This is a genomic window from Hydrocarboniphaga sp. (assembly GCF_028291725.1).
Lineage (GTDB): Bacteria > Pseudomonadota > Gammaproteobacteria > Nevskiales > Nevskiaceae > Hydrocarboniphaga.
Genome location: NZ_JAQGNT010000051.1, coordinates 1 through 115343, shown reverse-complemented (window position 1 = coordinate 115343; position 115343 = coordinate 1). Strand labels below are relative to the sequence as shown.

General features: G+C 65.0%; 89 protein-coding genes and 1 tRNA gene (1 of these 90 running past the window's edge). 40 read left to right on the top strand and 50 right to left on the bottom strand.

All coding sequences use genetic code 11. The features are described 5' to 3' along the window. The 3 genes in view from JWQ90_RS14615 to JWQ90_RS14605 are tightly spaced (at most 21 nt apart) and all read right to left on the bottom strand, a layout consistent with a single transcriptional unit that may run on beyond the window. On the bottom strand, positions 1-83 hold the start of the coding sequence (locus JWQ90_RS14615; RefSeq protein WP_299695498.1) for a biopolymer transporter ExbD. 319 nt of this gene lie to the left of the window's left edge; the window shows 83 of its 402 coding nt (coding positions 1-83); the start codon lies at positions 81-83; the stop codon falls past the left edge of the window. Between the two features lie 21 nt (positions 84-104). Beyond that, a complete protein-coding gene (locus JWQ90_RS14610) occupies positions 105-1976 on the bottom strand; it encodes a DUF2341 domain-containing protein (protein ID WP_299695496.1) in 1872 nt (623 codons plus the stop codon). A 20-nt stretch (positions 1977-1996) separates the two neighbouring features. Further along, positions 1997-3601 carry a ShlB/FhaC/HecB family hemolysin secretion/activation protein gene (locus tag JWQ90_RS14605; protein ID WP_299695494.1) on the bottom strand — a complete coding sequence of 535 codons (1605 nt, stop codon included), beginning with the start codon at positions 3599-3601 and terminating at the stop codon, positions 1997-1999. Positions 3602-4029: 428 nt separating this feature from the next. Here JWQ90_RS14605 and JWQ90_RS14600 point away from each other — a divergent pair, with 428 nt between their 5' ends. The 3 genes from JWQ90_RS14600 to JWQ90_RS14590 all read left to right on the top strand — a co-directional run bounded on the left by JWQ90_RS14600 (position 4030) and on the right by JWQ90_RS14590 (position 8477). After that, on the top strand, positions 4030-6063 hold the full coding sequence (locus JWQ90_RS14600) for a tetratricopeptide repeat protein (RefSeq protein WP_299695492.1): 2034 nt from the start codon (positions 4030-4032) through the stop codon (positions 6061-6063). Between the two features lie 156 nt (positions 6064-6219). Next, the gene (locus JWQ90_RS14595) at positions 6220-7695 is read left to right on the top strand and encodes a substrate-binding domain-containing protein (RefSeq protein WP_299695490.1); all 1476 of its coding nucleotides are present in this window, start codon (positions 6220-6222) and stop codon (positions 7693-7695) included. A gap of 254 nt (positions 7696-7949) precedes the next feature. After that, positions 7950-8477 (top strand): transposase, encoded by a 528-nt coding sequence (locus JWQ90_RS14590; protein ID WP_299695489.1) that lies wholly within the window; start codon positions 7950-7952, stop codon positions 8475-8477. 121 nt (positions 8478-8598) lie between these two features. Here the strand turns inward: JWQ90_RS14590 and JWQ90_RS14585 are convergent, their stop codons facing one another. Both JWQ90_RS14585 and JWQ90_RS14580 read right to left on the bottom strand, forming a co-directional pair. Beyond that, a complete protein-coding gene (locus tag JWQ90_RS14585; RefSeq protein ID WP_299695488.1) occupies positions 8599-13353 on the bottom strand; it encodes a Calx-beta domain-containing protein in 4755 nt (1584 codons plus the stop codon). A 136-nt stretch (positions 13354-13489) separates the two neighbouring features. Continuing rightward, the gene (locus JWQ90_RS14580; protein ID WP_299695487.1) at positions 13490-25195 is read right to left on the bottom strand and encodes a filamentous haemagglutinin family protein; all 11706 of its coding nucleotides are present in this window, start codon (positions 25193-25195) and stop codon (positions 13490-13492) included. Positions 25196-25584: 389 nt separating this feature from the next. Between JWQ90_RS14580 and JWQ90_RS14575 the strand changes: the two genes are divergently transcribed. Then, positions 25585-25842 (top strand): hypothetical protein, encoded by a 258-nt coding sequence (locus JWQ90_RS14575; RefSeq protein WP_299695485.1) that lies wholly within the window; start codon positions 25585-25587, stop codon positions 25840-25842. 128 nt (positions 25843-25970) lie between these two features. Here the strand turns inward: JWQ90_RS14575 and JWQ90_RS14570 are convergent, their stop codons facing one another. The 5 genes from JWQ90_RS14570 to JWQ90_RS14550 all read right to left on the bottom strand — a co-directional run bounded on the left by JWQ90_RS14570 (position 25971) and on the right by JWQ90_RS14550 (position 31912). Continuing rightward, positions 25971-26441, bottom strand: a complete 471-nt coding sequence (locus JWQ90_RS14570) for a hypothetical protein (RefSeq protein WP_299695483.1) — start codon at positions 26439-26441, stop codon at positions 25971-25973. Between the two features lie 41 nt (positions 26442-26482). Continuing rightward, positions 26483-27700 carry a hypothetical protein gene (locus JWQ90_RS14565; RefSeq protein WP_299695481.1) on the bottom strand — a complete coding sequence of 406 codons (1218 nt, stop codon included), beginning with the start codon at positions 27698-27700 and terminating at the stop codon, positions 26483-26485. 49 nt (positions 27701-27749) lie between these two features. Continuing rightward, a complete protein-coding gene (locus tag JWQ90_RS14560; RefSeq protein ID WP_299695480.1) occupies positions 27750-28700 on the bottom strand; it encodes a HupE/UreJ family protein in 951 nt (316 codons plus the stop codon). Continuing rightward, positions 28697-29572: a peptidylprolyl isomerase gene (locus tag JWQ90_RS14555; RefSeq protein WP_299695478.1), complete on the bottom strand. Its 876-nt coding sequence runs from the start codon at positions 29570-29572 to the stop codon at positions 28697-28699. Before JWQ90_RS14555 ends, JWQ90_RS14560 begins: the two co-directional genes overlap by 4 nt. A gap of 105 nt (positions 29573-29677) precedes the next feature. Then, a complete protein-coding gene (locus JWQ90_RS14550) occupies positions 29678-31912 on the bottom strand; it encodes a hypothetical protein (RefSeq protein ID WP_299695476.1) in 2235 nt (744 codons plus the stop codon). Positions 31913-32117: 205 nt separating this feature from the next. Between JWQ90_RS14550 and JWQ90_RS14545 the strand changes: the two genes are divergently transcribed. Next, positions 32118-32753 carry a putative 2OG-Fe(II) oxygenase gene (locus JWQ90_RS14545; RefSeq protein ID WP_299695474.1) on the top strand — a complete coding sequence of 212 codons (636 nt, stop codon included), beginning with the start codon at positions 32118-32120 and terminating at the stop codon, positions 32751-32753. A 133-nt stretch (positions 32754-32886) separates the two neighbouring features. Further along, complete coding sequence (locus JWQ90_RS14540; RefSeq protein WP_299695584.1) at positions 32887-35493, top strand: fused MFS/spermidine synthase; 2607 nt, start codon at positions 32887-32889, stop codon at positions 35491-35493. Positions 35494-35639: 146 nt separating this feature from the next. Here the strand turns inward: JWQ90_RS14540 and JWQ90_RS14535 are convergent, their stop codons facing one another. After that, a complete protein-coding gene (locus JWQ90_RS14535) occupies positions 35640-37700 on the bottom strand; it encodes a TonB-dependent receptor (RefSeq protein WP_299695472.1) in 2061 nt (686 codons plus the stop codon). Positions 37701-37857: 157 nt separating this feature from the next. On the opposite strand from JWQ90_RS14535, the gene nikR reads away from it, so the two are divergent. Further along, entirely contained in the window at positions 37858-38322 is a 465-nt protein-coding gene (nikR, locus tag JWQ90_RS14530) for a nickel-responsive transcriptional regulator NikR (RefSeq protein WP_299695470.1), read from the top strand. A gap of 205 nt (positions 38323-38527) precedes the next feature. On the opposite strand, the gene JWQ90_RS14525 is transcribed toward nikR, so the two are convergent. The 6 genes from JWQ90_RS14525 to JWQ90_RS14500 form a co-directional block, all read right to left on the bottom strand. After that, positions 38528-39511, bottom strand: a complete 984-nt coding sequence (locus JWQ90_RS14525; protein ID WP_299695468.1) for an MDR family oxidoreductase — start codon at positions 39509-39511, stop codon at positions 38528-38530. A gap of 180 nt (positions 39512-39691) precedes the next feature. Then, on the bottom strand, positions 39692-40669 hold the full coding sequence (locus tag JWQ90_RS14520; RefSeq protein WP_299695466.1) for a nitronate monooxygenase family protein: 978 nt from the start codon (positions 40667-40669) through the stop codon (positions 39692-39694). Next, the gene (locus JWQ90_RS14515) at positions 40666-41427 is read right to left on the bottom strand and encodes an SDR family NAD(P)-dependent oxidoreductase (protein WP_299695464.1); all 762 of its coding nucleotides are present in this window, start codon (positions 41425-41427) and stop codon (positions 40666-40668) included. Before JWQ90_RS14515 ends, JWQ90_RS14520 begins: the two co-directional genes overlap by 4 nt. Before the next feature lie 134 nt (positions 41428-41561). Then, entirely contained in the window at positions 41562-42689 is a 1128-nt protein-coding gene (locus JWQ90_RS14510; RefSeq protein ID WP_299695462.1) for an acyl-CoA dehydrogenase family protein, read from the bottom strand. Next, positions 42686-43462, bottom strand: a complete 777-nt coding sequence (locus tag JWQ90_RS14505; protein WP_299695460.1) for an SDR family oxidoreductase — start codon at positions 43460-43462, stop codon at positions 42686-42688. The genes JWQ90_RS14510 and JWQ90_RS14505 overlap by 4 nt, the downstream gene beginning before the upstream one ends. A gap of 1 nt (position 43463) precedes the next feature. Further along, positions 43464-44561 (bottom strand): acyl-CoA dehydrogenase, encoded by a 1098-nt coding sequence (locus tag JWQ90_RS14500; RefSeq protein WP_299695459.1) that lies wholly within the window; start codon positions 44559-44561, stop codon positions 43464-43466. Between the two features lie 23 nt (positions 44562-44584). On the opposite strand from JWQ90_RS14500, the gene JWQ90_RS14495 reads away from it, so the two are divergent. The 4 genes from JWQ90_RS14495 (at position 44585) to JWQ90_RS14480 (ending at position 49372) form a co-directional block, all read left to right on the top strand. After that, positions 44585-46249 carry an AMP-binding protein gene (locus JWQ90_RS14495; RefSeq protein ID WP_299695458.1) on the top strand — a complete coding sequence of 555 codons (1665 nt, stop codon included), beginning with the start codon at positions 44585-44587 and terminating at the stop codon, positions 46247-46249. Positions 46250-46262: 13 nt separating this feature from the next. Continuing rightward, positions 46263-47390, top strand: coding sequence for an acyl-CoA dehydrogenase family protein (locus tag JWQ90_RS14490; RefSeq protein ID WP_299695457.1), 1128 nt, complete (start codon positions 46263-46265; stop codon positions 47388-47390). Between the two features lie 122 nt (positions 47391-47512). Beyond that, positions 47513-48526: an LLM class flavin-dependent oxidoreductase gene (locus JWQ90_RS14485; protein ID WP_299695456.1), complete on the top strand. Its 1014-nt coding sequence runs from the start codon at positions 47513-47515 to the stop codon at positions 48524-48526. A 45-nt stretch (positions 48527-48571) separates the two neighbouring features. Further along, complete coding sequence (locus JWQ90_RS14480) at positions 48572-49372, top strand: IclR family transcriptional regulator (RefSeq protein WP_299695455.1); 801 nt, start codon at positions 48572-48574, stop codon at positions 49370-49372. A gap of 70 nt (positions 49373-49442) precedes the next feature. Here the strand turns inward: JWQ90_RS14480 and JWQ90_RS14475 are convergent, their stop codons facing one another. Continuing rightward, positions 49443-50651, bottom strand: a complete 1209-nt coding sequence (locus JWQ90_RS14475) for a CoA transferase (protein WP_299695454.1) — start codon at positions 50649-50651, stop codon at positions 49443-49445. Between the two features lie 262 nt (positions 50652-50913). Between JWQ90_RS14475 and JWQ90_RS14470 the strand changes: the two genes are divergently transcribed. The 5 genes from JWQ90_RS14470 to JWQ90_RS14450 all read left to right on the top strand — a co-directional run bounded on the left by JWQ90_RS14470 (position 50914) and on the right by JWQ90_RS14450 (position 56197). Further along, positions 50914-52080: an acyl-CoA dehydrogenase family protein gene (locus tag JWQ90_RS14470; RefSeq protein ID WP_299695453.1), complete on the top strand. Its 1167-nt coding sequence runs from the start codon at positions 50914-50916 to the stop codon at positions 52078-52080. Between the two features lie 46 nt (positions 52081-52126). Next, positions 52127-53017, top strand: coding sequence for a CoA ester lyase (locus JWQ90_RS14465; RefSeq protein ID WP_299695452.1), 891 nt, complete (start codon positions 52127-52129; stop codon positions 53015-53017). Continuing rightward, positions 53014-54285: an acetyl-CoA hydrolase/transferase C-terminal domain-containing protein gene (locus JWQ90_RS14460; RefSeq protein WP_299695450.1), complete on the top strand. Its 1272-nt coding sequence runs from the start codon at positions 53014-53016 to the stop codon at positions 54283-54285. The genes JWQ90_RS14465 and JWQ90_RS14460 overlap by 4 nt, the downstream gene beginning before the upstream one ends. Further along, on the top strand, positions 54285-55052 hold the full coding sequence (locus JWQ90_RS14455; RefSeq protein WP_299695448.1) for an enoyl-CoA hydratase-related protein: 768 nt from the start codon (positions 54285-54287) through the stop codon (positions 55050-55052). The genes JWQ90_RS14460 and JWQ90_RS14455 overlap by 1 nt, the downstream gene beginning before the upstream one ends. Before the next feature lie 374 nt (positions 55053-55426). After that, positions 55427-56197, top strand: a complete 771-nt coding sequence (locus JWQ90_RS14450) for an enoyl-CoA hydratase/isomerase family protein (RefSeq protein WP_299695446.1) — start codon at positions 55427-55429, stop codon at positions 56195-56197. Positions 56198-56301: 104 nt separating this feature from the next. Here the strand turns inward: JWQ90_RS14450 and JWQ90_RS14445 are convergent, their stop codons facing one another. The 4 genes from JWQ90_RS14445 to JWQ90_RS14430 all read right to left on the bottom strand — a co-directional run bounded on the left by JWQ90_RS14445 (position 56302) and on the right by JWQ90_RS14430 (position 61430). After that, on the bottom strand, positions 56302-57222 hold the full coding sequence (locus JWQ90_RS14445; protein ID WP_299695444.1) for an SDR family NAD(P)-dependent oxidoreductase: 921 nt from the start codon (positions 57220-57222) through the stop codon (positions 56302-56304). Positions 57223-57309: 87 nt separating this feature from the next. Next, complete coding sequence (locus tag JWQ90_RS14440; protein WP_299695442.1) at positions 57310-58521, bottom strand: CaiB/BaiF CoA-transferase family protein; 1212 nt, start codon at positions 58519-58521, stop codon at positions 57310-57312. A 191-nt stretch (positions 58522-58712) separates the two neighbouring features. Further along, a complete protein-coding gene (locus JWQ90_RS14435; protein ID WP_299695440.1) occupies positions 58713-59849 on the bottom strand; it encodes a MaoC family dehydratase N-terminal domain-containing protein in 1137 nt (378 codons plus the stop codon). Positions 59850-59870: 21 nt separating this feature from the next. Beyond that, a complete protein-coding gene (locus JWQ90_RS14430) occupies positions 59871-61430 on the bottom strand; it encodes an AMP-binding protein (protein WP_299695438.1) in 1560 nt (519 codons plus the stop codon). Between the two features lie 198 nt (positions 61431-61628). On the opposite strand from JWQ90_RS14430, the gene JWQ90_RS14425 reads away from it, so the two are divergent. After that, entirely contained in the window at positions 61629-62393 is a 765-nt protein-coding gene (locus JWQ90_RS14425) for an IclR family transcriptional regulator C-terminal domain-containing protein (protein WP_299695436.1), read from the top strand. Between the two features lie 21 nt (positions 62394-62414). Here JWQ90_RS14425 and JWQ90_RS14420 read toward each other — a convergent pair whose 3' ends face one another. Then, positions 62415-62813, bottom strand: a complete 399-nt coding sequence (locus JWQ90_RS14420) for a PaaI family thioesterase (protein ID WP_299695434.1) — start codon at positions 62811-62813, stop codon at positions 62415-62417. A 386-nt stretch (positions 62814-63199) separates the two neighbouring features. On the opposite strand from JWQ90_RS14420, the gene JWQ90_RS14415 reads away from it, so the two are divergent. Continuing rightward, positions 63200-63688, top strand: coding sequence for a nuclear transport factor 2 family protein (locus tag JWQ90_RS14415; protein ID WP_299695432.1), 489 nt, complete (start codon positions 63200-63202; stop codon positions 63686-63688). A 227-nt stretch (positions 63689-63915) separates the two neighbouring features. Here the strand turns inward: JWQ90_RS14415 and JWQ90_RS14410 are convergent, their stop codons facing one another. Beyond that, positions 63916-64119, bottom strand: coding sequence for a hypothetical protein (locus JWQ90_RS14410; RefSeq protein WP_299695430.1), 204 nt, complete (start codon positions 64117-64119; stop codon positions 63916-63918). Positions 64120-64156: 37 nt separating this feature from the next. Between JWQ90_RS14410 and JWQ90_RS14405 the strand changes: the two genes are divergently transcribed. Further along, entirely contained in the window at positions 64157-64333 is a 177-nt protein-coding gene (locus JWQ90_RS14405) for a hypothetical protein (protein ID WP_299695428.1), read from the top strand. Between the two features lie 17 nt (positions 64334-64350). Here JWQ90_RS14405 and JWQ90_RS14400 read toward each other — a convergent pair whose 3' ends face one another. After that, complete coding sequence (locus JWQ90_RS14400) at positions 64351-64902, bottom strand: VOC family protein (protein ID WP_299695426.1); 552 nt, start codon at positions 64900-64902, stop codon at positions 64351-64353. A gap of 88 nt (positions 64903-64990) precedes the next feature. Between JWQ90_RS14400 and JWQ90_RS14395 the strand changes: the two genes are divergently transcribed. Next, positions 64991-67375 carry a TonB-dependent receptor gene (locus JWQ90_RS14395; RefSeq protein ID WP_299695424.1) on the top strand — a complete coding sequence of 795 codons (2385 nt, stop codon included), beginning with the start codon at positions 64991-64993 and terminating at the stop codon, positions 67373-67375. 20 nt (positions 67376-67395) lie between these two features. Then, positions 67396-67680 (top strand): antibiotic biosynthesis monooxygenase family protein, encoded by a 285-nt coding sequence (locus JWQ90_RS14390; protein ID WP_299695422.1) that lies wholly within the window; start codon positions 67396-67398, stop codon positions 67678-67680. Positions 67681-67692: 12 nt separating this feature from the next. Here the strand turns inward: JWQ90_RS14390 and JWQ90_RS14385 are convergent, their stop codons facing one another. The 3 genes from JWQ90_RS14385 to selD all read right to left on the bottom strand — a co-directional run bounded on the left by JWQ90_RS14385 (position 67693) and on the right by selD (position 70696). Further along, positions 67693-68682, bottom strand: a complete 990-nt coding sequence (locus JWQ90_RS14385; protein ID WP_299695421.1) for an MBL fold metallo-hydrolase — start codon at positions 68680-68682, stop codon at positions 67693-67695. An 89-nt stretch (positions 68683-68771) separates the two neighbouring features. Then, positions 68772-69614 carry an AraC family transcriptional regulator gene (locus tag JWQ90_RS14380; RefSeq protein ID WP_299695420.1) on the bottom strand — a complete coding sequence of 281 codons (843 nt, stop codon included), beginning with the start codon at positions 69612-69614 and terminating at the stop codon, positions 68772-68774. 23 nt (positions 69615-69637) lie between these two features. Then, entirely contained in the window at positions 69638-70696 is a 1059-nt protein-coding gene (gene selD / locus JWQ90_RS14375) for a selenide, water dikinase SelD (RefSeq protein ID WP_299695419.1), read from the bottom strand. A 209-nt stretch (positions 70697-70905) separates the two neighbouring features. On the opposite strand from selD, the gene selA reads away from it, so the two are divergent. From selA to JWQ90_RS14340, 7 genes are all read left to right on the top strand, one after another. Then, a complete protein-coding gene (selA, locus tag JWQ90_RS14370) occupies positions 70906-72267 on the top strand; it encodes an L-seryl-tRNA(Sec) selenium transferase (RefSeq protein WP_299695417.1) in 1362 nt (453 codons plus the stop codon). A 123-nt stretch (positions 72268-72390) separates the two neighbouring features. Beyond that, the gene (locus tag JWQ90_RS14365; RefSeq protein WP_299695415.1) at positions 72391-73002 is read left to right on the top strand and encodes a TetR family transcriptional regulator; all 612 of its coding nucleotides are present in this window, start codon (positions 72391-72393) and stop codon (positions 73000-73002) included. 163 nt (positions 73003-73165) lie between these two features. After that, positions 73166-73996: a TauD/TfdA family dioxygenase gene (locus tag JWQ90_RS14360; RefSeq protein WP_299695413.1), complete on the top strand. Its 831-nt coding sequence runs from the start codon at positions 73166-73168 to the stop codon at positions 73994-73996. Positions 73997-74022: 26 nt separating this feature from the next. After that, the gene (gene selB, locus JWQ90_RS14355; protein ID WP_299695410.1) at positions 74023-75888 is read left to right on the top strand and encodes a selenocysteine-specific translation elongation factor; all 1866 of its coding nucleotides are present in this window, start codon (positions 74023-74025) and stop codon (positions 75886-75888) included. Between the two features lie 107 nt (positions 75889-75995). Further along, on the top strand, positions 75996-76919 hold the full coding sequence (locus JWQ90_RS14350; RefSeq protein WP_299695407.1) for an FAD-dependent oxidoreductase: 924 nt from the start codon (positions 75996-75998) through the stop codon (positions 76917-76919). Between the two features lie 73 nt (positions 76920-76992). After that, positions 76993-77319 carry a hypothetical protein gene (locus JWQ90_RS14345; RefSeq protein ID WP_299695404.1) on the top strand — a complete coding sequence of 109 codons (327 nt, stop codon included), beginning with the start codon at positions 76993-76995 and terminating at the stop codon, positions 77317-77319. An 18-nt stretch (positions 77320-77337) separates the two neighbouring features. After that, the gene (locus JWQ90_RS14340) at positions 77338-78735 is read left to right on the top strand and encodes a UGSC family (seleno)protein (protein ID WP_299695402.1); all 1398 of its coding nucleotides are present in this window, start codon (positions 77338-77340) and stop codon (positions 78733-78735) included. 76 nt (positions 78736-78811) lie between these two features. On the opposite strand, the gene JWQ90_RS14335 is transcribed toward JWQ90_RS14340, so the two are convergent. The 11 genes from JWQ90_RS14335 to JWQ90_RS14285 form a co-directional block, all read right to left on the bottom strand. Further along, complete coding sequence (locus tag JWQ90_RS14335; RefSeq protein WP_299695400.1) at positions 78812-79366, bottom strand: nuclear transport factor 2 family protein; 555 nt, start codon at positions 79364-79366, stop codon at positions 78812-78814. A gap of 26 nt (positions 79367-79392) precedes the next feature. After that, positions 79393-80262, bottom strand: a complete 870-nt coding sequence (locus JWQ90_RS14330) for an SDR family NAD(P)-dependent oxidoreductase (RefSeq protein ID WP_299695398.1) — start codon at positions 80260-80262, stop codon at positions 79393-79395. Between the two features lie 38 nt (positions 80263-80300). Further along, positions 80301-80393, bottom strand: a tRNA-Sec gene (locus JWQ90_RS14325). A 55-nt stretch (positions 80394-80448) separates the two neighbouring features. Further along, positions 80449-81867, bottom strand: coding sequence for an aldehyde dehydrogenase family protein (locus JWQ90_RS14320; RefSeq protein ID WP_299695395.1), 1419 nt, complete (start codon positions 81865-81867; stop codon positions 80449-80451). Between the two features lie 188 nt (positions 81868-82055). Next, positions 82056-83783, bottom strand: coding sequence for a thiamine pyrophosphate-binding protein (locus tag JWQ90_RS14315; RefSeq protein WP_299695393.1), 1728 nt, complete (start codon positions 83781-83783; stop codon positions 82056-82058). Positions 83784-83879: 96 nt separating this feature from the next. Continuing rightward, entirely contained in the window at positions 83880-85283 is a 1404-nt protein-coding gene (locus tag JWQ90_RS14310) for an aromatic ring-hydroxylating dioxygenase subunit alpha (RefSeq protein ID WP_299695391.1), read from the bottom strand. A 134-nt stretch (positions 85284-85417) separates the two neighbouring features. Then, on the bottom strand, positions 85418-87241 hold the full coding sequence (locus JWQ90_RS14305; protein WP_299695389.1) for an NAD(P)/FAD-dependent oxidoreductase: 1824 nt from the start codon (positions 87239-87241) through the stop codon (positions 85418-85420). A 56-nt stretch (positions 87242-87297) separates the two neighbouring features. Continuing rightward, on the bottom strand, positions 87298-88578 hold the full coding sequence (locus tag JWQ90_RS14300) for an MFS transporter (RefSeq protein ID WP_299695387.1): 1281 nt from the start codon (positions 88576-88578) through the stop codon (positions 87298-87300). Positions 88579-88616: 38 nt separating this feature from the next. Then, entirely contained in the window at positions 88617-89435 is an 819-nt protein-coding gene (locus JWQ90_RS14295; RefSeq protein WP_299695385.1) for a TauD/TfdA family dioxygenase, read from the bottom strand. Positions 89436-89550: 115 nt separating this feature from the next. Further along, positions 89551-90921 (bottom strand): aromatic ring-hydroxylating dioxygenase subunit alpha, encoded by a 1371-nt coding sequence (locus JWQ90_RS14290; RefSeq protein WP_299695382.1) that lies wholly within the window; start codon positions 90919-90921, stop codon positions 89551-89553. Between the two features lie 259 nt (positions 90922-91180). Then, positions 91181-92779 carry an SMP-30/gluconolactonase/LRE family protein gene (locus JWQ90_RS14285; protein WP_299695379.1) on the bottom strand — a complete coding sequence of 533 codons (1599 nt, stop codon included), beginning with the start codon at positions 92777-92779 and terminating at the stop codon, positions 91181-91183. Positions 92780-93007: 228 nt separating this feature from the next. Between JWQ90_RS14285 and JWQ90_RS14280 the strand changes: the two genes are divergently transcribed. Beyond that, positions 93008-93592: a CoA transferase subunit A gene (locus JWQ90_RS14280; RefSeq protein WP_299695375.1), complete on the top strand. Its 585-nt coding sequence runs from the start codon at positions 93008-93010 to the stop codon at positions 93590-93592. Between the two features lie 2 nt (positions 93593-93594). Further along, positions 93595-94155 carry a CoA-transferase gene (locus JWQ90_RS14275; protein ID WP_299695372.1) on the top strand — a complete coding sequence of 187 codons (561 nt, stop codon included), beginning with the start codon at positions 93595-93597 and terminating at the stop codon, positions 94153-94155. Positions 94156-94276: 121 nt separating this feature from the next. Here the strand turns inward: JWQ90_RS14275 and JWQ90_RS14270 are convergent, their stop codons facing one another. The 6 genes from JWQ90_RS14270 to JWQ90_RS14245 form a co-directional block, all read right to left on the bottom strand. Continuing rightward, complete coding sequence (locus JWQ90_RS14270) at positions 94277-95017, bottom strand: SDR family NAD(P)-dependent oxidoreductase (RefSeq protein ID WP_299695369.1); 741 nt, start codon at positions 95015-95017, stop codon at positions 94277-94279. Positions 95018-95075: 58 nt separating this feature from the next. After that, positions 95076-96101, bottom strand: a complete 1026-nt coding sequence (locus JWQ90_RS14265) for an NAD(P)-dependent alcohol dehydrogenase (protein WP_299695366.1) — start codon at positions 96099-96101, stop codon at positions 95076-95078. A 38-nt stretch (positions 96102-96139) separates the two neighbouring features. Next, a complete protein-coding gene (locus JWQ90_RS14260) occupies positions 96140-97447 on the bottom strand; it encodes a hypothetical protein (RefSeq protein WP_299695363.1) in 1308 nt (435 codons plus the stop codon). Positions 97448-97466: 19 nt separating this feature from the next. Then, positions 97467-98291 (bottom strand): TIM barrel protein, encoded by an 825-nt coding sequence (locus tag JWQ90_RS14255; RefSeq protein ID WP_299695360.1) that lies wholly within the window; start codon positions 98289-98291, stop codon positions 97467-97469. 72 nt (positions 98292-98363) lie between these two features. Beyond that, complete coding sequence (locus JWQ90_RS14250) at positions 98364-99164, bottom strand: SDR family NAD(P)-dependent oxidoreductase (protein ID WP_299695357.1); 801 nt, start codon at positions 99162-99164, stop codon at positions 98364-98366. A 133-nt stretch (positions 99165-99297) separates the two neighbouring features. Continuing rightward, positions 99298-99945, bottom strand: a complete 648-nt coding sequence (locus tag JWQ90_RS14245; RefSeq protein ID WP_299695354.1) for a hypothetical protein — start codon at positions 99943-99945, stop codon at positions 99298-99300. Between the two features lie 47 nt (positions 99946-99992). On the opposite strand from JWQ90_RS14245, the gene JWQ90_RS14240 reads away from it, so the two are divergent. The 6 genes from JWQ90_RS14240 to JWQ90_RS14215 all read left to right on the top strand — a co-directional run bounded on the left by JWQ90_RS14240 (position 99993) and on the right by JWQ90_RS14215 (position 106605). Then, the gene (locus JWQ90_RS14240) at positions 99993-100772 is read left to right on the top strand and encodes a methyltransferase domain-containing protein (RefSeq protein ID WP_299695351.1); all 780 of its coding nucleotides are present in this window, start codon (positions 99993-99995) and stop codon (positions 100770-100772) included. A gap of 238 nt (positions 100773-101010) precedes the next feature. Next, a complete protein-coding gene (locus JWQ90_RS14235) occupies positions 101011-101919 on the top strand; it encodes a helix-turn-helix domain-containing protein (RefSeq protein WP_299695348.1) in 909 nt (302 codons plus the stop codon). Positions 101920-102206: 287 nt separating this feature from the next. Next, positions 102207-103337 carry an LLM class flavin-dependent oxidoreductase gene (locus JWQ90_RS14230; RefSeq protein ID WP_299695345.1) on the top strand — a complete coding sequence of 377 codons (1131 nt, stop codon included), beginning with the start codon at positions 102207-102209 and terminating at the stop codon, positions 103335-103337. Continuing rightward, positions 103334-104503, top strand: coding sequence for a sulfotransferase (locus JWQ90_RS14225; protein ID WP_299695342.1), 1170 nt, complete (start codon positions 103334-103336; stop codon positions 104501-104503). The genes JWQ90_RS14230 and JWQ90_RS14225 overlap by 4 nt, the downstream gene beginning before the upstream one ends. Positions 104504-104534: 31 nt before the next feature. Next, positions 104535-105350 carry a TIM barrel protein gene (locus tag JWQ90_RS14220; protein WP_299695339.1) on the top strand — a complete coding sequence of 272 codons (816 nt, stop codon included), beginning with the start codon at positions 104535-104537 and terminating at the stop codon, positions 105348-105350. Positions 105351-105372: 22 nt separating this feature from the next. Beyond that, the gene (locus JWQ90_RS14215; protein ID WP_299695336.1) at positions 105373-106605 is read left to right on the top strand and encodes a DUF1214 domain-containing protein; all 1233 of its coding nucleotides are present in this window, start codon (positions 105373-105375) and stop codon (positions 106603-106605) included. Positions 106606-106705: 100 nt separating this feature from the next. Here the strand turns inward: JWQ90_RS14215 and JWQ90_RS14210 are convergent, their stop codons facing one another. Then, complete coding sequence (locus JWQ90_RS14210; RefSeq protein ID WP_299695333.1) at positions 106706-107737, bottom strand: NAD(P)-dependent alcohol dehydrogenase; 1032 nt, start codon at positions 107735-107737, stop codon at positions 106706-106708. A gap of 253 nt (positions 107738-107990) precedes the next feature. On the opposite strand from JWQ90_RS14210, the gene JWQ90_RS14205 reads away from it, so the two are divergent. Continuing rightward, positions 107991-108959 carry a flavin reductase family protein gene (locus tag JWQ90_RS14205; protein ID WP_299695330.1) on the top strand — a complete coding sequence of 323 codons (969 nt, stop codon included), beginning with the start codon at positions 107991-107993 and terminating at the stop codon, positions 108957-108959. Positions 108960-108981: 22 nt separating this feature from the next. Here JWQ90_RS14205 and JWQ90_RS14200 read toward each other — a convergent pair whose 3' ends face one another. Genes JWQ90_RS14200 through JWQ90_RS14185 form a run of 4 tightly spaced genes read right to left on the bottom strand, consistent with a single transcriptional unit; the run spans position 108982 to position 112069 of the window. Next, the gene (locus JWQ90_RS14200; RefSeq protein ID WP_299695327.1) at positions 108982-109635 is read right to left on the bottom strand and encodes an NUDIX hydrolase; all 654 of its coding nucleotides are present in this window, start codon (positions 109633-109635) and stop codon (positions 108982-108984) included. Positions 109636-109695: 60 nt separating this feature from the next. Then, positions 109696-109986 carry a DUF1330 domain-containing protein gene (locus JWQ90_RS14195; protein WP_299695324.1) on the bottom strand — a complete coding sequence of 97 codons (291 nt, stop codon included), beginning with the start codon at positions 109984-109986 and terminating at the stop codon, positions 109696-109698. 38 nt (positions 109987-110024) lie between these two features. After that, the gene (locus JWQ90_RS14190; RefSeq protein WP_299695321.1) at positions 110025-110933 is read right to left on the bottom strand and encodes an acyl-CoA dehydrogenase family protein; all 909 of its coding nucleotides are present in this window, start codon (positions 110931-110933) and stop codon (positions 110025-110027) included. Then, positions 110933-112069: an acyl-CoA dehydrogenase family protein gene (locus JWQ90_RS14185; protein WP_299695318.1), complete on the bottom strand. Its 1137-nt coding sequence runs from the start codon at positions 112067-112069 to the stop codon at positions 110933-110935. The genes JWQ90_RS14190 and JWQ90_RS14185 overlap by 1 nt, the downstream gene beginning before the upstream one ends. Before the next feature lie 261 nt (positions 112070-112330). Between JWQ90_RS14185 and JWQ90_RS14180 the strand changes: the two genes are divergently transcribed. The 3 genes from JWQ90_RS14180 to JWQ90_RS14170 all read left to right on the top strand — a co-directional run bounded on the left by JWQ90_RS14180 (position 112331) and on the right by JWQ90_RS14170 (position 115194). Then, positions 112331-112714, top strand: coding sequence for an EthD domain-containing protein (locus tag JWQ90_RS14180; RefSeq protein WP_299695315.1), 384 nt, complete (start codon positions 112331-112333; stop codon positions 112712-112714). Positions 112715-112751: 37 nt separating this feature from the next. Further along, entirely contained in the window at positions 112752-113579 is an 828-nt protein-coding gene (locus JWQ90_RS14175; protein ID WP_299695312.1) for an enoyl-CoA hydratase/isomerase family protein, read from the top strand. Between the two features lie 100 nt (positions 113580-113679). After that, positions 113680-115194, top strand: a complete 1515-nt coding sequence (locus JWQ90_RS14170) for a CoA-acylating methylmalonate-semialdehyde dehydrogenase (RefSeq protein WP_299695309.1) — start codon at positions 113680-113682, stop codon at positions 115192-115194. The last annotated feature ends 149 nt before the right edge of the window (positions 115195-115343 follow it).

The following is a 115343-nucleotide window of genomic DNA, read 5'->3' as shown; positions in this document are numbered from 1 at the left end:
AAGATCACCAGCAGCACGTAGGCGAGATCCAGCATCGGCGTGATGTTGATTTCGTCGTAGGCCTTGTCTTCCTGCATTTGCATGGCGGGCTCCCGGCTCCAGGCTTAATCGGCCATCGCGCGCAGCGACGAAGGTTTGTCGTAGTTCTCGGCCATGCGCGTGATGAAGGCGTCGACGAAGACGTGCATCTCGGCGGAAACTTCCTTGATGCGCGTGATCAGGTAGTTGTAGCCAAACAGCGCCGGGATCGCGACCGCCATGCCGGCAACGGTCGCCGCCAGTGCCGCGGAAATACCCGGTGCGATCGCGTTGACGTTGACCTCGCCCGCCGCGGCGACGCCGGCGAAGGTGATCATCACGCCGACCACGGTACCGAGCAGGCCGATGAAGGGGCCGCCGGAAATCGCAATCGTCAGCAGCACCATCTGCGCGCTCAGCGACTGCTGCTCGCGGATCAGGCTCGAATCGATGGTCGCGCGGATCGCATGGATCGACTGCGACGACAGCACGCCCCTGGGCATGCCGTCGCGGCCTTCACCGCTGAGCCGCGAGTGCAGCTCCTCGACGCCAACATTGAACATGTGCAGCAGCGGCGACTGCTTCATCAGCACGCGCTGTTTTTCGGTGAGATCCGTGCCGGCAACCGCCGCGGTGCCATCAACGATGTGATGCAGCGCGGCGAAGTCGTTGCCGGTTGCGCGGTACAACGCCAGGAACTGCTGGTTGGCCCTGCCGATGCGGCCGATCTGCGCGCCCTTGCGCGCCATGACCACCCAGCTGACCAGCATCATCAGCATCAGGATGCCGATGATGACCCAGCCATCCAGCGTGACCGAGCCCATGATGATGCCGACGTAACCGGTGCTCCACGATGAGGCCACTTCGTCGGCACCGAAAGCCACCAGCTTGTCCTCGATGCCCTGGTTCACGGCCGCGAGTTTGATCAGTGCCGGAGCGCGCGCCAGCTTGGAAATCTCCAGCTCGTCGACCTGGCCGTTGAACGCGGACGCGAGCGTCGTGGCGCTGTCGCCGCCGAGCACCGCAGCGCTGCCCAGCGCCGGGATCGCGGCGTCACCGCTGCCCGCCTCCGCACCGTCGACATACAGCGTGGCCTTGCCGTGCGCGGCGGTGATCGCCAGGTGATGCCAGTGCTCGCTGTCCAGCGCGGTGGTCGCGCTGATGTGCGCGGCTTCGCCGGCCGCGCCGGTGATCGCGACGTAGGGCACGCCGTGCGCCAGCGCGAGCCGCACCGCGGCCTCGCCGTCACGCTGCGAATAGATCACACCGTCGGCCTCGGCCGTTCCGGCTTTCACCCACAACGACCAGGTCGCCTCGGCATTCGCCGCCAGCGCCAGACCGGGCGTTGCCGGCAGCGCGATCGCGGCGAGATCGACGCGCGCCGCACCACCGATCAGGCCGCTGTCGACCGACGCGAAATCCGCGGTGCCGTTGTTGCCGTTGCCGCTGGCATCGGATGCCGGCTTGCCGCGCTCAGACAAGTGCCAGACCAGGGTCTGGTAGGCGTCGTAAGTACCGCGCGGATCGCTCTCGTCGGCGGCTTTCGGGTTGCCGTAGTACATCCAAATTGCAGCTGGGATTGCGGCGGGCTCACCCGGCTTCAGATGCGGCACCTGCACCCAGACGAAAGCCAGGTTGAATACCTCGTCGTAGCGCTCGATGTGATACTTCAGCGGCGTCTTGTCGTCGCCTGCGATGAAGCGCAGATCGGCGCCTTCCGGCGCTGCGTCGGCAAAGCGGAACACGCCTTCGTGCAGGCGGATCAGCACCGGCACGCCGCTCGCCTCGGCGCCGACCACGGCGGGGTCGAGCGTGATCGGCTTGCGATACGCCCAGTCGTGGCTCCACCAGGCGAAGGCCGAGGTCGGCGCCAAGCTGAAGGCGGCGAACAGCATGATCAGGGCGCGCAGACCACGGCGGCGGGACAAGAATTTGGAAGCAGCAAGATTGCGATTCATGGTCATGCTCATATGCAAGCTCAAAAGGAACCTTGGACACGGAACAGCACGCGGCTATCACCGTTTTGCGTATACGGCCCGCCGTCGAGCGCGATCGCCCAGTCGACGCTGCCGGTGATCGTGGATAGCAGCTTGAAGTTGACGCCGGCGCCGCTACTCAACAGCGCGCTGGTCACCGGCGTGCCCGGCGTCGCGCGACGCATTTTCAGCACGGCGTCGTCGAAGAATACGAACACCTGCAGCTGATCGAGCCAGCTGTTCGCCAGCGAAGGGCTGCGCAGTTCTACGATCTGCGACAGACCGTAATCGCCGACTGATTCGGCTTCGTAGTAGCCGCGCACGGTATCGGCGCCGCCGGCCGAATACTGCTCGTTGGTGACCAGCGGCTGATCGGTCCATTGGCCGTCGGTGCGCATGAAGGTCTCCATGCCCAGCGGCAGGCTGGCGGTGTACGACACGCCGCCGCGCAGTGAGAACTGCTGACCGCGCGTGAACGTGCGGTTGATCTCCAACTCATCGGAATCGCTGCCGAGTCTCATCGACGCGAAGGTCATCGTCAGATCGCTGGCGAGCAGCACACCCGGCCGGTGCCAGATGTTGTTGTAGGCCAGGCTGAAGGGGTAATAATCCAGCGGCGTTTCGATGGTGTCGGTTCCGAGCAGCACGCTGGTGTGATAGTGCTTGTAGTCGACGCCAGCCGAGAACGACTGGTACAGCTCCTCGTCGCCGGGCAAGGTCCACAGGCCGCGCACGCCGACGGTGCTGCCCTTGCCGAGCACGTTGATGCCGCCGACGGTGGCGACGTCGCTGTCGGACTTCAGCGCATTGATCAGCAGGCTGAAGGGGCTGTCGTGAAAGCGCGCGAGGTAGGAGCCGAACATCACTTTCGCGTCGTCGGTTTGCTGCGGCGCGGTCTGGTACGACAGCGACAGGCTGTGGCCCTGCTGCCAGAGATTGTCGTAGGACAGCGAGGCGACGCTGCGCAGCGTGCTGGTGCCAGCACTGCGACGGTTGTTGAGTTCGAGCATGCCGTGCACCGGCAGGTCGTCGCTGACGGCGAGATCGATGTCGACGGTGCCCGGCGTCGCGCCGGCCTTCAATGCCGGGGTCACGCGGCGATCCGGCTGCTGGTTCAGCGCAACGATGTCGTGCTTGACCGCGTCGAAATCCGGAACCGTGCCTTCGGCCAACGACGGCGCCTGTTCGCGGACCGTATCCAGCGAGTGATAGCGGCTGCCGACCACATTCAGATGCGCGACGCGGCCCTCGGTCACCAGCAGCTGCACCGAGCCGTCGCGCACGGTCTGTTTAGGGATCGAAACCGACACGGTCTTGTAGCCGCGCTCGCGATAGACATTCTCCAGCGCTTCGCGAGCGCGGTCGACGTCCTGCGGCGAGCGGCCCGGGCCGAGATAGGCGTTGAGCGTGTCGACAATCACCGCGTCGGGCAGCACCGAGTTGCCATCGACGACGAATTCCATGATGTCCAGCTGCGGCGGTGCAGATGGCGGCGCGCTCTGCGCAGCCGGCACCGGGCCGGCAGGCACCGGCTCGGCCGCGTAGGCGTAGCCGCAGGCGCCGGCCAGCAGCACGGCGCCTGCTAAAGAATAGAGTTCCCCACTCAACGGCATTTCCCGAAAGGCAAAGGCGGACCGGCGCGGCCGCGATCACAAGCCGAATGGCGCCTAATCCCGACGTCCACCAACCCGTCGATCGACACAATTTTCAACGGATTGCGACGGCTGCAAAGCGCTCGAAGCAGCACAACCCTGTGTCTGCGGAGCATCGGCCGCAGTGAATCCCCCCGCGGCTGGATAACAGCATGGCCGCGGCAGATGACAACTTGATGTAAGGCGACGCGAAGTCGTCACGGATCTGCAATCTGCGGCAGGCCCAATAGTGTGTAGGTTGGGGTGAGCGCAGCGAACCCCAACATAGTCGCGGCGCTGGCGGTGATCGTTGGGGTTCGCTGCGCTCACCCCAACCTACACGCTGCGCGCCCGCGTGCAGAGGTTCATCAAGTCAGGCAGGAAGACCCGGTGCGGCCGTCGGCATGATCAAGAGCAAGAAAATCCACAGGCCACCGGCCTTCGAACTGCTGGACCAAGCGCTCGCGCTGTTCGGAGAACAGCAGTTCGCCGCCGCCATCGAGGTCATCGGCAAGGGCCTGAAGCTGGCGCCGCGCAATGGCGCGCTGTGGAACCTGCTCGCCGCCTGCGCGCTGCGCCTGGGTGATGCGGCGCGGGCCGAACACGCCTGGCGCCAGGCGCTGATCGCCGAGCCGCGCAACCCGCTGTTCCACTCCAACCTGGCGATGCTGCTGGCCGAACTGTCGCGGCTCGAGGAAGCCGAGGCGCTGTGCCGGCGTGCGCTCGCGATCGACGGGCGCCTGGCGATCGTGCACTTCAATTTCGGCGTGGTGCTGGCCAAGGCCGGCCGCGCGGCGGAAGCGGAGCAGACTTACAAACGCGCGCTGGAACTCGAGCCGCGGCACGAGCAGGCGGGCTACAACCTCGGCGTGCTGCTGGCGCAGCAGCGGCGTTACGCCGAGGCCGAGCCGGCCTATCGCCAGGCACTCGCGGTGGATCCGCTCAGGGTCGACGCCCGGGTCAATCTTGGCGTCGTGCTGAGCAACCTGCAGCGCATCGACGAGGCCGAGGCCTGCTTCCGTGGCGCGCTCGATCGCCAGCCCGACAACCGCGAGGCGATGCGCAATCTCGGCGGCGTGCTGATGCGCCAGAACCGTCGCGACGAGGCGGACCGCTATTTCTCGCAGTCCGGCAACATCCGCAGCGCCGTCGCGCAGGTGAATCTGGCGCTGCTGATGAAGGATCGCGGGCGCCTGGGTGAAGCGGAAGCCGCGTTGAACACAGCACTGGCGATCGACGCCGACAGTCTCAGCGCGCATATCTCGATGGGCGAACTGCTCGACGAACAGGGGCGCAGCGAGGAAGCAAGAGGCTGGTTTGAAAAAGCGATGGCGATCCATCCCTCCAGCGCGCTTGGGTTCGGCGCGATGGCGCACTCGCTGGCCCGCGGCGGCGACTACGAGCAGGCCGAGCACTGGTTCCGCCAGGCGATCGCCAAACCGCGCGACGCCGCACTGAGCCGGATGGTGTTCGGCGCGTTTCTGCTGACCTTGGGCCGCTACGAAGAGGGCTTCGCCCTGTACGAAGGGCGCTACGCACCCGAGCGTTCCGACCCTTTCCAGCGGCCACCGGATACCGATACGCCGCGATGGACCGGCCAGGATCTGAGCGGGCGCTCGATCCTGATCTGGCCCGAGCAAGGTTTCGGCGACCAGATCCAGTTCTGCCGATATGCGGCGCTGCTGAAGGCGCGCGGCGCAGTGCATGTTGCCCTGGTGACCCATGAGCCGCTGATCGAGCTGTTCGGAAGTCTGCAGGCGGTGGACGAGGTGATGAGCTTCCTGCAATTCAAACATCGCCTCAAGCAGCGCCGCGACGCCTACGACTACTGGAGCTACGTGATGAGCCTGCCGCTGCACTGCGGCACGGGCATCGACAATATTCCGGCGCAGTTGCCTTATTTGAAGGCGCCGAGCGAGCGACTCGATCAGTGGAAAGATCAGTTGCCGCCGCGCGGCTTGCGTGTCGGCCTGGTCTGGAAAGGCAGCAAGAACCACAAGAACGACCTCAACCGCTCCCTGCCCGGGCTGGCGGCGCTGGCACCGCTGTGGAGCGTGCCCGGTATCCAGTTCATCAGCCTGCAGAAAGGCCAGGGCGAAGACGAGGCCGCCGCGCCGCCCGCGTCGCAGCCCCTGCTCGATCTGGGTTCGCAGATCCGCGACTTCGCCGATACCGCGGCGATCGTGCAGCAGCTCGACCTGGTGATCTGCGTCGATACCGCGATCGCCCATCTGGCTGGCGCGCTGGCGACGCCGTGCTGGCTGCTGCTGCCGGTCAATATCGACTGGCGCTGGCAGCTCCAGCGCAGCGATTCGCTCTGGTATCCGGGCGCGCTGCGTCTGTTCCGGCAATCGGAGATCGGCAACTGGAGCGGTCCGCTGGACCAAGTTCTGGCCGCGCTTGGGGATTGGGCCGCGACTGCGGCGCAAAGGCATTAGCTCAGCGCAAAACCGTCATTTGCCTGCAACTACACCCTGCTAGGTTCGCCGCGCTTGGCGCTTATGTCGTTCGCCGCCAACGCCAACGATCCGTCGATATTTCTTCATCTCTGCAGGGGGTTCCCAGTGCTCACGATTACCTTTAAACGCAGCGCCATGGCCATGATGGCCGCGGCTTTCCTTTCACCGGTTGCGATGGCCGACATCGGCGGCGGCGGCGCAACCCTGCCGGCCAAGGCCTACTCCGGCAGCAGCGCGTCCAGCACCGCCAACGGCCCGCGCCTGTCAGCCCCGGCACCGGGTTCGCTGTTCTATGAAGCCCTGCCGTTCACCACGCAGAGCTACTGCCAGACCGGTTCCGGTACCGGCCGCAGCGTGCTGGCCGGCACCAACGGCAACACCGACGCCAGCCGCCCCTGCCCGGCCACGTTCACCGACGCCTTCGTCAACGGCACCAACGGCTTCTCTGCGCCCAGCATCGACGCTGACTATGCCGCCTCCGATGCACCCGCCGGCACCGGCGACTTCAACGCCTTCATCACCAACAAGGCCTCGCATGAGCAAATGACCCAGTTCCCGTCGATCGCCGGTTCAATCTCGGTGATCGCGAATACGCCGGGCACCGGCCTCAGCACGGTGTACTTGACCGAAGCCGAAGTCTGCAATGTATTCGCCGGCAAGATCACCAACTGGAGCCAGCTGGCCAAGCCGAACGGCACCGCCTACCAGGGCAAGCCGATCAAGCTGGTCTATCGTTCCGACAGCAGCGGCACCTCCTTCGGCTTCAGCAACCACTTGAACTGGGTTTGCTCGGATGCCGCACTGGCACAGACCCTGGCTCCGGTCGCCTCGACGCTGCCGTTCCCGGTCGCCAGCAACTTCTCGGTGCAGAGCACCTTCGCCAGCGCGTTCCCCGGCGGCGTCGTTCCGGCCAATGCGATCGCTGCCAGCGGCAACCCGGGCGTCGCGTCGGTGGTTGATGCCACCGACGGCGCCTTCGGCTATGTCGAGGCGGCGAATGCCGTCGCGATCGGCTCCACCACCTTCAAGCCAGTGCAGATCGCCGCCGTCGACACCGCTGCGGAACTCAACCCGCTGGACGGCACCGACACCGCCCGCAACACCGCGCTGTACAGCAGCGGCACCAGCAACAAGATCGCATTCACGGTGCCGAAGACCTTCAGCGACAAGGATGGCAACACCTACAACGGCACTTACACCGACCGCGCGCTGCAGAGCAACAACGCATCCTTCGGCCGCCCGATCGGCCTTCCCACCGCGCTGAACACCACACAGGCGCCGAACCACAACTGCGTGTTCATCGTCCATCCCGGCGCCTACGCGACTTCGCCCTACGTAACCGCCGGTTCTCCGACCAGCGGCTACTCGTCCTACCCGATCGTTGCGGTCACCTACCTGCTGGGCAACTACGCGCTCAACGGCAGCGCGGACGACATGCGCGCCCTGCTCGGCTCGCCGTACAACTTTGCGCTGCGTTCCAACCAGGGCGGATCGGTGAACACGGTCGGAGCCAAGACCGGTTTTGCCTATCTGACGGCGATCCAGGCCAAGCCGCTGAGCGGCGGTCTGGTAACGCTGGACCAGGCCCGCGTCGACGCCTGCACCAACTAGGCAGCAAAGCCCGGTTTCGCCGCGAGGCGGAACCGGGTTGCCGAGCTTTGACATTAACCCTCCCGTAGCGATATGGGAGGGTTTTTTATTGGGTAATCCGTAGGGCGGGTCATGACCCGCCGTTTTGGGTCGGGAGTCGGTGCGTGCCTGAGGGGGAACGGCGGGTCGCGACCCGCCCTACTTTTTTTGATGGCCGTCACGTTTTTTTGATGGGCGTCACGGCGCGTGCGCGCCTGCCGCGGCATATTGCGGGCATGCCGCATTACGTTCGCACTCATGTCCCCGGCGGGAGCTTCTTCTTCACGGTTGCGCTGCTGGAACGCCGGCGCTCGCTGCTGACCGATCACGCCGATACGCTGCGCGCAAGCTTTCACCAGGTACGCCGCAAACGGCCTTTTACGGTCGACGCGATCGTTGTACTCCCCGACCATCTGCATTGCATCTGGACGCTGCCGGCCGGCGACGCCGACTACTCGACACGTTGGCGGCTGATCAAGGCCGCGTTCTCGCGGAGCCTGGATGCAGGCGAGCCGCTGTCCGCGCGGCGGCAGCTGAAGCAAGAACGCGGCATCTGGCAGCGTCGGTTCTGGGAGCACGCGATCCGAGACGAGCGCGACTACGCGGCGCATGCGGACTACATCCACTACAACCCGGTCAAGCATGGGCATGCCGCAAGGGCTGCGGACTGGCCTTATTCGAGTTTCCGTCGCTGGGTGGCGGCGGGGCTTTACCCGGAGAATTGGGCAGCGGGGGACGAGGTGCAGGGTTTGGATTTGGAGTAGCGGCGGGTCTTGACCCGCCCTACGGGGTGTGGCGGCGTTCGGGCGGGTCAAAAACGGCGGGTCAGGACATAACGGCGTTCGTAGGGCGGGTCGCGACCCGCCGTTTTTCGGTCCGCGCGGGTCAGGCGCGGCGGTGTTTGCGCCATAGCCCTGCCATCAGCAACACGGCGAGCCAGCGCGGGTCGAGCGCGCCACCGCCATTTTTGCCGGACGATCCGGAGCCCTCACCGGAGCTTGCATCGGTGATGGAAACCGACGCGCTGCTCGGCGTATCGAGCGCCACACCACCGGTGGGATTGCTCAGCACGACGCTGAAGTTCTCGCTGCCCTCGACGCTGGAATCGCTCAGGATCTGCACCGCGATGGTCTTCGGCTCCAGGTCGCCGTCGGCCCAGGTCAGGCGGCCGCTGTTGGCGATGTAGTCCGAGCCCGAGACCGCCTGGCCATTGACCGTGCTGTAGGCGACCGACACCGTGCCGGTACTGCTGCCACCGCGCACCACCGCCAGCGCAACGCTGCCGGAGGCCTCGTCCACCTCGTAGGCCGATGCGCCCATGCGGATGCCGCCGGCGAAGGCGACCTCGTTGTCGGCAATCGTGATCGTCGCCGTGGCCGGGCCGCCCAGTGTTGCGCCGCCGGTGGGCTCGCTCAAGGCGATGCTGAGAGTCTCGTCGCCCTCGAAACTACTGTCGTCGAGGATCTGCACGGTCAAGGTCCGCGGGGTCGCGTCGCCGGCGTCCCAGTTCAGCGTGCCGCTGATCGCGTTGTAGTCGTTGCCGCTAACCGCGGTGCCCTGGTTGGTGGAGTAGCGCACGCTGACCGCGTTGTCGGTACCGCCGACGCGCATCACGGTGATCTTGACCACGCCGGTGTTCTCAACCACACGATACGTCGGCGCATCGAGCTGCAGGCTACCGGGACGGATCTCGTTGTCCTGAATCGTGACGGTTGCGGTGTCGGGCGTGCCCAGAGCGGCGCCACCGGATGGCGAAGCCAGTTTGACCGCGAACGTCTCGGCGCCTTCGTAGTCGGTGTCGTCGACGATCGGCACGACGATGCTCTTCGGCGCGGCATCGCCGTCGCTCCAACTCAGCGTGCCGCTCTGGCCCGTGTAGTCGGCGGGGCTGGACGCGGTGGCGTCGGCGGTCGAATAGCCGATCGACACGGCGCCGTCGCTGCCGTTCTCGCGCAGCACGCTGAGGGTGACGGAGCCGCCCGCTTCCGCGACCGTGAATTGCGAATCGCTCAGTTGCAGCGTCCCACGCTGCACTTCGTCATCGACCAGGGTCACTGTAGCCGTGGCCGGGCTGCCCAGCGCGGCACCGCCGCTAGCCGAACTCAGCGTGAAGCCGAAAGTTTCGCGGCCTTCGTAAACGCTGTCCTGCAGGATCGGAACACTGACCGTCTTCGCCGCGGCATCGCCGGCGGCCCAGTTCAGCGTGCCGCTGGTCGCGGTGAAATCGCTGTTGCTGGTAGCGGTGCCGGAGCTGGTCGCGTACTTGACCGACACGGCACCATCGCTGCCGTCGACGCGGTTGACGGTGATCTGCAAGGCGCCGCCATCCTCGGTGACCTGATAGGTCGACGCACTGAGCTGGATACTGCCGTTGAGAGCGACATCGTCGTCGACGATGGTCGCGGTCGCCGCGCTGGGGCTGCCGAGCACGGCGCCGCCGGTTACCGCCCCCAGCGTAAGCCCGAAAGTCTCGGCCCCCTCGAACAGCGCGTCGCCGTCGATCGTGATCGTGATGGTCTTTGCCGCGGTGTCGCCGTCGGCCCAACTCAGCTTGCCGCTGGCGGCGGTGTAATCGCTGCCCGCTGTGGCCGTGCCGCCGCCGGTGGTGTACTGCACCGACACCGCGCCATCGCTGCCGATCTGGCGAGTGACGGTGACGCTCAGATTGCCGGCACTTTCGCCGACGGAATAGCTCGCTGCGCCCAACTGCAGCGTGCCGGGCTGCAAGGATTCGTCGTCGGCGATCGTCGCCGTCGCCAGCGCCGGATCACCCAGCGTGGCGCCGCTCACGGCACTGAGCGCGAGATTGAACGTCTCGTTGGCTTCGACCGCGGTGTCGTTGTCGATGGGCACCGAGAACGTCTTCGGTGATGCGTCGCCATCGGCCCAGTCCAGCGTTCCGCTCACAGCCTGATAATCGGTGCCGGCCGTCGCGGTGCCGCCACTGGTCGCGTAGCTGACCGATGCCGCGCCATCGCTGCCGTCGGCACGCGTGACGCTGACCAGCAGGCTGCCGCCCGCCTCGTCGACGAAATAGGTCGATGCGTCGAACTGCAGCGTGCCTGGCCGCGCCGCGTCGTCGTTGGTGATCGTGATCGTGGCGGCCGCGGGGCTGCCCAGCGTGGCGCCGCTGACGCCGCTCAAACTCAGGCCAAAAGTCTCGTCGGGCTCCAGCTGGCTGTCGTCACTGATCTCCAGCGAGATGATCTTATCGGTGGCATCGCCGTCGGCCCAGTCCAGCGTGCCGCTCTGCGCGACGTAGTCGCTGCCGGCGGTCGCCGTTCCATTCGTGCTGGCGTAGTCGACCGAAGCCGCGCCGCTGCTGCCGCCGCTGCGGCTGACCGAGATCGACAGCTGACCACCGTTCTCGATGACGCTGTAGCTGCTACTGCCCAGGCTCAGCTGGCCCGCCGAGATGACCGTTGGCGAGCCGATACGGGCGACGAAGGCATCGTAGCCGCCGACGATTGTGCCCTGCAGCGGCGATGGCGTGGTGGGGAAATTCGTCGAATTGGTAACGCCTGCGACGTAAATCTGGGCGCCCGCCGCATCCACGGCGATGCCAAATCCTTGATCGGTAGTTTTACCGCCGAGGAAGCTGCTGAAAACGATGCTGGCAGCGTTGGGCGCGAATTCGGTGATGAAAGCGTCAGTTCCGCCGGCGTAGGTCGACTGAACCGCGTCCTGAAGTGGAAAATCGGTTGAGGAGTTAGTAAAGCCGGTGACGTAGATATTGCCCGCGCCATCCAGCGCAATGGCACGGCCGACATCGGTGACATTGGTACTGCCGCCCAGGTAAGAGCTGTAAGTCGGACCGCTGCCGTCAGAGGCGAAAATGGTAACGAAGGCATCAGCCGCGCTCGTTCCGCCATAGCTCGGGTCGAGCGCGGACGGGGTGGTCGGAAAGTTTGCCGACGCTGTGCTGCCGGTGACGTAGGCGCGGCCATCGGCTCCGACGGCAATCCCATAAGCGATATCGGTACCGCTGCCACCCAGATACGAGCTATAGACGTAGCTCTGACCACCGGCCACGTATGCCGTGACGAAAGCATCGCTGGTGCCGCCGCCGATGCTCGCCTGCGCCGCCGATTGCACCGGGAAGTCCGGCGATTGGGTGCTGCCGGTAACGAACACCCGCTGCGACGCATCCACCGCAATCGAGTTCGCGGTGTCGCTGGTCGAACCGCCGAGGAAGGTGCTGAAAACCAGCGACTTTCCATCGGCCGCAAGCACCGCGACGAAGGCGTCCGGTGAGCCGGTGGATCCGGGAAGCGGCTGCCGGGCCGATTGCGTCGGGAACAGCGTGGTCGGGTCCGACGGGTCTTCGGGATCGGGGCTTATGACGGAAGACGTCTGGCCGGCAACGTAGATCTGGCCGCTGGAGTCCGTCGTGATCGCGTAACCAACGTCATCACTGCTGCCACCGAGAAAAGTGCTGTACAGCAGGTTCTGTCCGTCGGCGCTGAGCCGGCTGACGAAGACGTCGTTGTTGGCTAGTCCCTCCGGATCCGGATCACCAGCATGCGTGGCAAAAAGTGCTGACTTCAGCGGAAAGTCGAACGAGTAAGTCTTCCCAGTCACGTAGGCATCGCCGGCCGCATTCACTGCGATACCGTTCGCCTGATCGGCAGCTGTTCCACCCAGGTAGGTGCTGTAGATCAGGGTCTGGCCGTCCGCCGAAAACTTCGATACGAAAACATCATAGGCCGTGCCCGTGCCCGTCCCATTAATCCCGCCTTGCAGTGGCAACTGGGTCGGGAAATTGGTCGATGCGGTGTAGCCGGTCACATAGGCCTGCCCGGTGGAGCCCACCGCGATACCGGTTGCTGCGTCCAAGCCACTGCCACCCAGGTAAGTGCTGTAGACCAGCACCGGATCAATCACCAGGCTGCGGGCGCGATCGTACCGCCCGAGTTCGAAGGCAACGTCGACACCCTTGCCGCGCCGCTTGAAGGTATAGCGCCCCGGCACCGCAACGCGGCGCCCGTCGACCTGCTGATACAACTCCGGCTTTTTCAGCACGAGTTCGCCATCGGCAAGCCGCAGGCTCAAGTCACCGCCTGGCCCCAGGCGGCCGCCCTGGACGCCGGCGTAATGCATGCGAATCCTGCGCGGGTCCGCGTTGGGCGCCACCACGAAGTCGTATTCAAGCTGGCCCTGATTACCGTAGTAGACCAGGTCGACGCCGGGATAGACGCCCTGATAGCGCACGCGGCCAAAGTGCTCGACGTTGCGCACCCAGCGGGCGGGGTCGTTGCCACGAAAGTAGTTGCTGCGGCCGGGCTGCAGATCTTCGGTGGCCAGTACCGGGCTCGGATTCGCACCGACCAGCGTGGTACGGATCGCGGCACGCTCTGCAGTCCCGCCTTTGCGGTTCTGCAGGCTCAGGACCGTTTCCCCGGCCGTCAAAAATATCGTGTAGCCCTGCCCCTGGGCCAGGTAGCGCACCGGCGCATCGAACTGGCCATGATTGACCTCGAAAGCCAGCGGCAGCTGTGCGTACTGGTGGTCGATCTGCCGTGCGTCCGGCTGTGCCGGGATCGACGTTGCCATCGATAGCGGCGCAGCCAGCAGGCACAGCAGCGGCAGCAGCTGGCGCGAAATGCGGCGGAGACGATGGGGCGACAGCAAATGCGACATGAGGTTTTTCACAGTGAGTTGATACGTAGGGCGGGTCGCGACCCGCCGTTTTGGCTCGCCCGGGCAGAAAAACGGCGGGTCTTGACCCGCCCTACGGGTGCGGCGCTGATACGTAGGGACTTGCCGATTGTCCTTTTCATTGCGCGCCGGGCGAGCGCAGCTTGCGTTTCTCGTCTTCGTCGACCGAGCCGAAGCCGAGCACGTCGACGGTGATCATCGTCGCCGCGTCGTCCGGCGCGCGGCTGCGCGCCAGATCCTGCGCGGCGTCGTTGGCGGCAGCCGCCGCAGAGCTCGCGGCGCCCAGCGCCGCGGTATTGACGACACTGCTCGGCACGCCGACCGAGTTGCCGCTGACCTGGATGTTGTCGGCGTTGGCCACCTGCAGTGCGGCGATATTCAAATTGCCGGACACGCGGATGCCGGCGTCGCCGGCGTCGACCGTGCCGCGCGGCGCGATCAGGTTGGCGCTGCCGGCGGGGCCATCCGGAACCGTCTGCAGCGTGGCGATGCCGGCGCCGCTGACCTGGCCTGCGGCGTCGACCAGGCAGAAGCGGTCGTTGTCGCAGAGATAGGTCGTGGATGGCAGCTCGCTGCTGGTCTTGGCGCCCTTGCCGGCGTTGATGTCGCCGTTGGAACTCCAGATCAGCACGTCGCCGCCCTGCTCGGTGAAGATGCGGCTCTGTGCGAGCAAGGTGCTCTGATCGGTGAACACGCGGATCGATCCGGTCTGCAGCGCCAGCAGCCCCTGACGGCTGGGCACGGCCGCCGCCGGTGCCGACGTGCTGCCGACGAGCACGCCGCCGCCGGGGCCAATCAGCGAAATGTCGCCGCCCTGCTGGGTCTGCACGGTGGCGCCGCGCATGTCGAAGCGGCCGGTGCTGACGGTCTGCGTCGCGCCGTTGCCGCCGCCACTCAGGTCGTTTTCGGTGTAGCCCAGATCCGACGGGAACAGCGAGGCGACCGCCGCATAGCCGCGTGCGTATTGGCGGTAGTTCGGACTCGTGGAATCGTTGTATTCCAGGCCGACGGTGTCGAGGATGTCGTAGAACACCGCGTAAGCTAGGCGCTTCTGCTGCTCGGTCGGCAGTTGCTGGAACACCGCCCAGGCCTGCCCCGCGGTGGGTGCCGGCGGTGCCGTGCTGCCGCTGGCCACCGCGGCGTCGGCCTGGATTTGCTGTACGAATGCGATCAGTTGATCGGTATAACTCGGCACATCGCTAACACTGCGGTCCGGCGCGATATAGGCCGCCGCGAATTCCTGCACCGCGATGCCGGGCGCGACGCCGAACTCGATCAACAGGTCGGCGCCGCTGGCGCGCTGCTGATACGGGTTGTAGAGATTGCCGACGCTGCGGAAGCCGGTCAGGGCGCCCGCGGCCTGGACGTTGTCGGCCGGAAGCGGCCCGATATCGCGGCCCGCCGACAGCAGCAGCGTGCCGGGCCCGCCGATCTCGATATGCGCGCTGAAGCTGGGTACGCGCTGGAAGTACAGATCGCGGCCGGCTTCGATCAGCGTGATGTCGGAGTCGTAAAGATTCTGGCCGACGAAGTTCAGGTTGACGATATCGCGGCCGGCGCGGAGTTGCGCCGGCTTGTTCGGCGCCAGGATCGTATTGTTGACGGTGACCAGGGTATCGACGATGTCGCCGTCGAGGCTGTAGATGATGACCGGCTGGGTATCAGCTGCGTGCAAAGCGCTCGCCTCGTGATTGAGCAAGGCACCCGTGCCGGTACTCAGACTCAGCAGCTGTGTACCGCCGCCGGGCGAGGCCATTCGCGAAGGATCGACGTCGAACAGGCCGAACACGGCATTCGGCGCGCCGCTGATGCTGACCGAGCCGGTTGCGAGCAGGCCGAGCTGGCCGGTTGGCGACGCCGACAGGCCGACACCGACGCCGGTACCGCCAAGATCGATGTCGAGGGCGCCATTGAACGCAGTCGCTTCGACGGTCGCCGGCCACACCGAGGTCGCTTGCAGTAGTGCTCCGGCAAGGCCATATCCATAGTTGGCCGACGGACGCGCCAGCAGCAGATCGCCGGCCAGCGATTCCACCCGCAGCGAGGAGCCAATGCCGTAAGGCTGCCAATCGAACGAAGCACTCATGTACGAGGGGTTGATCAGGTCGCCGATCTCCACACCCAGACGCGCACGCACCAATACCTGAGCGTTCTGCATCGCCACCACGGTGGACAAGCTGCCGGTCGCCGTGTCGATCGGGCCATTGCCGCTGGCGGCGATGCGCCCACCTGCTGTAATCAGGCCCTGGCCCTGCGACACGAAATAATCGCCGCCGAGGATGTCAGCGCCGGCCTGCACGCTCAGCGATCCGCCGCCGAGCACCGTGTAGCCGCTCGCCGCGTTCGCATCCAGCACATAGGTCGTCGGCAGCGACACCGAGAAGTCGGTGATGCTGCCACCCGCGCTGATGCTGACGCTACCGCCGGCGCTGAGCACGCCCTGATCGAAGTTCGCGAAATTGATCAGCCCATAATCCTGGGCGCTGGTATCGGTCGCGCACGCCGCGTCGTTGCCGCTGACCAGCGTGCTGCACAGGCCCTGCATCCACGGCCACCAGTACTGATCGATGACGACGCCGGCGACGCCGGTGCGGCTGCCGTCGGTATCGACGACGCCGCGGTAGCCGAGGATGTCGCCGCCGGCCGAAAGGTTCAGATCGCCGGCGGCCACCGGATGGCTTTCGCCGGTGTCGACCAGCCAGGGATGCGAGCCGTCGGTATACAGCACGCTGGCCGTCAGACCGAGCGGGGTGCCGGCCGCCGCGGTGCCCGCGGTGTAGATCACACCGGGTGCGACGGGGTCGCGCAGTGTGATGTCGTCGGCTGCGGCGATGTCGATCGCGCCGACGCCGCTGCGGATCATCGTCGGCGCGACCATGCTGCGCGACTGCGACGAATCCAGCGTGCTGAAAATGGTCGCGGATACGTGTCCGTCGACCACCACGTCGCCCTGCCCGGCTTCTAGTGCCGCGGCCGACAGCGCCATCGGATCGCTGCCGGCAAAGTCGGCACCGGCGACGATTCGATACGAGCTGGAATCGTAGCCGCGGATGACCTTGCCGCTGTCATCGACGGTGGAGGCAAGGCTCATTGCGAGCAGCGGCAAGGGCAGCCCGGCCGAGGACAGCGGCGAGATGCCGTTGGCATCGCTCGCGAGCGGCGCGATGACACCGTCGGCATCCGCGAACGGATTGTTGTACTGGAAGAAGCCGTCCGACAGGCTGGCCATGAACAGCGCGTCGCCAGTGGCGCGCAGGCTCAGCACCGGCGCGTTGCCCTGATAGCGATACAGCAGATCCAGCGAACCGTCGGCCAGGCGCGTGCCGGCACCGAGGTTCCAGTTGCTGAGCACGCGGATGTCGCCACCGTTGATCGCGGCGTCCGGATTGATCAGATCAATGCCGGGCCGCGCATGGAAGTTGGCGATGCCCGCAAATGCGTCTTCGAACGCGAACTGTGGGCTCTGCACGTAGTTCAGCAGCGTGTCGGCGTAGAAGCCGATGTGCGCAGCGTTGCTGCCGGACGCCAGCAGCAGGCCGTTGGCGTCGTACAAGCCGGCGGGATCGACGATGCCGTCGAAGTGCTGGCTGCCGCTTGTGGCATCAGTGGTGCTCCAGGTGGCGTAGGCCTCGAGCGTGACGTCGCGCGCGCCGATGATGTTCGCCTGCGCGGCCGGATCGATCACGACATTGACGCCGCCGTCCGACAGCAGCGGCGCGCGCAGATGCACGGTGCCACCGGCCAGCGAATCGGCCGCGTCGGCACCGCTGACATCGATCACCGCGCTCGCAGCCATCTCGATGCGGCCGGACTGCGCCGCATCGATCAGCTGATAACCGTATTGCGCGTCGTACCCGCCGGATGCGGTGCCGGTGGTGCCGATCGTGACACTGCCGCCGCGCTGGCCGCTGCTCGTCGCATGCGCATCGAGCCGGCCCTGCAGATCGACGCCGTCCTGGCCGTACAAAGTGATCGCGCCGCCGGCTGCGCCGGACGCATCGATTGCGCCACTGTTCGCTATCGTCACGCGGCCGCCGTCGGCCGTCAGTGCAACGGCGTCACCCTTCAATGTCGAGGCCAGAGACAGATCGCCACTGCGTGTTCTGACGCTGATGCTGTTATCGACACCGGCCGTCGCCAGCGTCGCGGCGAGGGTGTCGAGTGCGCCGAGACCGCCGCCGACATCGACGCTCAGCGAACCGCCTTGCCCCTGCGCCGCACCGCCACTGATCACGCCAGCCAGTGCCAACTCGCCTTCGGTCGCGACGATCTTCAGCATGCCGGCATCACCGCCTGCATCTTCCGCGGCAAAATCCAGACGCGAACCCGCGGCGGCGACGACGTCGCCATGCACCGACTCGAGATCGATGCGGCCGGCCGATGCGTATTGGTCGACGTCGAAATAAGTCTGGGTGACGCCGTGCACCGACAACAGCGCAGCGGCGCCGAGCGCGACATCGCCTGCGCTCGCCTGCAGGCCGATGTTGCCGGCCAGCGCCTGGATCGTGGTGCCGATACTGAGCGAGGACGCGACCAGGCTCAGGCTGCCGCCCAGCGGCGTCAGCTTCAGTGCATCGCTGCTGCTCGTGCCGGTCAGCGTCATATCGCCGCGGCTGAGCAGCACTGTGCTGGAGCCCGCATCGGCGATGACGACCGGCGCATCGATGCTGAGCTGGGCCGAGCCGAAGTCGATCGTGCCGATCGCCTGCGTCAGCACGCCCTTGCCGGCGACCGCGCCAATCTGCGAGTAACCGGAGAACGCGCTGTTGCTGCCGGCGAACACGAGCTCGTCGGCATTCAGCTGCAGAGAGCCGTTGCCACTGCTTGCTGTGCCTGCGGATGCAGTCAGCAGATTGCCCAGCGTCAATGTCTGAGCGGTGATCGCGACGTCGCCGCCATCGCTGTTGAACACGGCGGCGCCCAGCGTCAGCTCGCCGGCGAAATTCAGCGTCACGTCGCCGACGAATGTAGTGGCTCCGCGGCTGTTGAGGCTGAGGTGCTCGGCAGCGGAGAGTTGCGCCAGCGTCTGCTCGCTGATGACGATACCGCTCGCGTCAGCATCCGCCGCCGCGCCATCGCCGAGGAAGCTGATCTGGCTGCTGTTCGCGGCGATCGAATTCGCCGACAGGCCAGCGCTCGGGTCCAGACGTGTACTGCCGCTGGAATCCAGCGTGATCGAGCCGCTGTCGCCGCTTGCCGTGAGTCCGGCATTCGCGCCGATCACCAGTACGCCGTTGCCGGTGTCGCCGGTGTTGACGCGAGTGACGGCGACTTCGCCGCCATTGGAAATCCTCAGTAGCGCGCCATCGCCGCTGACCGCGCTCTGGTTGTCGCTGGCGACGCGGCCGATCGTGATCGGCGTGGCGCTAGCCGCGGTGCCGCGCGCCTCGATGAGACTGCCGTCGCCGACGACCACCGAATCGCTGCCGGCGACACCCTGCGCGACCAGCAGGATTTCCGGCGCAAACAGGGTTTCGCTGCCGTTGCTGACGACCACGCTGCTGGCGATCGGCGTAATGAAGTCGCCGTTGGCATCGCGCGTGCGCGTGCCGCCGATCAGCAGGCTGCCGGCGTTCAGCGCGCTCAGATCGGCTGCAGCGATGCCGACGTAGCCTTCGGCCGCGGTCTCGCCGGCGCTGATGATCTGGATCTGTGCCGACGCAATATCGACCTGCGCACTGGCGCCGCCGGTTGCCGCGCCGGACTCCAGCGTGGCATCGAGTGCCGACAGGATTTCAGTCGGCGCAATCACCAGACGACCGGCATCACGCGGCAACTGCGGCACTACCGTCGCCGCACGCGCGGCCTGCGCGGCAAAGAAAGTATCGGCGCTGGTCAGCGTGTACTCGGAATACTGCTGCCAGACGCTGGCGTCGGTGGACTGCACGTAGAACGCGGTGCTGCGCGCGTCGCGCGCGCCGCTGAAGCTGTCGACCAGATAACCGGCGACGTATTGCGTACCGTCGGCGAGCTGGACGTTCTGCGAAGCCAGCGTATCGATCGCGCCGCTGTCCTGCACCACGCGATAGGCGCCGGGCAGGGTCGCGTAACGCGCCGGCAGCAGGGTGTAGTCGCCTTCCGGCAGGCCCGGAATGCCGGACAGATGCACCGCCTGGCCGATCAGCGGATCAGCCGCGAGTTCCGGATCGTAGGCGGCGAGTTTGGACACGTCGCCGGGCAGGATCGCGTAGACGCCGCTCTGCGCCAGCACGTCCTTGGAGCCGCCGGTGCCGGCGACGAACTCGAGCGCCTGCAGATCGCCGCCGCCGGACAGATCGACCACCGCGCCTTGATCGAGCGCGACGTCGAGTGCCGACAAGCCGACGAATTTCGACGGCGGCGCGCTCAGATAGGCGCTGCTGCCTTTCGCCAGGTCGTACAGCAGATCGGTGCCGTCGACGGTGGACCCATAAGGCAGGATCGCGCCGTCCAGCGACACCGAGGTGAGGCTGCCCGCAGCCAGTTCGACGGTAGCGGTCGTCGTCAGCGCGACATTGAACTTGGAACTGGAGAACGTCGCCTGCGCCGTCGAGTCGTCCGGATCGGAGACCCCGAGCACGATCTGGCCCTGCGGTGCGCGCAGCACGCCGGACTGGATAATGTTCGTCGCATCGACCAGCAGTGAGCCGCCGGCCGACAGAGGTGTAGCGGTATTCGCGGCGACGCCTTCGGGCAGACCGAAGCTGATCGTGGTGTCGCGGTCGCCGCTGACCGCGGCGATGATGTAGCGATTGCCGGTCGCCGGATAGATGCGCGCGGCGTCGAAATGCAGATCGCCGCCGGACAGCAGCGCGCCGGTGTTGTTGCCGCTGGTGTAGGCCGCGGGCGTCGAGAAGCGTATGTCGGCCTGGCTGATGAAATGCGTGTCGATGAAACCGTCGATCGCGAATACGCCGCCAAGGTCGATCGCGTCGGCCGCAACGGTCAGCCGCATGTTTTCGCGAGCGGCCGGCGTTTCGGGCTGCTGATAGGCGCCGCCGGCGACATAACCGTGCAGCGCGACGTAGGGCGCGGACATCAGCACTTGCAGACCGTCGGCTGCCGTGTCGGCACCGATCACCGCCGCATTGGCGATGATAGCCCGGCCGGCCTGCAAATGGATGTTGCCGTCGCCGCTGACCGCATCTTGCGCGAATACGATCGGCAGCGCGGCGACGCCATTGGCCTTCAGTGGATCTTCACCGAGATAAAGATCGTCAATGCCCGAGCCATTCAGCAGATCGGCGGCGATATGAATATCGCCGCTGGGCGTGGCGGATGCTTCAACGACGCTGCCCGGCGTCAATCCGCCGATCGGCATCGCGACGCCGTGCTGGCTGATCACCAGCCGCTGCGCGCCGGTAAAGGTACGGGTCGAACCGTCGTCGCCGACCAGCACCGCGCCTTCGGTAGTCTCCGGTGCGATGGTCAGCACACCACCGCGGCCATGACCGCTGCCGTCGGCGGCGAAGCCGGCCTGCGCCGACAGCGTGCCGTCGAAATACAGGCCGGCGCCGGCGCCGAGCACGATGCTGCCGGCGTCGCTCCACACCGCCTGCGGCAGCACCGCGGTCGAGCCGCCGGCGGTGCGCAAATCGAACACGTCGCTGGCGCCGGACACGTCGATGCGCGAACCCGCCTGTGCCAGCACATAGCCGGTGTCGTTGCTCAGCACAACACTGCCGCCGTCGAGTACCAGGCCGGTGTGCGGCAGCTGATAGCGGCCGTTGACCAGCTGCGGCGCTGCGAGCCGGTCGACCAGTGACAGGCCAGACACGTCAAGCACGCTGGACGATCCCAGCCATACCGATTTGCTCGCCGACGCGTAGGCGGTGGCGCCGCCGAACACGCCCGGAACCTGCGCGTAACCATCCGAACTGGCGTCGCCGGTCAGGGTGATCGAGCCGGCATGCGCGACGATGCCGCCGAGCACGGTCACCTGGTTCAGCGAGCCGAGCGTGATATTGGCGCCGGTCTCGGCCTCGATACGCGCACCTTCGCCCAAAGATGTGGTGCCGGTGATGCACTCCTCGCCGATGTCGCACAGCGCCGAGTAGTTCGCGAACTCGCTGTTGCTGTTATTGGTCCAGCTCAGATAGCCGCCCGAATACAGCGCCAGCGAGGTCGGCGCCAAGCCCAGGTACTGGCCGTGGGCATCGCTCAAACCATCGCTGGCCACGTATGGGCCCAGCGTGGTCAGCGCATACACGTCACTACCGGTCGCGGCCTGCAACAGCCGCGAAAAATTCGCGGCGTTGTTGGAATCGAACACGTATTGCGTGGGCTGGACCAGGCTACCGTCGGTGATCGTGGCGTTGTACAACGCCACCAGTTCGTAGGACGCGAAGCCCTGGCCGGTGAAAAAATCCGCCGATAGCTGCAGCGTGCCGTCCGGCGCACTCGTCGATGCGCCGTCGCCGATGCGGAAACCGAGCGCCTGCAGACGCAATTCGCCGCCGCCGGAGAAACCGCTCGCGAGCAAAGTACCGTCAATCTGCAACTGCCCCTGCAAAGGCGCATGCGCGATGCCGGTTTCGATGTCGGTGAACAAGCTCGGCTGCGTGTAGGTACCGACCTGCGGCTGCGCATAAACCGCCAGTTCGATGTCGCCGCCGCGGCCGAGCGCGACGCCGTTGCTGCTGGCCAGGCGTCCGTTCTGCAGCACGCGACCGCCGCTGGAGACATCCAGCGTGCTGCCGGCGTCGAGTAGTACCGAGCCGGTCAGATCCAGCGTGGGGCCGAATACACTGGTCAAGGCATTGCGGTCACCGCTGAGCAGCTGCGCACCCGCCGCTGCTGCCGTCACCAGGCTGATGCCGCCACCATCGATAAACGCACCGCCGTTGATCGCGTCGGCGTCGAGGTCGGTGTCGTTGACCCAAAAGCCTCGCGTGCTCAGGGTGACGCCGCGCAGCACCTCGATATTGCCTCGCAGTGCAGCGCCGCTCGCGTCGCCGGCCGGCACGAAGATCGACGCGCCGGTGAACTGCGACAACATGGAACTGTTCGCGGTCTGGCCGATCGCGGTGATGTTGATCTGCCCGGAGCGCGCGATAAGATCGCCGGCCAGCGTGACCACCGAACCGGTCAAGCTGATCGAGCCACCGGGCTGAACGCTGAGTCCGGATTCCTCGACGCGAATCACGCCGCTGGTGACCAGCGACACCGACGAGAAGCCGCCACCGGCGAGCTGCTCGCCGGAAACTTCGCTCCAGTAGACCGCGAGTTCCGGATGATTCCAGGGATCGGCAACGCTGCTGTCCGCCGAGGGCATTACAGTGTCGTATTCGAACGGGCTCGCGATCGAACCCAGCTGCGTCGCCTGATCAACGATCAGATAGCTCAGCGCAGCACCACTGATCGATGCGCCGCCGGCGTCGCTGCCGCCGCCGATCTTGCCTATCTGAAAACTGCCGCCTGATGGAATCTCGCCGTCGGCGACCTGATGCCGGCCCGCGTAGGCCCGTGCCGAAAGGCTGCCGTTGAGGACCTGGGTATAGCCCACGGGCGTGTAGTCGCTGGCGTAGTAGCCGCTCAGCGAGAGGCTCAGAGTGCCGGCGTTGCCACCTTCGATGTAGTCCGACTCATAGCTGCTGCCGGACAGCAGGCCGTTGTGGAAGATCTCGGTCAGATTCGCGCGGGCATGATCGACGTCGGTCTGCCCGGCGAAGCCGCTGTAGATCTGGTCGGCATCGGCAGCGGCGATATCGATCATCGCACCGTTGGCGGCCAGCAGGCGCGTAGTCTGGATCGAGCCGCCGAGATAATGAATGTAGCCGCCGTCGAGATTCAGCTGCGATCCGCTCTGCGCGATCAGCTCCTGCCCCGACAGCGCGATCGCGCCGCCGTCCTGCAGCAGTTCGGCGATACCGCGCGGCACCAGCTCGACATAGCCGTTGACGTTGGCGACCGGCGTGCCGTACCAAATGCTGCCGTCGTCGCGCGTGCCGTGCTCGCGCGCGTCGACCGTGACCGCCGAGCCGAACAGAAAGCCGTCGCGCTGCAGCGGCGAATCCGCAAGTTCGTTCTGGCCCAGACGCGGCACGACCACCAGGTTCGCCGACATCGCCAGCTCGATGTTGGCGAGGCCGGAGACGTCGATCACCGCGCCGTTGTCGAGATAGATGCGGCCGGAAATGGCGCCTCCGATGCCGGTCGCCGGCGGCAGAGTGCCCGCCGCGATCGCATCCAGAGTCGCATTCAGACTCACGTTCTGGCCGGGCGCTTCGACCAGGCTGTCGCCCATCATCCGGATCGATCCGCCGCTGACCGCGATCGAGCCGCGCTTGAACGCCGCATCGGCGGCGGCGGATGAGGTTGTCGTCTCACCATCGTAGTCCGGCAGCAGCGCCAGCACGCTGCCGGCCTGCATGTCGACGACGCCGGTGTAACCGGACACCGAGCCTTGCGCCCCGTAGTTGTCGGCCTTGATGGTGATGCCACCGGGTCGCGTCAGACTGGTGGTCGCGACGATCGTGCTGTACTGCGTCAGCCCGGTGCCCTCGACCGCGGTGCTGCCGAGCGTGACATCGCTGCCGTCGAGCTCGACCGTGCCGCGGCGCACCTGGATCAGGCCAGTGTTTATCAACTCGCCCGGCGGCAGCGGCGTGTTGGCGTCGAGCCCCCGCGTTCCCGCGGCGACCGTGAATTTCAAGCTCGTAGTCGATGCGGCGTTGATCGTCATGCCGCTGCCGGCGGCGAGCACCACCTGGCCGTCGTCTGCGACGATCTGGCCGGCATTGCTGACAGTCGGCGCCGCGATCAGCATGTAGCCGTTGGCGCCGGTCTTCAGGCTTGCGCCGGCCTGGATCTCAATGTCGCCCATCGAGATCGGCACCGTCTTGCCAGTGGTTGCCGGCCCGGCCGGCGTGTCGGTGTACTCCAGCGGCTCGACCGGCTGCAGCAGCAACACGTCGCCGAAAAACACGCCTTTGGTCAGATAAGTGTAGTTGCTACCGAACGTGTCGGCGCCGAGGTTTCCGCCCAAAGTCGGATTCAGCGTGGTCGCCAGCAGCGAATGCACGTTGACCGTGCTCGATCCGCCGAAAATAAATCCGCTGGGATTGATCAGATAGACCGAGCCTTCGGCCTGGATCTCGCCGAGAATCTGGCTCGGCGACGCGCTGCCGCTGATGCGGTTCAGCGCGATCCAGTTGTTGCTGCCGTCGGCCTGGGTGCCGGCGCTCTGGTCGAAATGCAGCGTGGTGTTGCGGCCGACGTTGAACTGCTGCCAGTTCAGGATCGCCTTCTGGGCGGTCTGCTCGACGGTGACGGTGTGATGGGCATTGGCATCGACCGCATCGGTCGGCAGCTGAGCGTTGAGCCAGGTGCAGCTGTAAGTCGCGCAGCCGGCCGGATCGGCGAGATCGCGCGCCGCATTCGGATCGACCACGAGGCCGCCACCGCCGGCAGCGGTGAGCCCATCGGCCACGCCCTGCGGGTTCGGCTGCGCGATGCTGAGCTGGCGCGCGGCGAGCTGCGCCGACTGCGCCGCGGTGATCGCCGCAGCGGCACGCGACAGATTGGCCATCGAGCGACTGCTGTTCTGCAGCGCCTGCTGCGGCGTGGTAACAGCAATCGGCGAGTTGACCGACGGTGTGGTGGTGCTGCCACCGGTTGCGGGTACGCCGATCGCCGCCGCTGCCCGCTGCTGGGCAACCCAGGCGCTACTGCCGAACGGCGGCGGCGCCGCGAAAACCATCGGGCTGGCCGCCGCGCCGGCGACGACCGTGAGCCCCATGCCGCTGATGCGCGCGTAGCGGCACAGCAGGCCGCGCGGCGACAGGCGCGCCGGGTCCGGCCGTGGCGTCGTCGTAGCCTGCGTGCGTCGCGGTTGCTTGACCAATCTGCCCTGCTCTCAGATAAAAGCCGCGCGCCGGGCGCCGCCGCTTCGCGACACGCCGACATCCCCCACTCCCGCCTCCGGCACAGGCCGAAGAACGAGAGCCCGTTGCCGGCCCCCTGTGCAGCGTCGAGTGGCCGCTGCGTTCCACTGGCGAGCCCCGTCCGCCCGCAGTTGCCGGGTGCGGAGAGACTGCCTGTCGAGTTTCAGCGGGCAGGATGCTTGAGCAATGTTGCGGGTTCATGTCGGAATCATTGCCAAAGGGGTTCGCGGCGGGCTGTGTCATACAATTGTCACATTCTGCATTTAGCCTTTACCGGTGCTGCAGAGTGGCAGGTCATGTTGTCGCCGGCGAAAAAGCTTTCGGTTCCCCGCTTTCCAGGAGTGTCGTCATGTACTTTGCGCGCGAAGCCGTTTCAGCCGAAACCATCCAGCGCGCGATCCGCGCCCGCCTTGCCATCGCCTACGGCGCCAATAGCCCCTACGTCATACTGCCGCTGCCGATCCAGGAGATCCCGCCCGGCGACGATGGCGTTAACTGGCAGCTGAGCCTCGACTCGCAAACCGCAAGCGATGCCGGCATCGAAGCAGCGCGCCATGCGGCCGCCGACGTCGCTGGCACATTCAACGTCGGGCGCGCTTACCACTAGCCCACTGTGGGAGCGGGTCGTACCCGCGACTGTGCTCTTCAAAGCCTCAGTCGCGGGTACGACCCGCTCCTACAGTGGTAGTGACGGCCAGGCCAGTGGACCAGGCCGAAGCCGCACGCTCCGGATCCTTATTCCTGCGTGACCTCGAAGCGATCGTATTGCGCGTGGCTCCAAAGCACCGAGAACGAGATGACGTGTGCGGTTCCAGCGTCGTGCTTCAGCGAGAACATGCAGAACAGGCTCACCTCGCCGTCTTCGCCGAAGAGGCTGAGCTTGCTGTTCTTGTCGCACACCAGCGGCTGCCCGTCCTCGAACGCCTTGAAGGACGCGCTGGTATCGTCGTGCCCGCCCAGGAAGCTGACGACGAAGCGGTATTGCCCGGGCGCTCCGGTGCCGACCACCGCGCATTTGATCTCGCGACTGTCGCCGGGCATCGCCGGCGCATCGCAGCTAAGGTGCTTCGTTTTCGGATTCGAGGTCGGGCCGGGACCCGGTTCAGCGGCCTCGACCATCGGCATGCAGACGAGCGCGAGTACAGCCAGTGCGAAACGATTCATCGGACGGAATAGTGGTGGCTTGAAACGCGGAGTCTGGGACACCGATGTTTCAATACGTCGCTTCAACGGCCCGCGGGCTATCGTCATGAAACCTGGATGACCAGCGCCGGGGAATAAGCAATCGCTCCGGATGTCAGTGAACGCCGACGCGCCCGGAACTGGTAGGTGCCGGGGCCGGCATCCGGAACGAAGCTCACTTTGTTTTTGCTCGTGCCGGAGCGGAACGCGACAAACGAAGCATCGCTAGGGCGCTGGATTTCGACATCGTAGACGAATCCGGAGGCGGCCTTCGCGAGTGCCCATTTCAGCGTGAAGCTCGTCGAGATACTGCCCTCGGCCGGCTTGCCCGTCATAGCGACGGCGACCGTTCCATGCATCGACGAATGGAACGAGCAGCCGTAATCGTAGGTGCCTGCGGCATCGAACAGCTGCGTGAAGACACCGCCCTTGGTCTCGTAGCCCGAGTCGAAGGCTCCGCTTCCGGACTCGTCGGTCACCGTGTGTCCCGCGATGTCGTAGAAGCGCCACTCCACGGTGTCGCCGAAGACCAACGGCGTGTTCGCGGGCACGTAGGTGTAGTTCACGGTCGAGGCGTGCTGCGGGCCGTTCGGAATCCAGTCCAGCTGCGCGACGGCTTCGGAATTCATCTCCGCAGGGAACAGGCGAATGCGCGCGACCTGTCCCGACGCGTCCTCGCCAGTGGTTCCGTCGGTGGTGTTGTCGAAAAAGAAACGCAGCGCATTCTCCGGGCCGATGACGCCCAGGTTGCCGGAATCGGTCACCGCAAAAGTCGGCAGCCCGTCGAGATAGCCGGCGAGCCGGCCGGTGGACGAATTGCGCGTAAGGACGTACTGGTGGAATTCGCCCGGCGTCGCGGCCGCGGGGCTGGAGCCGTTCGCAGCGGGAGGAAAGGACAAGGTCCCGCTGACTTCGTAGAGCCCGCTGTCCGACGTGCCGCTCTTGAAATCCACCAGGCGCCGTCGCCCGCTGATGTCGTCGATCCCGGCCAGCACGGCGATTGTGTAGTCGCCGTTGCCGACCAGCTTGGTCGTCGGCTGCAACTGCAGGCCGGCATGTAACGGAAACTGCAGCACCTGACGCTCAACGCCGTCGACGGTTGTCGTCACATAGGTGTTGCCCGAGGCGAGCAGCACCAGGGGCGGTGCCTTTTTCTTGTTCGCGGAACTGCTCAGGCTGTCGTTGAACTGATAATCGGCGGTCGGCTCGCCAGCGGCAGCGCTCGCGGCCGCTATCAGTGTGGCGGCGGCAAACAGCCTTGCGATATCTGTACGCTTTTTCATCGGCTCTCCATTTTTATTACTTCCTCCGCCTGCGGGGGAAGGAGACAAACTAAGACAAAATCGCGACGATCCGCCCGATCGACCAGAACGCGGCGACGCCGCCGATCGCATAGAGCGCCGGCGTTCGCGCCAGCGCGGTCTGCGGAAAGCGGGCGAACGAGCGGTACAGCGCGAACGCCACGCCGATCACCAGCAGCTGGCCGATCTCCACGCCGACGTTGAAAGTCAGCAGCGCGACGGCGAGATGCTGCTGCGGCAGGCCGATCTCCTTCAGCGCGCCGGCGAAGCCCAGGCCATGTACCAGTCCGAACAGGAAGGCCACCAGCGCCGGCCAGCGGCGCGTCAGCGTCCGCTCGCCATGCAAGGCCTCGCCGGCGACCAGCATGATCGACAGGGCGATCGAGGCTTCCACCGGCGGTGAGCGCAGGGTGAGCCAGCCCAGCGAGCTCAGCACCAAGGTCAGGCTGTGCGCGAGTGTGAAGGCGGTGATCGTCAGCAGCAGCTGGCGCCTGAAACCCACCAGAAACAGCAGCGACAGCACGAAAGCCAGATGGTCGAAGCCGGTGAGGATGTGCTCGACGCCCAGCACCGTGTAGGCGCTGGCGATCTCACCCATGCCGCGCCGGTCGTCGGCGGAGCCGTACAGATGCGCTTCGGTCTGGCCAGTGGTGAAGGTGTAGACGCGCGACTGGCCGTCGATCCAGCTGACTTTGATCATCGCGGCGGAGAACGTCTTGCCGACGCCTGCTACCCGCAGCGTACCCTTGAGTCCGTCCTTGCCGCAGTGAAGCACGCCGTCTCCCACCTGGCAGGTCTGGGGCCACACCGCGGTCAGTTCATCCTCCGGAGCGCGCTTTTCGCCGGGGCCCCACTGCCACATGAATTCGCCCGGTGCGGTTTCACGTACCGACATCTCGGCCATCGAGATCTCGTGCGCCGCAGCGGCCTGCGCGAACAGGCCGACCAGCGCCAGCAGCATCAGTCGCAATGCGCGGCTCATGGCTTCGCCGGCTCGGTCTTTTCGACCTTGATGGTGTACTCCTTCGCCAGTGCACGCACCGCGGCGCTGCGCTGCTCCGCGAGCGTGGCGTCGGTCAGATCCGCCGACAGCACGCCGCGCAGACTGTCGAAGTCCGCGGCCTTCGCCGGTGTGATCACGGTCAGCTGGACGACGTGCCAGCCGTCCTTGGCCGATAGCGCGTGCCAGTGCCCGGCTGCGGTGCCGGCCAGCGCTTTGGCGAAGTCGGCGCCGTAGCTCTGTTCGACATTCGACAGCGGCCGGCCGGTGAACACGCGCAGGCCCGCCTGCGAATCACCCGGCTGCCCGCGGTTGAGCGCCTCGGTGAAGGCCCGCACAGTGGACTCGGAGCGTTCGCCGCTGAGCACGGCTTCGTTGAAGTCGTAGCGTGCCGGCTCGTCGTATTTGTCGCGATGGCTTTCCAGCCAGTCTTTCAGCATTTTGTCGGTGATCGGCGGCATCTTGACGCTGGCGTCAATGTTGCTTAGCGCCTTGAAAATCACACGATCGCGTATCGCGGGATCGCCGCGATCCACCTGCATCTTGAGGCCTTCGCGATACAGCACCTCGTTGTCCAGCCACACTTTGCGCAGCGCGTACAGCTCGTCCTCGTTGGGCGCGCGTCCGCGCGCCTTCTCGAACACGTCGCGTGCCTCGGCATCGACTTTTTCGTCGATGACGATCACGTGCGGATCGCCGGCGCGGCTGGAGATGACATGGTCGGCGGCGAACAGCACGCCGCCGAGCAGCACGAAATGAAGCAGGGGCTCGCGCATCCACGCGGGAAATCGGGGCGTGCTCGACGGCACGGTCTTGGGGCGATCGGAAGCGGTGGCTTGCAGGGAAGTGTTCATTGGGTTGGTGTGCATTTTGATCAAGCAAAAACGAGAAAAGGCGCCGCGCGATCTGATCGCGCGGCGCCGTCCTACTTGCAAAACTTGACGCGGTTGTAGCTCAGCTCACTTCTGCGCGACGACTTTCGCCGGTGCCGCGGCGATCTCGATGAAGATCGGGTTGCTGTAGAACCACAGGTCCGACCAGGCAGCGACGTCGTAGCTCACCATCTTCTGGCCGTTGAGCGTACCCAAATGCGAGGGGCAGCCGTCGTACTCGGTGGTGCCGACCGCCGTGCAGGGGATCTTCAGGTTGGCGCCAGCCGGCTGGCCGTCCGTACCACCCGGAACCGTCGGATTGATTGCTCCGTTGTTGGTGTGCAGATCCGGCAACGGGTTGCCGCTGGCGTCGGTCTCAAACGGCACCGAAGCCGGCATGTTGCTGCCGCGCAGACGAATGTACTGCGTAGCCGTCGGAGCGCTGATCTTGTACGTGACCACCTTGAACTCGGCGTCGCCGTCGATGGTCTTCGCCGCGGCGATGGGGAAGGTCTTGACCAGCGCTGCCGTGGTGTTCTTGGCAGCCGCCGGCACGTTGTCCATGTTCGGATTGGTGATCCAGTCCGCCGGCCACGCACCCGCATAGTCCGAGCCGCTTGGCGAACGCAGACCCGTGACCAGGCCGTCGATGAGGTCGATGTGATCGAGCACCGGCTTATTGATCGGCTGCTGGATACCCACCTGCTGCAGCGACGGGTTGTTGAACGTGTACGGCGAGAAGTTGGCACCGTCCGGATCGCGCGCCACGATCGCCACGATCACATCGCTACCGGCCGGGACCTGCAGGTGCTGGCCCATGTTCGCGCAAGCGCTGTTGGCGACCGCGATGTTGCTCATTGCGGCGTTTTCGGCGAGCTTCTTGACCTTCTTGTTGTCGAGGCCGTAGCAGGCGATGAACGACAGCCGGTCGATCAGCTGGCCGCCGGCGGCGAACGCATTGCCCGTGCGCAGGCCATCGACGACGCTCTGCGGCTTCAGGCGGCCGTCCTTTTCGTTGGGTTGGACCAGCACATAGGTGCGCTGATATTCGCCCGGAAAGAAGTCCTGGCTGGAGCGACGATCGTCCGGCCCGAAGATGCCGCGGTTGTGCCAGTCGGAACTGGCGAAGAAGAAGAAGTTGCGGCCTTCGCCGAGCAGCGCATCCCAGACGCCGCCGATCTGCGCACCGTAGACACCGGTGCCGCCATAGGTCGTGCCGCCCACGGAGTCGACGTTGACGCCGGCGATGTTGTTGCGGTTGACCGTGTATTCGCCGCGCGCATCGGATGCACCGTGGCCCGGCTGCGTCTCGAAACCGAACGCGATGTCGGGGGCGATGTTGTTGTAGTTGCGCAGATTCTCGATGTTGTAGCCGTTGTTGCCGTCCGGGTTGAACGGCCCGGCGCGCTCGAGATGCGCCGGGATGTAGTAGCTGTCGTCACCGTGGTACTGCGCGAGCCACTTCATCGATTCGTTCGACTTGGCGTCGCCCTTGGTGCCGGTGCCGGTGCCGCTGGCGGGGATCAGCTTCTGCGCGGTGGCGTTCCAGCTCGGATCACTGGCATTGGCGCTGCCCGGAACCGAGCAATCCCAGTTGTTGCCGATGCCGCTGCCAACAGCGGTGTTGCCGCGGCTGGTGTCGGTGTCATTGCGGTCAAAGCAGTATTCCCACTGGGCGAGCGCGTTGGCGTTGCCCTTGGGCAGGTAGCCGGCCGTCGTCGGCAACGGATGAGTGTAGATCGAGTTCGGAGTCTGGCCATCGACCACGGACATGGAGACGTGCTCGTGACCCGGGGCCACGCTTTCAACGCCGATGAACAGCGGCTTGTCGAGGTAAGCAGCGAAGTATTCAACCAGCGGGTACTGGATTTCCTGCACCGACTGCCAGCGCCACATGTTCTGGCTCGGCGCGGAACCGGAGACCAAACCCTTCGGGGTGACGGAAGGATTGCTGTTCTGCCAGGTGGTGTTCGGGCCCAGCTGGGTGATGCCGTCAGCCGCGTAGGCCAGCGGGTAGGCCGGCGTAGCCAGGGTCGCGTCCTCGGCCAGCGTGCAGTTGCGGTTGCCGTTGCCGCCGTGGCCGGACTGCACGAACCAGTCGAGACCCCACGGCGTCTGGGTCTTGTCGGTCGCCTTCTTGATCAGCTTCTGCATCGAGATGGTGCCGTCGGAGCAGGTCGTGTGGTTGTGAAAGTCGCCGGCGACGTAGGTCGCGACAGGCTTGGCGGCACTGGCGACGGTCGGGGCCAACGCAAACGCGGCGGCACCGAAGGCGCCGGCAACGGCGATGGCAAGCGGGGTTTTGTCGAATCTACGGCTCATGGATAAGGCTCCCTTATTGTGTAAGACGAACTACAGAAAAGTGTGAAGACTTTGCGCCCCCACACATCGAATGGCGGCCACCCTAAACGCGGTAAGTGACGGACCGGTTACGGAATCGTGAAATCGCGCGCGTCGCCGGCTGCCATCAAGCCGTCATCTGTGCATGCGCAGAATCGCGGTTAATTCCTGCGATGCCCGCAAGCCCATGTCGACCCCCGTGCCGGAAGTCATCGGACTGTTCCCGGTCCCGTTCATGCGCATCCCACGGGCGCTGCCGGAGGTGCTGGTCAGGGACCTGGCGGCACACTTTGGTGCTAACGCCACGCTCGCCAACAACTCCTCGGAGAACCTGTCGCACACCGCGATGCTCAAGCCCGGCGACAGCCCGCTGTTCGTGCAGGCGGCCGGCGTGATTTCGCCGTTGCTCGCCGACTTTGGCGCGGTGTTGTTCGGCGAGCAGCTGGGCTGGTCGCTGAAGGAAATGTGGGTGAACGTGCTCGACACCGGCGGCCGGCAGGCGATGCACAACCACGCCAACAGTTTCATCTCCGGCGTGGTCTATCTGACGCCTACGCATGCCGATGCGCGCACCGTGTTCATGAAGTCGCCCGGCGGTACCGATTTCGCGTTCCGCAACGATCACGCCGGCGTCACCACCGGCCGCTACAACGCGGACAAATGGATCAGCCCGCCACCGCAGCCCGGTGACATCGTGCTGTTCCCCAGTTACCTGCTGCACGCGGTGCCGCCGAACCCCGGCGCCCGCCGCATCACGCTGTCGTTCAACGCGATACCGACGCGGCTGGATTCCTGGGGCTACCAGATTGTCTTCAGCGGTTGAACATGGATGACAACAGGATCGGCGCAAAGGAATCTCTGCGCAGTTGCGTGTGCCTCAATCGCGGCCGAGGACCGCTCCCACAGGCATCTTGCGGCGCGGTGATACGCGACTGTAGGAGCGGTCCTTGACCGCGATGATGCCGGCGCAGAACTCACTCACGAGCATGCGTAGCCAGAAGCTGGCGCTGATCCTGATGTTCGCCTCCGGCTTCGCCTCGCTGGGCTACCAGATCGTGTGGACGCAGCAGGCGGCTCTGTGGCTGGGACACGAGGCCGCGGCGGTGCTCGCCGTCGTCGCTGCCTTCTTCGCCGGACTTGGCGTCGGCGCCCTGCTGCTGGGCGAGCGCATTTCCCGCAGCGCGAATGCGGCGCGCTGGTATGCGGGCTGCGAGATAGCGATCGGTGTATGGAGCCTGGCCCTGTCGGTGCTGCTCGCTCCGGTCACGGCCGCCCTGCTAGACCTGATCGGGCCACAGCCTTCGCCGCTGCGGCATTGGGCCCTCGCGTTTTGCGGCACGTTCATGCTGTTACTGCCGGCGACCGCGCCGATGGGCGCGACGCTGCCGGCTATGCAGCGCCTGGTGGCGAGGCTGCACCGCCAGGGCAGCTCCGTTGCCGCGCTCTATGCCGGCAACACTTTCGGCGCCGTGGTCGGCGTGCTCGCCGCTGCTTTCGTGCTGGTGCCGCAATGGGGCCTGTCGCGCACGGCCGGCCTGTGCGCGGCCTTGAACCTGTTGTGCGCGGTCGCGACGTTGGCGCTGATGCGCGGTCCGGCCGATCCGCTTATGAAGCTCGATGCGACCCGGGCACCGCTGCCGCGCGCGAGCGCCTCGCTTTGGCTGCTGGCGGCGACCGGCCTGCTCGGCATCGGCTTCGAGGTGGTGGTGGTGCGCGTACTGGCCCAGGTCGCGCAGGACACGGTGTACACCTTCGCCCTGCTGCTGGCGGCGTACCTGCTGGGTTCCGCGATGGGCGCAGCGGCTTACGCACGCTGGCCGTCCGGCGGCGCCGACCGCCGCAGCGACGCACTGCTGCGCGCACTCGCGCTGACCTGCCTGTCGGGAATGCTGGTGCTATCGCGCGCGCCAGGCCTGCAGGCCGCCGTCCAGTCGGTGCTGGGCGCCGGCATGGCGCAAGCGCTGCTAGCCGAGGCGGCGCTGGCGGCGGCGGCCTTCCTGCCGGCGACTTTCGTGATGGGCGCGCTGTTCAGCCATCTGTCGACGCTCGCTATTTCGCGGAGCATTCCGCTGGGCCGAGTGCTCGGCGCCAATACACTCGGGGCGGCGCTGGCGCCGCTACTGTTCGGCGTCTGGCTGATCCCGGCGATCGGCACGCGCACGTCGCTCGCGCTACTGGCCGCCGGCTACTTGCTGCTGTCGACCCGCGCCGCGTGGAAAGCGCCAGCGCAGTACCTAAGCGCAGCGGCGGTGATCGGTGCCAGCTGGCTAGTCCCCAGCCTGGCGATCGTCGATGTGCCCGAGAACGGACGTATCGTCCGCTACGCCGAAGGCGTGATGGCCGCGGTCAGCGTGGTCGAGGATGGCGACGGCGTCGCGACGCTGCACATCGACAACCGTCAGCAGGAAGGCAGCAGCGCGACGGTGTTCGCGGACGCGCGTCAGGCGCTGCTGCCGCTGCTGCTGCACCCGCAGCCGCGACGCGCGCTGTTCCTCGGCCTCGGCACCGGCGTGACTGCCGCCGCCGCGGCGCAGGATCCGGGGCTAGCCGTCGACGCCGTCGAACTGCTGCCCGAAGTCATTGCCGCGTCCGCGCTGTTCCGCGAGCAGCTGGCCGGCGCTGGCGCGAATCCGCGGCTGCACCTGCTGGCGGGCGATGCAAGGCGCTACGTGCGCACGACGCCGCAACACTATGACCTGATCGTCGCTGACAATTTTCATCCGGCACGCAGCGGCTCCGGCTCGCTCTACACCGTCGAACACTTTGCCGCGGTCCGCGAGCGCCTGGCGCCCGGTGGCCTGTTCTGCCAGTGGCTGCCGCTGCACCAGCTCGATCTCGATACGCTGCGCAGCATCGTGCGCAGCTTTCTGGCGGTGTACCCGGACGGCAGCGCGATGCTCGCGACCAACAGTCTGATCACCCCGGCGATCGGCCTGGTCGGCCGCCGCGATGCTGCTCGCTTCAAACCATCCGAGGTTCGCGATCGCATTGCCGGCGCGAATCTGCTGCATGCGCCGGCCGAGTTCGGGCTGCCGGACGAAGTCGCCGTGCTCGGCAGCTTCACCGCCGGCCCGCAGGCTCTGGCGCGATTCGCCGGCGACGCCGCACTGAATACCGACGATCATCCGGTCGTGGCCTATCGCGCGCCGCGCATCACCTATGTAGCCGCATCCTCGCCGGCGGATCGTCTGCTGGCGTTCTCGCAGGCCGTTGCGCTAGCGCCCGGCGACGTGCTCGACAGCAGCACCGACCCTGCCTTTGCCGCGCGAATCGCGGCGTACTGGCTTGCGCGGGACCGCTACCTTGTGGCCGGCCGCAAGGTGACGCCGGTCGCCGATCCGCGCCAGATGATCGAGCAGGTCGGCGGCCCGCTGCTGGCCGTGCTGCGCACCAGCGCCGACTTCCGCCCGGCCTACGACCCGCTGCTGCAGATGGCCGCGATGCTGGCCGCGGTAGACGTAGCCTCGGCGCGCACACTGCTGATGCAGCTGAAAGCCGTGGCGCCGGATCGTCCGGAAGCGGCGCAGCTGCTGGAGCGGATGGCATCATCGGCCGGCGATTGAATCGTCGGTATCGGCACTTGGTTACGCATTTGCAACGCAAGCCAATACAAGCTGTTCGGAGCGGGTCATACCCGCGACTGTGACCTCGAAGCCTCAGTCGCGGGTATGACCCACTCCTACAAGGGTGGCAACAACGGCGGCAGACCTCAAAACTCCGCGCCCACCGTTACCCGCACTGAGCGCGGCTCGACCGGGTGGAAGTGGAAATCCGCAGCCCCTTCCGCCGGCTCGCCCGGCAAACGCGATTCGTAGTAATACGTGATGTCGTGATCGTGGCTGTTCAGCAGGTTCAGGATCTGCAGATTGCTCGTATACCGCTGCAGAAAGCGATAGCCGACCTGCCCGTTCAGCACCGTGGTCGACTTCGACCGCGCACTGTCGTCCTCGACCAGCGGACCCGGGCCGAGATGACGCAGCCGCAGGCCGCCGCTCCAGCCGCGCGTTTCCGGCACGGTCACGCCCAGTCCATAGATGCTGCCGATCGAATTCGGAATGCGGTCGCCGTCTTCCGAATCCAGCCGCGAATGCGCGTAGGCATAGTCGGCGTCCAGCAGCAGCCACGGAAACAGCTGGTAGGACGCGGACAACTCGAGGCCGCGCCGCCGGCTCGAACCGCTGGGCTCGTTGGCGCCGGCGTCGCCGACGTAGACCAGCTCGGAATCGAAATCGAGCTGCCACAGCGAGGCCGCCAGCGTCAGATGCGGAACGATGCCGCTGGACACGCCGATCTCGCTGCCGCGCGCCTTGACCAGCGGATCGACCTTGTTCTGAGGCACCGTCGCATCGAGCGGATCCACCGTCGTGGTGACGCCGCGCGCATCGTTGCTGTGAAAGCCCTGGCCATAGTTGAGATAGAACTGCGTGCGATCCCAGGGCCCGAAGATCAGCGCGACTTTCGGGCTGTAGATCGAGTCCTGGTCGCTACCGGAGTTGAGCGGCTGGCCCCTGGTCTGGTCTCTGCTGTCGACATCAAAAAAATAACGATCGGCGCGCGCGCCGATCTGCGAGCGCAACCACGGCAACCACTTCTGCGTACTGCTCAGGTACAGGCCGACGCTGCCTTCCTTGACCCGATCTTCGCGCACCGTCGACAGGCGTTGCCGCGCCTGCGTCAGATACAGGCCGACCGGATCGATATCGTCGTAGCGGCTCTGCAATCCGAGCGTGACATCGATCGGAATCGTCGTCGGAAGCAGCCAGTAGCGGCGCGCGTTGACGCCGTAGACCTTGCGATCGTCGAACTGGTTGAACTGGTCGCCGTGCTCGGAATCGGTCAGGAAATAGGTGAAATTGGAATACAGCTGCATACGATACTTCAGCGCATAAGCCTGGGCGCGCCAATTGCCGCCATCGGCCAGACCGCGGAACTCGAGATTGGCGCTGTAGCGGCCGACACTTCCGCCGTCGCTGGGATCGATGTAGCCGAGTCTATCGATCTCTCCACTATCGACGGCGCGCTGCGGAATCTGGTCCGGTGCCGTGTATTGGATGTCGTAGCTCATCAGCGACGCGGTGAAACCCTGCTGATCGTTGCCCTTATTGAAGCGCGCAATGGTGGCGTACTTGCGCACGTTCTCTTCCAGATCGAAAGGACCGTCGTAGTGCGTTGCCTGCGCGCCCAGCAGCAGCGTGCCGCCGAGCAGTGAGGGCGACGCGGCCAGCAAGGCGCTCTGGTAGCCGTATTCGCCGATCGTTACTTTTGCGATGTTCTGCGGCAGCGAATCGACATAGCGCAGGTTCGCGGAGCCGGCCGCGGCGAAGTCGCCAACATCGGCGGAATACGGGCCCTTGCGATATTCCAGCGAACCGATCAGCTCCGGAATGATGAAATTGATATCGGCATAGCCCTGGCCATGCGCATGCGTGCGCATGTTGACCGGCAACCCATCGACGTCGCTGTAGAAGTCGGTTCCGTGATCCAGGTTGAAGCCGCGCAGGAAATACTGGTTCGCCTTGCCCTCGCCGCTGTGCTGCGTGACCATCAGGCCTGGCACGAATTCGAGCAGTTCGCCGGCACGCGAGATCGGCCGCTCCGACAGCTGCTCGGCCGTGACATAGCCTTCGGTCGCGGAGCGCGACTCGTCCTGCAGGTCCGGCACGCCGATCACCGTGACCGGGTCGAGTTCGATCGGCACGCCACCCGCCATCAGCGGCACAGAAAATCCCAGGCACAAAACTGCCAGCCCGCCGGCGATGCACTTCTTCACTTCGATGCTTCCCGTTCTATTGCAGCGCTGTATAACGCAACGGTATGACGAACCAGTGACTCGTCATACTGCCATTCGAGCGCGGCCGCAGATGAATGCACAGGCGTCGCGCTTGCGTGGTAGAAATGCGCCGGCACGTCCACCAGCGAATCCGCCCATGCAGCGCTACACGATCTCCCTAGAAGACAAGCTGGCCGCACAGTTCGACGACTGGATTAGCCGCCACGGCTACCAGAACCGATCCGAGGCAGTGCGCGACCTGCTGCGCGACCGGCTCGGCAAGGAGGCACTCGACGACGCGCCTGCATCCAGCCAATGCCTCGCCTGTGTGTCCTACGTCTATGACCACCACGCACGTGAACTCGGCCGCCGCCTGACGAATGGCCAGCACCGGCATCACGACCTCACGGTGTCGACGCTGCATGTGCACCTGGATGCGGACCAGTGTTTCGAGGTCGCATTGCTGCGCGGTGAATCCGGGCAGGTGCTGATGCAGGCCGAGAGCCTGGTCGCCGAGCGCGGGGTTCGCCACGGCAAGGTGCATGTCGTACCGATAGCGAAAGCGATCTCCGCCGGACACAGCCACGCACCGAAACACCCGCGGACAGCAAAAGCTCGGTAACCAGCTTGATCTGGCGCAGTCCGGTTTACCGCTGATATCGTTTCAAAATCGCGGCGCAGCCTTGGCGCATGCCGCGATCATAATCAGCGACTGTATTGTGCAGTGTGTGCAGCTCTAAGCTGCGTTCCACGGCCGAGCTGGAACAGAAAAGGCGGGGCCGCATGCAGCGGCTCCGCCTTTTCTGTTGCCAACCCGTTTCTGCGGATCAGGCGTTCACGTCGACCACGACACGGCCGCGAATCTTGCCCGCGACGATGTCGGCGCCGGCAGCGGCCGCGTTACCAAGGCCGACCAGGGTGCTGATGGATTCCAGCGCCGAGGCGTCCAGGTCGCGCGCCAGCCGCTTCCACGCGGCTTCGCGCGGCGGCAGCGGCGCCATCACGCTGTCGATGCCCAGCAGCGACACACCGCGCAGAATGAATGGCGCCACCGAGCCCGGCAGGTCCATGCCCTGGGCCAGGCCGCAAGCAGCCACATAACCGCCGTAGCGCGTCTGTGCAAGGGCATTGGCCAGCGTGGCGCTGCCGACGCAGTCCACCACGGCCGCCCAGCGCTCTTTCTGCATCGGCTTGCCGGGAGCGGAAAGCGAGGCGCGGTCAATGATCTCGGCCGCACCGAGCGCCTTCAGATAGTCGGCCTCGCTGGCCTTGCCGCTGGAGGCCACAACCTTGAAGCCGAGTTTGCTCAACAGCGCGATCGCCACGCTGCCGACGCCACCGGTGGCACCGGTGACCAGGATCTCGCCCTGCGCAGGCGTAACGCCGTGCTTTTCCAGCGCATCGACGCAGAGGGCGGCGGTATAGCCGGCGGTACCGATGGCCATCGCCTGCTTCGCGCTGAAGGCTTCCGGCAGGCGGATCAGCCAGCCGGGATTGACGCGGGCCTTCTGGGACAATCCGCCCCAGTGGCCTTCACCAACGCCCCAGCCGTTGAGCACGACGCGGTCGCCTGCTTTCCACTGATCGCTGCTGCTGGATTCCACCACGCCGGCGAAGTCGATGCCGGGCACCATCGGGAACTTGCGCACCACCGGTGACTTGCCGGTGATGGCCAGGCCGTCCTTGTAATTGATGGTCGAGTATTCGACCTTCACCGTGACGGCGGCTTCGGGCAGCTGCGACTCATCGATATCGGTGACGGCGACGGCTTGCGCGGACTCGTTCTTCGTTATGAGCAGAGCTTTGAACATACTTTTCCTTTAGGCGCCAATATGCGGGTGAATGGAAGCCAGACGATCATAACCCAGTCAAACCGAATTCTGATAATCAACATCGATGTTGAGCAATGCAGAACCGTAGGTTGGGGTGAGCATAGCGAACCCCAACACTGGGTCCGCGCCGATGTTGGGGTTCGCTGCGCTCACCCCAACCTACTGGATTAGCCCGGCCAGACGCTGGCGAATGATCGCCTCGGCGTCGCGGACAATGCGTTGAATCAGCTCCGCGCAGGTCGGCACGTCGTGGATCAGCCCCTGTACCTGGCCGGCCCAGATCAGGCCGGCGTCGACATCGCCGGTTTCCAGCGCGACGCGGCCCTGCGCGCCTTTGACCAGATGCGCGATGTCCTCGAACTTGGCGCCCGGGTTCTTGAGGATTTCGACGACCTTGTCCGACACGCTGTTCTTGCCGACGCGCCCGGTGTTCTTCAGCGAGCGGAAGATCAGGTTGGTGCCGCGCTCGTCGTTGGCTACCAGCAGCTGCTTGATGTTGTCGTGGATCGGCGCCTCGACCGTGGCGCAGAACCGCGTGCCCATGTTGATGCCTTCGGCACCGAGCGCAAGCGCCGCCGCGAGCCCGCGGCCATCGCCGAAACCGCCGCTGGCGATCATCGGAATCTTGACCTGGTCTGCCGCAGCCGGGATCAGAACCAGGCCAGGGATGTCGTCCTCGCCCGGGTGGCCGGCGCATTCGAAGCCGTCGATCGAAATCGCATCGACACCCATACGTTCCGCCGACAGTGCATGGCGCACCGCCGTGCATTTGTGGACGACTTTGATGCCGTGCGCCTTGAAGTCGTCGACATGCTCCTGCGGCTTGTGGCCGGCGGTTTCGACGATCTTGATGTCGCTGTCGATGATCGCCTTGCGGTACTCCGCATACGGCGGCGGATTGACCGAGGGCAGGATCGTCAGATTGACGCCGAAAGGCTTGCTCGTCATCGAGCGGCAGCGCTCGATCTCGGCGCGCAGCGCGTCCGGCGTCGGCTGCGTCAGCGCCGTCAGGATGCCGAGGCCGCCGGCGTTGGAAACCGCGGCCGCCAGCTCGGCGCGGCCAACCCACATCATGCCGCCCTGTACGATCGGATGCTCGATACCGAACATCTCGGTGAAGCGAGTCCGCAGTGTCATTTCGCGGTCATCCGGATAGCGCCGTCGAGGCGGATGGTCTCGCCGTTGAGCATCGGATTCAGCACGATGCTTTCCGCCATCATCGCGTACTCGTCGGGCTTGCCGAGGCGGCTCGGGAACGGCACCTGCTTGCCCAGCGAGTCCTGCACTTCCTGGGTGAAGGATTCCATCAGCGGCGTCAGGAACAGGCCGGGCGCGATGGTCATCACGCGGATGCCGTAACGCGCAAGTTCGCGCGCGATCGGGATGGTCATGCCGACCACGCCGGCCTTCGAGGCCGCGTATGCGGGCTGGCCGATCTGGCCTTCGAAGGCCGCCACGCTCGCGGTATTGATGATCACGCCGCGCTCTTCGCCCAGCGGCTCCGCGTCGTACAGACGTGCTGCGAACTTTGACAGCACATTGAAAGTGCCGAACAGATTGATCGCGACAATCTTCGAGAACTCCGCCAGCGGCAGCGCCTTGCCGTCGCGGCCGATGACTTTGCCCGGCGGGCCGATGCCGGCGCAATTGACCAGAATGCGCGCCTTGCCGTGCACGCCTTCGGCCTCGATGATCGCCGCTTCCACGGCCGCCTCGTCGGTCACGTTCACCGCGACGAAATGCCCGCCGATGGCCGCCGCCTTGGCGCGGCCCAGATCGGCATTCAGGTCAAAGATCGTGACCTTGGCGCCCGCTTTTGCGAGGCGCTCCGCAGTCGCACCACCAAGTCCCGATGCGCCGCCGGTGACGATCGCCGCGGCTCCCTTGATCTCCATTTACTGATCCTTCCGGGCCTGTGCCCGACTCAATGCGAATTGCTGATGTTTTGTCATTCCCGCGCAGGCGGGAATCCAGGGACGTAGCCAGCCCCACTGGATTCCCGCTTTCGCGGGAATGACGTCGATACTGTCTAAAGCGCCCGCGCGATCACAATGCGCTGTATATCCGAAGTGCCTTCGTAGATCTGGCAGACGCGCACGTCGCGATAGATCTTGGCCACGCCGAACTCTTCGAGATAGCCGTAGCCGCCGAGCGTCTGGATCGCGCCGGAAACAACGGCTTCTGCGGTCTCGGAGGCGAACAGCTTGGCCATCGACGCCTCCTGCAGGCTGGGCAGACCGGCGTCCTTGGACGCCGCTGCGTGCAGCACCAGCTGGCGTGCGGCTTCGAGGCGCGTGGCCAGATCGGCCAGGCGGAAGCCCACCGCCTGGTGCCCAATGATCGCCTTGCCGAAGCTCCTGCGCTCCTTGGCATAAGCCACCGCGATGTCGAACGCGGCCTGCGCCATGCCGATGCACTGCGCGGCGATGCCGATGCGGCCCATTGCGAGGTTGGCGAGCGCGATGGCGTAGCCCGCGCCTTCCGCTCCCAGGCGCAGGCCGTCCTCGACAAACACATCATCGAAGCGGATCGCGCAGGTGTCCGATGCCTGCTGGCCGAGCTTGTGCTCGACCTTGTCCACGCGATATCCCGCCGATACCGTCGGCACGATGAAGCCGGTGATGCCACGCTTGCCGGCCGCAGGGTCGGTGACCGCGTAGACGATCGCGATACCGGCGATCTTCGCGGATGTTATGAATTGCTTGCTACCGGACAACCGGTAGCCGCCGTCGACCTTCTGCGCACGCATGCGCAGCGCCGCGGCATCCGACCCCGCGTCCGCTTCGGTAAGCGCGAAGGCACCGATCATGCGCCCGGCGATGAGATCGGACAGGAAGCGCTGTTGCTGTTCGGGCGTGCCGTCCTTGAGGACGCTGGCCACGATGAGGCTGTTCTGGATGCTGACGATAGTCGATAGCGCGCCGTCGGCCGCCGCGATTTCCATCAGCGCCAGCGCGTAGGAAACGTAGTCCGCGCCTGCGCCACCGACCTCCTCGGGCGCGGTCATGCCCATCACGCCGAGCGCGGCGAGCTGTTCGAACAGCGCCGATGGATAGCCGCGCGCCTCTTCGAAGGCGGCGCTATGCGGCTTGATGCGGTCCTGTGCAAACTCGCGGACGGCGTCGCGAATCGCCTGCTGCGTCTCCGTCAGGATCATGCCGCCGGGGTCCAGGTCGAGGTCAGCGCGTTTTCGGAAAGGTACTTGGTCGAACTCCAGCCGCCGTCGACGACGATGGTCTGGCCGTTGATGAAACTGCCGCCGGGCGAGCACAGAAAGGCGATCGTGCTGGCGATGTCTTCGATTTCACCCAGACGGGTATGCGGCGTCATCTCGACGTTGATTCTTTTGAAAAGTGGATCGTTGAGGCGGCCCTGCACCATCGGCGTAACGGTGACGCCAGGGGCAACGTTGTTGCTGCGGATACCGAGTGCGCCGTACTGGCAGGCGATGTGCCTGGTCAACGCATTGAGGCCGCCTTTCGCGGCGGTATAGGCACCGCCGCGACGGCCGCCGATGACGGCGAAAGTCGACGTGACGTTGATGATCGCGCTGCCCGGTTTCATGTGCGGAATCACATCGCGCGCCAGGCGAAACGGCGCGCGCAGCATCAGGTTCAGGAAACCGTCCAGCATGGCATCATCGGTTTCGTGCAGCGGCTTGGGGCTGCCCGCACCGGCGTTGTTGATCAGGAAATCGATGCGGTTCCAGTGCGACAGCGCGGCTTCGACGATGCGCTTGGGCGCATCGTCATCGGTGACGTCGACGGCGAGCGTCGCGATGCGTTCGGGATTGCCGATCGCGTTCTCGAGATCGGCGAGCTTGTTGGCATCGCGCCCTACGCCGAGCACCGCGATGCCCATGCCAGCCAGCTTGACGGCCGTGCCGAAACCGATGCCGCTGCTTGCGCCTGTAATGATGGCAACCTGCATTTCACCAACCCGCCTTCGTGTTCGCGATACGTGTATTGGCGGCTTCCAGCCCGCCTGCGACGGCGATCAGCACCTGCGTGCGTTTTAGCAGCAGATGCGGATCGGCTTCATCGCTGAAGCCGATGCCGCCATGGATCTGGATGTTCTTGCCGGCGTTCTCCACCGCCGCCGTACCGGCCACGAACAGCGCGCACTCCACCTGCAGTATCGCGTCTTCACGGCCCTCGTCGATCGCCACCGCGGCAAAGCCGACTTGATCACGCGCGCAACGCGCTGCGATCGCCATGTTCGCGCAGTGATGCTTGACGGCCTGGAACGTGCCGATCGGACGGCCGAACTGTTCGCGCAGACCGGCGTAATCCACGCCCATTTGCAGCGCGGTCTCGGCGATGCCCGCGAGCGCCGCCGCATCGATCAACCGCAGCCGCAGTATTCCGGCTTCGTCGAAGCGCGCCAGCGGCTCGCCGATGCTGCTCGCCTCGCCCAGGCTGGCCAGCCACAGCCGCTCGTCAAGGGGCTTTGCGTGCACAGACTCAAGCGAGTGCAGCGCAGCGCCGTCGGCCTCGCGCAGCAACAGCCAATCGGCGCCCGGGCTTTGCACGATGATGATGCGTTCGCCGCTGCGATAACCCGCCGCGATGCGCTTGCCCGACAGGCCGGTCGCGGCGCAATGCGCGGCGCCGAGAGTCGCGAGTACCGCAGGCGACGCGAGGCGACGCCCGAGCCCGATCACGATCAGCGCCTCTTCCGCAGCGCCGAGGCCGCTGCCACCCTGATCCTCACTGAGGCAGATGCCGAAGATGCCGGCCTGATCCAGGTGCAACCAGATATCCGCCGCCTCGTCGTTTGCAGCATGCAGGCGCGAAAGCGGCAGCAGTTCTGCAATCGTATCGTCCATCGCGCTTGCCAACGCCAACTGATCGGCGCTGGGATGGTAGCGGGTGTCAGCCTCCACGGGTCTTTTGCCTCGCCAAGAATTATCGTGCCGGTATATTGTATCGCGCTCGCCGGCCTGCTCACAGCTTGTCATCAACAGAGTTGTTGATAACCTGCGAGTCCGTCCCACGGGCAATAATTGGTATCTTTGCAGATTCCGCAAAGAGTCGCCTCGATGCCGAGTGAATGAATCCCAACTTGAACCCGAACTTGAACCCGAACTTGAGCGGCAGCCGCAAGCTGATCGCGGGCCGCTCGCTGCGCTGGAATGAGGATCGCGCGGCCCGCGCCTATGGCGACGGCCTGTGGGTCCTCAGCACCTTGGCTGATGCACTGCAGCAAGCCGCCCAGCTGACACCGGAACGTGTGCTGCTGGTGGACGGCGACCGCCGCATCGACTGCCGGACGCTGTACGCAGAGGCCTCGGCACTCGCACAGGCGATGCTGGCGCGCGCACCGGCCGGCAGCGTGGTGTCCTTCATGCTGCCCAACTGGCACGAGGCCGCGACCATCTACTTGGCCGCGACTCTGGCCGGCATGGCCGTCAACCCGATTCTGCCGTCGCTGCGCGACCGCGACACGCAGTTCATCCTCAAGGACGTCGCCAGCCGTTTCATTTTCATCCCCGCCGTTTTTCGCAAGTTCGACTACGCGGCGATGCTCAGCCGCGTGGTGACTCAACTCGATACGCCGCCGGATGTGGTCGTGCTGCGCGGCAACGCCGGCCCGCACCTGGCCTACGAGTCGCTGGTGAGCACGCCCGTATCCGCGCAACCGCTGCCGACCTTGGAGCCGGATGCGGTGCGCATGGTGATGTACACCTCGGGCACCACCGGGCGCTCCAAGGGCGTGCTGCATACGCACAACACGCTGCACGCGCTGCTGCGCCAGCTCGGCAAGCACTGGCTGGTCGAGCCCGGCGACAAGTTCCTGGTGCCCTCGCCGATCAGCCATATCGGCGGTTCGATTTACGCCTTCGAAGGACCGCTGCTGCTCGGCACTGCCGCCGTGGTCATGGACCACTGGGACGCGGATGCGGCAGTGAAAATCATTGACGCCGAGGCCTGCACGCACATGGCCGGCGCGACGCCCTTCCTGGAAGCGCTGCTGGCCGCGGCCGAGCGCGCGGGCACGCGCCTGCCCAGCCTGAAGCTGTTCGTCTGCGGCGGCGCCTCGGTGCCGCCCTCGCTGATCCGCAAGGCGGCGGACTATTTCGAGCGCGCAGTGGTCACGCGCGTCTACGGTTCCACCGAAGTGCCGGTGACTACCATCGGCGCCACCGCAGCCGGCGACACCGCGCACGGCGCGGACACCGACGGCCGCCCGGGCTTTGCCGACGTGAAGCTGATCGACCACGGTGCGGCCACCTTCTTTGAGGGCGAAATCTGTGCCCGCGGACCGCAGATGCTGGTCGGCTACTTGAACGTGGAGGACGAAACCACGGCCTTCGACGACGAAGGCTATTTCCGCACGGGCGACCTCGCGCGCTGGGTCGACGGGTCCTACCTGGTCGTCACCGGCCGGGCCAAGGACATCATCATCCGCAACGGCGAAAACATCTCGCCCAAGGAGATCGAGGATCTGCTGATCGGGCACCCGGAGATCGCCGAGGTGGCCGTCGTCGGAATTCCCGATCCGCGCACCGGTGAGCGCGCCGTTGCGGCAATCGTGCCCAAGGGCGGCCGCGGCCCCGATGTCGCCGCTCTGGGCGAATTCCTGGTCGCGCTGGGCGTGGCCAAGTTCAAGATTCCCGAGCAGGTGGTTCTATGGGACGCGCTGCCGAAGAACGACGCCGGCAAGGTGTTGAAACACCAGATTCGCGCAACGCTCACACAACAACAGAGATCATGATGGAGACCTTCGCATGACGGGCCCGATCTCGGCTTTCCGACAGGAGGCGCGCCGCTGGCTCGAAGCCAACGTGCCGTCCGAGCCCTCGCCGGAGGACGGCCCCGCCTCGCGCGAGTACGTGCTGAACTGGCAGAAGACGCAGGCCCGCGGCGGCTGGGCGGGCATTGCCTGGCCAAAGGAACTCGGCGGACGCGGCCTGTCGGTGCTCGAACAGATCGTCTGGTTCGAGGAGTACGCACGTGCCGGCGCACCCTCGCCGCTGAATGCCTCGTTCGTGATGCTCAACCATGCCGGGCCGACGCTGATCGCCTGTGGCACGCCGGAGCAGAAGGCCTATCACCTGCCGAAGATTCTCAGCGGCGATGTGCTGTGGTGCCAGGGCTTCTCCGAGCCCGGCGCCGGCTCCGACCTGGGCAGCCTCAAATGCCGCGGCCGCGTCGAAGGCGACGAACTGGTCATCGACGGCACCAAGATCTGGTCGAGCTTCGCCGACGTCGCCGAGTGGCAGGAACTGCTGATCCGCACTGATCCGACCGCGTCGACATCCAAGGCGCTGACCTGGGTGATCTGCCCGATGGACGCGCCGGGCATCACCGTGCGGCCGATCCGCACGATGGCCGGGCCGCACAAGTACTGCGAGGTGTTCTACGACGGCGTGCGCGTGCCGCTGGCCAACGTGGTCGGCGGCCTCAACAACGGCTGGGCGACGGCGATGTCGACGCTGAGCTTCGAGCGCGGCACCGCCGCGCTGGCGCTGCTGATCGGCTACACGCTCAAAGTGGAACAGCTGCTGGCAGCCTGCCCGCAGAATCGTCCGGAACTGCGCCTGCGCCTGGCGCGGCTGCGCGCGGAAGGCGCTTCGATCCGCGCCGCCACTTATCGGTTTGCGCTCGACTGCGAGGACTCCGTCCCCGACGCCAGCGGCTCGCTGATGCGCCTGAGCTTCGCCGAGTTCACCCAGCGCGTCGCCGCCGCGGCCATCGATCTTTACGGCATCGCCGCGCCCGAGGTGGTCGGCATGCACGGCTGGGGGCACGACTACCTGGACGTGTTCTCCGAAACCATCGCCGGCGGCACCGCGGAGATCCAGCGCAACATCATCGCGGAACGCGTGCTCGGCCTGCCGAAAGGGCCGCGGTAGGGCAACCGACGGGCTCCATTCGTAGGTCGGCAATCCTTTGCCGACGCAAGCCCGCGATTACGCATCGACGCACACGTCGGCAAAGGATTGCCGACCTACGACTCAATGGGTGGACGAGGCTCATGGATAACAAGCTGACGTTTGGTTATCTCTACGATTTCAGGAATCCGTTGCAATGGCGCCGGCCCTGGGCCGAGCTCTATGCCGGGATCCTGGACTTCGCCGCCTGGACCGAAAGCATCGGCTTCGACGGCGCCTGGGTGCCCGAGCATCACGGCGCCGAAGACGGCTACATGCCCTCACCGCTGATCGCGCTGGCGGCGATCGCGGCGCGCACCAGGACCATCAAGCTCGGCTCGGCGATCGCGCTGGCGCCGCTCTATCACCCGGTGCGTTTCGCCGAGGAATGCGCGGTACTCGATCACCTGTCCAACGGCCGGCTCGAAATGGCGGCCGCGATCGGCTACCGCCGGCGCGAGGCCGAGGCCTATGGCGTCGACTTCAGCAAGCGCGGCGGCCGCACCGACGAGTTCCTCGAAATCGTCACCCGGCTCTGGACCGGCGAGACGGTCTCGTTCGAAGGCAAGCACTTCAACATCAAGAACGCTTCGATCGCCCAGGTGCCGGCGCGCGGGCGCATTCCGCTGTACATCGGCGGATTCAACGAAAAGGCGATCGAACGCACGGCGAAGTACGGCGACGGCTATTTCGGCAATATGGACATCGTCGACCTGTACCTCGACAAGCTGCGCGCCGCGGGCAAAGACCCGGCCAGCGGACGCATCCGCATCCAGGGCCTGTTCGTCATGGTCGCGCACGATCCGGCGCAGGCGATGGACGAGCTGGCGCCCTACTTCCACCATGTGAACAACACCTACGGGCAGTGGCTCAACGAGGACCGGGGCTCGACCGGCGTCGAAGGCGCGGTGCTCAAACCGATGTCGCTGCAAGCGTTCAAGACCAGCGGCATCCTGAGCATCCTGACCCCGAGCCAGGCCATCGCCATGTTCAGGGAGATGCGGGCCAAAGTGCCGGTGGAGCACTTCATGATGATGCTGCCACCGGGACTCCCGCCGGCGCAGTTCAAGCCCTACGCCGAGGTCTTCGCCAAGGACGTGATGCCGGCATTCCGTTGAGATAGGCTGCGCGGCCAATGCAAGCTGCCGCGGAGTCCAAGCCCCATGCTCACCGATGATCGCCGTCTGAATTCACCGCAGTCGGTCACTCGGGTGATCCAGATTCTGGAAGCACTCTGCGCCAGCACCAAGCCGGTCAGCCTGGCGCAGCTCAGCCGCGTTCTCAGCGCGCCGAAAAGCAGCCTGGCGGCGCTGCTACGCGGCCTGGCGGACGCTGATTTCGTCGTGTCCTCGGACGGTGTCTTTCGTCTCGGGCCGGCTGCCTTCGGCCTCGGCAGCGCGCTGCTGGAAGCGCGGCGGAGCCTGCAATCCTCGGATCTGATCCGCGAGGGCATGCGGCGCCTGGCGGAGCGCTCAAACGAAACCGTGCTGTTCGGCGTCCGCGACAAGGGAACCGGCACGATGACCTACGTCGATGTCATCGAAAGCCGCAACGCGGTGCGCTTCGCCATCTCGGTCGGCGACCGGCGCCCCCTGTACTGCACCGCCGGCGGGCGAGCGCTGCTGGCGGCCTCTCCGGAAGAGGAACTGCGGCGCTATTTACGCAACCTCAAGCCGCAGGCACTGACGGCGGACACGGAAACCGACAAGCGCATGCTCGCCGAAGCGATCGCGCAGACGCGCGAAACCGGCGTGTCGCAAACCGTCGACCAGGCCTCCGAGGGCGCATCCGGAACCGCCAGCGTGATCCACGACGCCGCCGGAACCGTGATCGGCGCGCTGATCGTCGCGGCGCCCAGTTCGCGTTCAGTCAAAGGCCGGCGTGACGAGCTGGCGCGCCTGGTACTCGACGAGGTGGACCTGATCTCCGCCACGCTAGGCTATAGAAGACCAGCGCGCACCTGATGAGAGGTCGTAGGGCGGGAGCATCCCGCCTTTCACGGCAACACGACGGGATGCTCCCGCCCTACGGGTTTTAGGCCGGACCTTCTTCCGACACGACGACAATGGGTGCGGTCTCGACCACCGCCGCTGAAATGCCCACTTCCTCCAGCACGTCGTGCGTGTCGGCGCCGAGCGCCGGTGCGGGGCCGGCAACCTTGCCCGGCGTCTGCGAAAACCAGGTCGGGACACCCGGGAAACGCACCTTGCCCTGCGGCGTGTCGAGCGTCTCGAAAAAACCGACCGCGTTCAAATGTGGGTTGTCGAACAGCTCGTCAGTGGTGCGCAGCGGCGCCGCCGGGATGCCGAGCTTGAGCAGCAGATCCAGCCATTCCTGGGTGGTGCGCTCCAGGAAGGTTTCACCCAGCAGGCCGTAGACCTTGTCGATCTGCCGCGCGCGCTGCGCGAGCGTGGCCAGCTCGGGGCCGACCCAGGCGGGTTTCACCGCATCGACGAACAGCGACCAGTGCTTGTCGTTGTAGATCAGCGCGGCGACGTAGCCGTCCCTGGTGCGATACGGACGGCGGTTGGGCGCGACCGCGCGCGGATAGTGCGCCTTGCTCAGCGGCGGATCGAACATCGCGCCGTTGGCATGCTCGACCAGCATGAACGAGGCCATGGTCTCGAACATGCCAACCTCCACCTCCTGGCCCTCGCCGCTGCGCTCGCGATGAAACAGCGCCATCGTCGTGGCGTAAAGCACGGTCAGACCGGCAACCTTGTCCGCCATGATGGTGCCGACGAAATCCGCCCTGCCGGTCAGCAATTGCTGCACGTGGGTGAGCCCGCATTCCGCCTGCATGGTGTCGTCATAGGCCGGCTTGTCGCCGTCGGGACCGCGCCGGCTGTAGCCGTAGCAATTGGTGTAGACGATAGCCGGATTGATCGCGCAGACGTCGGCATAGCTGAAGCCTAGCCTCGCGATCGCCTTGGAGCGCATCGAGTGGATGAAGACGTCAGCGGTCTCGATCAGCGCCCGCAGCGCTTTCTTGCCCTCGGCGGTCTGCAGGTCGAGCATCACGCTGCGCTTGCCGCGGTTGACGTTGACGAACACGCCACTCAATCCAGGCGCAGGGCCCACCGAGATGTAACGGGTGTTGTCCCCGGCCGGAGGCTCGATCTTGATCACGTCCGCACCCATGTCGGCCATGATCTGGGTGCTGTAGGGCCCCATGACCATCGCGGTCAGATCAATCACCCGCACGCCGGCGAGCGGGCCGGTGCCCTTGTTGGGATTGATCATGATGTTCTCCTCTCAAGTATAAAAACGAGCGCCCTCCCCTGCGTGCGGGGGAGGGTTGGGGTGGGGGCATGAAGGCGCGGCGCTATCGTCTGCCCCCATCCCAACCTTCCCGCACGCGGGGGAAGGAGCAGGACGCATCTATGGTAAGGCATACGCATTCCGGTTTGCTGAGCTAATATCGGAACGATCGCCATCGCCCCTCAGGCGACGGCACGGAATCCCAGGCGGCTATTCCCGCCCTTTCAGACCAGAGTTCGAAACCATGGATTTCTCACTCACCCCGGACCAGCAGAACGTCAGGGACGCGATCCTCAAGCATTGCTCGCAGTACTCGCCCGAATACTGGCTGGAGCGCGATCGGGAAGGCGTCTTCCCGCTCGATTTCCATCAGTCGATGGCCGAAGCTGGCTGGCTCGGCATTGCCATGCCCGAAGCGGTCGGCGGCGCGGGACTCGGCATCACCGAGGCGGCGATCATGATGCAGGCGGTTGCCGAAGCCGGCGGCGGCATGACCGCTGCCTCCAGCATCCACGGCCCGGTGTTCAGCATGCAGCCGGTGTCGATCTTCGGCACCGAGGAACAGAAGCAGCGGATGATCCCGAAGGTATTGAGCGGCGAGGACCGCATCTGCTTCGCGGTCACCGAGCCCAATGTCGGCCTCGACACCACCAAGCTCAAGACACGCGCCGAAAAGCGCGACGGCGGCTATTGGGTCAACGGCGAGAAGATCTGGATTTCGGTCGCCCAGGTCGCCAACAAGATGATGCTGCTGGCGCGCACCACGCCGCTCGAAGACGTGAAGCGCAAGACCGACGGCCTGTCGCTGTTCTTCACCGATCTGGACCGCTCCAAGATCGAAGTGAAGCTGATCCACAAAATGGGCCGGCACGCGGTCGATTCCAACATGCTGTTCATCAACGACCTGTGGATTCCCGAGGAAGACCGCATCGGCAAGGAAGGCGACGGCTTCAAGATCATCCTGCACGGCCTAAATCCCGAACGCATCCTGCTCGGCGCAGAGGCGATCGGCATCGGCCGCGCGGCGCTCACACGTGCTGCCCAGTACGCCCGCGAGCGCATCGTGTTCGATCGCCCGATCGGCATGAACCAGGGCATTCAGCACCCGCTGGCGAAGTGCTGGATGCAGTTGGAGGCGGCCAACCTGATGGTGATGAAGGCGGCCACCTTGTTCGACAAAGGCGAGGAATGCGGCGTCGAGGCCAATGCTGGCAAGTATCTCGCGGCGGAAACCGCGTTCGAGGCCTGTCATACCGCGATGCTGACCTTGGGCGGCATGGGCTATGCGCAGGAGTATCACATCGAGCGCCTGCTGCGCGAAGTGCTGATCCCGAGGACCGCACCGGTCAGCCCACACATGATCCTGAATTACATCGCCGAAAAGGTGCTGGAGCTTCCGAAGTCCTACTGATAAGTTGCCGGGCAACAAAAAGCCCAACAGAGGAATGGCGGAACCCATGGCGAATCAGGAATCGAACTTCAACGCACGGTCATGGCTGTTCGCACCGGGCGACAGCGAACGCAAGATGGAGAAGGCGACCGCCAGCACCGCAGACATCGTCATCTTCGATCTCGAGGACGCAGTCACCGACGCGGAGAAACCCAAGGCGCGCGCCATGGTCACCGCGTTTCTCAAGGCCCAGACTGCGCATCGCGAGCGGCTGTGGGTGCGCATCAACCCGATCCAGACCGAGTACGCACTGGCCGACCTCGCCGCGGTGATGCCCGCCGCTCCGGCCGGCATCCTGTTCCCCAAGCCGCGCAGCCGCGCCGATGCCGAGTTGCTCGACCATTACCTGACCGCGTTCGAAGCCGCCGCCGGCACCGAGATCGGCTCGACCAAAGTCATGCTGCTGGTCACCGAAATGCCGGAGAGCATGCTCGCGATCGGCAGCTATGCCGGTGTGCCGCGCGTGGTCGCGATGACCTGGGGTGGCGAAGACCTGGCAACCGCGCTCGGCGCCAGCGACAACCGCGGCGATTACGGCGGCTACGACTTCACCTACGAGCTGGCGCGCAGCCTGTGCCTGGTCGGCGCGGCGGCGGCCGGCGTCGCCGCGATCGAAACCATCCACGGCGATTTCCGCGATGAAGCCGGCCTGCGCAAGCGCGCCGCGCAGATGCGGCGCGCCGGCTGGCGCGGCATGCTGGCGATCCATCCGGCGCAGATCGACGTGATCAACGAAACCTTCTCGCCGAGCGCCGAAGACATCTCGGCCGCGCAGCAAATCGTCGACCTGTTCGCCGCCAATCCGGGTGTCGGCACCATCGGCTTCAAGGGTGCGATGCTGGATCGCCCGCACCTGCTTCGCGCGCAGGCGCTGCTGAAGCTGGCGGCGAAATCGTGACGGTGAAGACCAACGCCGCAGGTCTGGATCTTCGCCAGTTCCTGAGGCCCGGCGACCGCATCGTCTGGGGTCAGGCCTGCGGTGAACCAACGACGCTGATCGAAACCCTGATCGCGCAGGCCGACAGCATCGGCGGCTTGTCCGCGTTCGCCGCCACCAGCTTCTCCAAGCTGCTGACGGTCGAGGCCGCGAGCAAGATCGCGCTGACCAGCATGGGCGCGATCGGCACGCTGCGCACGCTGACCGCCGCGGGCAAGCTCGGCATCGTGCCCTGCCACGTCAGCCAGATCGGCCCGATGATCGAGCAGGGCGTTATCGGCTGCGACGTCGCCTTCGTGCAGCTCAGCCCGGCCGATGCCGACGGCAACCACAGCTACGGCCTGATCGGCGATTTCGTGCAGGCGATGGTCGCGAAAGCGCGCGTCGTCATCGCCGAAGTCAACGACCAGGTGCCGTTCACTTGCGGCGATACGCTGCATGCTTCACGTATCCATTGCGCGGTGCAGGTATCGCGTCCGCCGGTGGAAGTCGCGGCGGCCAAGATCGGTGAAACCGACGAGGCGATCGCCAAGTTCGCAGCTGCCTATATCGAAGACGGCGCGGTGCTGCAGACCGGCGTCGGCGCGGTGCCCGATGCGATCCTGAGGCTGCTGCTGGATAGGCGCGATCTCGGCGTGCATTCGGGCATGCTCGGCGACGGCCTGGTCGACCTCGTCGAGGCCGGCGTCGTCACCAATGCGCGCAAGGCGATCGACACCGGCGTGTCGATCAACGGCGCCTTCATCGGCACCAAGCGCCTGTACGACTTCGCGCATCGCAACAAGAGCATCCGCATGTGCAGCACCGCGTATACGCACGACGCGGCGGTGCTGGCGCAACTCGATCGCCTGGTCACGATCAACTCCGCACTCGAAGTCGATCTCAGCGGCCAGGTGAATGCCGAACAGAGCGGCAGCGCTTACCTCGGCGGCACCGGCGGCCAGGTGGACTTCGTGCGTGCCGGCTCGCGTTCGCGCGGCGGCCGCTCGATCATCGCGCTGCCCTCGACCGCCAAGGGCGGCAGCATCAGCAAGATCGTCACGGGTCTGTCCGGCCCGGTGACGACCGCACGCAGCGATGTCGATGTGATCGTCACCGAGTTCGGTGCCGCCGAGCTCAAGGGCCAGACCCTGGCCGAGCGCACGCGCCGCCTGATCGCCATCGCGCATCCGAATTTCCGCGAGGAACTCGAGCGCGCGGCCCACGCCACTCTGACGCGAGGTTTCTGATGAGCGACGCAGTCCTGTTCGATGCCCGCGAAGACGGCATCGCGATTCTCACCATCAACCGGCCCGATACGCGTAACGCGCTGAGCCGCGAAGTCCGCGAAGGGCTGTTCGCCGCCTGGGATCGCTTCGAGCGCGACCCGGCCCTGCGCGTGGCGATTCTCACCGGCAGCGGCGAAAAAGCCTTCTGCGCCGGCGGCGATCTGAAAGAGATGGTCGAGCGCCAGCTGCAGGTGCCGCCGCGCGACATGTTCCCGATGCTCTACGACAACATCCAGGTGTCGAAGCCGACCATCGCCGCGGTCAACGGCGTCGCCTTCGCGGGCGGCTGGATGATCGCCCAGGGCTGCGACCTCTGCGTCGCCAGCACCGCGGCGAAATTCGCGATCACCGAGGTCAAGGTCGGCCGCGGCTCGCCCTGGGCCGCGCCGCTGATCCACATGATCCCGCAGCGGATCATGATGGAGATCATCCTCACCGGTAAGCCCATCACCGCGCAGCGCGCCTACGAGATCGGCCTGGTCAATCGCATCGCCGAACCCGCCGCGCTGATGGACACCGCCATCGAACTCGCCAAGGAAATTCTCGACGGCGCGCCGCTGTCGGTGAAAGCCGGCCGCGAGACGGTGATGCTGGCCACCGAAATGGGCCGTTCCGCCGCCCTGCAGGCGGCCCGCGCCGCGCACGAATACACCTACTGCAGCGACGACGCGAAGGAAGGCCCGAGCGCCTTCGCGGAAAAGCGCAAGCCACAGTGGAAGGGCCGGTAGGCGAGTGGCGGCAACTTAAAGGGACAATCCGCGGAACTGTCCGGCTCCTTACCCCGGTTGCGGGGGAAGGCTGGGATGGGGGCCAGACTCCACTCCGGCCCACCGCCGCCTGCCTGTAGCCTGTAGGTTGGGGTGAGCGCAGCGAACCCCAACATTGTTCCGCGCCGATGTTGGGGTTCGCTGCGCTCACCCCAACCTACACAGTTCAACCTATTAGCCCATGCCCACGCTCACCTTGTGGAATGGCTTGACACGACGGACGTGAGCGAACGCACTACGGAGTTCGTCGATGTGCTCGATCAGCGGAAAGGCCGTTGAATGTGAGCAAGAAGCGCGGTTATGGTTGTCGACTGAAACCTACCGGATACGCGCCAATGACAGAGCAACTCGACGTACACGTTCGGGGAAACATAGCACTCCTGCTGTTCCAGAATCCCCCTCAGAACTTCGCGACCGTGGGTCTGCTACGCCTGTTGGCCGATGCGCTCGAACGCCTGAATCAGGAGCCGCAGGTGCGCGCCGTCGTGCTCGCCTCCGAGGGCAAGTCGTTCTGCGCCGGTGCCGACCTGGTATCGCCCAACGGTTTTGGCGCGCAGGGCGACGATCCGCTACGCGAGTTCTACGACCAGGCGCTGCGCATCTTCGCCTCCCGCAAGCCCATCGTAGCGGCCGTACAGGGCGCGGCGATCGGCGCCGGACTCGGCCTGGCCGTCGCCGCCGATTTCCGCGTCGCGACGCCAGAGGCGCGCTTCTCCGCCAACTTCGTCAAGCTCGGCTTTCATCCGGGCTTCGGCCTCACCTGCACCTTGCCGCGCGTGATCGGGCATCAGCGTGCGACGCAGATGATGCTCAGCGCCGCCAGGTACAAGGCCGAAGAGATGCTGTCCTGGGGACTCGTCGACCGCATCGCCAGCACGGATTCGCTGCGTGAAGCCGCACTCGCCTTTGCCGGCGAGATCGCAGAGAACGCGCCGCTGTCGCTGCTCGCCACGCGCGCGAGCTTGCGCGGTGACCTGGCCGAGCAGGTCAGAACAACGCTGCTGCACGAGCACCGGGAACAGTTGAAGCTCAAAGTCACCGAGGATTTCGCCGAAGGCGTCCGCGCAATGGCCGAGCGCCGCGCGGGTGTGTTCATCGGCCGCTGAGAGCGGCGGCAATCTGTAAAACGTAGGTCGGCAATCCTTTGCCGACATGCACCCTCGGATGCGCAATCGCTGCCTCACGTCGGCAGAGGATTGCCGACCTACGTTTAAGGGCCTGCGCCCTTGCGGGCCATTTCGAAGCTGCGGCGAATGTGGTCGCTCTGACCCGTAGGCACGACAGCAAACACCCAGGGTGTGCCCGTCTCGCGGATGGCGCCCATCCGCTCGTCGACCTGCTCCACCGACCACGACGGCTGGTAGACCCCGGGAGTTTCCGCGATGTACATCTTCGCCAGGCGGCCGGCGATGGCCGCCATGATCTCGCCGGTGACCGAGCAGCGCTCGTGGGCCAGCCACGCCACCATCGGCGCGACCAGTTCGGGACCCATCGGCGGGTAGGCTGAGATATCCAGGCCTTCGGCCATGCGCGTCACCGCACCGGGCGCGATGATGTTGCACTTCACGCCTTCAGCCGCACCCTCGAGCGCCGCGACATTGCAAAGTCCGATCATGCCGGTCTTCGACGTCGCGTAGTTGACGACCTGGGCATTGCCATAGATGCCGCTGACCGACGAGGTCAGCACGATGCGGCCGTAACCGGCCTTGCACATCAACGGGAATGCGGGCCGCAGCACGTGAAAGGCGCCGCGCAGATGCACGTCGAGCACCGCATCGAAGTCCTCATAGCTCATGTCCTTCAACGGGGCTCGGCGCACATTGCCGGCGTTGTGGATCAGGATATCGATGCGTCGGTAGTGGTCGAGCGCCGTCTGCACGATCGCCTGGCCACCGTCGGGCGTTGCAACGGTATCGGTACAGGCCACCGCTTCACCGCCCGCCGCCCTGATCTCGTTGACGACCTCCTGCGCCGGCCCGATGTCGACGCCCTCGCCCTGCAGGCTGACACCCGGATCGTTGACGACGACTTTTGCGCCCTTGGACGCAAGCAGCAAGGCATAGGCGCGGCCCAGGCCGCGGCCGGCTCCGGTGATCACGGCCACGCGATTGTCGAATCTGAGTTCAGACACGGAAAACTCCTCTCCATTTTTTTGGACGCACGGCCGAAGCTTAGCTGATCAGCACTGGTGTTTTCTTCGTCCGACCCGTGCCCGGACTCAGGCCACGACTTTCGACATACGCAGTGCGTGAATCTGTTCGGCCGTCAGCCCCAGGATGTCTCTGAGGATGTCGTCGGTGTGCTGGCCCAGCACCGGCGGCGCTGCCGGATCGGGTTGCCGGTCGCCCGGGAATTTGATCGAGCGACTCACGATCGGGATCTTGCCCAGAACCTGATGATCCGCCTCGACCACCATTTCCCTGGCCACCGCCTGAGGTTGCGCCAGCGCCTCCCTGATCCCGAGTATCGGCGCATGCGGAACCTGGTATTCCTCCAGGATCGCCGCGAGTTCGTCGACCGATTTCTGCGAGGTCACCTCGGAGATCATCTGGTTGACCAGGTCGCGATGGTCGCGGCGTTTCTGCAGGCTGTCGAAGCGGGGATCCAGGATCCGCTCCTGCAGGCCCAGCGCCTTGCAGATGCGCTCCCAGAAACTGTTGGTCAGGCAGGCGATGATGATCGAGCCATCCCTGGCCGGAAACACGCCGTAAGGCACCAGGTTGGGATGCTGCGAACCCTGCGGCTTGGGATCTTCGCCGGTGAAGAACGCGAGTTGCGCCAGGTAACCGAGCATGCCGATGACGCCGTCGAGCAGGCTGATATCGATCAGACGTCCGCGGCCGGTCACACTGCGCTCGTACAGCGCCGCGAGGATGCCGATAGGGCCGTTGACACCGCCGACCAGATCGCCGAGCGGAATGCCGAGTTTCGTCGGCAGGCCGCCCGGTTCTCCGTTGACGCTCAGGGCACCGGACAGCGCCTGCACGACGATGTCGAAAGAAGGCCGGTCCCGCAACGGGCCGGTCATGCCGAAGCCGGATATCGCGCAGTAGATCAGCCGTGGATTGATTACGGAAAGCGCCTCGTATCCCAGCCCGAGACGATCCATCACGCCGGGCCGATAGTTCTCGACCAGGATGTCGCACTTCGCTGCCAGGTCCTTGGCCAGGGCCAGGCCGGCCTCGGTTTTCAGATCGACGACGATGCTTTTTTTGCCGCGATTGCCGCTGATGAAGTAATGGCTCACTTCCTCGCGAAACGGCGGAAAAGTGCGGGTGTCGTCGCCGGCTCCGGGCGGTTCGATCTTCAGCACCTCGGCGCCCAGGTCGGCCAGCGCCAGCGAGGCCGCGGGGCCGGCCAGCACGCGGGTGAAGTCGAGTACGCGGATGCCCTGTAGTGGCCCGGCCCAGTTGGATTTCGTATCTTGCATGGACCTTAATCCTGCGAACCGAAGTTTGAAACCGTCATTCCCGCGCAGGCGGGAATCCAGTTTTTCGACCGGCCTCTGGATTCCCGCCTTCGCGGGAATGGCAGCCGGGTAGGAGGGCTCATAAACGGCGAATCCCCGACAGCGCTCGCATCATGCGGCACTGCCGGGGATGGTCTACCGCAAGACTTAACTTACTGGGTGCCGCGGCTCGGCAGCTCGACGAGCGCAACGCCGCTCGCGGACAGCTCATCGCGATGGGTAATGGCCTTCTGGCTGATTTCGACCAGATGCCTGCCGTCCTCGACATACTTGCGAGTCACGACACCGTCGATGAAGATCACGTCGCCGTCCGGATTGTGGCGACGGATCTGGCACTTGCTCTTGCGCAGGAAGCCATCGTCACCCATCCAGTTGGTGAGCTGATGCGTCAGCCAGGAGCAACGCTCGGGCCCGTAGTCGTACGCGCCCGGCGCGCCGACTTCGAGCGCGAACGCCTCGTCCCAATGCACGCGCTCGGGGCAATCCGGCACGCCGAAGCGGTTCTTGATGCCCAGGCCGGGATGCTTGGTCTGCATCTTCCAGGCGAGCTTGTTGGCGCGGATGTAGAGGCCACCCCAGCCCTGCGCGTAACCGATGAAACCGGTCACCGTCATCGGGCCCTTCATCATGCGCGGGATGATCTGGCCGTCCTTGACGTCTTCCCAGTAACGGATGTTGGCGCCGCGGATTTCCTCGGCCTCGTAGAGCTTGCCGTACTCGGCGAGCTGCTCGTCGGTGAACTTCTCGACGCGGCCGCGGGCCTCGGTGTACTTGGTGCCGCGCTCTCGCGCTTCGTCACGGTCGGTGCGGAAGACCCAGGAATCGGCCTCGGCCACTTTTTCGCCCTTGACGAAGAAGTCGACATGATAGATCTGCTGGAACGAGCGGCCGGCGAAGCGCGTGTTGTGCTCGATCAGATCCTTCAGATAAGCCTGCGTGGTGACGACGTCGTCACGCAGTACCGGCTTGTGCCAGGTCCAGTCGGCACCGGCCCACATGGCGTGAACGCCGGACAGGCCGCCGCAATAGCCCGAGACGATGCGGCTGGTCGAGAACAGAAAGCTCGGCAGCGCCACGACGCCACCGAACTTGGTCTTCGCCGCATAGGCCGGATCGCACCACAGCGGGTTGTCGTCGCCGATGCCGTGTGCGTAGTGGCGAATGCCGTCGCGTGTGGCCTCGAAATTCCAAGGCTCGACCGTATCGGTGATGGGAACGCCGATGCGCTTGCGGAGGTCCGCAAGCCCTTCTTCGGTGATTTTGGGGAAACGATTGCTGCCGTCAGCCATGGTGGTTCTCCTTGAGTTCTTTCAGTTGATCTTTGCTTGTGCGGCTTCGCGATCGCGCAGGACCTTGCGATGTACCTTGCCTGCGGGGGTCTTGGGCAGCTCACTCGCAAACGCAATGTGGCGCGGGAATTCGTGCTGACTCAGCCGCTCGCGCGTGAAGGTTTTCAGCTCGTCGACAAATTCTTCACTGGGCGCGCGCGCGCTGACGACGAAGGCTTTCGCGACCTGGCCGCGAGTCGCATCCGGCACGCCGATCACCGCGGCTTCGCGCACGTCGGGATGTTTGAGCAGAGTGGCTTCTATCTCGACCGCGCTCATCGTCCAGCCCGCGGAGATGATCACGTCGTCGGCGCGACCACAGTGATAGAGATAGCCTTCCTCATCGACTTTGGCGAGGTCCTTGGTGGTCTCCCAGTGATCGCGCTTCCACAGCATCAGCTCGCCGACCACGCCGGGGTCCGACTCCGTTCCATCCGGCTTCTGCACCTGCAGCTTCAGGCCGGGAATCGGCTTGCCGAGTGAGCCGGGCTTGACCACGAAATCTTCCGCGCCGGGATAGTTGACCAGCACCACGCCGATTTCGGTGGTGCCGTACATGCTGCAGGCCGGCACATGGAAAGTCTGGTCGATGAACTCCAGCGTCGCCGGATCGATAGGCTCGCCGGTGAACGACAGTTTCTTGAAATGGAACTTGAACTCGGCCGCCTTGCCGGTGTTCTTCATCATCCGGTAGTGCGTGGCGGCCGCGGACATGTTGGTGATCTTGTAATCCTGCAGCGCCTTCATCAGCCGCACCGCATCGAAGCGGCCGGCGAAAGTGCCGGTGGTGACGCCCAGCCCCAGCGGCGCCAGCGTGCCATGCCAAAGACCGTGGCCCCAGGCCGGAGACGAAGGACAGAAGTACTCGTCGCCCGGCCGGATACCGGTGCCGTACAGCGCCGCGAACATCAGCGTCACCAGGGCGCGATGCGTATGTTTGACCGCCGCCGGCAATTCGCGCGTGGTGCCGGAGGTGTACTGGAAGACGGCCATGTCGTCAGCGCGCGTCTTCGTCTCGAACGTGCTCGGCAGGCTCGCCATCTCCTGGAGCAGGGCGTTATTCGCGACGACCACGCGGACGCCTTCGATCTGATTGGCGATCGCCGCCTTTTCCGCATTGGTGATCAGCAACTTCGGCTTGCAGTCGTCGAGGCGCAGGCGCAGGCCATCGAGCCCGAACAGCGTGAACATCGGCACGCTGATCGCGCCCATCGTGATCGCGCCGAACAGGCTCAAATAGAACGGCAGTGAGGGCTCCAGCATGAAGGCGATGCGGTCGCCCGGCTGAACACCGTTGTTGACCAGCCAGTGCGCGAAACGAGCAGAGCCGGCCGCAATCTCGTCGAAGCTCAGAATCTCGTCGACACCGCCGGCATGCGCAATACGTACGGCCGCGCGACCCGAGCCATCCGCATGGCGAGTGATGCATTCGTTGGCGATGTTGAGGTATTCGCGATTTCCGTCAAACAGCTCCCACAGCGCGTTTGAATTGGCGTGCGCCTGGGCGTCTGCGTAGCGTTTGTATTCAGTGAGCTTGAGCATCGATCTAGTGATTTTTTGTTCGAACCTACTGCGAGTCTGCAGGGCCGCTCGAAGTGGCGAGACTATGCCGCAAGCCATAATTCATTGCAAATACAGAATAAGATTCTATATATTGAACAAACCGCCTCCCCGACGAGTTTCCCAATGACAGAACAAGGGCCACGCACCCCGCGGCCGGATCGTGATCTCGCCAAAGCCATGGAAGCGAGCAAGGCACCGGCGATTTCGCGAGCGGCGGCGGTCTTGCGCCTACTCGGAAAAAGCGATGTACCGCTCGGTCTGCAAGCCATCGCACGCGAGTTGGGACTGGTGCCGAGTACCTGCCTCTACGTGCTCAGGGCCCTGGTCGCCGAGGAGTTCGTCGCCTTTGACGCCGATACCAAACGGTATTCGCTCGAGGCCGGAGTTCTGACACTCGCGCGGCACTGGCTCAGGCGCGACCGCTTCAACGACCTGGCCCAGCCGATGCTGGATCGCATCAGCCGAAGCTTCGAAGTGACGATGCTCGGCGTGCATATCGTCGGCCTCGACCACATCATCGTCGTCGCCGTTTCACAGTTGGGGCCCAACTTTCAGCTCAGCGCACAAATCGGAAGCCGCTTTCCGGGGCTGATCAGCGCGACCGGCCGCTGCATTGCGGCCTTCGGAGATCACTCCGAAGCCGAGCTGGAGGCGAGGTTCAAACTGCTGCGCTGGGATGAACCACCCACGCTGGATGAATGGAAAGCGCAGGTCAGGCAGACACGGCTCCAAGGGTTTGCCATCGACGATAGCAACTACATTGCGGGGGTGACCGTGCTGGCGGCGCCGGTCTGGAAAACACGCGCGAAGCTAAGCCACGCCCTGGTCGCCATCGGTATCGGCAGCGCCCTGAAACGGGCAGGCCTCCCGGATCTGCAGGCGGCCCTCGCTTCCGCTGCAAAGGAGCTGTCCAGCCAGCTCAGCGGCGAAGCATCGGCTTAACGAATGCGCCAATCAGCCCGCTCAACCGTCCTTGGGTACGAGCTTGGTCGATCGCGGCAGGATCTTCATGATCACCGAGGCATCTGCCACGGGCCGCCCGTCAACACTCAGCGCCGCATCGAGAAACAGCATCGACTGCGTACGGTGACGCAGGCGTGCCTCCCCTTCGATCAGCTCGCCGACCTTCGCCGGAGCCAGAAACCGCGTGTCCAGTTGCACGGTCATGACGGCTTTCTCGCCGGTCAGCCAAATCGCAACCAAGGTCGCCGTCTGATCAAGCAGCGTCATCAGCGTCCCGCCATGAATCACGCCGATCGGGTTGCCGTGCTCGTCCCCGGTGCGCAGGCCGTAGTGCCAGGTATCCCCATGCCGCCGTGCGAGCAGCGGGCCTATCCGTCCGATCAGGCCGCCAAACTTCATTTCGCGCCAGTCGCCGGTCGCCGGTGTATCGCTCATCACTCACCTGTTGGCGGCAAAGCCGCAAGCCTGCACCAAAGCAACCGGGTGCAGCCAAGCCCGGCCCTTTGATGTCGAAATAGAGACGGCGACCACGGGATTTCTCCCGACGTGGCGACCTGAGATCGGCAGCATAGCGAATAGCGGCACCTCCCCGCCCTGCACCACCGCTGAACAACGACGCTGTTCATTGACTCCTACGCAGCGGGAGACGCCTCCGGCATACTTTTGAAGTACAGTATTTGGCAGTGAGGTGCCCTCGGGAGAGAGGGAGCACCGATCCGGTATCCGGAGCCCTGAGACCTCGTCTTCTGCCTCCTTCGACCATGAATACAACGCCAGGACAAACCATGCCCCAATTTGATCCGGAATCGGCAGCCATTGCCTTCCAGCTGCAGCAGCTCGTATCGGAATTCGCCCATGAGATCGACAGCAACAACGGGCTCAACATCGCCGACTTGTATACGACGGACGGCGTTTTCTTCGTTGGCGACACGCCGTACAAAGGTCACGAAGTCATCACCAAGTTCTACACCGATCGCCTGGCGCGCATCCCCAGCCAGCACAAGGACGGCGTGCGCGTCGGCGCCCATACCTTCCTCAACATGCGGGTTGCGATCAAGGACAAACAGAACGCCACGGTTTTCTTCACCAACGTCAGCTATGCCGGCGAAGGACAGCCGCCGGTGCGAATGACCATCACCCCGGCCATGATTACGCGTTGCCACATGGATTTCCGGCTGGAGCCGGATGGCCAGTGGCGTATCGCCGCTTTCATCGGCAAGCCCTTGTTCGTCGGCGATGATCCCTTCACCCGGCAGCAACTGCTGAAGAGCTGAACTGACGCGCGATCACGCGCCCTACCCGATTCCGCAGGGGCATTGCCGCGCAACACCACCATTGAGAGGAAGCCGCAGCTGAGTCCGGACGACGGGCCTACGCCCGTGCTCGGCTCAAAGGGCACGACCTCCGACTGGTGGGCAGCGGCCAAGCATTCAATATCCCGCAGCGTAACCGCCAATGACGCGCAGCGTCTCAGCGGTGATGAAGCGGGCACGCGACGACGTCAGGAACAGCATCCGTGCTTGCGTGCAATGTCAGCCATGACAGCGCCAATGCCCGCCTCATCGGTAACGTCAGCCGCGAACGGCTGCGCCAGGCTACCAATCTCCTTTGCAGCCTGTTCGATCGCGTCCGCATCGCGATCGATCAAGGCGACAGTGAAGAAGAAGGGGCCGCCAGGGACGAAGTCGCGGATGTAATGAGGCATTTCTCGCTGCCAGGGCGATCATCAAGACGGTGGAGGAATGCTCGACCAGCAGATGATCTCGGGCGAAACCTGGGATCAGCTGGCGCGGACCTGGACGGAGCGCCAGTTGCTGGAATTTCCGATGCCGGTCGGCCAGTATCACGCGACGGCCCTGCAGCAGAAATCGCTTGGGGTGAAGCTTGCCGATGACAACGGCGGACTGCGGCATCGATAGATGCCTGCAAGGCTCGCTCAGTCGCCTCGAAAATTCAGCTCCAGCAAAACCCCGCCCGGCTCCGCCACGAATATCTGTCTGAGATTCATCTGCGGCACCTCGTTGGTATTGTGATCGAGGCCACACTCGCGAAGCCGCGCGAGCACGGCATCGAAACCGCTGCATAACAGCGCAACATGATGGATCACGCCGCTGTCGTCGCTGGCCTCGAACGGCCGCCAGCTGTCGGACGGATAAGCTGAATCGGCGCCGCCGACATGGACGACGGGTTTGCCGGTAGCGTCGGTCAGCCAGCTCGCGCGTACCGGCGAGGACGGCATGCCCAGCACATCGTTGAAGAAGGCGATGGTCGCCGCCGGGTTCTTCACACGAATGTTCACATGGTCGAGGCTTTGCACGATCATCGCGTTCTCCTTTTTTGTTTGCGGCCATCGCGACCCAAAAAACATCATGCATCGCAAGGACACACAGGACAAGAAGCGCCAGGGCTGATACTTGGGATTGGCGAAGGCGAGGTCGCGGGGGGACATCGTTCCATCACGAGACTTTTCCGATATGCTCCACGTCAATCAACATCGGTGTCGCCTAGTGGCGGGCGGTCCCGCCGCCGGCCTCGATACTATGTGTAAATAAATAGCGCCAGTGCAGGGAGAAAGCATGACATCGAGCCGATTGGTCCGCGCTCTGACGGCGGGCGCCGTGGCGGCAGGGGCAAACTTCGTCGGCAGTCCTTTGGCCATTGCACAAGCGACCGACACGGCAAACCCGCCAACCGAAGCGCAGACCGATGCCGGCAGCGACGGCCAGATCGAAGAGATCGTCGTGACGGCCCAGCGCCGCGAAGAGGCATCGCGCGATGTGCCGATCACCATCACCACACTGTCGGTCGATCAGCTCGCCACGGCTAATGTCACCCAGCTGTCGGACACCGCGAAGCTGACGCCGGGGCTGCGCTTCGATACGCAGGGCCCTGCGATGCAGCCGACGATTCGCGGCGTGGGTACCGCGATCACGACCTCGGGCGGCGGCCCCAACGTCGGCATCTATGTCGACGGGTTCTTTCAGCCGAATACCTATGTGTCGAACTTCCAGCTGATGGAGGTCAAGAACATCCAGGTGCTCAAAGGGCCGCAGGGCACCTTGTTCGGACGCAACACCACCGGTGGCGCCATCCTGGTATCGACCGCCGATCCCAGCGTCGACACTTCGGGCGAAATCCGCGTGGGTTACGGCCGCTTCAACACGTCGACGGTCCAGGCCTACGGCACCACGGGCCTGGGCGAGAACGTGGCGCTTGACGTCGAAGGGCTGCTGCGCCGCGGCGATGGCTTTTTCACCGATGCCGGCAACGGCGATGACCACATCGGCAAGTACGATGACTGGTCGGCCCGCACCGGCCTCAAAGTCCAGTTGTCCGATACCGTATCGGTGCTGCTGCGTTACGAACATGCCTCCGTCGACGACCCGACCACGCAACTCGTCAACGCCTTTGTGGATACCACCGGGCAGACCGGCTTCTTCGACACGGTAGCCGACCCGCAGGCCAGCTACGGCAAGAGCAGCACCCAGGGTCTGGCACTGATCAATCTCAATGCAACCGCGGGCAGCTACGCGACCGCGCCCCGGCAGGTGCTGTTGAATCAACCGGTGGGCTTCAAAGCGAAGTCCGATACGGTACAGGGCACGGTCAAGGCCGATCTCGGCGAGGCGGATCTCACGTCCTACACGCAGTACCGCTACGATCACACGCCCTATCACGCCGATCTGGATGCCACGGCCGTTCCCCTGTTCACGCTGCTGGTGAATGTGAAGGACACGACGTTCTCCCAGGAATTCGTGCTCAACTCGAAGCCGGGTTCGCGCTTGCAGTGGACCGCCGGCGCCAACTACTTCCAGTACACCGACGACTGGTCGGATATCCAGGCCGCGGGCCTGATCCCGTCCTTCGGCTTCGATCCGAGTACGACGGACCTGACTCCGTTTGGCGGGTCGAGCACCAAAACGAAATCGACGGCCGCGTTTGCCGACCTCAGCTATGAACTCGTGCCGGAGAAGCTGTTTCTGACGGCAGGCGGCCGCTATAGCCATGACCTGGTCACCGACGCTTATTTTCAGACCAACCAGTTCACGCCCTTCACCGGCTACACCGGGCCGGATGGCGAGAACGTCCCGTTCAGCGGCCCGCCTGAAACCCGGATTCCGGTCGACAAGCTCAAGCGCAACAGCTTCTCGCCGCGCGTCGTGCTGCGCTACAAACCGGGCGATCTGTCGAGCGTCTACGCCTCTTACGCGCAGGGCTACAAGGCCGGCATCCTGAATGTGGGCGGCGACTCGCAAAAGCCCGTCGCGCCCGAGAAGAACAAGGCCTTCGAACTCGGGTACAAGTACGAGACGCGGACCTGGGCTGCCGATCTGGCAGGCTTCCTCTACGACTACAAGGATCTGCAGGTATCGAGCTTCCAGAACGGCGCTGCCAACATCACCAATGCGGCGAGCGCAAGGATCTACGGCCTCGAAGGCCAGGTTCGCTACAGCCTGAACCGCAATCTGAACGTCAATGCCGGCGGCACCTGGACACACGCACGCTACCGCTCGTTTGCCGGCGCACCGTTCTACGGCTACTGCGATCCGCAGGCGTCGGCAGGTTCGCCGAGCTATTGCGCATCGGGTTCGGGGTCGATCGTTGAAGTCACGACCGATGCGAGCGGTTATCGCATGCAGCGCGCGCCGGATTACACGGCCACGCTGGGTTCGAGCTACCGCATTCCGGCGGATATCGGCGAGTTCACGCTATCGGGCAACCTGTACTACACGTCCTCGTTCTATTTCGATCCGGAGCAGCAGTTCAAGCAGGATGCTTATCCGCTGCTGTCGCTCAGGACCCAATGGGTTGACCCGAGCCGGCGCTATACCGTGGCCGTATTCGGGGACAACGTCACCAACGAGCACTACCAGACACAGGTGTTGTTCAACACCCTCGGTATCGGCAGCGTGTGGAGCCCGCCGCTGACGTATGGCGTGTCGGTCAGCGCCAAATTCTGAAGAAATAGCCGAGAGATCAGATGCTTTTGGAACGTGCAGAACTGCTGATACGAGAGGGCCAGGAAGAAGGGTTCTCTGCTGCGATGAAGGACACGGGCATCGGCTTGTTGGCCGCCGTGCCCGGCGTCATGTCGGTGAACCTGGGTCGGGGTGTCGAAAACCCCGGCAAGTTCATGCTGCTGGTCGAATGGCAAAGCATGGATGCGCACGCCGCCTACAACAAGGCTCCCGTCTGCGGCGAGGTGCGCGCCCTGATCGGCCGCTACTCGAAAGGCGGCAGCATGGAACATTTCCAGATGGCTTGAGCGGCGCTCGCTCTACTGCAGCGGCGAGTATTCGACCGGCACCCAGGTGAATGCGTCGCCTGCACGATTCAGGTGGCCTATTCCCGGAAACGGCAGATGGGCACCGGCGATCCACCAATGCCCGTCGACGGCGCGGCTGAATAGCTGCAGGCGTTGGGCGCTCGCCCGCGAGGAATCGCTATCACCGGCATAGACCGCGTCCGGATGCTCGAACTGCACGGCGTGGTAGTGAACGATGTCGCCCCACACCAGCAGTTTCTGGCCATCACCGCCATCGACCAGGTAGCTGCTGTGGCCCGGTGTATGGCCATGCGTCGGGATCAGCGTGATTCCGGCAGGAAGCCTCGCATCCACTTTGAAACGCTGCAGGCGCCCTGCGGCGATGTAGCCGGCGGTTGCGCGACGCGCCATGCCGAACAGCGGCTTGAGGAATGCGTTCGCGGTCTTTTCGGACGCCGGGTCCAGCCAATACTGCGCATCCTCGTCAGCCAGCCAGACGGTTGCGTTCGGATAGATCGGCTTGCCGCTGGCGTCGGCAATGCCGCACAGGTGATCCGGATGCGCATGAGTGATCAGGATGTGATCGATCGCGGCCGGATCGTAGCCTGCTGCGCGCAGCTGCTTGGGTACCTGCCCCAGCGTCGGGCCGAAGCACTGCGAGGTGCCGGCGTCGATCATCACCTGCTCCTTGCCGGTATCGATCAGGTAGGCGGTAAACGCGGTCTGCAGACCCTCCGCCGTCTGCGGCACGTAGGCGGAGCGGACCAGATCCTGCGCGAGATCCTTGTCGATGCCGGACAAATCGCTCAGAGGCAGTGGCAGAAATCCATCGAGCAGCGCGGTGACGCGCACGTTGCCGAGCTTCATCGCGTAATAGCCGGGCTGCTGTTGAGGGGTGGGTGCTGCCGCCTGCGTGAGGCTGGCCAGGCCGAGCAGGATGGCAGTGAGCGCTGCGACGCAAGTGCGCCGCCCAATGGTGAGCGAAATGGTCTTGATCGGCATCACGAGTCTCCGGTCGATGTCGACGACACATTAGGCGATCAAGCCGCCGCCAAATGCTCAAAAAGCGCTGTCCGCCGCTCGCACTGGGATCAGGCGTTTCCGATACTGCCGGGGTCCAGGCCGTAGCGCTCGACGAAGCGCTCCACGAAGCTGGACACGGATTGGTAACCGACGCGCGCCGCCACGGTCTTGATCGGCCAGCGCGTCGTGTACAGCAGCTCCAGCGCGCAGGCGAGCCGCGCATGCGCGATCACATCGCGCAGCTTGTGGTTCTCATCCGCCAGCCTCCGCCGCAGCGTCGCGCCGCTCAGCCCGAACGCGGCCTCGATGTCCTGCGATTGCCAGTTGCGCGTGGGGTCCGCGCGGACCCGCTCACGAATGCGATCGGCATACGTCTGCGAGGGCGGCACCAGCAGGCCGGTGTGGCCCAGACTGCACAGACGCAGCATCGCAGCGGTCATGGCGAGCCGCGCATCGGTCATCTGGCCGCTCTCGACCGCGCGCACCCAGTCATCCAGTTCCGCGAGCAGATCACGCAGTGCGATGCTGGCGATCGGATCGCCAGCAGTCGGCGATTCGCGGCCCCAGATCAGCCGGGTGGCGTCAACCACCTCGGCGCACAGCGGGATCATCAGCGTCAGGTACAGGCCGGTGACCGGGTCCGGAACATTGACCACGTCCAGTGCGCAGCGCCGCGCCATCAACAGGATCTCGCCCGCCGCGAGATCCAGCGACAGGCCGGCGCCTCGCACCTGCTTGCGCCCCTTTACCAGAATCGCCAGCTGCGGCCGATCGATATCGACCGATCGGGCGCCATGTTCGCGGCGCGCGGTGATGCAGCTGTAATCGCCGGCCGCACCGCTGGTCGCCAGGGTCTCCAGCCGAGCGAGCAGCGTGCGGACGGGGTCGAAGTTATCGGCGAAGGCGCTCATGGCGGTGCTGCGAAGCATGGCTGCTAGATGATTTCAATTGCTGGCGATCCGTCCCGCATCTCGCCGATCACGGCAGAGCGGTCGAAGCCGGCGGCGCGGAGCCGCTCCAGAACTTTCGCCGCGCCATCGGCAGCCACGGCAACCAGCAGTCCGCCGCTGGTCTGCGGGTCGCACAGCAGGTCACGCTTCCAGTGTTCCAGGTCCGGCGCGAGCGTAACTTCTTCGCCATAGCTGGCCCAATTCCGGTTTGCGGCCCCAGTGCGATACGGAACGCGGGCAAGCTCGGCGACGCCGTCCAGCAGCGGCAAGGCATCGAAGCGGATGCGTGCGCGCAGCCTGGAGCCACGACACATCTCAAGGCCGTGTCCGAGCAGACCGAAGCCGGTCACGTCGGTCATCGCATGCACGGGTTCGACGGCCGCCAGCGCGTGGCCGACCGCGTTCAGACGCGTGGTGGAGTCGACCAGCGTGGCATAGAGCGCGCGCTCAGCCTCAGCGTCGAGCTTGCCGCTCTTCAGCGCAGCACTGATCACGCCGACGCCGAGCGCCTTGCTCAGGATCAGCACGTCGCCGGACTGGGCACCGGTGTTGCGCAGCACGCGTTTCGGATTCACCAGCCCGATCACGGCGAGGCCGTAGATCGGCTCCGGCGAATCGATCGAATGGCCGCCCGCCACCGGAATGCCGGCCTCGGCGCAGACCGCCGCGCCACCGGCCAGGATGGTGCGCACTGATTCCGGCGCGATCTTGCCCAGCGGCATGCCGAGAATCGCCAGCGCCAGCAGCGGCCGACCGCCCATCGCATAGACGTCCGACAAGGCATTGGCGGCGGCAATACGGCCGAAATCGAAAGGGTCGTCGACGATCGGCGTGAAGAAGTCAGTGGTCGCAACGATCGCCTGCTGGTCGTTGATGCGGTAGACGGCGGCGTCGTCGCCGGTCTCGATGCCGACCAGCAGATCGGGGAAGGCCTGCATCGTCGGCATGCCGGCCAGAATCTCGCGCAGCACCGCCGGCGACAGCTTGCAGCCGCAGCCGCCTCCATGCGCCAGCGCGGTCAGGCGTGTTTCGAAGTCCGCCATCTACGAAGTCTCCGCCATTGAGCTGAGGGGCATGCTGACATCGAAACCACCGACGTCAAGCCCGGCCCTCGAACGAAACAACACGGCTGGATACCGCCCCCGTAGGTCGGCATGCCTCTAGGGCCTGTTGACATTGAATTGATCGCTGCGCTCAATTCAATGTCACCAGGCCCTAGAATCCCGCGAACATCATTGACAGGGAAGCCGGCATGCCCGAGGGCGACAATCCGCTGCGCCAGCTGCCGCAAGTGCAGCGACTGCTGGAAATGCCGGCGGCGGTTTCGCTGTGCGACGAATTCGGCCGCGTATCGGTGACGACGGCGCTGCGAAGCACGCTAGCCGGGCTGCGCGAACAATTCGGCAGCGGCCGTCTGCCGGTATTGCCCGATGCGGACATCGTGCTGCTTGCGGCCGGCGAGCTGCTGGCGGTTCGCGCCCGACCTGGCCTGCGCCGGGCGATCAACGCCACCGGCATTGTGCTGCATACCAATCTGGGGCGCGCGCCGCTGGCCCAGGAGGCGATCGCGGCCGTCGCCGAGGTCGCAGCGGCTTACTGCAATCTGGAATTCGACCTCGCCAGCGGCCATCGCGGCTCACGCACGCAGGCGCTCGAACCGCTGTTGCGCGAGCTGACTTCGGCCGAGGCGGCGCTGGCGGTCAACAACGGAGCGGCGGCGATTCTGCTGGCGCTGAGTGCGCTCGCAGAAGGCGGCGAGGTGATCGTCTCGCGCGGCGAACTGGTGGAGATCGGCGGCGGCTTCCGTGTGCCGGACGTGATCCGCCAAGGCGGCGCGCGACTGGTCGAAGTCGGCTCCACCAACAAGACCCGGCTCAAGGACTATCGCGACGCCATCACTCCGCAGACGCGGGTGCTGCTCAAGGTTCACCAGAGCAACTTCCGCACGATCGGTTTCACCGCAGAGACGAACATCGAGGAACTCGCCGAGCTCGCACGCGAACACCGGCTACTGGTCGTCGCCGATCTCGGCAGCGGCTTGCTGCACAAGGCGCGCGGAACTACGGAGCCGAGCCTGGGCGAGGCGCTGGCGGCCGGCGCCGACCTGGTGACCTGCAGCGGCGACAAGCTGCTTGGTGGGCCGCAAGCCGGGCTGATTCTCGGCAGCAAGGCGGCGGTCGATCCGCTGCGCCGCCATCCGCTGCTGAGGGCGGTCCGGCTGGACAAGATGTCGCTCGCGGCGCTCGAAGCGACGCTGATGCTGCACCGGGACACACCGGAGCGCGTTCCGGTACTGCGCATGCTCGGCCAGACCGAGGCGGTACTGCAGCAGCGCGCCGAGCGTCTGCAGGCCCTGCTCGGCAATGGCACGGTCGAGCCCACGCAGGCCTTCGCCGGCGGCGGTTCGCTGCCCGAGGAAAGCATCGCGAGCCGCGCGCTGGCACTCGAACCACCGTGCGGCGCCGAAGCTGCCGCCGCGCAACTTCGTGCCGGCTTGCCGGCGGTGATTGGCCGTATCAAGGACGGCCGTCTGCTGCTCGACATGCTGACCGTCGGCGACGAGGAGCTGGCCGACCTGGCCACGGCCCTGAAAGCGGCGCTGAGCAGCCCATAGCCCGTAGCTTGGGGTGAGCGCAGCGAACCCCAACGTTCGTCCCGCTCCGAGGTTGGGGTTCGCTGCGCTCACCCCAACCTACACTGCGATAGTCTCCGGCTCAGGCAATAGGACGATGCAGGCATGACGCAGACTCGCAGAATGGGCGTGGAAGGCTCCCAGAGACGCACGCTCTTCATCGACGCGGCGGAAGAGATTCTGCGCACGGAAGGCTATATGGCGATCTCCGCGCGACAGGTCGCCGCCAAGGCCGGGCTCAAGACTCAGCTGCTTTACTACTATTTCCTGACGATGGACGAGCTGATCCTGGCGGTCGTCCGGCGCATCAACCAACGCCGTCAGCAGCGCTTCGACGAGGCCCTCCTGTCCTCAGCCGATCCGCTGCGCGCGCTATGGGCGCTGGCCAGCGATCCCTCGAGCGCCACAATGTCCGCCGAGCTGACCGCCATCGCCACCCACCGCGAGACGATCCGCGCCGAAATCGTTCGCTCGGCCCAGGAGTTTCGTGCGCTCCAGGTCGCCGCCGTTTCGCGTCTGCTGGGTCACGACGATGACTCGGACAACCCCGCCGCCGGCATCGTCATGATCGCCGTGGGGCTGGCGCGATCCATCATCGCGGAGTCGGCACTCGGCCTCACGGACGGCCATCACGAGGCCCTGATGATCGTGGAGCGCGTGCTCAAGGATCTCAGCCGCACTGCCAGCGCCCGGGCCTCGTCCACGGCCGCTGGATAAAAAACCCACGGCCTTCGCAGTTGATGCGACTCCAATCGCGATGCTAATGTAGTGTTCAGCATTTGGCTCGTCGCCAGTCCGAGACATCACCGGCCTGTCGGTTTCAAGCGTTCTATCGAGCCCGGCGCACAGACAAGCCATTATCAGCGCAGAGGTTTTTGCCATGACTTTGAAAGTCGAACCGATCAAGCCGGCGATCGGCGCCGTCGTCCATCTCGATCGCTCACAGATCACCGACGCGGCGATCGCCAAACAGTGCATGGAGCTGGTCGACAAGCACGGCGTGATTGTTTTCCCCAAGCTCGGGCTGACGGACGAGGAACAGATCGCGTTCACCGAGAAGCTCGGCGCGCGGGTGAACTTCACCACGTCGGCACCCGGCGGCGACAAGGGCGGCCTTTACACCATCTCGCTCGATCCCAAGCTCAACAGCGAGCCCGAGTACGTGCTGGGCACGTTTTTCTACCACATGGACGGGCTGGCGATGGAAGGCATCCCGCCGCCCAAGGCCAGCGTGCTCGCCTGCCGCCGGACCGCGCCCAAAGGCGGCCAGACCGAGTTCGCCAGCACCTACGCCGCCTACGAGGCCCTGTCGGCCGAAGACAAGGCCGAGTTCGAAAACCTGCGGGTCGTACACAGCGTCGTCGCCGGTGTGCGCGAAGTCGCCGACGCGGTGGACATCGAGCCGCGCAAGCGTGCCCGCAAGGCCGAGCGCCCGCTGGTGTGGACGCACAAGTGCGGCCGCAAGTCGCTGCTGATCGGCTACACCGCCGACAGCGTGGTGGGCATGTCGAAAGCCGAAGGGCGCGCGCTGCTGATTCGGCTGCTGGAGTGGGCCGGACAGCCGGCCTTCAGCTACCGCCACTACTGGTCGGTGGGCGACCTCGTCGTCTGGGACAACTGCGGCGCCCTGCACCGCGTCATTCCGTATGCGACGGACTCCGGCCGCATGATGAACCGCACCTCGGTGGCGGGCGTCGAGATGCTGGCCTGAGGCCGTAGCCCTCGGGTCACGCCCCTTTGAACCATCTCGTGCTCGGCGTGATCGGCCATGTCGATCACGGCAAGACCACGCTGGTGCGCGCGCTGACCGGCGAAGACACCGATCGGCTGCCGGAAGAGAAACAGCGCGGCATTTCGATCGCGCTCGGTTTTGCCCAAATGCAGCTGGAGCCGGACATTGTCATCGACCTGATCGACATGCCCGGCCACGAGCGCTTCGTGCGCACGATGATCTCCGGCGCCACCGGCATCGATGCGGTGCTGCTGGTCGTCGCGGCCAACGAAGGCATCAAGCCGCAGACCATAGAACACATCGACATTGCCGGCCTGCTGGGACTGCGTCGCGCTGTCGTCGCGATCAGCAAGACCGATCTCGTCGTGCCCGAGCAGGCCCGGCAAGTCGCGGACGAAGCGCTGCAGCTACTCACCCGAGCGGGGCTGGACGCGCTGCCGCCGGTGATGACTGCGGCGCTGCAGGATCACGGGATCGACGATCTGCGCCGGGCACTCAAAACCTGCGCTGCCAGGCAGCTGCCGCGTGCGGCCGGTGGCCTGGCCTTCCTGCCGATCGACCGCGCTTTCAGCATCACCGGTCATGGCCCTGTCGTGACCGCAACCCTGCGCGGCGCAGCCGTCGCAGCCGGCGACACTCTGGAATTGTGGCCGTTGCGCCGCAAGGTCCGGGTCAGAGCGGTGCAGGTGCACGGAGCACAGGTTGCCACGGCCTCGCCCGGCCAGCGTGTGGCCTTGAATCTGCGTGACATCGAAACCTCGGACTTGCACCGGGGCATGGCACTGGCCGCGCCCGATTCGCTGGACCTTTCGGACTGGCTGACGATTTCCGTCCGCGCCGTGGCAGGCGCTCCGCCGCTGAAAAACGGAGCCAGGCTTCAGGCGCTGCTGGGCACCGCCGAGATCAACATCCGCCTGCGCCTGCTGGATCGTGAGGTGCTCGAAGCGGGCCAGACCGGCTTCGCGCAACTGCATTGCGCGGAAGCCGTCGCGCTGCCGGTCGGCGAGCACCTGGTGCTGCGCCTCGCGTCACCGCCGCAGACCGTCGTCGGTGGCAGGATTCTGGAGACCGGGATGCGTCGCCTGCGACGCCACAGCCCGCCGATACTGCAGCGCCTCGAAGATCTTCATGCCTTGCCTACGCCGGAGAAGATCGGCGCCGAAGTGCGGCATGCAGGGCCGGCGGGAACGACGCTGCGGCAATTGTCACAGCTCTGCGCGCTGGCAATGCCGCGAGTCACGGAGTTGCTGCAGACTCTCCCTGTCGTGGTGACGAGGTCGGGCTTGGTGGTGGCCAAGCTGGATATGGATAAGCTGCTTTCGCGTATCCCGTCACTGCTTGCACCTCACAAGGCAGGGCTCTCGCGCGCCAAGCTGCTGTCAGCGCTGCCGGGCACCGGAGCAGCCGTACTCGACGCCGCGCTCGGACGTCTGCTGGGCCATGGGCTGATCATCGAACGCGGCAGTGGGCTGATGATTCCACGGCCCGACGAGGACAGGGCGCAGGCGCGCAACGAGGCGGAGCTTGCATCGCGCATCGCCGAAACGCTGCGCAGCGCCGGGCTCGCTCCGCCCAACCCCAACACGCTCGTAACCGATGTGACGTCCAAACGCGCGGTCGATCGCCTGTTGAGCGCAGCTGTGTTGGTGCGCGCCGTCGACCGCGCCAAGGACAAAGAGATCCTGTTCCACCGCGACGCGATCGAAGATGCGCGGCGCCTGCTGACACCTCTGCTGGAACCGCCGGGATTGCGGGTCAGCGAGATCGCCGCCGCACTCGGCATCTCGCGCAAATACTGCATTCCGCTGCTGGATCATCTGGATAACATCCGCTTCACGCAGCGGGTAGACGACCGGCGGGTACACGCTTGAACACAGCAACCCGGATTGTTGTGCGCCCGTCGATCTAAACTGGACAATCAACACTGCCGTCTATTGGCGGCCCGCTGTCCGATAAGAGCAAGAGAGGTCGCTGGAGGATGAGGCCACTGAAGAATCTATGTGAAGTCGCGGTCATCGGCGGCGGTCTCGCCGGGCTTGCTGCTGCGCGTCACGCGGCACGTCTCGGGCGCCTGGTCACCTTGTTCGAAATCACCGGCATGTATGGCGGACTGGTGGCGACAGTCGACCACGTCGACGGGCTGCCGGTGCCCGGGAAGTTCACCGGCCAGGATCTGGCGATCAATCTGCTGGAGGATGCGCGCAAGAACGGCGTTCGGATCTTCGATACCGGTATCGCGAACATCGATCTGGGCAAGCGCCTCACGCTGACCGATAACGAGAACAGGATTCACAATCCCGAGGCGATCATCGTGGCCTCCGGCGCGTCGCTGCGCAGGCTCGGTGTTCCCGGCGAAGAGGAATTCAGCGGCCGCGGTGTGTCGCGCTGCGCCACCTGCGATGGCGGCTTCTTTCGCGGGCAGGACGTGGTTGTCGTCGGTGGCGGCGATGCCGCGGTCTGCGAAGCGCTGGTGCTGGCCAAGACCAGCCGGAAAGTGATCATGGTGAGCCGCAGCCCGCTGAAGGCCAAGCGCGAATATGCGGACAAAATCGCGGCGCGCGAGAACATCGACTTCGTCTGGGACAGCGAAGTCAGCGCAGTCATCGGCGACGGTAGCGGCGTTACCGGCGCGCGCGTACGCAACGTGAAGGACGGCACTTCCTCGGACATCGCATGCATGGGTCTGTTTGCGTTCATCGGCGGCGTGCCGAATAGCCAATTCGTTCCGCCGTCGTTGCTGAACGCGAGTGGGCACATCAAGACGATCTCGGGCTTTGCAACAGCGGATTCACGGGTGCTCGCAGCCGGCGCGGTTCGCGCGGACTATGGTGGCAATATCGTCGAGGCCATGGCCGAAGGCGTGAGTGCAGCCGAAGCCGCGGCCCGAGCGCTGTCACATTAGTTCCGATACTGGCCCTGCGCTAACATCGACCCAGCGCGGGTCATTCACGATTTGACGTTTGCAGGAGTTTGCAATGACGAAGAAAACCAGTGGCGACGGCAGCTACGAGGTCGTCTGGCCCAGCGGAGATCGCAGGCAGAAAATGCGTCCGCTGGCAAAGCGTCTCGACACGCTCAAGGGCAAGACCGTTGCGCAGCTCTGGGACTTCCTGTTTGCCGGCGACGTGGTGTTCACCGCGCTCGAAGACAAGCTGCGCGAAGAATATCCCGACACGAAGTGGATCAGCTGGCGCGAGTTTGGCTCCACCCACGCGGTGAACGAGAAAGAGCTGCTCGCCTCATTACCGCAGCGCTTCAAAGAACTCGGAGTCGATGCAGCGATCAGCTGCATGGCGTGCTGAGGTAGCTGTACGCCCGCCGTGCTGCGGGCAAGTCTGGCATGTGAAGAAGCGGGTTATCCGACTTCGTCGCTGGTCTGCGAGGGTTTCCTCGGGCAGGCGGCTGCGACCTCGGTGGGCCTGGGCATGAATTTCCCGGTGGCGATGATCGTCGGCCATCCCGGCGCGCAGAGTCCCGAAGAGATCCGCGAAAACGTGATGAACGTGACCGCGCAGCAGGTGATCGCGAATCTGACCATTCAGCCAGAGGAGAAGGTGCTCGCGCCCGAGCCGAAGGCGCGCGATATCGTGTTCAGCGGCACGTTCGAGGAAGTGAGCGATTTCTTCTACGACAAGGAATGGAGCGACGGCCTGCCGATCGTTCCGCCGACGATGGAGAAGATCCAGGAGTTCCTGAGCTATACCGATCGCAAGCCCGACGAAACCATCGGCATCCTGCTGCCCGAGAACCGTGCCGCCACGGTATGGGCCACGGCGGTCAATGGAGTCATGGCCGGCTGCCGGCCGGAGTACATGCCGATCCTGCTGGCGCTGATCGAGGCCATGGTCGACCCGATCTATGGCGTCGAGCACAGCGGCAATACGCCGGGTGCGGAGACGCTGATCGTGCTCAACGGGCCGATCATCAAGGACCTCAACTTCAACTACACGCAGGGCGTACTGCGCGATGGCTTCAAGCCCAATACCTCGGTCGGCCGTTTCTGGCGGCTTGCGTTGCGCAACATGGCCGGCTTCCTGTTGCACAAGAACGACAAGGGCAGCTTCGGCAACACCTTCCGCGTGGTGCTGGCGGAGAACGAAGACGCGCTCGCAAAGGCGGGCTGGCATCCGTTCAGCGTCGATCTCGGCTTCGAGGCCGGCGACAACACGCTGATGATCACGCGCCTGACCGGCGGCGGCGTGTTCCCGTCGGTCACCGGCAGCAAGCCCGAGCAGATGATGCCCTACATCGCCGACGCGGTGACCTCGCAGACAGGCTGGGAGATCGTGTTCACCGTCGGCGGCCTGTCCTACGGCTCGTTGCGGCCGGTGCTGATCCTCACGCCGATTCTGGCGCAGACCATCGCCAAAGCCGGCTGGAGCAAAGCCGACGTCAAGCGCTATCTGTATGAGCACGCACGCATGGCGGCCTGGCGTGTCGAGGCCTTCACCGAGAAGTGGGCGGACTTCCGCATCGGCTCGCTGAAGCGGCAGGTGAATATCGGCAAGCTGCCCAAAGTCTTCGCGGAATCCGACGATCCCAACCGTATGGTGCCGATCGTGCTCGACCCGGAAGACTTCATCGTGCTGGTATCCGGCGACCCCTTGCGCACGAACGCTTACACGTTCACGCACAACGGCTATCTCGGTTTCCCGGTGGGCAAGAAGATCACACTGCCGAAGGACTGGGCTGAGCGACTGGAGAAGATTCGGAAATAGCCGGAAATAATCCGAATCAGCCGGCCCATACGCAAGCCTGGGCCGGTTTACGGATCAAGGATCTCGCGCCGACTCCTTACCAGCGGACCCCATCGGGCCTGGCAACGATCGGGCGCTCGTAGGACGGATCTTCGCCGTTCCAGAGCGCTTTCAGGAAGCCTTTAACGTTCTTCGAATGCACCCAGCTGCCGTCGGTGTCCGCAGACATTTCGATCGTGCAGCGCCGCGTCAGGATGCGCCATTCGCCCTGGCGTTTTTCCAGCTGGTCGAGATAGCGCCCGAAAGCGATCGTGGTTCTCTTGTCGTCGAGCCAGAATAATCCGCCGACGACATACGACTCGCAGTACGCCGTGTCGCCATCGAGTTCGCAAAGATGGTTGGTGATGTTGTGGCTGGTCATGTTGAAGAGAGCACGATGCCCCGCGTTTGCCCTCGCCGGATAGTCCGGTGCCTGGGTGACGATAGGGCCGTGTTCATCGACGCCATCTTCCCACCAGCAGCCCGCAATCTGGGCGACGTCCTGGCGATCACGCGCACGGCACTCGCGCTGGATGCAGTCGAGAATGGACTGTCGGTCCTTCAGCTGCTGCACGTCGCGCTTGAGTTGGGCCAGCTCGGCTTCGTCGATCATGTGCCGGTTCTCCTTCCGTATTTTCGTTAGCGGATGATGAGGGGGTACTGCACACGCGGGACGACTTGGTGCGTATCGCGATACGAAGGCGGCTGACGCCCGCCCTCGTCCTGAATGCCGTACTTCACCGCCATCTCGGCACCGATGACGGTCTGGCCGCAGAGTTCGGAAAGTTGCGGGTCGTGATACAGCGCCCAGATCACGTGGCCGGTGAACTCCGGCGTCTCGGCGGAGGCCTCCAGATGGCCGTACTTCGCGCGGTCGGCAGCGATGATGCCCTTGAGCCGGTCGGTGAGCACCGTACCCATCCAGATCGACAGCGCAGCGACCTTTGATCGCGCCTGCCTGAAATCGACGGCCATGTCCGCCGCCAGCTTGTCGAGGCCGGCCTTGTGCGCACCGTAGGCCGGTCCCATCGAATAGTGCACGGCGCCCGAGGCGGACGTGAACACGATGAGTCCGCGATCCTGCGCGATCATCGTCGGCGCCGCGAGATAGCTCGCCACGTAGCCCGAGCGCACGCCGACGCTGATCATGTCGGCCAGATGCATCGGCTTCTCCCAGAAATTGCCGCGCATGTTGAGTTCGTCGTGCACGGCCGCTGCGTTGTTGACAAGGATGTCGATGCGGCCCTGCTCGCGCCGTACCTGCTCGAACAGCGCCTCGATCTCGGCATCAACCGCATGATCGACGCGCACCACGATGCCGCGTCCACCAGCCGCGGTGACGGCCGCCGCCGTCTCAATGACCGTGCCCGGCAACGCATGATCGCCCGCCTTCAGCGAGCGTCCCGTGACGTAGACGGTGGCGCCATGGGTGCCGAGCGCGATCGCAATGCCGCGTCCGGCACCGCGGCTGGCACCCGTCACGATGGCGACGATGTTCTGCTCGGGCATCCGAAACTCTTCTCGCGTGCAGGTTTTGCTTTTAGGAATGGCGGAAGCGGATGGGAATCGAACCCACCGCCCGCTGTTCGCGGGCCACTGGTTTTGAAGACCAGGGAAGCCACCAGGCTCCAATCGCTTCCACGGTGAAGTTACGACTTTCTGCAAACCCCTCTCCCGGGGGGAGAGGGGAAACGGCTACGCGTAACCCAACAGCGCCTGGATCTCCACGTACTCGTGGAAGCCCAGCTCACCCCATTCGCGGCCGTTGCCGCTCTTCTTCATGCCGCCGAACGGCGCCTGGAAATCGAAGCCGCCGTTGATCGACACCCAGCCGGTGCGCATGCGCTTGGCGACCGCATTGCACTGCGCCTTGTCGACGCCGTTGACGTAGCCGGCGAGACCGAAGTCGGAGTCGTTGGCGATCTCGATGGCGTGATCGATGTCGTCGTAGCCGATGATGACGAGCACCGGCCCGAACACTTCCTCGCGAGCAATCTTCATCTTGTTGCTGACCTTGGCGAACACCGTGGGCTTGCAGTAGAAACCCTTGGTGATGCCCTCCGGACGACCAGGGCCGCCCGCGATCAGCTCGGCGCCTTCCTGCACACCGATCTCGATGTAGCGCTGGACTTCGTTGTACTGATTCTTCGACACCACAGGACCCATCGCGAACTGTCCCTTGGGATCGCCGACCGTGACATCCGCCGCCGCCTTCTTCGCGGCTTCGATGGCTTCCGCCATGCGCGCCTTCGGCACCAGCAGGCGCGAACCGGCGCTGCAGGTCTGGCCGGAGTTGATCATCATGCCGCCGGTGGCGCCGGCGACATTTTTCGCAAGGTCCGCGTCGTCGAGCACGATGAAGGCGCTCTTGCCGCCCAACTCCTGGCACACACGCTTGACCGTCGGCGCCGCGGCCTTGGCGATCTCGACGCCGACCGCCTCGGAACCGGTGATGGAAACCAGGTCCACTTCCGGATGCGCGGACAGCGCGGCGCCGACGACGGCACCACTGCCCTGCAGCATGTTGAACACGCCGGCCGGCACGCCGGCCGCATGCAGCACCTCGGCGAAGATCTGCGCAGAATACGGCGCGAGCTGTGGCGGCTTGAGTACCATCGTGCAACCGGTGGCCAGAGCCGGCAGCACCTTGACCGCAACCTGGTTCATCGGCCAGTTCCACGGCGTGATCAGCGCGCAGACACCGATCGGCACGCGGTTGATCATGGTCGAACCGCGCAGCTCCTCGAACTTGAAGGCCTTGAGCGAGTCGATGGCCGCGGCGATGTGGCCGCCGCCCAGGCCGATATGGAAGCCGCAGCCCAACGCATTGGGTGCGCCCATTTCTTCGGTGATGGCTTCACCGATTTCGATCTGGCGCTTGGCGTATTCGGCCTGAATCGCGAGTACGATTTCCAGACGCTGTTCGCGCGTGGTCTGCGACCAGCTGGCGAAGGCCTTGCGCGCGGCGACGACCGCCTTCTCGACATCCGCAACCGAGGCCATCGAGATGTGGCCGGAGACTTCTTCGGTGGCCGGGTTGATCACGTTCGAGGTCTTGTGCTCAACCGGATCGACCCACTTTCCATCGATGTAGAACTTCAGATAGTCACGCATGAAGCTTCTCCTCGTTCTTCGAAATCCTTTCCTGTCATTCCCGCGAAGGCGGGAATCCAGAGCGGCGAAGTGCTGCTCCCGATCCCTGGATTCCCGCCTTCGCGGGAATGACAACTTTAAAAACCGAAAAGCCCGCGTCGTGAGATGAAGATCGCGACGCGGGCGTACAGCAGCTCAGTCGCTCCGACTTACTGCTGGCCTTCGGCGTACCAGGTGCGGAAACGGTCGTAGTTCGGCGTATCCAGGTTCTTGTTGCCGCCGTGGTTGATGACCGGATCGATCGGCACGTGGATGACCGTCGGCTTGCCGCTTTCGAAGGCTGCGGTCACGGCAGCGCCAATGTCTTCGCCCTTCTCGATGTAGACGCCTTCGCAGCCGAGGCCCTTGGCGATCTGGTCGAAGCGCACGTCCTTGCTCCAGTGCACGCCCGGCTCGGTGGTGTTGCCGTGGCCGAAGGTGCGCTTGTACACGCCGACTTCCAGGCCCCAGGAGTTGTCCACGCCCACCACGACGACCAGCGGCAGCTTGAAGCGGTGAGCCACTTCCAGGTCGCTGATGTGGTACAGGAACGACGAGTCGCTGGTAGTCAGCAGCACCGGACGCTTGCCGCCGTCGGCAATCGAGGCGCCGATGGCGTAGCCCAGGCCGGTACCCAGGCAACCGAAGTTCTGGTTCCAGACCACGTCGTGCGGCTTCGATTGCAGGTAGGTCCAGGTGAAGATCACGGTGCCACCGCCGTCGCGCGCGTGGATCGCGTTCTTCGGCATGGCCTTGGTTGCTTCGATGACCCACTGGCCGGTGTGAACGCGGCCGCTGTCGGTCTTGAAATCCTGCTTGGCCAGCGAGTCCAGGCGGTCCTTGTCTTCCTTGATCCAGCGCTGCAGATCCGGGTGCTCCTTGCGCGGGCTGCCTTTCAGTGCAGCGGAGAGCTGCGGCACGACGGTGCGCAGGTCGCCGACCAGCGGCACGTCGATCGGGCGGTTCTGGCCGATCGCCTCCGGGTCGAGTTCGACGTAGATCCACTTGCGGTCGGTCTTGCCCTTGGCCCACAGGTGGCCGCGGCCGTAGTGCGACGGCTCGCCGATTTCGGTGCCGATGGCGACGACGACGTCGGACTTGGCGACGATCTCGTCACCCACATTGGAGAACAGATACGGGAAGGTGCGATCTTCGACACCTTCGATGAAGGCCGTGCCGCCTGAGGTCTGCAGGATCGGGCAGCCCATCAGCTCGGCCAGCTCGCGCACCTTCTGACCGGCGCGGGTGCACTGCACCGCGTGGCCGACCAGCAGCACCGGGCACTCGGCGTTTTTGATCAGCTCGGCGGCCTTGGCCACCATGTTGCCGTCCGCGCCCGGCTCGACCAGGCGGTAGGACGACGGCGGCAGCGCCGGCGGCACGTCCAGATCCTGGTTGATGACGTGTGACGGATACTCGATGTAGACCGGACCCGGGGTGCCGGACTGGCAGACGCGCAGGGCGTGGCGAATGATTTCGTCGGTCTGTTCGGCGTACTCGATGCTGGCGCTCCACTTCACCGAGTTCTCGAACAGCGGTTCCTGCTGGATGAACTGGATGCGGCCGCGGCGCACGCGCTGCTCGGTGATGCGGGCGCGCTGGCCGCCGATGTAGATGACCGGGGTGTTTTCGACCAGCGAGGTCATCATCGAGCCGGAAGTCAGGGCGATGCCCGGGCCCAGAGTGGCGATACACAGCGCCGGCCTGCCGGTCATGCGGGCGTAGCCTTCCGCCATGAAGCCGGCCGACAGCTCGTGGTGCGGGGTCACCACAGTCCAGCCGCGCTTTTCGGCCGCTACAAACAGGTGAACGAAGTTGGGATCCGGGATGCCGAAGACGGCGTTGATTCCCTCGGCCTCAAGGAGCTCCAGGATGCGTTCGTAAACTTTTACGGCCATGTTGAGCCTTCCTTCGTGTTTTGGCTGCAGCGGTCAAATGAAGCCCGAGCGTGTGCTCCAGGCGCTCGGAAATAACGGTGTATCTCGGTGTATCGGCTACTTGAGCAGACGCAGCGCGCCGGCCCCCATGTAATCCGCAAGATTGCGGTGGAAGTTGGTGACCTTCCGTTCCTGATGCGGGTTGGGCAAGGTGCCGCGGAAGCCGCGCGAGTGCATGCCGCGCTGCACCGCGGCCATGTTCGAGAAGTCCTGCGACAGCACCAGGCCCCACTTTTCCTTGGTGGCCTCGGCATAGACCCATTCGGTCTTCGGCTCCGCACCGATCGGAAAGCGCTCGATCGCGTAAGTCTCGAAGATGCACTTGTTCGGATCGTCACCATAGGGGCGCGCGCGATAGCACAGCGCAAAGGTGATGCCCTGCAGGATCGACATGTTCGGGAAGATGCTCCAGGCGAGGCCCGCCTTGCCCTGCTGCTCGGGCGTGATCGTCGGCCAGGTGATACCGCGCTTGGCATCGTCCTCGCGCGCCCGCGCCAGCCAGTGCTTGATCACTTCGGGCGCCGGCGTGCCTTCGGGCAGTTCGTCAACCAGACGCCTGGCCGCATTCACCAGCGTTTCGGTCGTGCTGGCGTTGTTGACGGTGGTGTAGATCTCGTTCTGCAGCTCATAGGTCGAGATGCGCGGGTCCTTGCCCTCTTTGCCAGCGCGAGTGACCGTGCTGGCCTGCTTGACCCCGTTACCGGTGTTGCGCACGTCGAAGCCGGAGACACCATGCAGGCCGTAGGCCGCGCTGTAGGCGTAGTAGTCGCCGTTGTTCAGCATCTGCGTATGCGTGCCGGCGACGTGATAAGGCTCCATGAAAGCTTCGATCGCCGTCTTCCAGTTGCAATCGAAGATCACCCACTGGCGCCACTTGTAACGCATCTTGCCCAGCTCGAACGGGTCGAGGATATCGCCGGCCTCGTCCATATATTCGCGCAGCGGGATCGCATTGAGATCCATGTTGATGAACAGCCAGCCGCCCCAGCTGTCGACCCGCACCTGCGGCAGCTTGGTGCGGCTCTCGTCGCTCAGCGCGCCTTTCCAGTCCTGCTCGTCCAGCTTGAAAGTGCAGTTGCCTTCGAGGTCGTAGCGCCAGGCATGGAAGCCGCAGACGAAGCCCCTGCGATTGCCTCGCACGCCATTGCTCTCGGGTGGCGCGTCGATGAGCTGGCGGCCGCGGTGTGAGCAGACGTTGTGATAGGCCTTGATCGTGTCGGCTGCGGTGCGGATGACGATGATCGAGTCGCGGCCGATGTTGTAGGTGAGGTAGTCGCCGACGTTCGGGATCTCTTCGACACGGCCGGCGTGCTGCCACACCTTGGCCCACAGCTTGTCGCCTTCCTGCCGCGCGTACTCGGGAGAAAGGTAGGCTTCCACCGGGAAGCTGAGCGGCTCGGAAAGGTCTTCGACCTTCACATTGACCTGATCGTCCGCTCCGATATTGACCTGATAGTTCACGACATCCTCCAATCCAGAAACCTCGCGGGTTCGGTTGCTGCGACCCGCTGCTCCATCCGACGCCTCGCTGCTCCGCGCCGCCCTCAATCATAACCGCACGAACGGGGACGTCGAGTTGCCAACACCGCTGTTGATTACTTCTCGACGACCAGCCCTTCCAGATCGCCCTTGTTCCGCCAATCGGCAAGCATCTGCCGGAAAGCGGCCCAGCCCGGGCCCCAGCCTGCGAAAAGAGCCCATTTCGGCTTGGTTTCGCCCTCGTTGTTGAAATAGCCCGGCGGGCAGGTGTTCTGGAATTCGGAGTAGTCGATCTCCAATTCCCGGAAACGACGGATATATTCGTCCTGGGCTTCCTGGCTGGGCTCAACGACCTTGAGGCCGCGCTTGAGCGCCTCGCTGATGATGTAGGCGCTGTGGTAGCCCTGCTGCCCGAACTGCTCGGTCACCGAGGCGTTGAGGCCGCCCTGGATATAGCCGATGTAGAACTGGTTCGGGAAGCCGTGCGTCATCGTGCCGTGCAGCGTCTTCGGACCTTCGGACCAGTGCTTGTAGATCGACCGGCCGTCGCGGCCTTCGACCACGTCCATACCCCAGCGGCGTTCCAGATCGCTGGTCACTTCGAAGCCGCTGGCGAAGATCATGCAGTCGACTTTATATTCCTTGCCGTTGGCGATGAAGCCGTTCTCGGTCATGCGCTGCACGCCCTTGGTTTCGGAGACGTCGACCAGTTGAACATTGGGGCGATTGAAGGTCGGATAGAACTCGTCGCTGGACAACGGCCGCTTGCACAGGGCGCGGTAATAGGGCTTCAGGGATTCGGCCGTTGCCGGGTCCCGGACCATGGCTTCGACACGGCGGCGCAGCCGCTCCATCACGCGGTAGTCGATGACTTCGCGCTTGGCCATGAATTGCTCCATGGTCAGCTGCGGCCAGCCCTCGGCCTCCATCTCGGCCTGGAAGTTCCGGCTGATCTCGGTCCAGATGTCGCAGATCAGATCCGGCTCGCCCGGCCGGAACCCTTCCATCGCCGCCCGATGGAAATTCTCCTGACGCTCCTTCTGCCAGCCCGGCTTCAGTGACTCCGTGAATTCTGAGCTGGTCGGAGGATTGGGCCGCTCGTCGACGCTTGAAGGCGTGCGCTGAACCACGTAAAGCTGCTCGGCGTATTTGCCCAGATAGGGAACAGCCTGAATGGCGGTCGCTCCGGTGCCCACGACCGCGACGCGCTTGTCGGCCAGCTTGTCCAGCACCGGATTGCCGTAACCGCCGCCGGTGTAGCCGTAATCCCAGCGCGCGCTGTGGAAAATCTTGCCTTTGAACTGGTCGATGCCCTCAAGGCTCGGCAGCTTCGGCATATTCAGCACGCCGCAGGCCAGAATCACGAAGCGGGCGCGAATGTCGTCGCCCCGACGGGTGCCCACCCGCCAGCGCTTGATCTTCTCGTCCCAGCGCAGCGTGTGGATCAGCGTGTGGAACAGCGCCTTGTCGGCAAAGCCGAATTTCTCGGCGATCGACCTGGCGTATTGCTGGATCTCCCAGCCGTCGGCGAACTTCTTCGACGGCATGAAGCCCATCTCTTCCAGCAGCGGCAGGTAACAGTAGGATTCGTTGTCGCACTGGATGCCGGGATAGCGATTCCAGTACCAGACCCCGCCGAAGTCGCCTGCGGTGTCAACGTTGCGAAAGTTGCTGACGCCCGCCTTCGTGAGGTGATAGGCGGCCATGATCCCGCCCCAGCCGCCGCCGAGAACCAGAACGTCGAGATCTTCCGAGATCGGCTCGCGCTGCGCCACCGGCATGTGGGGGTCATCTGCATAACTGCCGACAGCATCCCCGGTTGGCCGCACGTACTGCTTCTGACCGTCGGCACGAACGCGCTTGTCGCGCTCCTGGCGGTACTTCTCCCGCAGTGCCGGAATGTTGATGTCCTCAGGCGTCTGTGTAGGCTGACACCTCATATAAATCGCTCCTCAAGCACTTTGATAATCAACGATGATGCTCATTATACGGGCAACTATAATACGTCACGTTGATCCGGGACGCCTGCATGGGCGGCGATGACCGGCGCTGCTTGGACCGGCGGCAGGCCGAGGCTGAAGAGCGCGACGGCGCTCACTGCCATCAGGGCGATGGTCAGCATCAGGAACGGCGCATAGCTGCCGTAATGGTCGAACACGGTGCCCGCCGCGAGCGGGCCAAAAGCCGTGCCGCAGGCCAGCGCCATTTGCAGCACGCCGTATAAGGCACCGAAGTTCTTGAGCCCGAAGTGCTTCGCCGCGAGATAGGCGATGACATCGACCTCCGAACCAACGGTAAGTCCGAAGGCTGCAGCAGCGACCGACTGGCTGATCGGGTTTGCACCGTCAAGCAGCAGCAGAGCACAGGCGATGATCGGGATCAGGAAAGCGAGCGCGCCGACCCGGTGCCCGGGAAACCGATCCAACAGTACGCCGGTGCCGAGCCGGCCGACGATGGAGAAGATGCCGATCAGCGAAGCAATCCCCGCCGCCTTGAGCGGCACGGCGCCAGCATCCGTGAGGATCGGAACGAAATGGACAAGGGCGCCGATCAGGGTAAAAGAGAAAAGGCCGGAAGCCAGCAGCAGCTTGTAAAGGGCCGGCGAACGCAGCCCCTCGGAGAAACTCACACCCGCTCGAGCTCTCGCCACACTCGCGGCCGCCGCACGCTGCAAGCGGCCCTGGTCGCGGGCGCCGCGGAAGAACAGGAACAGCAAGGGGAAAACCAGCGCCGCCCAGATGCCGGCCATCGCCGGAAAGGCCGTGCGCCATCCGTAAGAGCCGATCAACCAGGTCGCGAGCATCGGAAAAACCGTCGCGGCCACCGAAGCGCCCGAAAGCGTGAGCGCGAATGCGAGCCCCCGCGAGGTTTCGAAGCGGCTCGCGACCGCGCTGGTCCACACGGTCGCCTGTACCCAGAACGTTCCGACGGCAACCGCGGCCCACAGCATCAGCCAGTTCGAGGTATGACCCGTCGCGGTGCCGAGCAGCGCAAACGCCGCCGCCATCACCAGCACGCCGACGAGCCCGACGAAACGCGGCCCGATCCGATCGACAAGCATGCCGATCGGAATGCAGAAGATGCCGCTGATGATGGCCGAGACGGTGATTCCCGCAGAGATTTGCGCGCGGGACCAACCGAACTCCTGATGCAAGGGCGCGATGAACGGGCCGATCGAATAGACGTGCAGTACAGAAGTCGCGTAGCCGAGCGCTGCGACGAGCGGCAGAAACCAGAAACGACGCCATTCGGCCGCCGCGTTGTTAGTTGCACCCATCTTCCCTTCCCCCAACACAGTTTTGGAAACGCCGCGGACTAAGCGAATGCCTCTTCGCCTTCCAGCTTGGTCCGGTGCAGCATGCGACCGGAGTTCGGATCGTAGGGCGTCGCACGATGCATCGTGCCGGTGTTGTCCCAGATCACCAGGTCGCCGACCGACCAGACGTGGCGGTAGACGAATTGCGGCCGGGTCGCCCAATCGCGCAGCTGCACCAGCAGCTCGACGCTCTTCTTGAAGTCCATGTCGACGACGTGACGCGCGGTGCAGCCGATGACCAGCGACTTGCGCCCCGAGCGGTGCTTCCACACCAGCGGCAACTCACGGTCGCCGATCCGCATCATGCCGCGCAGCGTTTCGATGCTCGGTTCCGGGTCGTAGTAGAACAGCGTGTTCCACGCCGAATGCATCACCCGCAGCTTTTCAAGCAGCTGCTTTTCCGTCTCCGGAAAATCATCGTAGGCGGCGTAGGTGTTGCAGAACTCGGTATCGCCGCCGCCGTTGGAAGGCAGCACCTTGCTCGACAGCAGCGAGGCGAGAATCGGCACCTCGTTCATGGTGCCGTCGATGTGCCAGTACAGCGAGCCCTTGAGATAGTCGGCCAGCTCGTTGGCCTTGGTATCCAGCGTGACCTTGTAGATTTTCTCGCCGCGCATTTCCGGCGCGAAGCTGCCGAGCGTCTGCGTGAAAACGATCTGCTCCTCATCGGTAAAGCCGACTTGGGGGAAAACCAGAACTCCTCGCTGATCGAGCAGCTCGCGGATTTTCGATGCATGGACGCCGCTGAGCAGCGTTGCCTTGTCCGACCGGATTTCGGTCGCGATACGAGGCCTGAGATCGCGGGTTGTGAACGTCATTGCCAAATGCTCCAGTTTTCGATGCGGCATGCAGCTCCGCGTCCAGTTTTGAACGCATCGGCATCCATTGCGTATTTGCCGCGTGTCAGCCCCAGGCCGTCACACGGCCCATTTTTCACTCAAGCTTCTTGGGCGCGCCTGTACCGATGTACTGCGCCAGGTTGCTGTGAAGGTTGACGATGGCACGCTCCCGATATGGATTGGGTTTGGTGCCGCTGAAACCGAGCGACTTCATACCCTGCTGCACCGCCGCCATGTTGGCGAAATCCTGCGGCAGCACGCTGCGCCATCTCGGGTCGCCCACCGGCGTGTACTCCCACTCCGTCTCCGGCTCCTCGCCCTTCGGAAACAGTTCGTAGACTGCGACTTCGAAGATGCACTTGTTGGGGTCGTAGCCGTAAGGCTTGAAGTTGTAGCAAAGAGCGTTGTTGACGGCGTGCCCGATCTGGAAGTTGGGGAAAATCTGCCAGGCGGTGCCGCTCTTGCCGACATGCGCGGGATCGACGGTCGGCCAGATCACGCCGCGCGCGACGTCCGCGGCCTTGGCCGACTCCAGCCAGTGCTTCAGAACCTCGCCGGGCGGCGTGCCTTCCGGCAGCTCATCGACCAGACGCCGCGCCGCATCCACCAGCGTCAGCGTGGTATTGGTGTTGACCTGCTCCCAGGTGAACTCCTGCATATTCTTCGTCGACACGCGCGCATCGCCGCCGGTGCCGACGCGCAGCTTCGCCTGCTGATTCGCATCCATGTTATTGGGCGCGTCATAGCCGATGTTGCTGTGCTTGCCCTGCGCCCTGGCCCAGCCCTGAAACTGGCCGAACTGCACGAATTCCGGATGCGTGATATCGACGTGATAGATCTCGTCGAACGCCTCCGCCGCGACTTTCCAGTTGCAGTCGAAGATCACCCAGCGGCGCCATCTGACGCGCATGTTCTCCAGTTGGAAGGGATCGAGCATGCCCGCAGCCGGTTCGAGATAGTCATGCAGAGGCTCGCAGTTCGGATCCATGTTGATCCAGACCCAGCCGCCCCAGGTGTCGACCTTGACCTCGGACAGATGCGTGTTTTCGGGCGTCAAGGCACCCTGCCAGTCGTCCTTCTCACGAATACGCGTGCACTCGCCATCGAGGTTGAAGGTCCAGCCGTGGAAGGGGCAGACGAAGGATTTCTTGCGGCCGCAGGCGCTCTTGGCGTCCGCCGGGGTGTCCACGAGCTTGCGACCCCGATGCGAGCAGACGTTGTGGTATGCCTTGATCTGATCGGCCGCCGTGCGGACGATTACGATCGAATCGTCGAGGATGTCGTAGCTGAGAAAACTACCCACCTCGGGGATTTCTTCGACGCGGCCGGCCTGCAGCCAGACCTTGCGCCAGAGTTTGTCGCGCTCTGCCCGGGCATAGTCCGCGGAAATATAGGCTTCGACGCCGATCGTGACCGGCTCGGACCGCTCTTCAATATTTTTTGTGATGTCGACAGGCTTGTTCACAACATCCTCCGAATCCTGTAAGCCAGCCTTGAACGCAAACGAGCTGGACTGGTTTGCAAATGTGTCCGAGAACAGGGCTTGCGTGGCTGACCCTGCGCGGCGCTCGGCACCAGCGTCAAACCGGACGCCCGGTAGCGATCGGACAGAGCCGTCAGCGTGCAGGCCGCTCGCCATTGAGCGTTCCGATATTGGTCCTTTGAACCGAAATAAGTCAACACGAAGCCCATCAAGCGGCCGGATAAGTGTTCAACGGAGTTGTTCAACAGGCGGGGCGGATCGCCAGCACGCTGCCTTCAGCATCAGCGGAGACGTAGAGCGTGCCGTCCGCCCCGGCGGCGATGCCCGCGAACGGACCCATCGGTCCGGACAGGGTTCCGATCGGGCCGAGGAATTTCGGCGTCACGCCGGGCGGAGCACCGACCGGCAGCTCGGACGCGATGCTGCGGCGTACTCCGCTGGCCAGATCGTATTCGATCAGCTGCTTGGAGCCCGTATCAACGACATAGAGCAGCTTGCCGCGCACGAGGATGCCCTGGGGCTTCTGCAGCCCGTCCAGCACCGTTTCGGCCTTGCCGCCGGACAGCTTGGCGACACGCCCACCGGCGGACTCCGAGACATAACAGCTGCCATCAGGGCCCACCGCCACGCCTGAGGGCAGCTTGAGGCCGGTGGCGAGCGTTTCGACATTGCCCGACTGCACCGACAGCACACGTCCGCCGCCCTGCTCGGCGAAGACGATGCCTCCCTTGGCCGCAACCGCCACGCCGTAGAGCTGGTTGAAACCGCTCGCGAGCATTTCGCTCTTCGCCTGCCCGGGCCAGTAACGCGCAACATCGCCGTTGGCGGTGGTGATGATGAATTCGCCCGGCCCCGCAGCGGCCACGCCGCGTGCATATCCCGGATAACCCGGCGTGAACAGCATGCCGATCAGCTTGCGTTCTTCGCCCGGCCGCAGCGTGTAGGAGAACGGGCCATCAGCGACGTAGATCAGACCGGTCTCGTCGATGGCCAGACCGAGCGGCCAGTTGAAGCCGTCGGGGACCAGATCACGGGTCTTGCCGCCGTCGAGGATTTCGACGATGTAGCCCGAGATGTTCGACACGAAGCTGCGCTTGCCGACGAAGGTCACGTTGTCGAGGCCCTGCGTCAGATTGGCCAGAACGCTGCGGTCGCCGGTGCGCGGATCGATGCGCAGCACCTGACCGCTGTGCACCTGGGTCGAGACGATGTAACCGTCGGGATGAAACTTCACCGAGTCCGGTACGCCGAGATCCTTGGCGACAACTTCGGGCTCGCCGCCGTCCAGACTGATGCGCCAGATTTCGTTCGCGGCCTGCGCCGGGAAATAGAGTTTGCCGTCCGGCCCCACATCGAAAGCATTCGCCATCGGAACCTGGTCGAAAATGACGCGCGGCGCCCCGCCGTTGCGGTCCAGTTCCATGATCCGTCCGCCCATGCGCAACTCGCCGGCAATCAGCCGCCCCTGGTGGAAGGTGATGGGATTGGCCAGCGGGATGTCGCCGTAGATCACCCTGGTCGTGCCGTTGGGCGCGCGCATGCTGACGCGCCCTTCGGTGATTTCGGTGGCGTACAGGTTGCCTTCGTCGTCGAACACCAGGTCGTCGGGCGCGACGATCTCGCCACCCATCGGGCTGATCGTCTCGATTGCGCCGGTATCGACGTCGATCGCGCTGATCTGGCTGCCCGACACCTGCGCCACGTAGATACGCCCATCCGCACCGGTGCGCAGGCCGTTGGCGCCGAACAGGCGGCTGGCAGGAGTGAGTCGTTCCAGGCGCCAACCCTCGGCGAGGCGGTACGGGCTTGCAGCGGTATTGCGTCCACTTTGCACCGACATTCTGATGATCTCCTCGATGTACCGTACGACATCGTTGCCATTCTGATCGGCCGGCAGGCACTGCCCCCAGGCCAGGTTCGAGCCAGGCGCGTTTGGCCCGGTCTCGCTTGACCGCGCCGTCCGGCCACCGCGATCATCAACATGGTTGACCATTAGTGGTCGAAAATTCAACCGATTTCTAGAGCGCCGCCGACGCAGCGTCGCAGTCAGCTCTTCAGGAGCAAGCTCATGAACAAGCTGTATGCCAGCGCCGAGTCCGCGCTGGAGGGCATCATCCGCGACGGCATCGATGGCTTTGGCCTGGGCCAACTGCCAACCACACGGCAGATCCGCAAGATGATCTCCTCCTATGTCGGCGAGAACAAGGAGTTCGAGCGCCAGTACCTGGCCGGCGAGCTGGAGCTGGAGTTCACGCCGCAGGGCAATCTCGCCGAGAAACTGCGGGCCGGCGGCGCCGGCATACCGGCCTTCTTCACCAGGACCGGCTACGGCACCATCGTCGCAGAGGGCAAGCCGACGCAGGAGTTCGACGGTGAGTGGTATGTGATGGAGCGTTCACTGAAAGCCGACGTGTCCCTGGTCAAGGCCTGGAAGGCCGACACCGCCGGCAACCTGGTCTACCGCATGACCGCGCGCAACTTCAATCCCATGGTCGCCGCTGCTGCGCCGATATGTGTCGCCGAAGTGGAAGAAGTGGTGGAGCTCGGCGAGCTCGATCCGGACCAGATTCATACGCCCGGCATCTACGTCAAACGCCTGGTGCACAACCCCCACCCCGAGAAGCGCATCGAGCAGCGCACCGTGAGCAGGTAACCATGGCCTGGACCCGCGAACAGATGGCCCAGCGCGCCGCCCGCGAACTGCAGGACGGCTACTACGTCAACCTCGGCATCGGTCTGCCGACGCTCGTCGCCAACTACATTCCGCAGGGCATGGACGTTTGGCTGCAGTCCGAGAACGGCCTGCTCGGCATCGGCCCGTTCCCGACCGGGGCGAGCATCGACGCCGACCTGATCAACGCCGGCAAGCAGACCATCACCACCGTGCCCGGCAGCGCCTTCTTCTCCAGCGCCGATTCGTTCGCGATGATCCGCGGCGGCCACATCAACCTGTCCATTCTCGGCGCGATGCAGGTGTCAGAAAAAGGCGATCTCGCCAACTGGATGGTGCCCGACAAAATGGTCAAGGGTATGGGCGGCGAGTTCAAGATCCTGCCCCAACGCACGCCGCCGCTGACCGGCGTCGGCGCGGTCGACCGCATCATCACCGAGCTGGGCGTGCTGGATGTGACCGACGGCGGCATCAAGCTGGTGGAACTCGCGCCGGATGTGAGCCTCAATGAGCTGCGGCAAAAGACCGGCGTGCCGATCCTGTAAGGGCGCCGCTAAGCAGCTTCTACCGGCTTGTTGAAGGGGTAGGCGGGAGGAGCGCAGCGCATCCCGCCTTGCGCGCCTGCACCACGCGAAAGGCGGGATGCTCCCGCCCTACGCACATGCTTCAGTAGATGACGCGGCCGCCGTTGACGCCGAGTGTCTGGCCGGTGATGTAGCCGGCGGCGTCGGACGCGAGGAATGAGCAGGCAGCGGCCATGTCTTCAGGCCGGCCGGCGCGCTTCATCGGCGAAGTCGCGGCCGTGGCATCGAGGTTGACCGGCGATCCGCGCAGCATCGGTGTGTCGATGAAACCCGGCGGGATGTTGTTGACAGTGATGCCGCGATCCGCGAACTCCGCCGCCAGCGACTTCGTCAGCGCGATGACGCCGCCCTTGGACGACGAATAATGCGTCATGCCCTTGGCACCGGTCTGCGCTGAAGATGAGGAGATATTGACGATACGGCCCCAGCCGGCCGCCAGCATGTCGGAAATGACGGCCTGGGTCATGAAGAACGGGCCCATCAGGTTGATGCGATACATCCGCTCCAGAGCTTCCGGCGTGATATCCAGGAAGGCCACGAAGCCGGTGATGCCGGCGTTGTTGACCAGCACCAGCACCGGGCCCAGTTCGGCGCGGATACGGACCAGGATGCTGGCGATGCTGTCCGGGGCCGAGGCGTCGCCGGTGTAGGCCTTCGCCTTGTTGCCTTCGGCCTCGATCAGGCTCACCGTCTCGGCGGCGGCGTCACCATTCAGATCCCACACCGCAATGGCGGCGCCGTCGCGCGCCAGCTGCACTGCGCAGGCGCGCCCGATTCCGCTTCCGCCGCCGGTGACGACTGCCGTCTTGCCCTTCAGAGACATCGTTCCTCCTTCACTATTGATACGTTTCAGGTGTCGACTCTATCAATCGATACCCATATTAATCGACATTGATGACTACTTTGCCGAAATGTCGGCGACTTTGCAGGTGCCGATAGGCGTCGGGGGCCTGCGAAAACGCAAAGACGCGATCGATCACCGGCCGCAGCTGCGTGGCTTCGGCCGCGGCGAGGAGCTTGGCGAGGTCCGTCCGGCTGCCGACCGCGATGGAGTGCGTCGATAGCCCGCCGCGCATCAGCAGGCGCGGGTTGATCTGCGCGCCGAGGCCCCCGACAAAACCCACCAGCGCAATCTGCGCATTGAACGCGGTGCAGCCGATCGACTGCTCCAGCGTTCCGGGACCGCCGACCTCGACGACGCGATCGACACCGCGTCCGCCGGTCAGCTCGCGCACGGCCGCTCCCCATTCGGGAACCTGCGCGTAGTTGACGACTTCGTCGGCACCGAGCTGGCGCAATCGCCCGGCTTTTTCTGCCGACGAGGTCGTCGCGATCACGCGGCAGCCGAAAGACTTCGCCAGCTGCAGCGCGAAGATCGACACGCCGCCGGTACCCTGCACCAGCACGGTTTGGCCGGCGAGCAGCGGCAGGCCGCAGTGCAGAGCCGACCAGGCGGTGACGGCCGCGCAAGGAAGCGTCGCGCCTTCCTGGAAGCTCAGACCGTCAGGCAGGCGCTCGAGCCCCTGCTGATCCAGCATCACGTACTCGGCGAGCACGCCATCCACAGTGCCGCCCAGCATGGCGCGCATGAACTCGACTTCGGGCCGGCCCGAAATCCAGGTCGGGTTGAACGCCGCCACGACCCGATCACCCGGCCTGACGCGATAGACCGCCTCGCCGACGGCGACGACTTCACCCGCGCCATCGGACAGCGGGATCAGGCCTGGCTTGATGCCGGGCAGCTGTCCCGAAGCCGCCAGCAGGTCGCGATAATTCAGCGAGGTCGCCCGCATCCGCACGACGACCTGGCCCATGCCCGGCGATGGCATCGGGTCTTCGCGCAGTCGCAGGCTCGCCAGCGCATCGTTGAACGCCTCGAAGTGATAGGCCTTCATGGTATTGGGCACGATCGGTGTGGCTCCTGTTTCGTTGAGCGGCGCGCGCATCACCACAGCGGCCACTGCTGCAACTGGATGCGGCGCTCGCGAATCACGCGTTCGCGCTGCTCCGCGGTAACCGTCGCAGTATCGCGCGGCAAGGCTTTGCGCAGCTTGGAAAACGCGAGCTTGCGCACACTGGGCACCGGCTTCGAGTCGCACTCGGTCCAACGTCCCTGTATGACGCCGCGCGGATAGCCCGCCGTGTCGAGCCAGTTCGGCACGCCAGGGTCTTTCGCCGAGACCACCACGCGCAGCACACCGTCCGCATCAGCGGCGGCCTGGGTATCGTTGAGGCTGCTGTGATTGTTGTACCAGTCGATGGTTTCGTAGATCTCGTTGGTCAGGATGATCGAGCGGTACAAGCAATGCGCAGGCACCGTGGCCTCCACGATCAGCGCCTCATCGTCGCGCAGATCGTAGGCGCCTTCGTAGTAGAACTGGTTGGCGAGGCCGCCGATCTGCGAGGTATCGAATACCTTGAGCTTGTTGACATAGCCCTCTTTGCGCAATTGCTCGACATGGTCGGCGAACAGAAGGGCCATGAACGCGGCTGCATTCGGCAGCCGGCGCAGACGCTGTTCGAGCTCGGCCGCGCTGCGTCGCGGCTTGTCCATCGGCTTATCGACGCGTTCGATGGCGATCGTCGGATCGCGCTCGCGGCTCCAGTCGCTGCTGACCATGCGCAGCAACAGCTTGTCCGTCGTCGGCGACAGCGGCCACCAGTCGCCCGCATAAGCATCGGGCCGCTGCGGACTCAGCAGCACATCGAAGCGGCCCTGAGCATCGAGCTCGAGCGCGTTGAGATCGTGCGTGCTGCGCGGCGCTCGCGCGTGCGCGGGATCGAAGCCCGGCTCGCCGGGTGAAGGCCCGGTTTCGGCGATGACGAGCATGCGCAGGCTGCCGCGCTGCCCGCGCATGCGGTAGCTGCCGCCGGGCGTGATGCGCGCGCTGCGGTACACCGTGTCGGCATTCGGCTGGCCGATGTTCATCAGTTGCCCGATCACCGGCAGGAACGACGGGAAATCGCCATCGCCGCCGATGGCGTCGAGCGTTGAGGAGGCCAGTGATTCCAGCATCAGCCGGCCGACTTCCTGCTGCACCTGCGGATCGTTGCGCATGGACTCGGGCAGCTTCGCCAGCATGCGCTCGGGCAGGCCACGCAGGCCGTCGACGAACTCGTTCCAGCCGGCGACAGCCGGCAGCTTGATCTCCGCGGCGGGCGGCGGCGGGCCATCCTCGGCCGCCAAGGATTGCGCGCAGCAAAGCAGCACGACAGCTGTCAGCACCCGCCGCTTCGGCTCAACATTCTTCATGGCAATGACCTGTTCGCGGTTATTGGACATCGAGCTGGGTCAGCAGACCGCGCGCCGCTTTGACGCATCGGCCGAGGCGCTCGTACGGACCCACGCCGGCCTCCGCCAGCGCCAGCTGCGGAACTTCGAGGCTGACCACCAGCTGACGCGGCAGCGCGGCGAGAATGTCGCGCAGCGGCAGTTCGCCGGTGCCTGGCACCATTCGCGCGCCCATCGCCTCTTCCATGTAGCTGGAGTGCTTTGACACCAGCGGCACATCGCACAGCTGCACATAACCGATCATCGCCGGAGCTAGCGCCGCGAGGTCGGCCGCTCCCGAGCCCGAACGGCACAGGTGCATCGTATCGATCAGCAGCCGGAAATCCGGCCGCCCGACGTGGCGCACCGCCGCCACTGCGGTGGCAAGGTCGCCCACGGTCATTCCCGGGCCGAATTCCATCGTCGTTTCGACGTCGCAGGCTGCCGCCATCTCGGCCAGCACCGCGAGCTGGTCGAAGCTGCGCGCGCGATCCGGATCGATGGCGACGGCATTGATGCGCCTGACCCCCAGCTCGCACATCAGCGCCAGGTCGGCCGCGCGCTCGCGCACATCCATGTTCGGACGGATCGAGAAGCCTTCGCCCAGCGAAATCGACACGCCGCGGTCGCGCATCACGGCGATCATCTCCTGCCTCAGCGCGCGATCCTCACGCAGTGACCACGCCGGATAAGCGTGCGGGTTGTAGCCCGGCACCGTCGTCAGGCCGGTGGAGATGTGGTGGCAGCCCAGATCCGCTGCGAGATTGACGTACTGCACCGGCGGCAGACTGAATACGCTGAGAAATTCGATACCGACTCTGTCCATTAGACGAGGCTCCGATTCCATTAACGTGAATCTCGCGCAGCGAGTCCAATGCCCCGTTGATGCGGCGCCGGATCAGGTCTTGGCAGAGGCTGGCTTCATCGCCTTGGCCATCGCCATCAACGCATCCCGGCGTGGCATCGACAGCAGATGGGCGAAACTCGCCCGGTAGTGCTCGCTCGGGATGTACGTCGGGCCATTGTCGAAGTTGTCTAGCGCGAGGCTGGCCACATCGTCCGGCGACATCACGTTGCGCAGCGTCGAGGGATCGATGCCCTGATTGCGCGCAGCCTCGGTATCGGTCGCGCCGGGGCACAGCGTCAGCACGCTGATACCCTCCGGTGTCAGCTCGCCCCAGAGCCCCTCGCCGAGGCTGTTCATGAATCCCTTGGTCGCCGCATAAACCGTGGAGTAAGGGCCGCCGAGAAAGCCTTCGACCGAACTCGTGAAGAGGATGCCGCCCCGGCCTCGTTGACGCAGCCGCGGAACGAAGCCGCGAGCCAGCAGCATTGGCGTGTTGCAGTTCACCATCAGCACCTCGGCCATCGCCTTGGGATCGGCGCTATCGTAGTGGCCCTTGAAACCATAGCCGGCGTTGCTCACCAGCAGGCCTATATCCAGAGAGGCCGTGGCATTCACAATCTGCTGCGCCGCGGCAGCATCCGAAAGATCGGCCTCCAGCACGGTGAGCTTGACGCCGTACTGCGGCTCCAGACGCGCGGCCAGCTCATGCAGCCGCTGCGCCCGGCGTGCCACCACGACCACGTCCAGTCCCTTGGCGGCCAGCACTTCGGCGAATGACCGGCCGATACCGGAGGAAGCGCCCGTGACCAGTGCCACGGGACCATACCGATCTGCGAATTCGTTGTTGCTCATTGGATGTTCAACTCTGTAGTTACCGATCGGCTTTGCCCGAGCAGTTCAATGCCACCTGGTGAATAGGCCCCGTTGGCTCCGACTCGCAGCACTGCCGCAAAACGAGTCATTGAGCTTCGCTCAGGAGTGGTGACTATGCAAAGCGCAGATGACGTCGATTGCGGGACGCAATTGCGAAACGAGGTCCTGAGCGTTTCCGACAGGCCTCGGCGAAGCTGGAATCGGCTAGACAGGACTGCGTATAGGCCATCGCGGCTGCGAGCTTGGGGTCTCGCGTCGTCGGCAGGTGCAGCGAGGTTTCGGCCTGCAGCCACTCGCGGCACAGGTAGGCCAGGGTCTCGAAGTACGAGCGTCCCATCGGCAATTCGGGCGCGTAGATCGGCCAGCGCATCGCCGTCTGCAGCATTTCGCGCATGAAGCTGGTGGCACGCAGGATGCGAATGCGGCCGCCGTCATCCTCGACCATGTCGGGCATGAAGAACACCGAACCCGACCGCACCCAGTGGATGTGCGTGCGATGCGACAGGCCCGCCGGAATCCAGGCCATCAGCTGCGGCGCCAGCAGGTAGCGCGCCGCCGGGCTCTCCACCTCCAGGCGGCCCTCGAAGGCATAGATCAGCTGGTGCAGATCGTGGTGGTGCCAACCGGTGTCGACCGACATCTCGCTGCTCTGATACGCGCCCGCTCGCGTGCTGCTGTCCGCCGCGCGCAGGCGGTGGAGCGGCGATACCGGCAAGGCATGGCCGCCAGGAGGGTGATTTTGGCCGTCGGAAGCGCGCATGCCGAACAGGCTAGCGCCATGCTGGCCTGCAGGAAAAGGAGAACACCATGCGAGATCACGAAGCGCAGAAGACCGCTGTTCTGGATCAGTTCGAGCGCCAGGCTCCGCTCTATGCCCAGCTCGTCCGCGGAGCCGCGCGCGACCAGCGCCTGCTGCGCCTGATCGCAGCCCTGCAACCGCAGCCCGGTGACCGCGTGCTCGACGTCGCCTGCGGCCCGGGCAAGATCACGCTGGCGCTGGCGCCGCTCGTGGCCGAGACCGTCGGCATCGACCTGACGCCGAACATGATTGCCGAGGCGCAACGCCAGCAGGCAGCAAGCGGCGTGCGCAACGCCCACTTCCAGATCGGCGACGCGCTGCCGCTGCCGTTCGACAGCGGCCGCTTCACGCTGGTGGTGACGAGCGCGAGCCTGCATCACGTGGCCGATCCCGCCGCGGTCGTGCGTGAGATGGCGCGCGTCTGCGCACCGGGCGGACGCGTGGCCGTGACCGACATGGCGCCGGCAGCCGACAAGGCCGAGGCCTTCAATGCCAGCGAGCGTCTGCGCGATCCGTCGCATGTGCGCGCACTGACGCTGGACCAGCTGCGCGCGCTGGGCACCCAAGCCGGACTGAGCGAGCACGTGGTCGAGCGCTACGTCTCCACCACGCCGCTGGAGCCGGTACTCGCGGGCTCTTTCCCGAACCCGGAAGACTGGCCGCGCCTGCGTGCGCTGTACCAGGCCGACGCCGACAGCGGTGACGATCGCCTTGGGCTCGCCGCGCGCACCGAGCAGGGCGCCATCGTGGTGAGTTACCCGATGGCGCTGCTGGTCTGGGAGCGTTAGCGTCGTGTCGCCGTGATAACGAAACATTCACAAGCTGCCGTCATGGCCTCGAAACATGTGAACCCCGGATCGAGGCTTGATTGGCTGCTTGCCTGTACTTTCTTTCGATGGCGGGGGATGCGCTGTTGCGATCCAGGCTTGCGGGCTTGTTATTCTGTGCATAGCGCGGCGGGTCGCGCTATCTGCGGTATGGGCCGCCATCATTCCTAAAGCGCTGCGAAACCGGGAGTCCACGTGCATGAGTGAGGGCTCCAGCAATCGCATTATCGACCTGATCAACTTCTTCGCGGCGCATCCGACCGAGTCCTTCTCGCTGTCCGAGGTTCTCGATCACCTGCCGATCAGCACAGGCTCGACGCATCGCGCGCTGAAGTCGCTGACGGAGGCCGGATATCTCAGCCGCCACGCCAAGCACAAGACCTATTCGCTGGGACTGACGCTCGTCGCCGTCGGCCAGGCCGCGCTGGAACGGCACCCGGCCGTGCAGCTGGCACGCGGGGAGATGGCGCGGTTGACCGCAGAGCTGGGCTTGCAGTGCGTGGCCACGGTGGTATTCGACGAGGAGCTGATCTCGGTGGCCAAGACCGGCTCTACGCCGGCCGACCAGGGCATCCGCCATGTGGGAGAGCGCCGCCCTTTCATTCCGCCGCTGGGGCTTGGCCATGTCGCCTGGGCCGAGCCGGCCAGCATCGAAGCCTACCTTGCACGCGGAACCGGCACCGGCGCGCGCGGAGAGGAGATGCGCGTTTACCTGCGCAGCGCGCTGGAGACGATCCGCCTGCGCGGCTTCGCTGTGGCGGCCGACGGCCCCGCGGTGAAATCCGTGTGGCAGATGATCTGGGATCACGCCGCCAAGTTTCACGACGCGCATTATTGGGCACAGATGCGCCGCTTGCTGGGCGATCTGTCGAAGGACGAGTTCCAGTTGCTGACGCTGGACCGCGACGCATCGCTGCGGCTGGCCTACATCTCGGCGCCGGTGTTCTCGGCTGGCGGTGAGGTGGTGCTGTCGATGTCCATGTCGGGTTTTGCCGGCAATTTCGACGGCGGCGAGGCCTTGCAGCTGGCGGAGCGTCTATGCACGGCTGCGGCGCATGTGACCGGGGAGACGCACGGGCGCAGACCGCGGGTAGGGGCTTGGAGCTAAGTTGGGTTGGGGGTAGGTTGGGGTGAGCGCAGCGAACCCCAACGATCACCGCCCGATCAGGGCCAACGCCGCGCCGATGTTGGGGTTCGCTGCGCTCACCCCAACCTACACGCTGTGTTCGCGCGTTCGCTGGAACGACGACGGATTGGCCATCACCAACCGCTCGCTTTTCCAACTCTGGAAACCGAATTCCGGTATCGCCGCGTTATAGTCCGGCGCATACCGCGTCGCCCATCCATCGATACCGATGGCCAGGGCGACCTGCAAGGCCCCAGGAGAAAACCGCGATGAAAGTTCAACCCGCCGCGTTTTTGCGCACCACCCTGCCCATGGACCTGTCACCGGCGCGGCTCGCCGACCTCGACAGCGGCCGCTATCACTCGATCTGGCTGCCCGATCACATGGTCAGCTTCTGGCCGGACTCGATCTGGACGCCGGAGTTCACCGATCTGGCAACGGCTTCGCCTTCACCGCATCGCCATCTCGACGGCATGGCGGTGGCCGCCGCCGCAGCGGTACTCACCAAGAACGTTCCACTGGCCACCAGTGTTGTCGATACGGTGCGGCGGCATCCGGCCCTGCTCGCACAGAGCGCGCTGACTATCGATCATCTCGCCAAGGGCCGCTTCATCCTGGGCCTGGGCAGTGGCGAGACCGAAAACACCGTGCCCTACGGCTTCGACTTTTCCAAGCCTGTGGGCCGCTTCGAAGAAGCGCTGAAAGTCATTCGCCTGCTGTGGGACAGCGATGGCCCGGTGGACTTCGAAGGCCAGGTCTTCAAGCTGCATCACGCGCGCATGGATACCGAGCCGTATCAGGGCAAGTTCCCGCGCATCTGGGTCGGTGCCAGCGGCCCGCGCATGCTCGAGATTGCCGGCCGTTACGCGGATGGCTGGTGGCCGGCTGGTGCCTGGACACCCGAGGACTTCTCCGCCAAGTTGCAGGCGGTGCGCAACTCCGCCGAGCGCGCAGGGCGCGATCCTGCCGCGATCGTGCCGGCCTACATCCAGATCTGCTTTCTCGGAGACGACGCGGAGCTGGCGAAGATCCTCGACACGCCGCTGGTCAAGTCGCTGATCATGCAGTTCCCGGCCGGGCTTCTGAAGACGCATGGTTTCGAGCATCCGCTCGGGGAGAACTGGCGCGGCTATCAGGACATCGAGCCCGGCGTGCTGCCGCGCGAACGCATCCTGGACATGCTCAGCAGAACACGGCCTGAAATGCTGCTCGCGATCACACCGCACGGCACGCCCAAACAAGTCGCACGCATCATCAAGGGCTACGTCGACGCCGGGCTGCGTGTGCCGAAAATCATGGACTACGGCGGCATGGCCGGCCTGTCGTATGCCGCGAGTTCCGCACAGAAGGTGCGCGAAGCCGAGGATGAGCTGATGCGTCTGTGTGGAGACATCGCGTGAGCCAGAGCAAGATTCTCGACACGGCGGCACTGCTCGCAACGGCCGAGGCCGAGGCCGGCCTGTCCGACTACGGCGACGACGCCAGCTTCAAGACCCGCTTCGGCAAAGCCGTCGATCATCTGAACAGCCTCGGCATGGACGAAACCGGCCAGCGCGCCGGGGCCGCCGCCTGCCACTGGCTGCTCGTTTCGCGCCTGCAGCTGTTCGGAGATCGCAAGCGTTATCCGATCAGCCAGGAGAAGATCGTCAAGCCGCTGTTCGCGACCGGCCAGCCGCGCTCGGGGACCACGCTGCTGCACGCGCTGATGTCGGTCGATCCAAATGCGCGCTCGTTGCGCTTCTGGGAGGTCATGTATCCCTCGCCGCCACCGGGCCTGTCCGCCGACGACGATCCACGCCAGGCAAAGGCCGATGCGGACTGGCGCGATATCAACACCAAGATTCCGAAATGGCTGGTCAGCCACCCGTACAACGACATGCTCGGTGACGGCCTGCCCGAAGACGAGCGCACCTGGGCGCTCGACTTCCGCATGATGACACCGACTGCCTGGTGGCGCGTGCCGATGGGCATGAAGATCGGCGGTCTGCCGCTGGACCCGCGCGCGCAGTACCAGATTCACAAGATGATGCTGCAGCAGTTCCAGTACGCAAGGCCTAAGAAATACTGGGTGCTGAAGGGCTTCCACGGCGGGCGCCTGGAGGCGATGTTCGACACCTATCCGGACGCCAACATGATCTGGACGCATCGCGACCCGGTACAGGTGATCGCCTCGCGCATCATGATGGCGGCGGAGCTGGCAGAGGGCATGGTCGGCCACGTCGATCTGAAAGAGCAGGCTGCGATGCAGCTGGCCGACGCCCGTGCCGGCATGGCCGCGATGATGAGCGCGACGATGCTCCACGACCCGCGCATCCACCACGTGCGCTATACCGACTTCACCGCCGACCCGGTCGGCACGATCCGGCGCTTCTACGAGCGCAGCGGCGTGGCCTGGACCGATGACGCTGAGGCCGCGATGCGCCATTACCTCAAGAACAACCGCGGTGATCGCTACGGCAAGTTCAGCTATTCGGCAGACCTCATCGGCGTGGACATCGACGAGTTGCATCGTGAGTTCGCGCCGTTCCGCGAGCGCTTCGGGATCGAGATCGAGAAGCGCCACTAGCGTATCGTTTCGCGCATAAACGGAGCACTGCATGCACGAGCGAATATCGGCTGGTCAGACCTGCTTTCCCGACGCGGGCCTGGCGCAGTTGGCCGGCTACTGGCGCGAACTGGCGCCGCGGCGGGTCAGCTTCGTCAGCCCTACATTGCTGACGGAACCGCTATCGGCGGTACAACAGGTTCTGAGCAGCGGCGGCTATCGCGTGGAGACCATTACGCATGTGTTCATGCCGGGCCAACATCTGTCGCCTGAGGAGACGAGCTGGCAACAGCCGCGTGCACAGCTCACGCAGCTGATCGAGATCGCGCGGCAGATCGACGCACGCTCTATCTACCTGCTCACCGGCGGGCACGGCTCGTTGACCTGGGAGCAGGCGGCCGCAGCCTTCTGCGGCGCCGTCGCACCCTGCGCCGCGCAGGCGAAAGCCGCGGGCGTGTCGCTGCTGATCGAACCCGCGTCCGTGCTGCACGCCGATCTGCATATCGTCCACTCGCTGCGCGATACGCTCGCACTGGCCGAGATGGCGGACCTGGGCGTCTGCATCGATTTTTTCGCCTGCTGGACTGAGGCCGGCCTGCGCGAAACGATGATGCGCGCGATTCCGCGCTGCGACATCATCCAGGTCAGCGACTACGTCTATGGTGATCGCGCGCTGCCTTCGCGCGCGGTTCCGGGCGACGGCGTGATTCCGCTGTGGCGCCTGCTCGAATGGGTGCTGGCGGCCGGTTATGCGGGCGCCTTCGATCTGGAACTGCTGGGACCGCGAATCGACCATGAAGGGCGCGTACCGGCGGTTGCGCGTGCAGCCGGGGAACTCGGCAGGATGCTGCGATCGCTGGGCGCATGAAGATCAACATGGGAGCAGATCGATGAGTTTCGGAGCCAGCCCCGACGACGCCGCGCTGCGCAGCGCCTGGCAGCAGTTCTGCTCGCAGTTGCAGCAGGCCGGCGAGCGCGTGTTCAAGGATGAAAACCCGGCGACACCGCTGCATCGCGCGGACGCCTTCCGCTTCCTGACGCAGAATCTCGGCCAGGCCTTCGATCTGGCGCTGGAAACCAAGGATACGAAGTATCCCGCACTGCATGCCTTCTGCGCACCGAACCGCAAGCTCGGCGGCGACGCCGCGGACTTCGTGTATCTGCAAGCCTGGATCGACGGCGAATCGGTCTACAAGATCAGCGGCAACAAGGGCACCGCGCGCTTTCTGAATTTCACCGTGCAAGGACCGCGGCCTTCGATGCAGCCGGGCACCGACATCCCAAGCCTGCACGAGCCTTTCGGCGACATTCCCGAAGCCAATCTGTTCGGCCATCAGTTGCAGGCCGACGCAGACGGCAGCTTTGAGCTTTACATCGGCGGACCGCAGCGCGGGCCCAACTGGCTGCCAACCACGCCGGGATCGCGCAAGCTGTTTCTGCGCCAGGGCTTCGATCGCTGGGACGAGTTGCCGGCGCAGATGCGCATCGAGCGCATCGACATGGAGGAGCCGCGACCACTGCCGACACCGCAGACGATGATCGCCGCGATGAACTGGGCCGGGCACTTTGTCACCGGCTTGATGAACGACTGGCCGGATCATCCCTACCGATACGGCGCTCCGGTGGTCGATCCGGTGAACGTCAACCGGTTTCCAGGCACGGCCGGCGTCGATGGCGCCGACGTCAGGCGCGGCCGCTCCATCGCGCACCTGTGCTGGCAACTCGCGGCCGATGAAGCGCTGATCGTCGAGTTCGAAAGCCACGAGGGCTTCTGGATGGTCTCGAACAATGGCGTGTTCTTCAACAGCATGGACTACCTGTATCGCCCCGTGAGCTACACGCCGAGCCGCAGCACGGTCGACAGCGACGGCAAGATCCGGCTGATCCTCAGCCACGACGACTGCGGCTATCACAACTGGCTGGACACGCAGGGCTTCATGCGCGGCAACCTGACTTATCGCTGCCTGCTGAGCCAGGCATCGACCGTGTTCCGCACGCGTCTGGTCAAGCGCGCTGCGCTCGCCGAGGCACTGCCCGCAGACAGCGTCAAAGTGTCGCGGCAAGAAAGAGCGGCGCAGCTGCACGCGCGGTTCAACTCGATCCGTTGGCGTTACAGCCTTTGATGTAAGGGTGTGACTAGCCCGTGTAGGGCGGGAGCATCCCGCCTTGCGCGCCTCTGCACCACGCGGAAGGCGGGATGCTCCCGCCCTACGTTCTGCATCACTACGCATCGTGCTCGATGACCACCTTGCCGAAAGCCTCGCCGCTGTCGAGACGGCGATACGCTGCCGGCGCGTCATCGAAACCAAAGCGGCTGTCGATGAGGGGCCGCAGCTGCGCAGTCCCGATAAATCGCAGCAGGTTCTCGGTGTCGGTGCGGCTGCCGACCTGTACGGCGCGCACCGTAAGATCGTTCAGCAGAATCGGCATCAGGCTGCCGCCGGGATCGGTGAAGCCGGTGATGAGCCCGACGATGGCGATGCGCGCATGCCAGGCCGCGGCCGTCAGCGACTGCACATAGGTGCCACCGCCGCCGTTCTCGACCACCACGTCCACACCGTTGCCGCCACTCAGCGCACGCACCTGCTGCGGCCAGTCCGCGTTCCGATAGTTGACCACGCCGTCTGCGCCGAGCTGCCTGAGGCGTTCGCCGCGCTCGTCGCTCGAAGTAGTCACGATCACGCGCGCACCGGCCGCCCTGGCCAACTGCAAGGCGAACAGCGACACGCCGCCGCTGCCGAGCGTCAGCACGGTCTCGCCGGGCTGCAGCGCGCACTTCGTGAACAGCGCCGACCAGGCCGTGACCGCCGCGCAGGGCAGCGTCGCGGCTTCGGCGTAGCTCAGATGCGCCGGGAAGCGCAGCACGCCGGTTTCAGGTAGCACCGCATATTCGCGCAGCAGGCCGTCGACATCGCTGCCCAGCGTCGTCCCGGTGTTTTCGCGCTGCAAGGCGCCGGCGAGCCAGCGCTGGAAGAAGGTGCCGATCACACGCTCGCCAACACCGATGCTGAGCACACCCTCGCCCACCTCGACGACCTCGCCCGCACCGTCGCAGAGCGGCACGACCTTGCTCTGGCCGTTGCGCGGCAATGCCCCGCGGGCCGCCATCAGGTCACGCTGGTTGATCGAGTTGGCGCGCAGGCGCACCAGCACTTCACCGGGTCCGGGCCGTGGCATGGGCCGCGATTCCAGCTGCAGTCCATCCAGTGAGCCGAAGCTGTGCCAGCTCCAGGCTTTCATCATCGCTGCGCTCATAGTGCTCCGATCCGGCTGACGATCCGCGGGCCGCGAGACTGCCACGGCCTGCCGTGCTGTTGCAAAGCGGCATCATGGCCGGTGCGTACCGGATGCCGAGCGCTGTCAATCGGCGGCAAAGTCACTGGACGCGGCCGTGCCAGAAAGACACTCTAGCGGCCTCGGCTATTCAACATACTCGGCTATCCAACATATCTGTCGATTCATACAATTCGCGCACTTTCACCTGTACCGGCCCTCGCGGAGCGCTTCCATGGGTAGCAACATCGATGCAAAGCTGTTTCGTCAGGCCCTGGGCGCCTTCACCACGGGCGTCACCATCGTCACCACGGTCGACGAGGCGGGCAACGATGTCGGCGTGACCGCCAACAGCTTCAACTCGGTTTCGCTGGACCCGCCGATGGTGCTGTGGAGCATCGGCAGATCTTCAACCAACATCAACACTTTCATCGCCGCGCGCCATTTCGCCGTTCACGTTCTTGCGAGCGATCAGGACACTCTGGCCAGCCAATTCTCCAAGCGCGGTGTCGATCGTTTCGCCGGCCTGCAACTGGAACGCGGCCCCGGCGGCATCCCGCTGCTGGACGGCTGCACTGCGCGCTTTCAATGCCGCATGGCCTTCCAGTACGAAGGCGGCGATCACCTGATCCTGGTCGGCGAAGTGCTGGAGTTCGACCATTACGAACGCGAGCCGCTGGTGTTCAAGGGCGGACGCTACGCATTCGCAATGCCGAAGTCGAACGTGCCTTCGGCGATCACGGCCGACCCGGGCGCAGCCCCCGGCGCTTTCGCGCCCGACTTCCTGATCTATCAGCTGGGCCGCGCCTACCATCAGATCTTTATGCGGCTGCAACCTGAACTGGACCGGCACGGACTGGGCGTTCCCGAATATTTCGCGCTGAGCATGCTGGGGGTTCGGGACGGCCGCTCGCTGTCGCAACTCGACAGCCTGGTGTCCTACACCGGCACGCGTATCAACGCCGACTGCGGGCACCGGCTCGCGACGCTTGGCCTGGTTCAGGCCAGTGCCGAAACCGACGCGAAGCTTGCGCTCACACCGGAAGGGCAATGCGCCGTCATCAAATTGCTGGCCGCGGCCAAGGCGGCGAGCGAGGATGCCGAAAATGGATTCGACACCAGCGAAACCCACCTGCTGAGGCAGTTCCTGAACCGCGTCATTGACGCGACCGATCCGGGGCTTCCGTCGCCCTGGTCATCCTGAGAAGGCTCTTGGGGCAGGCGGTTCACCGGTCGTCGGAATCAAGCAGAGCAACGAGCACCCCGTCGCACCTTACGAAGCGGATTGCTTCGTCATCCGCAACGCGATAGCTGTTGCGCACCGCACCGGCGGCGTCCAGCCGGCTGAAGTGCACCGCGTATTCATTGCGACGCTGCTCGCGGAAAAACAGACGCAGATAGTTGCCGATGTCCGGGTAGGCCAGCTCAGCCCACGGCAGCTCCGCTTCGCTGAAGTAGCGGACGTCTTCGCATTCGGAGCCGATGACGATGCTCTGCTGCTGCGCCAACGAAATGCGCAAGCCGACGTAGATCTCGCCGATATCCGGAAGACTCGACAGCGTATGCAAGCGCAGCTCGCTGACATCGAGGCGTATGCCCGTTTCCTCCAAGGTTTCGCGGACAGCGGCCTCCCCCAGAGTTTCCTTGCATTCAATGAATCCACCCGGCAGGACCCAGCGTCCTTTCGCGGGAGGCTGCGCTCGCCGGCACAGCAGGACCTGCCCCTCCACCGAGACGAGCGCGGTGACGAGCACCTGCGGGTTGCAATACGCGACGATGCCGCAGCTTGAGCAGGCCAGCCGGATTCGGCTATCGGCGGGGATCAAGCGCTCGACCAGCGGCGCGCCGCAGGCACTGCAGAAGCGCGGTGCCGGTTTCACGCTGTCAGCCGTCCGAGCATCGGTTGGAAAGCGCCGCGCGGTGCAGGGTGAACGCCGTGTTCACAGCCCCTGGATGATCAACGCGCGATAGTCAGCGCCCTTTTTTCGGTGAACGGAGGCCGCCTGGTAGCCGGGGGAGTTGTACCAGGCTTTTGCGTCTTCCACGGTCGGGAACTGCAGCAGCACGACGCCGTCCGGTGCCGCACCTTCCAGCGCGTCGATAGCCCCGTAGACCGCCAGAGCGCTCAACTTCGGATCGGGAGGATTGCTATGGTTCATTTGCCCGTATGTCGCCATTTCTGCCGCGTCGCGGACTGGATTTTCGCGAATGAACAGAATGTAAGCCGCCATGGTCCTTGCTCCGTTTGAGTAAACCGTTCCGTGCGTGACTAGGGTTTGCCGAAGCAGTGCGTCGCGACGGCCTGAGCCTGTCCGCCGCGCCCGCCGAGTTCCGACAGCAGGGCCTTGATGCGATAAGTCCACAGGTGCAGCGGATGTTCGAGCGTCATGCCCATCGCGCCGAGCATCTGGTGCATCTCGTAGGCCATCCGCGTGCCGCTGTCCTGCGCGTGCAGCGCGGCCAGCGCGGCGTCGCCGTCGTTGCCGCTGAAAGCCGCCTTGCGTGCGAGCAGGCGCACGCCGCCGGCGAGCACCGCACACTCGGCCATGCGGTGGCGCAGCGCCTGGAAAGTGCCGAGCGGGCGGCCGAACTGCTTGCGTATCGAAAGATGTTCGACGGTGGAATCAATCGCGGCCTGTATCAGGCCCGCCGCTTCCGCGGCCAGCGCGACGCGCATCCACTTGCGCACATTCGCGGCGTCAGCCGCGGACAGCTTGGTCAGCGCCGGGCTACCGACAAGCCGGCCCATCGGGTACGCATACAGCGACTCAACCGCCTCGACATCCCCCGGCGACGGCCGCGCGAGGCTGATGCGCTCGCCATCGATCACGATCAGGGTTTTGGCGGTGGCGACGAAGCGGCCAGGCCGGCCGCTTTCGACCACGGCGACGGGCCGCGGCCATTCGCCGGGCAGCTGCGGACGCACCAGCATCGACAGCGCCGCCTCGGCCGCGAAGGCCGAGCGCGCGAGGCGCTCGACTGCCAGCGCAGCCGTCAGCGGCCCAAACTCGGGGATCAGCGCGATATCGAAGTATTCTCCTTCCGTCAGCTGGTGTTCGAGTGCTGCACCGGACAAGGCGAATCCGTGGAAGTCGGTGGGCTTGGCGTCGAACTGCTGCGCGATGCGATCGATCGCGTCGGTCAGCGCGGTCTGGTCGGACGTGAGCGTGAAGTCCATCAGCGCGGCTCCCTCGGCAGCTTGAGCAATTCGGTGGCGATGAGATTCAGCTGGATTTCGGCAGCGCCCGAAGCGATGCCGGCGACGATGGCGCGCTGGTGATGCGCCTGCAGCATCGGCTCGCCGCCAGCCAGCGCCTCGGGGCAATGCTCGACGACAAACTCGCCGACCAGGCGCTCGGCGCTGACGGTGGCGACGCGCGCGGCGCTGGCCTCCGGCCCGGTGGCGATGCCGCGTACGCGCTGGTCGATGATGTTGTAGCTGTACAGCCGCGCCGATTCGCAGGCGGCGTGCGCCCTGGCGGACTGCTCGATGGCGCCGCCGCCGTAGCGGCCGGCCTTCTTCAAGCGATCGACCGCGCGATGTAGCATCAGCGAGGCCAGAGCGAAGCGCGGAATGCCGACACGCTCCAGCGACAGAGCGGTGCGCGTGATTTCCCAGGCCTGGCCTTCGGCGCCGAGCATCGCGGTTCCCGGCACCTCGACTTCATCGAAGAACACTTCGTGGATGTCGCCTTCACCGATCACGCTCGGAATCTGGCGAACGGTGATGCCCGGCGTTTCCATGGGAATGAGGAAGATCGAGATGCCGTTCTTGCCGGGCGAGGTGCGCGCCAGCAAAAAACAGGTGTCGGCGTAGCCGGCGTACGAGGTCCAGATCTTCTGGCCGTTGATGCGGTAGTTCGAGCCATGCCTGTCGGCGCGCGTGCGCAGCGAGGCCAGGTCGGAGCCGGCCTCGGGCTCGGAGAAGCCCTGGCACCAAATCGTCGCGCCGCCCGCCATCGGTGGGATGTAACGCTGCTGCTGCTCCTCACTGCCGAAGCGCATCAGCGTCGGCCCGATCCAGTTGACGTTCATGTACTGGCCGCCGCGGGGTTCGCCGGCCATCCACATTTCCTCGGCGAGGATGAAGGCGGTCCAGGCGTCGGCGTCGCGTCCGCCCCAGCGTGCGGGCCAGTGCGGCACCAGCAGGCCGGCTTCGGCCAGCTTGCGGCAGAACACGTCCGCAAACTCGCTCTGCACTTCCGACGCAGGACCGTGCGCGACGGTCTCCCAGTTCGGCGGAAGATGCTCGGCAAGAAAGCTCCGCACCGTCGCGCGAAAGCTCAGTTGCTCTGGAGTCCAATCAAATTCCATCAGGGTCGTCCACGGTCTGGAGTGGTTGCGGTGCACAAGAGACGGCGGAACACGGCAATGTTCGCCAGCCGTCTCCTCAGTCGTCAATCAGCACAAGGTGCGTGCGCGCTGCCTCCGGGTTATAAAGTTCGCCGGGATATTCGCACGGCCTGCGGATATCCTGACCAGCATAAGGGCACGCGACGCGGGAATTGTACTGAGGCGCAGCGGTGAATGGCGCAGCCACGATCGACGAGCCAACTATTTGACCTGGAGGCGATGATGTCAACACCGTTGTACAAATTGCTGCTTTTCATCAAGCGCCGCCCGGGCATGTCGACCGAGGCATTCCGCGACTACTACGAGAACGTGCATAGCAAGCTCGCCCTGAAGTACGACACCGGCCAGCTGAAGCGCTACATCCGCCGCTACGTGGAGCCCCTGGGCGGGGATCTGGACCGTCAAGCCGAGGCCCTGGATTTCGACGTCGTCACCGAGCTCTGGTACGAAGACAAGGCAGCTTTCGACACGGTGGCGAAGTTCGCGGCGCGCGGCAAACTGCCGCCCGACGTCATTGCCGACGAAGAGCGCGTGTTCGATCGCACGAAGATTCGCTACATCACCGTCGTCGAGCATGAGACCGTGCTCGCGGGCGGGATCGTTTAGCCTCTCGCCCAACCAACACCCACAATCGCAGCGCCCCATGGCCTCTACCGATCCGACATCCCCGCCCGTCTACAGCACCCTGCTGCTCACCCGCCAGGGCCGCCGGCTGACCATCACGCTCAACCGTCCCGAGCTGCTCAACGCCTGCAACTTCGACATGCACGAGGAGCTGGCCGAGGTATTCGTGTTCGCGGCCAGGGACCCACATTCCGATGTCGTCGTACTGACCGGAGCCGGCCGGGCTTTCTCCGCGGGCGGAGATCTGCAGCACATCACGCGCAACGCGGCCAACCCCGAGCTGTTCGACCAGGAAGCGCGCTGCGCCAAACGCATCGTGTTCTCGATGCTGGACCTGGACAAGCCGCTGATCTGCCGGCTCAACGGCCACGCCGTCGGCCTGGGCGCGACGCTGGCGCTGCTGTGCGACGTGATCTTCGCTGCGGACAGGGCCAAGATCGGCGACCCGCACGTCAATATCGGCCTGGTCGCAGGCGACGGCGGCGCGGCGATCTGGGCACAGCGCATCGGCCTCGGCCGCGCCAAGGAATACCTGATGACCGGCGACCTGCTCACGGCCCAAAAGGCCGAGGAGATCGGGCTGGTCAATCACTGCCTGCCGGCCGCCGAACTCGATGCCGCGGTGGATGCGCACTGCGAGCGCCTGCTGAAAGGCTCGACCAACGCGATCCGCTGGACCAAGGTGCTGCTCAACCTGGAACTCAAGCGCATCGCCCACGCGGTGCTGGATGCCGGCGTGGCCTACGAGTCGCTCAGTGTCCGCTCGGCCGACCATCGCGACGCGGTCAAGGCCCTGGTCGACAAGCAGGCGGCGTCGGCGTCTTCGAGCAGGGACCAGAACGGATAGGCAACATTGGTGTTTCTTATATCGATGCCAGATTAACTCATTGGCTTATGCGGAACGGATGCGGCTTAATATGGTGTTCCTACAGCGCCATAAGACCGCCATGAATTCGTCTGCCTCTCCCGTTGCCACCCTTGGACATTACATCGCTGGCGCTGTGCGCCAGGCGGGGGACGCGCGCACCAGCGACGTCTTCAATCCGGCAACGGGTGCCGTCACCGGCAAAGTCACGCTGGCCACGCAGGCGGATGTCGATGCCGGCGTAGCGGCGGCTGCGAAGGCCTTCCCGGCCTGGTCGGCGACGGCGCCGCTGCGCCGAGCGCGCATCCTGATGCGCTTCCGCGAACTGCTCGAAACCAACCGCGACGAGTTGGCCAGGCTGATCACTCAGGAACATGGCAAGGTGCTGTCGGATGCCGCCGGCGAAGTCACGCGCGGCATCGAGATCGTCGAATTCGCGATGGGCGCTCCGCACCTGTTGGCGGGCTCGCACAGCGACAACATCGGCGGCGGCATCGACAACTGGAACCTGCGCCAGCCGCTGGGCGTGGTCGCCGGCATCACGCCGTTCAACTTCCCGGTGATGGTGCCGATGTGGATGTTCCCGATGGCCCTGGCCTGCGGCAACACCTTCGTACTCAAGCCGTCCGAGCGCGATCCCTCGCCTTCGCTGCTGGTCGCCGAACTGCTGAAGAAGGCCGGTCTCCCCGACGGCGTATTCAACGTGCTGCAGGGCGACAAGCTGGCTGTCGACGGGCTGCTCGCGCATCCGGACGTGCAGGCGCTGTCCTTCGTCGGCTCGACACCAATCGCCGAATACATCTATTCCGAAGGTACGCGCCGCGGCAAGCGCGTGCAGGCGCTGGGCGGCGCCAAGAATCACATGGTGATCATGCCCGACGCCGATATCGACCAGGCTGTCGACGCACTGATCGGTGCCGCCTACGGCTCGGCGGGTGAACGCTGCATGGCAATCTCGGTGGCCGTGGTCGTCGGCGACATCGCTGACAGCCTGGTGGAGAAAGTCGCGGCCAAGGCGAAGAAGCTGATCATCCGCAACGGTACCGATCCGGCCGCGGAAATGGGCCCGGTGGTGACAGCGATCCACAAGGCCAGGATCGAAGGCTACATCGAAGCCGGCGTGAAGCAGGGCGCCAGGCTCGTCGTCGACGGCCGCGGAATGAGCGTTCCCGGCTGCGAGAAGGGCTTCTTCATAGGCGGCACGCTGTTCGACAAGGTCACGCCGGAAATGACCATCTACAAGGAAGAAATATTCGGACCGGTGCTGAGCGTGGTGCGCGTGCCGGACTTTGCCAGCGCGTTGGAACTGATCAATGCGCACGAGTTCGGCAACGGCGTCGCCTGCTTCACGCGCGACGGCCAAACGGCCCGCGAGTTCTCGCGCCGCGTGCAGGTCGGCATGGTCGGCATCAACGTGCCGATCCCGGTGCCGATGGCCTGGCACTCTTTCGGCGGCTGGAAGCGCAGCCTGTTCGGCGACACCCACGCCTACGGTATGGAAGGCGTGCGCTTCTACACGCGCTATAAAAGCATCATGCAGCGCTGGCCCGACAGCACGTCGAAGGGTCCGGAGTTCATGATGCCGACGGCGCAGTAAGGAAGCTCGCAGGGCGGGTCTCGACCCCAATGGCACTACCTTAAGCATTGCGGTCCCTTCTCCCGCTTGCGTTCGATGCTGCCCCGAAGGGGCGGATGAGGGGCTGTTCGGCGGGAAGAAGCCCCTCACCCGGCGCTCCGCGCCACCCT

What these genes read in the sequence shown, in the direction of transcription:
- JWQ90_RS14610 (WP_299695496.1), bottom strand. Translation starts at nt 1,976, where the DNA reads ATGAATCGCAATCTTGCTGCTTCCAAATTCTTGTCCCGCCGCCGTGGT.
- JWQ90_RS14600 (WP_299695492.1), top strand. Translation starts at nt 4,030, where the DNA reads ATGATCAAGAGCAAGAAAATCCACAGGCCACCGGCCTTCGAACTGCTG.
- JWQ90_RS14595 (WP_299695490.1), top strand. Translation starts at nt 6,220, where the DNA reads ATGGCCATGATGGCCGCGGCTTTCCTTTCACCGGTTGCGATGGCCGAC.
- JWQ90_RS14590 (WP_299695489.1), top strand. Translation starts at nt 7,950, where the DNA reads ATGCCGCATTACGTTCGCACTCATGTCCCCGGCGGGAGCTTCTTCTTC.
- JWQ90_RS14585 (WP_299695488.1), bottom strand. Translation starts at nt 13,353, where the DNA reads ATGTCGCATTTGCTGTCGCCCCATCGTCTCCGCCGCATTTCGCGCCAG.
- JWQ90_RS14575 (WP_299695485.1), top strand. Translation starts at nt 25,585, where the DNA reads ATGTACTTTGCGCGCGAAGCCGTTTCAGCCGAAACCATCCAGCGCGCG.
- JWQ90_RS14565 (WP_299695481.1), bottom strand. Translation starts at nt 27,700, where the DNA reads ATGAAAAAGCGTACAGATATCGCAAGGCTGTTTGCCGCCGCCACACTG.
- JWQ90_RS14560 (WP_299695480.1), bottom strand. Translation starts at nt 28,700, where the DNA reads ATGAGCCGCGCATTGCGACTGATGCTGCTGGCGCTGGTCGGCCTGTTC.
- JWQ90_RS14555 (WP_299695478.1), bottom strand. Translation starts at nt 29,572, where the DNA reads ATGAACACTTCCCTGCAAGCCACCGCTTCCGATCGCCCCAAGACCGTG.
- JWQ90_RS14550 (WP_299695476.1), bottom strand. Translation starts at nt 31,912, where the DNA reads ATGAGCCGTAGATTCGACAAAACCCCGCTTGCCATCGCCGTTGCCGGC.
- JWQ90_RS14545 (WP_299695474.1), top strand. Translation starts at nt 32,118, where the DNA reads ATGTCGACCCCCGTGCCGGAAGTCATCGGACTGTTCCCGGTCCCGTTC.
- JWQ90_RS14540 (WP_299695584.1), top strand. Translation starts at nt 32,887, where the DNA reads ATGATGCCGGCGCAGAACTCACTCACGAGCATGCGTAGCCAGAAGCTG.
- nikR (WP_299695470.1), top strand. Translation starts at nt 37,858, where the DNA reads ATGCAGCGCTACACGATCTCCCTAGAAGACAAGCTGGCCGCACAGTTC.
- JWQ90_RS14525 (WP_299695468.1), bottom strand. Translation starts at nt 39,511, where the DNA reads ATGTTCAAAGCTCTGCTCATAACGAAGAACGAGTCCGCGCAAGCCGTC.
- JWQ90_RS14520 (WP_299695466.1), bottom strand. Translation starts at nt 40,669, where the DNA reads ATGACACTGCGGACTCGCTTCACCGAGATGTTCGGTATCGAGCATCCG.
- JWQ90_RS14515 (WP_299695464.1), bottom strand. Translation starts at nt 41,427, where the DNA reads ATGGAGATCAAGGGAGCCGCGGCGATCGTCACCGGCGGCGCATCGGGA.
- JWQ90_RS14510 (WP_299695462.1), bottom strand. Translation starts at nt 42,689, where the DNA reads ATGATCCTGACGGAGACGCAGCAGGCGATTCGCGACGCCGTCCGCGAG.
- JWQ90_RS14505 (WP_299695460.1), bottom strand. Translation starts at nt 43,462, where the DNA reads ATGCAGGTTGCCATCATTACAGGCGCAAGCAGCGGCATCGGTTTCGGC.
- JWQ90_RS14495 (WP_299695458.1), top strand. Translation starts at nt 44,585, where the DNA reads ATGAATCCCAACTTGAACCCGAACTTGAACCCGAACTTGAGCGGCAGC.
- JWQ90_RS14490 (WP_299695457.1), top strand. Translation starts at nt 46,263, where the DNA reads ATGACGGGCCCGATCTCGGCTTTCCGACAGGAGGCGCGCCGCTGGCTC.
- JWQ90_RS14485 (WP_299695456.1), top strand. Translation starts at nt 47,513, where the DNA reads ATGGATAACAAGCTGACGTTTGGTTATCTCTACGATTTCAGGAATCCG.
- JWQ90_RS14480 (WP_299695455.1), top strand. Translation starts at nt 48,572, where the DNA reads ATGCTCACCGATGATCGCCGTCTGAATTCACCGCAGTCGGTCACTCGG.
- JWQ90_RS14475 (WP_299695454.1), bottom strand. Translation starts at nt 50,651, where the DNA reads ATGATCAATCCCAACAAGGGCACCGGCCCGCTCGCCGGCGTGCGGGTG.
- JWQ90_RS14470 (WP_299695453.1), top strand. Translation starts at nt 50,914, where the DNA reads ATGGATTTCTCACTCACCCCGGACCAGCAGAACGTCAGGGACGCGATC.
- JWQ90_RS14465 (WP_299695452.1), top strand. Translation starts at nt 52,127, where the DNA reads ATGGCGAATCAGGAATCGAACTTCAACGCACGGTCATGGCTGTTCGCA.
- JWQ90_RS14455 (WP_299695448.1), top strand. Translation starts at nt 54,285, where the DNA reads ATGAGCGACGCAGTCCTGTTCGATGCCCGCGAAGACGGCATCGCGATT.
- JWQ90_RS14450 (WP_299695446.1), top strand. Translation starts at nt 55,427, where the DNA reads ATGACAGAGCAACTCGACGTACACGTTCGGGGAAACATAGCACTCCTG.
- JWQ90_RS14440 (WP_299695442.1), bottom strand. Translation starts at nt 58,521, where the DNA reads ATGCAAGATACGAAATCCAACTGGGCCGGGCCACTACAGGGCATCCGC.
- JWQ90_RS14435 (WP_299695440.1), bottom strand. Translation starts at nt 59,849, where the DNA reads ATGGCTGACGGCAGCAATCGTTTCCCCAAAATCACCGAAGAAGGGCTT.
- JWQ90_RS14430 (WP_299695438.1), bottom strand. Translation starts at nt 61,430, where the DNA reads ATGCTCAAGCTCACTGAATACAAACGCTACGCAGACGCCCAGGCGCAC.
- JWQ90_RS14425 (WP_299695436.1), top strand. Translation starts at nt 61,629, where the DNA reads ATGGAAGCGAGCAAGGCACCGGCGATTTCGCGAGCGGCGGCGGTCTTG.
- JWQ90_RS14420 (WP_299695434.1), bottom strand. Translation starts at nt 62,813, where the DNA reads ATGAAGTTTGGCGGCCTGATCGGACGGATAGGCCCGCTGCTCGCACGG.
- JWQ90_RS14415 (WP_299695432.1), top strand. Translation starts at nt 63,200, where the DNA reads ATGCCCCAATTTGATCCGGAATCGGCAGCCATTGCCTTCCAGCTGCAG.
- JWQ90_RS14410 (WP_299695430.1), bottom strand. Translation starts at nt 64,119, where the DNA reads ATGCCTCATTACATCCGCGACTTCGTCCCTGGCGGCCCCTTCTTCTTC.
- JWQ90_RS14405 (WP_299695428.1), top strand. Translation starts at nt 64,157, where the DNA reads ATGCTCGACCAGCAGATGATCTCGGGCGAAACCTGGGATCAGCTGGCG.
- JWQ90_RS14395 (WP_299695424.1), top strand. Translation starts at nt 64,991, where the DNA reads ATGACATCGAGCCGATTGGTCCGCGCTCTGACGGCGGGCGCCGTGGCG.
- JWQ90_RS14390 (WP_299695422.1), top strand. Translation starts at nt 67,396, where the DNA reads ATGCTTTTGGAACGTGCAGAACTGCTGATACGAGAGGGCCAGGAAGAA.
- JWQ90_RS14385 (WP_299695421.1), bottom strand. Translation starts at nt 68,682, where the DNA reads ATGCCGATCAAGACCATTTCGCTCACCATTGGGCGGCGCACTTGCGTC.
- JWQ90_RS14380 (WP_299695420.1), bottom strand. Translation starts at nt 69,614, where the DNA reads ATGAGCGCCTTCGCCGATAACTTCGACCCCGTCCGCACGCTGCTCGCT.
- selD (WP_299695419.1), bottom strand. Translation starts at nt 70,696, where the DNA reads ATGGCGGACTTCGAAACACGCCTGACCGCGCTGGCGCATGGAGGCGGC.
- selA (WP_299695417.1), top strand. Translation starts at nt 70,906, where the DNA reads ATGCCCGAGGGCGACAATCCGCTGCGCCAGCTGCCGCAAGTGCAGCGA.
- JWQ90_RS14365 (WP_299695415.1), top strand. Translation starts at nt 72,391, where the DNA reads ATGACGCAGACTCGCAGAATGGGCGTGGAAGGCTCCCAGAGACGCACG.
- JWQ90_RS14360 (WP_299695413.1), top strand. Translation starts at nt 73,166, where the DNA reads ATGACTTTGAAAGTCGAACCGATCAAGCCGGCGATCGGCGCCGTCGTC.
- JWQ90_RS14350 (WP_299695407.1), top strand. Translation starts at nt 75,996, where the DNA reads ATGAGGCCACTGAAGAATCTATGTGAAGTCGCGGTCATCGGCGGCGGT.
- JWQ90_RS14345 (WP_299695404.1), top strand. Translation starts at nt 76,993, where the DNA reads ATGACGAAGAAAACCAGTGGCGACGGCAGCTACGAGGTCGTCTGGCCC.
- JWQ90_RS14335 (WP_299695400.1), bottom strand. Translation starts at nt 79,366, where the DNA reads ATGATCGACGAAGCCGAGCTGGCCCAACTCAAGCGCGACGTGCAGCAG.
- JWQ90_RS14330 (WP_299695398.1), bottom strand. Translation starts at nt 80,262, where the DNA reads ATGCCCGAGCAGAACATCGTCGCCATCGTGACGGGTGCCAGCCGCGGT.
- JWQ90_RS14320 (WP_299695395.1), bottom strand. Translation starts at nt 81,867, where the DNA reads ATGCGTGACTATCTGAAGTTCTACATCGATGGAAAGTGGGTCGATCCG.
- JWQ90_RS14315 (WP_299695393.1), bottom strand. Translation starts at nt 83,783, where the DNA reads ATGGCCGTAAAAGTTTACGAACGCATCCTGGAGCTCCTTGAGGCCGAG.
- JWQ90_RS14305 (WP_299695389.1), bottom strand. Translation starts at nt 87,241, where the DNA reads ATGAGGTGTCAGCCTACACAGACGCCTGAGGACATCAACATTCCGGCA.
- JWQ90_RS14300 (WP_299695387.1), bottom strand. Translation starts at nt 88,578, where the DNA reads ATGGGTGCAACTAACAACGCGGCGGCCGAATGGCGTCGTTTCTGGTTT.
- JWQ90_RS14295 (WP_299695385.1), bottom strand. Translation starts at nt 89,435, where the DNA reads ATGACGTTCACAACCCGCGATCTCAGGCCTCGTATCGCGACCGAAATC.
- JWQ90_RS14285 (WP_299695379.1), bottom strand. Translation starts at nt 92,779, where the DNA reads ATGTCGGTGCAAAGTGGACGCAATACCGCTGCAAGCCCGTACCGCCTC.
- JWQ90_RS14280 (WP_299695375.1), top strand. Translation starts at nt 93,008, where the DNA reads ATGAACAAGCTGTATGCCAGCGCCGAGTCCGCGCTGGAGGGCATCATC.
- JWQ90_RS14275 (WP_299695372.1), top strand. Translation starts at nt 93,595, where the DNA reads ATGGCCTGGACCCGCGAACAGATGGCCCAGCGCGCCGCCCGCGAACTG.
- JWQ90_RS14270 (WP_299695369.1), bottom strand. Translation starts at nt 95,017, where the DNA reads ATGTCTCTGAAGGGCAAGACGGCAGTCGTCACCGGCGGCGGAAGCGGA.
- JWQ90_RS14260 (WP_299695363.1), bottom strand. Translation starts at nt 97,447, where the DNA reads ATGAAGAATGTTGAGCCGAAGCGGCGGGTGCTGACAGCTGTCGTGCTG.
- JWQ90_RS14255 (WP_299695360.1), bottom strand. Translation starts at nt 98,291, where the DNA reads ATGGACAGAGTCGGTATCGAATTTCTCAGCGTATTCAGTCTGCCGCCG.
- JWQ90_RS14250 (WP_299695357.1), bottom strand. Translation starts at nt 99,164, where the DNA reads ATGAGCAACAACGAATTCGCAGATCGGTATGGTCCCGTGGCACTGGTC.
- JWQ90_RS14245 (WP_299695354.1), bottom strand. Translation starts at nt 99,945, where the DNA reads ATGCGCGCTTCCGACGGCCAAAATCACCCTCCTGGCGGCCATGCCTTG.
- JWQ90_RS14240 (WP_299695351.1), top strand. Translation starts at nt 99,993, where the DNA reads ATGCGAGATCACGAAGCGCAGAAGACCGCTGTTCTGGATCAGTTCGAG.
- JWQ90_RS14235 (WP_299695348.1), top strand. Translation starts at nt 101,011, where the DNA reads ATGAGTGAGGGCTCCAGCAATCGCATTATCGACCTGATCAACTTCTTC.
- JWQ90_RS14230 (WP_299695345.1), top strand. Translation starts at nt 102,207, where the DNA reads ATGAAAGTTCAACCCGCCGCGTTTTTGCGCACCACCCTGCCCATGGAC.
- JWQ90_RS14220 (WP_299695339.1), top strand. Translation starts at nt 104,535, where the DNA reads ATGCACGAGCGAATATCGGCTGGTCAGACCTGCTTTCCCGACGCGGGC.
- JWQ90_RS14215 (WP_299695336.1), top strand. Translation starts at nt 105,373, where the DNA reads ATGAGTTTCGGAGCCAGCCCCGACGACGCCGCGCTGCGCAGCGCCTGG.
- JWQ90_RS14210 (WP_299695333.1), bottom strand. Translation starts at nt 107,737, where the DNA reads ATGAGCGCAGCGATGATGAAAGCCTGGAGCTGGCACAGCTTCGGCTCA.
- JWQ90_RS14205 (WP_299695330.1), top strand. Translation starts at nt 107,991, where the DNA reads ATGGGTAGCAACATCGATGCAAAGCTGTTTCGTCAGGCCCTGGGCGCC.
- JWQ90_RS14195 (WP_299695324.1), bottom strand. Translation starts at nt 109,986, where the DNA reads ATGGCGGCTTACATTCTGTTCATTCGCGAAAATCCAGTCCGCGACGCG.
- JWQ90_RS14190 (WP_299695321.1), bottom strand. Translation starts at nt 110,933, where the DNA reads ATGGACTTCACGCTCACGTCCGACCAGACCGCGCTGACCGACGCGATC.
- JWQ90_RS14185 (WP_299695318.1), bottom strand. Translation starts at nt 112,069, where the DNA reads ATGGAATTTGATTGGACTCCAGAGCAACTGAGCTTTCGCGCGACGGTG.
- JWQ90_RS14180 (WP_299695315.1), top strand. Translation starts at nt 112,331, where the DNA reads ATGTCAACACCGTTGTACAAATTGCTGCTTTTCATCAAGCGCCGCCCG.
- JWQ90_RS14175 (WP_299695312.1), top strand. Translation starts at nt 112,752, where the DNA reads ATGGCCTCTACCGATCCGACATCCCCGCCCGTCTACAGCACCCTGCTG.
- JWQ90_RS14170 (WP_299695309.1), top strand. Translation starts at nt 113,680, where the DNA reads ATGAATTCGTCTGCCTCTCCCGTTGCCACCCTTGGACATTACATCGCT.